This is a genomic window from Sorangium sp. So ce321 (assembly GCF_051530195.1).
Taxonomy (GTDB): Bacteria; Myxococcota_A; Polyangia; order Polyangiales; family Polyangiaceae; genus Sorangium.
In genome coordinates this window covers 13,021,511-13,136,853 of the sequence record NZ_CP150329.1, presented here as the reverse complement: position 1 = coordinate 13,136,853, position 115,343 = coordinate 13,021,511, and the positions used below count along the sequence as shown (strand labels likewise).

The 115,343-nt window shown below is 73.0% G+C and carries 83 protein-coding genes and 2 tRNA genes (2 of these 85 running past the window's edge); 55 read left to right on the top strand and 30 right to left on the bottom strand.

Annotated elements, in window-relative coordinates; genetic code table 11:
• The 3 genes from WME89_RS48845 to WME89_RS48835 form a co-directional block, all read left to right on the top strand.
• Window positions 1-1,105, top strand: partial view of a response regulator gene (locus tag WME89_RS48845; protein WP_438006362.1) — the end only. It extends 2,567 nt beyond the left edge of the window; 1,105 of the gene's 3,672 nt are visible here — the last part of the coding sequence; the start codon falls outside the window, past its left edge; the stop codon is at window positions 1,103-1,105.
• A gap of 130 nt (window positions 1,106-1,235) precedes the next feature.
• Window positions 1,236-3,527, top strand: a complete 2,292-nt coding sequence (locus tag WME89_RS48840) for a sulfatase-like hydrolase/transferase (RefSeq protein WP_438006361.1) — start codon at window positions 1,236-1,238, stop codon at window positions 3,525-3,527.
• 442 nt (window positions 3,528-3,969) lie between these two features.
• Window positions 3,970-4,734, top strand: a complete 765-nt coding sequence (locus WME89_RS48835) for a hemerythrin domain-containing protein (RefSeq protein ID WP_438006360.1) — start codon at window positions 3,970-3,972, stop codon at window positions 4,732-4,734.
• 43 nt (window positions 4,735-4,777) lie between these two features.
• On the opposite strand, the gene WME89_RS48830 is transcribed toward WME89_RS48835, so the two are convergent.
• The gene (locus WME89_RS48830) at window positions 4,778-5,605 is read right to left on the bottom strand and encodes an SOS response-associated peptidase (protein WP_438006359.1); all 828 of its coding nucleotides are present in this window, start codon (window positions 5,603-5,605) and stop codon (window positions 4,778-4,780) included.
• Between the two features lie 106 nt (window positions 5,606-5,711).
• Between WME89_RS48830 and acnA the strand changes: the two genes are divergently transcribed.
• The 5 genes from acnA (at window position 5,712) to WME89_RS48805 (ending at window position 13,891) form a co-directional block, all read left to right on the top strand.
• A complete protein-coding gene (gene acnA / locus WME89_RS48825) occupies window positions 5,712-8,465 on the top strand; it encodes an aconitate hydratase AcnA (RefSeq protein ID WP_438006358.1) in 2,754 nt (917 codons plus the stop codon).
• Window positions 8,466-8,583: 118 nt separating this feature from the next.
• Complete coding sequence (gene serS, locus WME89_RS48820) at window positions 8,584-9,885, top strand: serine--tRNA ligase (protein ID WP_438006357.1); 1,302 nt, start codon at window positions 8,584-8,586, stop codon at window positions 9,883-9,885.
• Between the two features lie 4 nt (window positions 9,886-9,889).
• Window positions 9,890-12,187: a hybrid sensor histidine kinase/response regulator gene (locus WME89_RS48815; protein WP_438006356.1), complete on the top strand. Its 2,298-nt coding sequence runs from the start codon at window positions 9,890-9,892 to the stop codon at window positions 12,185-12,187.
• 10 nt (window positions 12,188-12,197) lie between these two features.
• Entirely contained in the window at window positions 12,198-13,217 is a 1,020-nt protein-coding gene (locus WME89_RS48810; protein ID WP_438006355.1) for a hypothetical protein, read from the top strand.
• A gap of 224 nt (window positions 13,218-13,441) precedes the next feature.
• Window positions 13,442-13,891, top strand: a complete 450-nt coding sequence (locus tag WME89_RS48805) for a universal stress protein (RefSeq protein WP_438006354.1) — start codon at window positions 13,442-13,444, stop codon at window positions 13,889-13,891.
• 16 nt (window positions 13,892-13,907) lie between these two features.
• Here the strand turns inward: WME89_RS48805 and WME89_RS48800 are convergent, their stop codons facing one another.
• A complete protein-coding gene (locus WME89_RS48800; RefSeq protein ID WP_438006353.1) occupies window positions 13,908-14,453 on the bottom strand; it encodes a chalcone isomerase family protein in 546 nt (181 codons plus the stop codon).
• Window positions 14,454-14,838: 385 nt separating this feature from the next.
• Here WME89_RS48800 and WME89_RS48795 point away from each other — a divergent pair, with 385 nt between their 5' ends.
• The 3 genes from WME89_RS48795 to WME89_RS48785 all read left to right on the top strand — a co-directional run bounded on the left by WME89_RS48795 (window position 14,839) and on the right by WME89_RS48785 (window position 19,492).
• Window positions 14,839-16,350 (top strand): vWA domain-containing protein, encoded by a 1,512-nt coding sequence (locus WME89_RS48795; protein WP_438006352.1) that lies wholly within the window; start codon window positions 14,839-14,841, stop codon window positions 16,348-16,350.
• Window positions 16,351-16,843: 493 nt separating this feature from the next.
• Window positions 16,844-18,064, top strand: a complete 1,221-nt coding sequence (locus WME89_RS48790) for an aminotransferase class V-fold PLP-dependent enzyme (RefSeq protein ID WP_438006351.1) — start codon at window positions 16,844-16,846, stop codon at window positions 18,062-18,064.
• Between the two features lie 126 nt (window positions 18,065-18,190).
• Window positions 18,191-19,492 (top strand): hypothetical protein, encoded by a 1,302-nt coding sequence (locus tag WME89_RS48785; RefSeq protein WP_438006350.1) that lies wholly within the window; start codon window positions 18,191-18,193, stop codon window positions 19,490-19,492.
• A 152-nt stretch (window positions 19,493-19,644) separates the two neighbouring features.
• Here the strand turns inward: WME89_RS48785 and WME89_RS48780 are convergent, their stop codons facing one another.
• A complete protein-coding gene (locus WME89_RS48780; protein WP_436623316.1) occupies window positions 19,645-19,842 on the bottom strand; it encodes a hypothetical protein in 198 nt (65 codons plus the stop codon).
• A gap of 1,785 nt (window positions 19,843-21,627) precedes the next feature.
• Here WME89_RS48780 and WME89_RS48775 point away from each other — a divergent pair.
• Entirely contained in the window at window positions 21,628-23,250 is a 1,623-nt protein-coding gene (locus WME89_RS48775) for a thiamine pyrophosphate-binding protein (RefSeq protein WP_438006349.1), read from the top strand.
• Window positions 23,251-23,254: 4 nt separating this feature from the next.
• The gene (locus WME89_RS48770; protein WP_438006348.1) at window positions 23,255-23,776 is read left to right on the top strand and encodes a M17 family peptidase N-terminal domain-containing protein; all 522 of its coding nucleotides are present in this window, start codon (window positions 23,255-23,257) and stop codon (window positions 23,774-23,776) included.
• A gap of 34 nt (window positions 23,777-23,810) precedes the next feature.
• Here WME89_RS48770 and WME89_RS48765 read toward each other — a convergent pair whose 3' ends face one another.
• The 7 genes from WME89_RS48765 to WME89_RS48735 all read right to left on the bottom strand — a co-directional run bounded on the left by WME89_RS48765 (window position 23,811) and on the right by WME89_RS48735 (window position 35,596).
• Complete coding sequence (locus WME89_RS48765) at window positions 23,811-25,877, bottom strand: ATP-binding protein (RefSeq protein ID WP_438006347.1); 2,067 nt, start codon at window positions 25,875-25,877, stop codon at window positions 23,811-23,813.
• Window positions 25,878-26,450: 573 nt separating this feature from the next.
• Window positions 26,451-27,305: a hypothetical protein gene (locus tag WME89_RS48760; RefSeq protein WP_438006346.1), complete on the bottom strand. Its 855-nt coding sequence runs from the start codon at window positions 27,303-27,305 to the stop codon at window positions 26,451-26,453.
• A 61-nt stretch (window positions 27,306-27,366) separates the two neighbouring features.
• Window positions 27,367-28,428 carry a chromosome partitioning protein ParB gene (locus tag WME89_RS48755; RefSeq protein WP_438006345.1) on the bottom strand — a complete coding sequence of 354 codons (1,062 nt, stop codon included), beginning with the start codon at window positions 28,426-28,428 and terminating at the stop codon, window positions 27,367-27,369.
• Window positions 28,429-28,551: 123 nt separating this feature from the next.
• Entirely contained in the window at window positions 28,552-31,059 is a 2,508-nt protein-coding gene (locus WME89_RS48750; RefSeq protein ID WP_438006344.1) for an AAA family ATPase, read from the bottom strand.
• 13 nt (window positions 31,060-31,072) lie between these two features.
• Entirely contained in the window at window positions 31,073-32,077 is a 1,005-nt protein-coding gene (locus WME89_RS48745; RefSeq protein ID WP_438006343.1) for a universal stress protein, read from the bottom strand.
• Window positions 32,074-35,007: a glycoside hydrolase family 65 protein gene (locus tag WME89_RS48740; protein WP_438006342.1), complete on the bottom strand. Its 2,934-nt coding sequence runs from the start codon at window positions 35,005-35,007 to the stop codon at window positions 32,074-32,076. The genes WME89_RS48745 and WME89_RS48740 overlap by 4 nt, the downstream gene beginning before the upstream one ends.
• A 181-nt stretch (window positions 35,008-35,188) precedes the next feature.
• A complete protein-coding gene (locus WME89_RS48735) occupies window positions 35,189-35,596 on the bottom strand; it encodes a response regulator (protein ID WP_438006341.1) in 408 nt (135 codons plus the stop codon).
• 363 nt (window positions 35,597-35,959) lie between these two features.
• Between WME89_RS48735 and WME89_RS48730 the strand changes: the two genes are divergently transcribed.
• Entirely contained in the window at window positions 35,960-36,622 is a 663-nt protein-coding gene (locus tag WME89_RS48730; protein WP_044970202.1) for a response regulator, read from the top strand.
• A gap of 34 nt (window positions 36,623-36,656) precedes the next feature.
• Here the strand turns inward: WME89_RS48730 and WME89_RS48725 are convergent, their stop codons facing one another.
• Window positions 36,657-37,292, bottom strand: coding sequence for a pentapeptide repeat-containing protein (locus WME89_RS48725; protein ID WP_438006340.1), 636 nt, complete (start codon window positions 37,290-37,292; stop codon window positions 36,657-36,659).
• A 53-nt stretch (window positions 37,293-37,345) separates the two neighbouring features.
• Between WME89_RS48725 and WME89_RS48720 the strand changes: the two genes are divergently transcribed.
• Complete coding sequence (locus WME89_RS48720) at window positions 37,346-38,233, top strand: alpha/beta fold hydrolase (protein ID WP_438006339.1); 888 nt, start codon at window positions 37,346-37,348, stop codon at window positions 38,231-38,233.
• Window positions 38,234-38,310: 77 nt separating this feature from the next.
• Window positions 38,311-39,120 (top strand): exodeoxyribonuclease III, encoded by an 810-nt coding sequence (gene xth, locus WME89_RS48715; protein WP_437656730.1) that lies wholly within the window; start codon window positions 38,311-38,313, stop codon window positions 39,118-39,120.
• A gap of 13 nt (window positions 39,121-39,133) precedes the next feature.
• Here the strand turns inward: xth and WME89_RS48710 are convergent, their stop codons facing one another.
• Entirely contained in the window at window positions 39,134-40,360 is a 1,227-nt protein-coding gene (locus WME89_RS48710) for a penicillin-insensitive murein endopeptidase (RefSeq protein WP_438006338.1), read from the bottom strand.
• Window positions 40,361-40,663: 303 nt separating this feature from the next.
• Here WME89_RS48710 and WME89_RS48705 point away from each other — a divergent pair.
• Window positions 40,664-40,737: transfer RNA gene (locus WME89_RS48705), tRNA-Arg, on the top strand.
• A gap of 79 nt (window positions 40,738-40,816) precedes the next feature.
• Window positions 40,817-40,892: transfer RNA gene (locus tag WME89_RS48700), tRNA-Lys, on the top strand.
• Between the two features lie 26 nt (window positions 40,893-40,918).
• Here WME89_RS48700 and WME89_RS48695 read toward each other — a convergent pair.
• Window positions 40,919-41,104: a hypothetical protein gene (locus tag WME89_RS48695; RefSeq protein ID WP_438006337.1), complete on the bottom strand. Its 186-nt coding sequence runs from the start codon at window positions 41,102-41,104 to the stop codon at window positions 40,919-40,921.
• Window positions 41,105-41,111: 7 nt separating this feature from the next.
• Here WME89_RS48695 and WME89_RS48690 point away from each other — a divergent pair, with 7 nt between their 5' ends.
• The 4 genes from WME89_RS48690 to WME89_RS48675 all read left to right on the top strand — a co-directional run bounded on the left by WME89_RS48690 (window position 41,112) and on the right by WME89_RS48675 (window position 44,774).
• The gene (locus tag WME89_RS48690; protein WP_438006336.1) at window positions 41,112-41,507 is read left to right on the top strand and encodes a hypothetical protein; all 396 of its coding nucleotides are present in this window, start codon (window positions 41,112-41,114) and stop codon (window positions 41,505-41,507) included.
• Between the two features lie 162 nt (window positions 41,508-41,669).
• Window positions 41,670-42,074, top strand: a complete 405-nt coding sequence (locus tag WME89_RS48685) for a hypothetical protein (RefSeq protein WP_438006335.1) — start codon at window positions 41,670-41,672, stop codon at window positions 42,072-42,074.
• Window positions 42,075-42,749: 675 nt separating this feature from the next.
• A complete protein-coding gene (gene zigA, locus WME89_RS48680; RefSeq protein ID WP_438006334.1) occupies window positions 42,750-44,000 on the top strand; it encodes a zinc metallochaperone GTPase ZigA in 1,251 nt (416 codons plus the stop codon).
• 90 nt (window positions 44,001-44,090) lie between these two features.
• The gene (locus tag WME89_RS48675; RefSeq protein ID WP_438006333.1) at window positions 44,091-44,774 is read left to right on the top strand and encodes a DUF1826 domain-containing protein; all 684 of its coding nucleotides are present in this window, start codon (window positions 44,091-44,093) and stop codon (window positions 44,772-44,774) included.
• Between the two features lie 3 nt (window positions 44,775-44,777).
• Here WME89_RS48675 and WME89_RS48670 read toward each other — a convergent pair whose 3' ends face one another.
• A complete protein-coding gene (locus tag WME89_RS48670; protein ID WP_438006332.1) occupies window positions 44,778-45,128 on the bottom strand; it encodes a hypothetical protein in 351 nt (116 codons plus the stop codon).
• Between the two features lie 585 nt (window positions 45,129-45,713).
• Here WME89_RS48670 and WME89_RS48665 point away from each other — a divergent pair.
• From WME89_RS48665 to WME89_RS48655, 3 genes are all read left to right on the top strand, one after another.
• Window positions 45,714-47,789, top strand: coding sequence for a catalase (locus tag WME89_RS48665; RefSeq protein ID WP_438006331.1), 2,076 nt, complete (start codon window positions 45,714-45,716; stop codon window positions 47,787-47,789).
• Window positions 47,790-47,917: 128 nt separating this feature from the next.
• Window positions 47,918-49,522 carry a serine/threonine-protein kinase gene (locus tag WME89_RS48660; RefSeq protein ID WP_438006330.1) on the top strand — a complete coding sequence of 535 codons (1,605 nt, stop codon included), beginning with the start codon at window positions 47,918-47,920 and terminating at the stop codon, window positions 49,520-49,522.
• A gap of 191 nt (window positions 49,523-49,713) precedes the next feature.
• A complete protein-coding gene (locus WME89_RS48655; protein WP_438006329.1) occupies window positions 49,714-51,003 on the top strand; it encodes an Hsp70 family protein in 1,290 nt (429 codons plus the stop codon).
• 1,299 nt (window positions 51,004-52,302) lie between these two features.
• Here WME89_RS48655 and WME89_RS48650 read toward each other — a convergent pair.
• A complete protein-coding gene (locus tag WME89_RS48650) occupies window positions 52,303-53,649 on the bottom strand; it encodes a metallophosphoesterase (RefSeq protein ID WP_438006328.1) in 1,347 nt (448 codons plus the stop codon).
• 739 nt (window positions 53,650-54,388) lie between these two features.
• Here WME89_RS48650 and WME89_RS48645 point away from each other — a divergent pair.
• Window positions 54,389-55,774, top strand: coding sequence for a glycoside hydrolase family 6 protein (locus WME89_RS48645; protein WP_438006327.1), 1,386 nt, complete (start codon window positions 54,389-54,391; stop codon window positions 55,772-55,774).
• A 249-nt stretch (window positions 55,775-56,023) separates the two neighbouring features.
• Entirely contained in the window at window positions 56,024-56,953 is a 930-nt protein-coding gene (locus tag WME89_RS48640) for a LysR family transcriptional regulator (protein ID WP_438006326.1), read from the top strand.
• Between the two features lie 127 nt (window positions 56,954-57,080).
• Here WME89_RS48640 and WME89_RS48635 read toward each other — a convergent pair whose 3' ends face one another.
• Window positions 57,081-58,160 (bottom strand): hypothetical protein, encoded by a 1,080-nt coding sequence (locus WME89_RS48635; protein WP_438006325.1) that lies wholly within the window; start codon window positions 58,158-58,160, stop codon window positions 57,081-57,083.
• A 52-nt stretch (window positions 58,161-58,212) separates the two neighbouring features.
• A complete protein-coding gene (locus WME89_RS48630; protein ID WP_438006324.1) occupies window positions 58,213-58,959 on the bottom strand; it encodes a DsbA family protein in 747 nt (248 codons plus the stop codon).
• Between the two features lie 420 nt (window positions 58,960-59,379).
• Between WME89_RS48630 and WME89_RS48625 the strand changes: the two genes are divergently transcribed.
• Window positions 59,380-62,205: an Eco57I restriction-modification methylase domain-containing protein gene (locus tag WME89_RS48625; RefSeq protein ID WP_438006323.1), complete on the top strand. Its 2,826-nt coding sequence runs from the start codon at window positions 59,380-59,382 to the stop codon at window positions 62,203-62,205.
• Window positions 62,206-62,265: 60 nt separating this feature from the next.
• Here the strand turns inward: WME89_RS48625 and WME89_RS48620 are convergent, their stop codons facing one another.
• Entirely contained in the window at window positions 62,266-62,748 is a 483-nt protein-coding gene (locus tag WME89_RS48620) for a response regulator (protein WP_438006322.1), read from the bottom strand.
• 760 nt (window positions 62,749-63,508) lie between these two features.
• Window positions 63,509-65,770 (bottom strand): SdrD B-like domain-containing protein, encoded by a 2,262-nt coding sequence (locus WME89_RS48615; RefSeq protein ID WP_438006321.1) that lies wholly within the window; start codon window positions 65,768-65,770, stop codon window positions 63,509-63,511.
• A 1,010-nt stretch (window positions 65,771-66,780) separates the two neighbouring features.
• Between WME89_RS48615 and WME89_RS48610 the strand changes: the two genes are divergently transcribed.
• Both WME89_RS48610 and WME89_RS48605 read left to right on the top strand, forming a co-directional pair.
• Window positions 66,781-68,172 carry a hypothetical protein gene (locus tag WME89_RS48610; RefSeq protein WP_438006320.1) on the top strand — a complete coding sequence of 464 codons (1,392 nt, stop codon included), beginning with the start codon at window positions 66,781-66,783 and terminating at the stop codon, window positions 68,170-68,172.
• Between the two features lie 241 nt (window positions 68,173-68,413).
• Window positions 68,414-70,372: a zinc-ribbon domain-containing protein gene (locus tag WME89_RS48605; RefSeq protein WP_438006319.1), complete on the top strand. Its 1,959-nt coding sequence runs from the start codon at window positions 68,414-68,416 to the stop codon at window positions 70,370-70,372.
• 133 nt (window positions 70,373-70,505) lie between these two features.
• Here the strand turns inward: WME89_RS48605 and WME89_RS48600 are convergent, their stop codons facing one another.
• The gene (locus WME89_RS48600) at window positions 70,506-72,236 is read right to left on the bottom strand and encodes a DUF3344 domain-containing protein (protein WP_438006318.1); all 1,731 of its coding nucleotides are present in this window, start codon (window positions 72,234-72,236) and stop codon (window positions 70,506-70,508) included.
• Complete coding sequence (locus WME89_RS48595) at window positions 72,233-74,053, bottom strand: OmpA family protein (RefSeq protein WP_438006317.1); 1,821 nt, start codon at window positions 74,051-74,053, stop codon at window positions 72,233-72,235. The genes WME89_RS48600 and WME89_RS48595 overlap by 4 nt, the downstream gene beginning before the upstream one ends.
• A gap of 586 nt (window positions 74,054-74,639) precedes the next feature.
• Between WME89_RS48595 and WME89_RS48590 the strand changes: the two genes are divergently transcribed.
• Entirely contained in the window at window positions 74,640-75,188 is a 549-nt protein-coding gene (locus WME89_RS48590; protein WP_437621740.1) for an HD domain-containing protein, read from the top strand.
• A gap of 129 nt (window positions 75,189-75,317) precedes the next feature.
• Here WME89_RS48590 and WME89_RS48585 read toward each other — a convergent pair whose 3' ends face one another.
• Window positions 75,318-76,754 (bottom strand): FAD-binding oxidoreductase, encoded by a 1,437-nt coding sequence (locus tag WME89_RS48585; RefSeq protein ID WP_438006316.1) that lies wholly within the window; start codon window positions 76,752-76,754, stop codon window positions 75,318-75,320.
• 750 nt (window positions 76,755-77,504) lie between these two features.
• On the opposite strand from WME89_RS48585, the gene WME89_RS48580 reads away from it, so the two are divergent.
• Window positions 77,505-77,891 carry an SPW repeat domain-containing protein gene (locus WME89_RS48580; protein WP_438006315.1) on the top strand — a complete coding sequence of 129 codons (387 nt, stop codon included), beginning with the start codon at window positions 77,505-77,507 and terminating at the stop codon, window positions 77,889-77,891.
• A gap of 16 nt (window positions 77,892-77,907) precedes the next feature.
• Here WME89_RS48580 and WME89_RS48575 read toward each other — a convergent pair whose 3' ends face one another.
• The 6 genes from WME89_RS48575 to WME89_RS48550 form a co-directional block, all read right to left on the bottom strand.
• A complete protein-coding gene (locus WME89_RS48575; RefSeq protein WP_438006314.1) occupies window positions 77,908-79,110 on the bottom strand; it encodes an exo-beta-N-acetylmuramidase NamZ family protein in 1,203 nt (400 codons plus the stop codon).
• Window positions 79,111-79,265: 155 nt separating this feature from the next.
• Window positions 79,266-80,234 (bottom strand): tRNA pseudouridine(38-40) synthase TruA, encoded by a 969-nt coding sequence (gene truA / locus WME89_RS48570; RefSeq protein ID WP_438006313.1) that lies wholly within the window; start codon window positions 80,232-80,234, stop codon window positions 79,266-79,268.
• Window positions 80,235-80,255: 21 nt separating this feature from the next.
• Window positions 80,256-80,696: a hypothetical protein gene (locus tag WME89_RS48565; RefSeq protein WP_438006312.1), complete on the bottom strand. Its 441-nt coding sequence runs from the start codon at window positions 80,694-80,696 to the stop codon at window positions 80,256-80,258.
• A 10-nt stretch (window positions 80,697-80,706) separates the two neighbouring features.
• The gene (locus tag WME89_RS48560; RefSeq protein WP_438006311.1) at window positions 80,707-81,309 is read right to left on the bottom strand and encodes an AgmX/PglI C-terminal domain-containing protein; all 603 of its coding nucleotides are present in this window, start codon (window positions 81,307-81,309) and stop codon (window positions 80,707-80,709) included.
• Between the two features lie 238 nt (window positions 81,310-81,547).
• Window positions 81,548-82,093, bottom strand: coding sequence for a 16S rRNA (guanine(966)-N(2))-methyltransferase RsmD (gene rsmD / locus WME89_RS48555; RefSeq protein ID WP_438006310.1), 546 nt, complete (start codon window positions 82,091-82,093; stop codon window positions 81,548-81,550).
• 37 nt (window positions 82,094-82,130) lie between these two features.
• Complete coding sequence (locus tag WME89_RS48550; protein ID WP_438006309.1) at window positions 82,131-83,246, bottom strand: hypothetical protein; 1,116 nt, start codon at window positions 83,244-83,246, stop codon at window positions 82,131-82,133.
• Between the two features lie 211 nt (window positions 83,247-83,457).
• Here WME89_RS48550 and WME89_RS48545 point away from each other — a divergent pair, with 211 nt between their 5' ends.
• The 4 genes from WME89_RS48545 (at window position 83,458) to WME89_RS48530 (ending at window position 86,855) form a co-directional block, all read left to right on the top strand.
• Window positions 83,458-84,903: a phosphomannomutase/phosphoglucomutase gene (locus WME89_RS48545; protein ID WP_438006308.1), complete on the top strand. Its 1,446-nt coding sequence runs from the start codon at window positions 83,458-83,460 to the stop codon at window positions 84,901-84,903.
• On the top strand, window positions 84,900-85,784 hold the full coding sequence (gene prmC / locus WME89_RS48540; protein WP_438006307.1) for a peptide chain release factor N(5)-glutamine methyltransferase: 885 nt from the start codon (window positions 84,900-84,902) through the stop codon (window positions 85,782-85,784). Before WME89_RS48545 ends, prmC begins: the two co-directional genes overlap by 4 nt.
• A 235-nt stretch (window positions 85,785-86,019) precedes the next feature.
• Window positions 86,020-86,403, top strand: a complete 384-nt coding sequence (locus WME89_RS48535) for a phage holin family protein (RefSeq protein ID WP_438006306.1) — start codon at window positions 86,020-86,022, stop codon at window positions 86,401-86,403.
• Window positions 86,400-86,855, top strand: a complete 456-nt coding sequence (locus tag WME89_RS48530) for a hypothetical protein (RefSeq protein WP_438006305.1) — start codon at window positions 86,400-86,402, stop codon at window positions 86,853-86,855. The genes WME89_RS48535 and WME89_RS48530 overlap by 4 nt, the downstream gene beginning before the upstream one ends.
• Before the next feature lie 110 nt (window positions 86,856-86,965).
• On the opposite strand, the gene WME89_RS48525 is transcribed toward WME89_RS48530, so the two are convergent.
• Window positions 86,966-87,673, bottom strand: coding sequence for a hypothetical protein (locus WME89_RS48525; RefSeq protein ID WP_438006304.1), 708 nt, complete (start codon window positions 87,671-87,673; stop codon window positions 86,966-86,968).
• A gap of 444 nt (window positions 87,674-88,117) precedes the next feature.
• On the opposite strand from WME89_RS48525, the gene WME89_RS48520 reads away from it, so the two are divergent.
• The 16 genes from WME89_RS48520 to WME89_RS48445 all read left to right on the top strand — a co-directional run bounded on the left by WME89_RS48520 (window position 88,118) and on the right by WME89_RS48445 (window position 111,150).
• Complete coding sequence (locus tag WME89_RS48520; RefSeq protein ID WP_438006303.1) at window positions 88,118-90,247, top strand: prolyl oligopeptidase family serine peptidase; 2,130 nt, start codon at window positions 88,118-88,120, stop codon at window positions 90,245-90,247.
• Between the two features lie 189 nt (window positions 90,248-90,436).
• A complete protein-coding gene (locus WME89_RS48515) occupies window positions 90,437-91,231 on the top strand; it encodes a hypothetical protein (RefSeq protein WP_438006302.1) in 795 nt (264 codons plus the stop codon).
• A gap of 15 nt (window positions 91,232-91,246) precedes the next feature.
• Entirely contained in the window at window positions 91,247-95,194 is a 3,948-nt protein-coding gene (locus WME89_RS48510) for a hypothetical protein (protein ID WP_438006301.1), read from the top strand.
• A gap of 112 nt (window positions 95,195-95,306) precedes the next feature.
• Window positions 95,307-95,942, top strand: a complete 636-nt coding sequence (locus tag WME89_RS48505; protein WP_437621721.1) for an OmpA family protein — start codon at window positions 95,307-95,309, stop codon at window positions 95,940-95,942.
• Window positions 95,939-97,237, top strand: coding sequence for a DUF2894 domain-containing protein (locus WME89_RS48500; protein ID WP_438006300.1), 1,299 nt, complete (start codon window positions 95,939-95,941; stop codon window positions 97,235-97,237). The genes WME89_RS48505 and WME89_RS48500 overlap by 4 nt, the downstream gene beginning before the upstream one ends.
• 13 nt (window positions 97,238-97,250) lie before the next feature.
• Window positions 97,251-97,694 carry a hypothetical protein gene (locus WME89_RS48495; protein ID WP_438006299.1) on the top strand — a complete coding sequence of 148 codons (444 nt, stop codon included), beginning with the start codon at window positions 97,251-97,253 and terminating at the stop codon, window positions 97,692-97,694.
• A 388-nt stretch (window positions 97,695-98,082) separates the two neighbouring features.
• The gene (locus tag WME89_RS48490) at window positions 98,083-98,901 is read left to right on the top strand and encodes a Stp1/IreP family PP2C-type Ser/Thr phosphatase (RefSeq protein WP_438006298.1); all 819 of its coding nucleotides are present in this window, start codon (window positions 98,083-98,085) and stop codon (window positions 98,899-98,901) included.
• 138 nt (window positions 98,902-99,039) lie between these two features.
• Window positions 99,040-102,123, top strand: coding sequence for an excinuclease ABC subunit UvrA (gene uvrA, locus WME89_RS48485; protein WP_438006297.1), 3,084 nt, complete (start codon window positions 99,040-99,042; stop codon window positions 102,121-102,123).
• A gap of 290 nt (window positions 102,124-102,413) precedes the next feature.
• Complete coding sequence (locus WME89_RS48480) at window positions 102,414-104,096, top strand: IgGFc-binding protein (protein WP_438006296.1); 1,683 nt, start codon at window positions 102,414-102,416, stop codon at window positions 104,094-104,096.
• A gap of 155 nt (window positions 104,097-104,251) precedes the next feature.
• Window positions 104,252-105,166, top strand: coding sequence for a DMT family transporter (locus tag WME89_RS48475; RefSeq protein ID WP_438006295.1), 915 nt, complete (start codon window positions 104,252-104,254; stop codon window positions 105,164-105,166).
• 218 nt (window positions 105,167-105,384) lie between these two features.
• Entirely contained in the window at window positions 105,385-106,755 is a 1,371-nt protein-coding gene (locus WME89_RS48470; protein ID WP_438006294.1) for a phenylacetate--CoA ligase family protein, read from the top strand.
• Window positions 106,756-106,927: 172 nt separating this feature from the next.
• Entirely contained in the window at window positions 106,928-107,680 is a 753-nt protein-coding gene (locus tag WME89_RS48465) for a ClpXP protease specificity-enhancing factor SspB (protein WP_438006293.1), read from the top strand.
• A gap of 46 nt (window positions 107,681-107,726) precedes the next feature.
• Window positions 107,727-108,968, top strand: coding sequence for a branched-chain amino acid ABC transporter permease (locus tag WME89_RS48460; protein ID WP_438006292.1), 1,242 nt, complete (start codon window positions 107,727-107,729; stop codon window positions 108,966-108,968).
• The gene (locus WME89_RS48455) at window positions 108,965-109,783 is read left to right on the top strand and encodes an ABC transporter ATP-binding protein (protein WP_438006291.1); all 819 of its coding nucleotides are present in this window, start codon (window positions 108,965-108,967) and stop codon (window positions 109,781-109,783) included. Before WME89_RS48460 ends, WME89_RS48455 begins: the two co-directional genes overlap by 4 nt.
• Window positions 109,780-110,538, top strand: a complete 759-nt coding sequence (locus tag WME89_RS48450) for an ABC transporter ATP-binding protein (RefSeq protein WP_438006290.1) — start codon at window positions 109,780-109,782, stop codon at window positions 110,536-110,538. The genes WME89_RS48455 and WME89_RS48450 overlap by 4 nt, the downstream gene beginning before the upstream one ends.
• A gap of 237 nt (window positions 110,539-110,775) precedes the next feature.
• On the top strand, window positions 110,776-111,150 hold the full coding sequence (locus tag WME89_RS48445; RefSeq protein WP_436623256.1) for a response regulator: 375 nt from the start codon (window positions 110,776-110,778) through the stop codon (window positions 111,148-111,150).
• 95 nt (window positions 111,151-111,245) lie between these two features.
• Here the strand turns inward: WME89_RS48445 and WME89_RS48440 are convergent, their stop codons facing one another.
• Window positions 111,246-112,223, bottom strand: a complete 978-nt coding sequence (locus WME89_RS48440; protein ID WP_438006289.1) for a hypothetical protein — start codon at window positions 112,221-112,223, stop codon at window positions 111,246-111,248.
• A 593-nt stretch (window positions 112,224-112,816) separates the two neighbouring features.
• On the opposite strand from WME89_RS48440, the gene WME89_RS48435 reads away from it, so the two are divergent.
• From WME89_RS48435 to WME89_RS48425, 3 genes are all read left to right on the top strand, one after another.
• Window positions 112,817-114,379 carry a glycosyltransferase family 2 protein gene (locus WME89_RS48435; RefSeq protein ID WP_438006288.1) on the top strand — a complete coding sequence of 521 codons (1,563 nt, stop codon included), beginning with the start codon at window positions 112,817-112,819 and terminating at the stop codon, window positions 114,377-114,379.
• Window positions 114,380-114,725: 346 nt separating this feature from the next.
• Complete coding sequence (locus tag WME89_RS48430; protein WP_012241218.1) at window positions 114,726-115,031, top strand: integration host factor subunit alpha; 306 nt, start codon at window positions 114,726-114,728, stop codon at window positions 115,029-115,031.
• Between the two features lie 11 nt (window positions 115,032-115,042).
• Window positions 115,043-115,343 carry the 5' portion of a MerR family transcriptional regulator gene (locus WME89_RS48425; RefSeq protein ID WP_436623253.1) on the top strand. Its footprint extends 65 nt past the window's final position, so the window shows 301 of its 366 coding nt (coding positions 1-301); it begins with the start codon at window positions 115,043-115,045; its stop codon lies off the right edge, out of view.

The following is a 115,343-nucleotide window of genomic DNA, read 5'->3' as shown; positions in this document are numbered from 1 at the left end:
GCCGAGCTCGGCGGCGCCGATCTCGGTGGTGTCGGCGGCGCCCAGCTCGGCGGCGCCGATCTCGGTGGCGCCGATCTCGGTGGCGTCGGCGGCGCCCGGCTCGGCAGCGCCGATCTCGGTGGTGTCCGCGGCTGGCTCGGCGGCATCCATCCCCGTGGTGTCCGTGGACGGGGAGGACGAGACGACCACGCTCGCGAGCGCGCGCAAGACAGAGGCGAGGGCGCTCGCCAGCGCCCGCATCCCGCGGGAGTTCGGCGAGCTGCAAGGCGAGGTGCTCGGCGCGCGCGCGACGTGGACCACCCCGGGCGACGCCGCGGCCCTGGCGAGCGTGACGCCGGCCGTGCCGGGCGTCGCGCCGGCGCCGCGCCGGCAGGGGGCCACGCTGCCCGCGCTGGAGTACCCGAAGCCCCAGCGGCTCGTCACGCTGGGCTCGCTCCCGCCGCCGCCGGTGATCGAGGGGCCGCCAGCGGCGCTCAAGGAGCCGCCCGCGCCTGCCGCGCGCGTCGCGGCGCCCGCGCCGGCCCCCGCGATCGACGAGTCGCCCACGCCGCGCCGGGTGCGCCGTCCGTCCGCCTACGTGCCCACACAGCCGCCGCCGGCCCGCGACAACCGCATGACGATGTGGGTCCTCTTCGCTGTGGCAGCGTTCGTCTTCGCCGTGGGCGCGCGGCTGTCGCGCGATCACGAGCAGCAGGGCGCCCCGCCGCCCGCCCCGCCGCCGGCCCAGCCCGCGGCAGAGCCCGCGGCTGCCGTGGGAACGTCGGGCGCCGCTGGCGCGCCGGGCGCGGCCGTGCCGGCCGGCGCGGCGGCCGGGCCTGTCGGCGAGACGACGACCAACCCCGTGCTTCCCGAGGACCTGCCGCTGACCGCCGAGCACAAGGTGCCCGAGGGCCACGGCATGCTGGAGGTGATCGCGGGAGCGGGCGACGCGCTCTTCGTCGACGGGCGGCCGGTGGGTACCGGCAGCGTCAAGCTGCCGCTCGCGCCCAAGGGCGGCGCCTACGAGATCCGGGCGAAGCTCCGCGACGAGGAGCGGGTGCGGTTCGCGCTGGTCAAGGCCGGTCGCCTCACCCGTCTCCGCATCGCGCCGCCGTGGCGCCGCTGAGCGCCGACGAGGCGCCGCCGAGCGCCGCCTCGGGCGCCGCCCAGGCACCCGAGGAGCTCGCGCCGCCCTGGACGCCCCGCCACGGGCAAGGAACGCCGCTCGTGGTAGAGCACGCCCCGTGCGCGCCCGCGTGATCCGAATCCTCCGTCCCTCTGCCGCGCTCACGCTCCTCTCCGCCGCGGGCGCGCTCCTCTCCGGCTGTACCGGCTGCGAGAGGCCGCGCGACCTCCCGGCCGGCGCCGTCGCGGCGTCAGCCACCCCCGCCGCGGCGCCGCTGCCGCCGGCGCGCGAGCTCGTGCACCTCGTCGACGAGCTGCCGAGCTGCGACCTCGAGCACCGAGGGCTCCTGCTCGATACGGGCGCGGGCGCGCTCCTGGGTCGCTTCGCCTGGCAGGCCACCGCGCCGACCGGCATCAACGCGGTCGAGCACGACGGCTCCACCTGGGCCCGCATCTCCGAGCGGCAGATCAAGCTCACGTTCATCCTGCCGTCCGCGAGCCCCATCTTCGTGTCCGCCCGCGCCGTCGGGCTCGCTTCGCGCTACGCCACCGTCTCGCTGGACGACCAGCTCCTCGGGACGCTCCGCTTCCAGCGCGACCAGATCCGCATCGCGTCGACCCCGACCACCACGCTCCCGGCCGACCCCGGCCTGCACACCCTCACGGTCCGGTTCTCCGGCCGGCTCCGCGAGGGGGAGTCGTTCGCGGACATCGACTGGATCCGCGTGGGCATCCCCGACGAGGACCCGGCCACCTACGGCCCCCCGACCCTGCGCGACGTCGTCGCGCCCGCCGCCGCGCTGTCGGGCGTCCCGCACCGGTCGATCGCGCTGCGCGCCCCTGGCGCCGTCCGCTGCGCCTTCCGCCCCTCCAGGGCGACGCGCCTCCGCACCGCCGTCGGCGTGCTGGGCTCCGCCGAGGGAGACGCCGAGATCCGCGCCCTGCGCGATGGCCAGGAGCCCCTCGTGATCCATCGCGTCCACGTCGAGGGCGGCGACAAGGCGACCTGGACCGACGTCGAGCTGCCGCTCGCGCCCTTCGCGGGCTCCCTCATCACCCTCGAGCTCCGCGCCTCGGCCGCGGCCCGCGGCGGACGCGTCCTCTTCGGCGACCCCGTCCTCGCCGGATCGCCGGAGCCTCCGCCGTCCGTGCCCGCGGCGCGCGCCGTCGTGATCGTCGCCCTGAACGGGGTCGAGCGGCCCGATCTTCCCCCCTGGAGCGGTCACCCCGAGCCGAGCCTCGCGACGCTCTCCGATCTCGCCGTGTCCGCGACGACGTTCGACCACCACCGGGCGCCGAGCACGGTCGTGTCCTCCGTGATCGCGTCGCTGCTCACCGGCCTGCCACCGTCCGCTCATACAGTCACCGACACCGGGGCGCGCCTCCCCGCGCGGATGACCACCATCGGCGCCATCGCGAGCGACAGCAGCGTCCGGACCGGGCTCTTCACCGGCGTCCCCACCACCTTCCGGGCGTTCGGGTTCGGGCCAGGCTGGTCCCGTGTCCTCGAGCACCCCCCGACGAGCGGCGAGCCAGCTACCACGCCGATCGACGCTGCCGCCGCCTGGATCAGCGAGACTGTCCGTCAGGACGCAGGGAACCGCCTGCTCGCGTTCGTCCACGCGCGCGGCGGCCACCCGCCCTGGGAGGTCAGCCCGAAGGAGCTGAACGCCCTCAAGCCCGCCGACTACGCCGGCCCGATCGAGCCGCGCCGCGCCGCGCAGGTGCTGGCCAGGCTGCGAAACCGGCGCCGCGATGTGCTCAGCCCCGACGATCGCGACCGCGTTCGCGACCTCTTCACCATCGCGCTCGCCGGCCAGGACCGGGCCCTCGGCAACCTCATCGGGACCCTCAAGACCGCCGGGCTGTGGGACGAGACCCTCTTCATCGTGACCGGCGACCTGGCCAGCGGCCGCTCCGACGCCGCGCTCTACGCCGAGGGCCTCGACCTCCAGGAGCCCGTCCTGACGCTCCCGCTTTATGTCCACTTTCCCGGCGACCTCTACGCCGGCCAGCGCGTCTCTGCCCCGACCGAGATCATCGACATCGCGCGCACCGCCATTGCCTCTCTCGGCCTCTCGTTCGCCCGCAAACCGCTCGGGAAGGATCTGGCGTCCGTCGCCTCGGGCCTCGAGGGCGTCGAGCGGGACCCCCAGATCGCCGCCCTCGGCGATCGTTACTCCGCGCGTTGGGGCAACCTCGTGCTTTCGGGGCGACTCGGCGTTCCCCCCTTTCTCTGCGACCTCGAGGTGGACCCGACCTGCGCCTTCAACCGCCGCGACGTGATGCCGCTCGCCACCATGGCGCTGTTCCGGCGCACCGTCACGTTCGACCTGTCCGTGCGCGCGCCCGTGTCGCAGCGGGAGCCGGCCACGATCGACGCGGAGACGGCGGCCGTGCTCAACGTCTGGGGCGCGCAATGAGGCCCGCGCAGCGCGCGCTCACGGCCTGACGCGCGGCAGACGAGAGCCGGAGAGCCCGCTGACGGCGCCCGGGCGTCGCGCCGGCGCGAGCAGCGCGAGCAGCGCGAGCGGGGGCGTCCGCGACGTCGCGCCGGCCGCGCGAGAGCGCGATCCGCACCGTCATGATGCCTCGCTCCGAGGCATCATGCCCCGCTCCGCGCGCGCCGCAGCGCCCCGCGCGCAGGGCCGATCGACGTACGCCCGCGCCCGCGCGTGCGTGTGACGCGCTCGCCCCGCGCGCGCTGGCGTGCGCGTGATGCGCTCGCCCCGCGCGCGCTGGCGTGCGCGTGATGCGCTCGCTCCGCGCGAGCCGGGCACCTGGCATGCTTCGCGCAAATGCCGCCAACCGCACAGGGCAAAGCGCCTCGACGGCGCTTCATCTTTCCGTGAGAGGAGTCCCCGCATGAAGGCGACCGACCTATTGAAGGAGCAGCACCAGGAAGTCGACGAGCTCTTCGAGCGCATCTCGCAGGCCGGCGACAACGAGATCAGCGCGCTGCGCGACGAGCTGGTGGCGAACCTCGTGGGCCACGCGGCCATCGAGGAGGAGATCTTCTACCCCGAGACCCGGGAGGCGCTCGGCGCCTCCCCCCTGATCCCGACCTCGTACGAGGAGCACTCCCTCGTTCACATCATGTTGCAGAAATTGCTCAGCACCGAGCCGGGTGACGAAAGCTTTCACGCCAGGCTGAGCGTGCTCAAGGAGCTCGTGCAGCACCACGTCCAGGAGGAGGAGCAGGAGCTCTTCCCCCAGGTCGAGAGCGCCATGGGCGCCGAGCGCCTCGCGGAGCTCGGCAACCGCCTGGAGTCACGCTTCGACCAGGTGCGCGAGAGCAACGTCGAGGCGCTCCTGGCGCAGAACGTCGCGAAGAGCATGCCCGCCGCCGCCAGCGGCCGCCGTACGCGGGCGGCGAAGCCGGCGGCGCGCAAGTCCGCGGCGGCCAAGCGTCCGCCCGCGAAGCGCGCGTCGACGCAGCGCGCCGAGCCGGCCCGGGGCGCGCAGAAGGGCCGTCGCAGCACCCCGGCCGCGACCGGGCGGAAGAAGGCAGCGGAGACCGCGCCGGCGAAGACCGGACGGGCCGCGCCCGCACGGAAGCCGAGCCGGCCGGCAAAGACGAGCCGCACGGGCCGCAAGGGCGGTCGCTCGAGCAGCGCCTCCGCGCGGTGACGTCCGCGGTACGTCCGCTCACGTCAGCGCACGTCACGACAGCTCAGCGGCGCGAGGTCCGCCCGGAGGGGACGGCGGGACCCGCGCCGCTGTCCAGATCGAACAGCGGAAGCGTGCCGCCGGCCTTCGGAGCGCCGGCCTTCGGGGCAGCGGCCTTCGGGGCGGAGGCAGCGGCCTCCGGGGCGGCGGCCTCCGCCGCGACCTCCTGCAGCAGGGCAGGGTCGTCGTGGCCGACCGAGTTGACCCGCGGGGAGACGGGGCGCGCCGCGAGGGTGCCGCGAGGCGCGGGCCGGAGCAGCGCCTCCGCCCGGTCGACGTCCGCGCCGTCGCCGACGCCGAGCCAGAGATCCACGTCCCCGGGGGCCAGCAGCACCGGCATGCGGTCGTGGACCGGCGTTACATCGGCGCTGGCCTCGGTGGTCAGGATCGTGAAACGGATGTCGACCTCCCCCGTGTCGGGGTCCTTCGCCGGCTGGTACAGCCCGGCCAGGCGGAGCAGACCGCCGTCCGGGGGGTGGAACCACGTCGGTCGCCGCGCGCCCTTCGGCCCGGTCCACTCGTAGAAGCCGTCCGCCGGCACCACGCAGCGGCGCGCCGCGAACGCCTCGCGGAACGTCGGCTTCGTCCGCGCGCCGTCGGCGCGCGCGTTGGCGAGCAGCGACGGCGCCCCTCCGCCCCTGGCGAAGCGCCCCAGGAAGCCCCAGGTCGCAGGCACGAGCGCGCGCTGGCCGTCCTGCGCGCGCAGCACGGGGTGGACCGTGGAAGGAGCGATGTTGTAGCGGGGCCGGTAGCGAGCGGCCGCCTTCGGGTCGGCGGCTATCGCGCGGGCTGGCCCCCCGGCCGCGCGGAAGGACGCCTCCAGCAACGCCACGAGGGCCGCAAAGTCAGGAAGGGCGAGGGTGAAGCGCGCGCACATAACACTAGATTAGCGCCATCGGCGCGCCTACAAGGGCGCTCCGGACGTTGGAGGAGGCCGCATGGTCGACAGCTTTGGCACGAAGAGCACGCTGACGGTTCAAGCCGATACGTACACCTACTACAAGCTCCCATCGCTGGCGCAAGGCGGCGCTTCGCTCGACAAGCTCCCCTTCTCGCTCCGCGTCCTGCTGGAGAACCTCCTCCGCCACGAGGACGGGCGCGTCGTGCGCAAGGACCACGTGGAGGCCGTCCTCAACTGGGACCCGAAGGCCCGCCCCTCGCAGGAGATCGCCTTCCACCCCGCGCGCGTGCTGCTCCAGGACTTCACGGGCGTCCCGGCCGTGGTCGACCTCGCCGCCATGCGCGAGGCGCTCGCGAAGCTCGGCGGCGACTCGCTCAAGATCAACCCGCTCCAGCCCGTCGACCTCGTGATCGACCACTCGGTCCAGGTCGACCGGTTCGCGTCCTCGACGGCCCTGAAGGTGAACGCGGCGCTCGAGTTCGAGCGCAATGAGGAGCGCTACGCCTTCCTCCGCTGGGGAGCGCAGGCCTTCACGAACTTCCGCGTGGTGCCGCCCGACCAGGGCATCTGCCACCAGATCAACCTGGAGTACCTCGCGGGCGCCGTCATGCGGCAGGGCACGCTGGTCTACCCGGATACGCTCGTCGGCACCGACTCGCACACGACGATGATCAACGGGCTCGGGGTCGTCGGCTGGGGCGTCGGCGGCATCGAGGCCGAGGCGGCGATGCTCGGCCAGCCGCTCTCGATGCTCATCCCCGAGGTCGTGGGCTTCAAGCTCCACGGCAGCCTGCCCGAGGGCGCCACCGCGACCGATCTCGTCCTCACGGTCACCCAGATGCTGCGGCAGAAGAAGGTGGTCGGGAAGTTCGTGGAGTTCTACGGCCCGGGCCTGAGCGCGCTCTCGCTCCCGGACCGCGCCACGATCGCCAACATGGCGCCCGAGTACGGCGCCACGATCGGCTTCTTCCCGATCGACGACGAGACGATCGCCTACCTCCGCTTCAGCGGCCGGCCGGCGCCGCTCGTCGCGCTCGTCGAGGCCTACTACAAGGAGCAGGGGCTGTTCCGCACGGACAGCACCCCGGACCCCGTCTTCAGCGACACGCTCTCGCTCGACCTCGGCGAGGTCGAGCCGTCGATCGCCGGCCCGAAGCGGCCGCAGGACCGCGTCCGGCTGCGCGACGCGAAGCGCACCTTCCGCGCGTCGCTGCAGGGCATGCTCGAGAAGGAGTTCACCGCCGCCGAGCCGGCCGCGGTGAAGGCGTTCCTCGAGGAGGAGACCGGCCAGGCCGCCGCGCGCGCGCCCGCGCTCGAGAAGGTCATGCGCCCGGCCGAGATCACCGAGGGCGACACGCGCTACACCCTGCGCCACGGCTCGGTCGTGATCGCCGCGATCACGTCCTGCACCAACACGTCGAACCCGGCGGTCATGCTCGGCGCGGGCCTCCTCGCCAAGAAGGCCGTCGAGCGTGGGCTCACGGTGAAGCCGTGGGTGAAGACCTCGCTCGCCCCCGGGTCCAAGGTCGTCAGCGACTACCTGCGCCAGGCGGGGCTCCTGCCGTACCTCGAGGCGCTCGGCTTCCACCTGGTCGGCTACGGCTGCACGACCTGCATCGGCAACTCCGGGCCGCTGCCGGACGTGATCGGCGACACCATCCGCCACAACGACCTCGTCGTGGCGAGCGTCCTCTCCGGCAACCGCAACTTCGAGGGCCGCATCAACCAGCACGTGCGGATGAACTTCCTCGCCTCCCCGCCGCTCGTCGTCGCCTACGCCCTGCGCGGCGACGTCGACGCCGACCTCTTCAAGGAGCCGGTCGGCACCGACCGCAACGGCGAGCCGGTGTACCTCAAGGACATCTGGCCCCACTCGTCCGAGGTCAACGAGGCCATCCGGACGGCGGTGCGGCCCGAGCAGTTCCAGGTGCAGTACGAGAACGTGTTCGCCGGCGACGAGGAGTGGCAGAAGCTCTCGATCCCGAGCGGCCAGACGTTCGTGTGGGACGACGCCTCGACGTACGTGCGCAGGCCCCCGTTCTTCGAGGGGCTGTCGAAGGACCCGGCGCCGCTCACCGACATCCGGGGCGCGCGCGTGCTCGCGCTGCTCGGGGACTCGGTGACGACCGACCACATCTCCCCGGCCGGCAACATCGCCAAGAACAGCCCCGCCGCGAAGTACCTGGTCGAGCACGGCGTCGCGCCCGCCGACTTCAACTCGTACGGCGCCCGCCGCGGCAACCACGAGGTGATGATGCGCGGCACGTTCGCGAACATCCGCCTCAAGAACCTCCTGCGCCCGGGCGAGGAGGGCGGCATCACGGTGCACCTGCCCGACGGCGAGAAGACGACGATCTACGACGCGGCCATGCGGTACAAGGACGAGGGCGTGCCGCTGGTCGTCATCGCCGGCGCCGAGTACGGCACCGGGTCGTCGCGTGACTGGGCGGCCAAGGGGACGAAGCTGCTCGGCGTGCGCGCGGTCATCGCGAAGAGCTTCGAGCGCATCCACCGGTCGAACCTGGTCGGCATGGGCGTGCTCCCGCTCGAGTTCGCGGCGGGCGAGGACGCGTCGACGCTCGGGCTCACCGGGCGCGAGGTGTTCGAGATCGGCGGCATCTCGGACAACCTCACGCCGGGCAAGAAGCTGAGCGTCGTCGCGACCGGGGAGGGCGGCAAGACGACGACGTTCACCGTCACCGCGCGCATCGACACGCCGAACGAGGTCGACTACTACCAGCACGGCGGCATCCTCCAGTTCGTGCTGCGCAGCCTGGGCACGACCGCCTAGGGGCCTCCGCGCCGCTCCCCGCCGTCCGGCTTCGCGTCGGGGAGCGGACCCCGCCGTAAAGCCGAGCCGCGCGTCGCGGCTGCTGACGCGCGTACAAGCTTCGGCTAAACCCTGGCGCATGCTCGATCCTCGCCACGTCGCAGATCACCTCGATGAGGTGCGCGCGGCGCTTGCTCGTCGCTCGCCCGCCGCCGCCGCCACCTTGGGAGACGACTTCGCCTCCACGGTGAGCACGCGCCGGTCGAGGATCCAGGAGCTCGAGCGGTGGCAGGCGGAGCGCAACGCGGCGAACGACGCGATGGCGCGCCTCGACAAGAAGTCGCCCGAGTTCGCGCAGAAGCGCGACGAGCTGAAGGCCCTCTCCGCCAGGATCAAGGAGGCCGAGCAGGTGGTCTCCGAGCTCGAGAAGCGGATGACCGAGGTGCTCTCCGGCGTCCCCAACGTGCCGGACCCCTCGGTGCCCGACGGCGCGGGCGAGGAGGGCAACGTGGTGGTCAGGACGTGGGGCGAGAAGCCGAGCTTCTCGTTCACGCCGAAGAACCACTGGGACATCGGCACGGCGCTGGGGCTGCTCGACTTCGAGCGCGCGGCGAAGCTCTCGGGCGCGCGCTTCACGGTCCTGATGGGCGCCGCCGCTCGCCTCGAGCGCGCGCTCATCTCGTTCATGCTCGACCTGCACACGCGCGAGCAGGGCTACCTCGAGGTGCTGCCGCCCTTCCTCGTGAAGGACTCGGCCCTGTTCGGCACGGGGCAGCTGCCCAAGTTCGCCGACGACCTGTTCAAGACGCAGAAGAGCGACCCGGACCGGGCGTACGACCTGTACCTCATCCCGACGGCGGAGGTCCCGGTGACGAACCTCCACGCCGACGAGATCCTCGACGGCGCGTCGCTGCCGATCGCCTACACGGCGTACACGCCGTGCTTCCGCAGCGAGGCGGGCAGCCACGGGCGCGACGTGCGGGGGCTCATCCGGCAGCACCAGTTCGACAAGGTCGAGCTCGTGCGGTTCTCGACGCCGGAGGACTCGCCCCGCCAGCACGAGCTCCTCACCGCGCACGCGGAGGAGGTCCTGAAGCGCCTCGGGCTGCACTACCGCGTCTCCGCGCTGTGCGCCGGCGACCTCGGCTTCGGCGCGCAGAAGACGTACGACCTCGAGGTGTGGCTGCCCGGCCAGGGGGTCTACCGCGAGATCTCGAGCTGCTCGAACTTCGGCGACTTCCAGGCGCGCCGCGCCCAGATCCGCTACCGGCCGGAGCCGAAGGCGAAGCCGCGGCTGGTCCACACGATGAACGGGTCGGCGCTCGCGGTGGGGCGGACGGTCATCGCGATCCTCGAGCAGTACCAGCAGGCGGACGGGACGGTGGTCGTCCCCGAGCCGCTCCGAGCGTTCATGGGCTGCGAGGTCCTCCGCGGCAGGTAACACCATGGCAGCCGACGAGGAAGCCAAGCGTGAGCTTCCAGATGCGAGGAGCGCGCGCGAAGGAGGGGAGGGCGAGCGCCGCTCGCAGCTCCCGGAGGCGAGGAGCGCGCGCGAGGGGGAGGGCGAGCGCCGCTCCCAGTTTCCGGAGTCGAGGGGCTCTCGCGAGATCGACGGCGAGCGCCGCTCGCAGCTGCCGGAGTCGAGGGGCTCTCGCGAGATCGACGGCGAGCGCCGCTCGCAGCTGCCGGAGTCGAGGGGCTCTCGCGAGATCGACGGCGAGCGCCGCTCGCAGGTCCACGCGCCGCCGACCCACGCGGAGACGTCCATGGCGCTCGCGCGCCGGCGGCTCCTCGAGCTCTGCAAGCGCCACAAGGACGAGCTGATCGACGACTGGATCGAGAACGTGCTGGCGCTGCCTCCGGAGCGGGGCCGGTACACCGATCGGCCCGTGGGCGAGGTGACCGAGAACGTCCGCTCCTGGCTCGCCGCGTTCACCCGGATCCTCGAGGACGGCAGCGCGGAGCTGCTCGACCAGTTCATCACGCACCTCGTCGAGCAGCGCTACGCGACCGGCTACTCGATCAGCGGGCCCCTGATCGCCGCCTCCGAGTTCCGCACCGCGGTCGCGGGCGTGCTCGACACGACGCACGACGACGGCGACGCGGACGGCACGTCCTCGATCGACGTGCTCCGCGCCGTCGACGCGCTGCTGCTCCAGTTCGAGCACCGCTTCGCCGAGGCGTACGCCCAGCGCTCGCTGTTCGCCTCCGAGGAGCGCTACCGCGAGATCGTCGAGCTCTCGTCCGACGTCCTCGCGACGATCGACCAGGAGGGCATGCTGACGCGGCTGAACGTGCGCTTCGAGGTGCTCTTCGGCCACTCGCGGCAGGCGTGGATCGGCCGGCCGATCACCGCGCTCGCGGTCGCGGCGGACGTGCCGGCCCTGCGCGCGCTCGTCATGTCCGCGTCCCGGGCCGACGAGCCGCGGGAGGCGACCATCCGCTGCGGGACGCGCGCCGGCCTGACCAAGGTGATGACGGTCCGGATCACGCGGCTCTACGGCGAGGACGCCTCGCTCGCGCTCATGCGCGACGTCACCGAGGAGGTCGCGCGCCGCGCCCAGATCCTCCACAGCGAGAAGCTCGCCTCGATCGGCCAGGTCGCGGCGAGCGTCGCGCACGAGCTGAACAACCCCATGGCGTGGGTGATGGCGAACCTCGAGCAGATCCGGAGCGGGGCGCACAAGCTCGTGTCGGCGGCGCGCCCGGTCGCCGCGGGCTCCTACGAGGACCTGCTCCGCGCCATCGACCTCATCGATCGGTCCTGCCACGAGGCGCTCGCCGGCGTCGAGCGGATGCGGGACATCGTGACCGACCTCAACCTCTTCTCGAGCAGCAGCGAGCGCAAGCCCGAGCGGGTCGACCTCGTGGACGTGATCGAGCTGGCGCTGCGCATGACGGGGCCGCAGCTGAGCCAGCTCTGCCGCATCGAGCGCCGGTACGGCGAGATGCCCCCGCTCGTCGGCTACCCGGGCAAGCTCTCGCAGGTGTTCGTGAACCTGTTCATCAACGCGGCGCAGGCGATGCCGAACCGCCCGCGCGACGAGAACATGGTGCGCGTGACGACGCGCTTCGACGCCGGGGTCCACCACGTCGAGGTGGAGGACAACGCGCGCGGCATGACCCCCGAGGTCGTCGAGCGGATCTTCGACCCGTTCTTCACGACGAAGGAGGAGAGCGCGCGCCCGGGGATCGGGCTCTGGGTGTCGCGCAACATCGTCGAGGAGCAGCACGGCACGATGACCGTGTCGAGCCAGCCCGGCATCGGCACGGTCTTCACGATCCGCCTGACCGGCCTCAACCCCGCAGATCTGCCCGCGCTCCGGCCGCCGCCCGAGCCGCCGCGCTCCTCGTCGCGCGGGACGATCCTCTTCGTCGACGACGAGCCGATGCTCCTCAACGCGTTCGCGCGCGCGTTCGAGGAGCGCCACGAGGTGCTCGTGGCGAAGAGCGGCCACGAGGCGCTCGACCTCCTGCGGGACCGCGGCGGCCAGATCGACGCGATCGTGTGCGATCTCCTGATGCCGCAGATGAGCGGGATGGCCCTGTACGACGAGATCGGCGAGCGCTTCCCGCAGCTCCAGCCGAAGATGGCCTTCATGTCGGGCGGCGCCTTCACGGCGAGCGCGCGCGAGTTCGTGGAGCGGGTGGACAACGCGAAGATCGCGAAGCCGATCTCGCTCGACGACCTGGAGCGGGTCATCGCTGATCTCCTGAGCGGCGGGCGGAAGAGGGGGCACTAGGGTGGCCGACGTGGCGGCGAGGGCGGTCCGGGAGCGGGCGAACTGCGCGCGGTACCGGCCGGGGCAGCGGGAGGGCTTCTACGAGAGCTTCTTCCAGCGCGCGAACCACCCGACGCGCCCGCTCGCCTTCTGGATCCGGTACACGCTCTTCAGCCCGGCCGGGCGGCCCGAGGCTGCGGAGGGCGAGCTCTGGGCCGTCTACTTCGACGGCGAGTCGGGCCGCCACGCGGTCGCCAAGCGCGAGGTCCCGTTCGCCGGGCGGTGCGCCTTCGCCCGCGACGCCTTCTCGGTCGCCGTCGACGACGCCCGCCTGAGCCCCGGGAGGCTCGCTGGCGCGGCCGGCGAGGGGGAGGACGCCATCGCCTGGGACCTCGCCTACGAGGGCGGCGGGGAGCCGCTCCTGCTGCTCCCGGGGGCGCTCTACGACGCGCCGCTGCCGAAGGCGAAGGCGCTCGTCGCCGCGCCGATGGCCGTCTACAGCGGCGTCGTCCGGGCCTTCGGGCGCGACGTGGACGTGTCGGGGTGGGTCGGCAGCCAGAACCACAACTGGGGGACGAAGCACACGGACCTGTACGCCTGGGGGCAGGTCGCCGGCTTCGACAGCCATCCGGACAGCTTCCTGGAGGTCGCCACGGCCCGCCTGAAGATCGGGCCGCTCTGGACGCCGAGCATGACGCCGCTGGTCCTGCGGCACCGGGGCGAGGAGATCGCGCTGAGCTCGCTGGTCCAGGCGGTCCGCGCCGAGGCCTCGTTCGACTACTTCACCTGGCGCTTCCGGACCGAGACCGCCCGGCTGCGCGTCGAGGGGGAGATCTCCGCGCGCGCGGGCGACTTCGTGGGCCTCGCCTACAGGAACCCTCCGGGCGGCGTGAAGCACTGCCTGAACACGAAGATCGGCGCCTGCACCCTCAGGCTGCGGCGAAAGAGCCTGGGCCGCGAGGTAGAGGTCGAGACCCTGACGACGGCGCGGCGCGCGGCGTTCGAGATCCTCACGGACGACCGCGGCCATGGCGTGACGATCCGCGCCTGATCCGCGCCGGACGCCCAGCGGCCGGACCCGCCTGAAACGAGCGCTAGAGCGGTCTTCCTCTGTCTCTGGTACATGCGTCACAGAGCGGCGGTCACCCGCTTCGGATACGAGCCCATCTCGACGTTTTCGGTGCTCAGCGCACAGGAGTGCGCTTGCGCGCCGAAAACGCCGATCTGGGCCCGTCTCCTGTGCGGGTGGACCGCCGCTCGAGAAAGGCGGACGCCATGAGCCTCAAGCAACCCCGGACCATCCTCGTTGCCCTGGACAGCTCGCCCAGGTCGTCTCTCATCCTCGCGGAGGGCGTCGACCTCGCGCAGAAGCTCGGTGGCAGGCTGGTGCTCGTGCGCGGCATCGGGCTGCACCACAGCCTGCCGGCCGAGGCGCTGAACGAGTCGCCGACCCGCGTCCCCGAGATCCTGGAGCGGAGCGACAGGGGGGAGCTGGAGCAGCTCGCCCGCGACGTGCCGCCCGAGCTCCTCGCGAAGATCGTGGTCCACGTCGGCGTCGCCTGGGAGGTCATCTGCCGGACGGCCGATGAGGAGAACGCCGACCTCATCGTGATCGGGTCGCACGGGTACTCGGGCATCGACAAGGTGCTCGGGACGACCGCGGCGAAGGTCGTGAACCACACGAGCCGGTCGGTGCTCGTGGTGCGCGAGAAGCCGTCGGACTGACGCGGAAAGCCCGGCCTCAGGGCAGCCTGGCGATGAGCTGGTCGCCCAGCTGCGGCTGATCGATCTTGCCGAACCAGATCCGCCAGGTGGCCTTCATGAAATCGAGGCCGCCGACCGTCGCGGTCCCGCCGCCCGCGACCGTGACGGTGGTCGCCTTCGCGCGCGCGTCGTACTCGATGGTGACCTCGCTCCCTGCCTTGAGGTCTCTCTCGAACGCCGCCACGAAGCGCCCGATCTTCGTCGCGTCGGTGTAGTCGTTCATCGCGTAGGCGTCCCTCAGCGCCTTGATGATGGAGTCGCGATCGACGTCGCGCAGCATCGTCCAGACGAACTTCTTCCCCGTGTCCATGTCGATGACAGCCTGCCTGGATCGGGTGGGAGGGAGCTGGTCCATGTAATGGCTGATCCGGTAAACCTCGATCTTCGCCACACCCACCGTCCTCACGCGGACTCCATCGCCCGTGAGCGTGTAGTCCGGTAAAGCGAAGAGGCTCGCGACAGCCAGGAAGATCGCCGCAAATGCGGCGAGAAAAGCTGGAGATTTGCTTCGTGCGAGTTTCATCGTAATCGACCTCCTCCGGCATCGCCGGCTTCGTGCGGCGCTGTCCAGGCGCAGCGCTCGGGGATCACCAGTCCACGGCAGCGGCCGAGCAAGACCCGGACCGCAGCCGCAGGGATGTCGGGAGTCGCCGCTCGCGGGAGATCGCGAGTCGCGCCCTGGCGACAGGCAGAGACGACCCATGGACGTGTGCTCGAAGGGGGCTCTGGCGGGCAGCGGCGCGCCGCCGGGGCGACCTGGCCGCGGCGGCGCCGGGGCGAGCTCTCCCGGAGATCTTTTTCCAGCCCGGCCCGTAGAAGCCGCGCGCTGGGGGTCGAGGAGAGCGCGGCGGAGGACGCGAGGTCCCCCGGTGGCCGCGCCATGGCTTTGCGGCGGAAGGAGCTTCTCTATGCGGACGATGCTCGCGGGATTGCTGATGGGATGGGCGGCTCTGGGCTGCGCGGCCGGCGCGGCGACGGCTCCGGGGACGAGCGCCGCGGCCGCGGGCGGCGCGCCGGGCGCAGGAGCGCGGGACGAGGGCGCGGCGCCGGCGGCGCTGGTGGTCGAGCCGCGGGCGGCGCTGGTGGCCGAGCCGCGCGGGGGCGCGCTTGCCAAGGCGCCCGCGCCGGAGCCGGGTCCCGAGCCGAGCCGGGGCGTCTGGATCGGCGCCGCTGGCGCGAGCGATTTCATGCTGCCGGGGACGCGCGAGACGCAGCTCGGCGTGTGGGTCGATGTCCCGGCGGCCCGGCGCGGGGCGCGCGCGCCGGCCGCCGTCGCGCTGCTCGTGGACGCCTCCGGCTCGATGCAAGGAGCGAAGATGGAGCACGCCCGCGCGGCGGCGCAGGCGTTCGTCGACCGGCTACCCGACGGCGACGTCGTGTCGCTCGCGTCGTTCGCCGACACCGCGGAGGAGCGCGTGGCGCCCACCGTGCTCGGCCCCGCCACGCGGACCACGGTGGCGCGCGCCATCGCCGCGCTCGGCCCGGAGGGCAGCACCAACCTCTTCGATGGCCTCCGGCTCGCGGAGAAGCACGCGGTCATGGCGCCATCGACGCACGCCGTCCGGCGGGTGGTGCTCATCTCGGACGGCCAGGCGAACATCGGGCCGTCCTCCCCCGACCTGCTCGGCGCGCTCGCGCAGCGCGGCGCCGACCGCGGGGTGCAGATCACGTCGCTCGGGGTGGGGGCCGACTACGACGAGCGCACGCTGAACGCGCTCGCCGTCGGCTCCAGCGGCAGGCTGTACCACCTCACCGAGGCGCACCAGATGTCCTCCGTCCTCGAGCGCGAGCTGGCGCTGCTCCAGACGACGGCGGCGACAGGGGCGTTCGTCGAGATCGTCCCGGCGCCCGGCGTGGAGATCATGGGCGTCCCCAACGAGCGCACCGACCGGTCCGGCGACACGATCCGGGTGCTCCTCGGCACGATGTTCGGCGGGCAGCACCGCGAGATGCTCGTGCGGGTGCGGGTCGCCGCGCCGGCCGCCGGATCGCACCCGCTGGCGAGCGTGCGGCTCCACTTCCGCGACCCCGAGAACGGCAACGTCCCGCGCGTGCAGGAGGTGGTGGCCCGTTACGACGTGACGAGCGACGCCGCCCTCGTCGCCGCGCGCCAGAACGAGAAGACCCAGACCATCGCGGCGGTGATCGAGACGGGCATGGCGCAGCTCGAAGCCGCCCAGGACGTGAACTCGGGCAATTTCGGCGCGGCCGAGGCGAAGCTCGCCGTGGCGGAGGAGCGGCTCCGGCAGCAGGCGGCGCGCGCCCAGTCGGCGAAGGAGAAGGGGCGCGCCGCCGATGCGGCCGCGGCGGTGGCGAGCGCGCGCAAGACCGCGCGCGCGGCCGCGGCGGCCCCGCCGTCGGCGCGGCGCATGGATGCGCTCGAGATGAACAGCGGCTCCCGGCTCTGGGCCGACCGCTGAGCCGCGCCGTCCAGGCGCCCAGTTGCGTCTTCGAGTCCGTCGCTGAATCTCCGACTGCGACTCCGTCCTCAGCGCTGAAGCGCCATTTGCGTCTTCATATCCGGCGCTGAAGTTCCTGCTGCGCGTCTTCATATCCGGCGCTGCGGTTCCTGCTGCGCGGCTTCATATCCCATATCCCGCGCTGCGGTTCCCGCTGCGCGTCTTCATATCCATCACCGATGGCGCCACCCGCGCCTCGATCATCCATGATGGACGTGAGGGGCGTCCATCATGGATGGGTTGACCGAGCTCTTCCGAATGAAGCCTGACCGGTCATGGTTGATCAACGTATCCACATTGACAACATGATCCATGATGTATCGCGATGGACCCACCTCGCGCGGCCCTCATGGATCTCCTCGCGCGGCCGCGGCCCTCGACAGAGGGGCGGGCCGTGCGCGACATTGCTCCGGTCCTCCCGACACCTCGCCACGCGAGCGCCCCGCCTCTCACCATGAGCCCGAACGCTTTCCCCGCCCCCGCCGCCGCCCCCGCTCCGGACCTGGACGCCGGCGCTGCGCGCGCGCTCTGGCCGCTCGACCCGGCCGTCACCTTCCTGAACCACGGCTCGTTCGGCGCCTGCCCCCGCGCGGTGCTCGAGGCGCAGCAGCGCTACAGGGACCAGATGGAGCGCGAGCCCGTCCGCTTCTTCATCCGCGAGCTCGAGCCGCTGCTCGACGCCGCGCGCGGGGAGCTCGCCGCGTTCGTCGGCGCCGACCCCGAGGACGTCGCGTTCGTGCCCAACGCGACCGCCGGGGTCAACACCGTGCTGCGATCGCTGTCGCTCGGGCCCGGCGACGAGCTCTGCGTCACCGACCACGGATACAACGCCTGCCGCAACGCGGTCGAGGCCGCCGCGGCCCGCGCCGGGGCGCGCGTCGTGGTCGCGCCGGTGCCGTTCCCTCTCCAGGCGCCCGAGCAGGTCGTCGAGGCGGTGCTCGCGCGCGTCGGGCCCCGGACGCGGCTCGTCCTCGTCGACCACGTGACCAGCCCGACGGGGCTCGTGTTCCCGGTCGCCTCGCTCGCCTCCGAGCTCGCGGGGCGCGGCGTGGACCTGCTCGTCGATGGAGCGCACGCGCCCGGCATGGTGCCGCTCGACCTCCGCGCCCTCGGGGCGGCCTATTACACCGGCAACTGCCACAAGTGGCTGTGCGGGCCGAAGGGCGCGGCGTTCCTCCACGTGAGGCGCGACAGGCAGGGCGCGATCCGCCCGCTCACGATCAGCCACGGCGCCAACTCGCCGCGCACCGACAGGTCGCGGTTCCTGCTCGAGTTCGACTGGACGGGCACCGCCGATCCCAGCGCCGCCCTCTGCGTCGCGGACGCGATCCGCTTCATGGGCGCGCTCCTGCCCGGCGGCTGGCCCGCGCTCCGGGCGCACAACCGGACGACCGCGCTCGCCGCCCGCGACCTCCTGTGCGAGGCGCTCGGCTGCCCGCCCCCGAGCCCCGACGCGATGATCGGCGCGCTCGCGACGGTGCCGCTCCCCGACGCGCCTTCCTCGCCGCTGCGCCTCGATCCGCTCCAGGACGCGCTCCTGGAGCGCTGGGGGATCGAGGTGCCGGTGTTCGCCTGGCCTGCGTCGCCCCGCCGGTGGCTCCGCATCTCGGCGCAGATCTACAACGGCAGGCCCGACTACGAGCGGCTCGCGGCGGCGCTCTCGTCGCTGCTGTAGCGCGGCGCTCGCCCGCAGCGCCGGAGCTCCGCCCCGGATCCGCGCCGTGCTTCTTGCGCCATCGCTCGCGCGAGCAGAGCGCGCGCGCCTCGTGAGCGGATAGGATGCGCGCCCCAAGGAGACACGATGCCCCGCCGAGTCCTGGTCTTGTCCTCGCTTTGCTGCCTGACCGTGGCGACCCTCGCGGTCGCTCCGTCCGTCGCGCAGCCCGTGACGCCTCCCCCGGCGACGGCCCCCGCTCCGGCCGCTTCCTCCTCGCCGGCAGGGACGCCCACCGCCCCCTCGGCGCCGACGCCCTCGGCGCCCGGCGCGCCGCCGCCGCCCGCGGCTCCCGCCCCGCCGGCGGCCGGCGCGCCCGCGCCAGGCGGCGTGGTGCCTGCGCCCGGGGCAGGTGCGCCCGCACCAGGAGCAGCCGCGCCCGGGGCAGGTGCCGCTGCGTCCGGCGCGCTCGCGCCCGGGGCACAACCCACCGCGCCGGCAGGCGCGGCGCCGCCGCCGCCAGGCACCGCCTCGCCGCCAGGCACCGCCGCGCCGCCTGCGGGGGCGACGGGCGATCCCGACGCGAGCCGGGCGCGCAGCGTGCCCGCACCTGTGGACTGGACCGTGTCCCTCTCGGACGACGAGCTGGGGCCGCCGCCCGCGCCTGCGCCCGAGTCAGGTGACCAGACGCTTAACCGGTCCAGCATCCCGCTCGGCCGGCGCGGCGCAATCGGTGTGGAGACTTCGTCATTCACGGGAGGCGACAGCGACGTCTCCGGGCTCGCCATCGCCCTCTTCGCCCGCATGCCGTTCGCCGGGCATACCTTCCTCGATATCCGGGTCCCCTTCGGCCTCGCGATCGACGAGCGCACCGACGCCGTGCTCGGCAACGTGACGCTCGGCGCGCATCACATCGCTCGCGCCGGCCGGAGGCTCTGGCTCACGGTGGGCGGCGCCGTCGGGCTGGCGACGCTCTCCAGCCAGACCCACCACCACAGCAGCTACGAGCCGGTCGGCGCGAGCCGGGCGTACTGGGATCTGCACGAGTACTTCCCGAGCATCCTCCCGATCCACGCGCGCCTCGGCGCCGAGGCGCACTTCGGCCCGCTGATCGCGCGCGCCCAGCTCGAGCCCGTGCTCTATATCCCGCTCGGCCGCAACGAGGAGTACGAGCTCGCGATCCAGCACGCCGCCGAGCTCCAGATCGGCCACGGCATCGGCGGCGGCCTGCGCGTGCAGGGCATGGCGCTGCCCACGTTCGACAACGTGAGCGTCCGCCACGCCGTCACGCGCAACCTCTACGTCCTCGCCCTCGAGCCGTTCCTCACGATCGAGCGCAAGCTCACGTTCCTCCGCGCGGGGCTGCTGCTGCCCCTCGATGAGGAGCTCGGCCCGCCGCTCGACCACACCTGGGGCTTCCGGTTCAGCGCGGGCGTCCGCGTCGACTGAAGCCCGCGGCGGTGAGGGGCCGCGGCGGCGGGCGCGCGCGCCGGGGTTCGGGGCGAAGCCCCGAGGAAACAAAGCTAGGGCCGCCCGCGCGAAGCCGCAGCGAAGCGGCGCAGAAGTCCGGCCATCCATGGCCGGACTTCTGGCGGGCGGAACTAGGCGCCCCGGGCGCGGGTCGCCTCGCCGATCGCGTGGGTGATGTGCCCCTCCAGCTCGCCCGCGGGCAGCTGCTCGGACTCCACGACGACAAGGCGTGCTCCCGCGTCCTCCGCGAGCAACTCGAACGTCCGCGGCGCGCGATCGTGCAGGTGGCTCGGCAAGATGATCGCCAGCGGGCGGAGGCGAACGGCCACCGACCACGCCGACGCCGCCTCGCACGAGCGGACAAGGAAACGTGCCCGCGCTGCAACCCTGCGGCAACGAGCCAGAAAATGGGGGCTGCAGTCGAGCGCCAGCACCATGGGAATCGTGATCAGCTGACTGCTACTAGGCGGCTCCGACATAGGAAGATGCTACTCCAGCGAAGCGCGATTGCGCGTCCTCTTATTCCGCATAACCGATACAGAGCTTTCCCGAAATAGAAAACAACAAGCTCGCCAGCTCATGTAAGCAGTCACGCGTTATTTTGGTGTATTGGGTAACGTTCTGTGAACACAGGATGTTTGAAATGAACGCTGCGAGAACGGGAGCTGGCAGCGCACTACAGCCCACGACGGCGGCGCGCAAATTCTCCGGGAAACACGGGCATCCTCGGCGCACCAGCAGCGCATGAGGCCCTGACCATTCGCGCCTGGATGAAATGATGTACCATGGACGGATGCGATCCTGACGGCTCGAGCGAGCGCACCGCGGCGATCGAGGCCCCGGCGCGGACGCAGGGATGAAGTCGGCGCGCAGGGGGTGGACGGTCGGGACGTAGGGTGTGCGGCCGGCGGCCACGGGACGCGTCGCACGAGAAGCCTCGATTTCGCGCATAGGCCTGGCGGGCTCGGCGCAGCGGCGCGGTGCCGTCTCCAGCGCGTCGAGGCTGGCGTACCGCAAGGGAGTTGGCGCGCACACGTAAAGGAGATCCTGTGTCATCGCGACGCGCCGGGGCGCCGCGCCAGCGCCGCCGCGAGCCGGAGCCGACCTCCGGTCACACCGACCCTCCCGCGTCGAGCGCCCGGAGCACGCTCGCCCAGGCAGCGCCCCGGAGCGCGCGTGCGACATGCGCTCTCTCGCCAACCACCCTCGGCTTGTGGATTTCAGCGCTGGTGGCGCGCAGGTCATGTTCCTCACAGTTGCTCGCGAGCGCGACCACCCCGGTCCAAGGAGAAATGTTTCGACCAGGTTGCGAGGCGCGCTGGCCGAGCCGCCGGCCCCCGGCGGGACCGCCCCTTCGCGGAGGGAGCGAAGCCGTCTCCCGGGCCGGCGGCTGCAGGGCAGGGGCACCGGGAGAGGCAGAGAGAGAGGGCGGTGTCGAGCTGGCAGCCGCAATAAGGAACCCACTCTATCATGTGTTCGCCCGGATAGAACAGGGCGAGGCAGGCGGGGGCCATGGCGCCCGACACGCCGACGTGAAGACGTCCCGCCGACGGCCGCGTCGCCGATCCTGCGGTGGTGCTGGATTTTTACAGCGACGCGCGGCCGACGGTGGGCTGAGCCTCCGTGGGTGCGGCAGAGATGAGCTGATCCTGCGATATCGTGGTTCAAGCCCGGGCAGGCGGCACGCGCGCCGCCCGGTGATGCCCTCACCCAGATAAAAAGTGCTCAGGGGAGATGGCTTGGTTAGGAAGTACACTAAACTTTGTCTCCGGCGCACCGTATGTCTGCTCGTCGGTGACACCACGCACCGGCGCCGATGTCGCTGAGACGGTGGGGCCCTCGCCCTCAGGCGGCGTTGCGAGCGCGGTTGGCCGGGTCACCTTCCTCGATGGCGAGGGGGACGAGCGCGCCGGGCGGGTGAGGCGGCTCGCCCGGAAGCGACCGCGCCGCGCGGCGGCTCCGGAGGCGGCTCGCCCGGAAGCGACCGCGCCGCGCGGCGGCTCCGGAGGCGGCTCGCCCGGAGGCGAGCGCGCCGCGCGGCGGCTCCGGAGGCGGCTCGCGAGCGGCCCGCTCACCGGCAGGACGCTGGGGCGGTCGTGGTATATGCCGGCGCCATGGCGCAGGTCCACGGCGGCAGGCTCGTCTCGAAGGCCCTCGCGAGGCACGGGGTGACGCACCTCTTCACCCTCTGCGGCGGGCACATCCAGGCGATCTACGACGGGTGCCTCGATGAAGGGATCCGGGTCGTCGACGTGCGACACGAGCAGACAGCCGGCCACGCGGCCGACGGGTACGCGCGGGTGACCGGAAGGCCAGGGGTGTGCGCCGTCACCGCTGGGCCGGGCGTCACCGACGTGGTGACCGCCGTCGCCAACGCGCAGCGCGCCGGCGTCCCGATGGTGGTGATCGGCGGCGCCGGCCCGCGGGCCCTCGCCGACATGGGCTCGCTCCAGGACATGAACCACGTCGAGCTGATGCGCCCCATCTCGAAGTGGAGCGCCTCCGTCCCCTCGACCGACCGCATCCAGGAGTACGTGGACTCGGCGTTCCGCGTCGCCCAGGCGGACGTGCCGGGCCCGGTCTTCCTCGAGATGCCGCTCGACCTCCTGATGGGCTTCGCGGGCGACGACGCGCCCGCCACCGCGCCCATGGCCCCGCCCCGGCCCGGGGGCGACCCGGCCGCCGTCGCGCGCGCCGCGGCGCTGCTCGGCGAGGCCGAGCGGCCGATGTTCATCGTCGGCAGCCAGCTCCGCTGGTCGCCGCGGCGGGACGCGCTGCGCCGCTTCGCCGACGCGGTGCAGGCGCCCTTCTACCTGAACGGCATGGCCCGCGGCGCCCTGCCCCACGCGCACCCCGGGCTGATGAGCCGCTCGCGCCGCTTCGCGCTGTCGCAGACCGACCTCTGCGTGGTGCTCGGGACGCCGTTCGACTTCCGACTCGAGTACGGCCGCGCCATCAACCCGGCCGCGAAGGTCGTGCAGATCGACCTCGACGGCGCCGCGCTCGGCAGGAACCGCCGCGTCGACCTCGGGATCCACGCGGACAGCGGGGTCGCGCTGGAGCAGCTGCTCGCGGAGGTGCCCGGCAAGGCCGTCGCGGCGTGGCTCTCGGCCGTGCGCCAGGCCGAGGAGCGGTCGCGCGCGAAGATGCTGGCGGAGATCGAGGGCGACAGCGACCCGCCGAACCCGCTGCGCGTCTGCGCGGAGATCGGCAAGCGGCTCGGCAAGGACGACATCGTGATCGGCGACGGAGGGGACTTCGTGGCCACGGCCGCGAACGTGCTGAAGCTCGAGTGGCCGCAGCTCTGGATGGACCCAGGGCCGCTCGGGACCCTCGGGGTCGGGCCGGGCTACGCGATGGCGGCGAAGCTCGCGCGGCCCGAGGCGAACGTGGTCCTCGTGTACGGCGACGGCTCGTTCGGCTTCCACGCGCTCGAGTTCGAGGCGATGGCGCGCCAGGGCATCCCCGTCGTGAGCGTGATCGGCAACGACGCGGCGTGGACGCAGATCCGGCGGGGGCAGGTGGAGCTCTACGGCGAGGGCCGCGCGCCCGCGACGGCGCTCGACTTCACCCGGTACGACCGCGTGGTGGAGGCGCTCGGCGGCTTCGGGGCCTGCGTGGAGCGGCTGGAGGAGCTCGGGCCCGCGCTGGACGAGGCGTTCCGGTGCGGGAGGCCGGCGTGCGTCAACGTGAAGATCGCGAAGAGCGACTTCCGCAAGGGCGCGATCAGCGTCTGATCCCGTGGAGCTCCGGTTCATCTCCCCCGACCTGCAGAGCCTCGACGAGCTCGACTCCGAGGTGCTCGCGTGCGCCCCGTTCAGCGACGCGCTGCCCGCCCACGGCGTGGCCGGCCTCTGCGACTGGCGGCTCGGCGGCCGGATCTCGGACCTCAGGCGGCAGGGCCTGATCACCGGCGAGCTCGGCGAGGTCGTCATGATCCCGTGCAAGCCGCGCATGGCGTTCGACAAGCTCGTCCTCTTCGGCGCCGGCCGGCGCGACGCGTTCGACGAGGCCGTCTTCCGCGACGTGGTGCGCCGGATGCTCACGACCATGGGCGGGCTCTGCACGCGCGTCGCGGTGGTGGAGCTCCCGGGACGGCATGACGGGCTCATCCCCGCCGAGCAGGCGGCCGACGCGCTCCTCGACTGCGCGGGCAGGGAGCGCGGCGACAACGTGTGGACGCTGGTGGAGCGCGCCGAGGGCAGGCAGCAGATCACCCAGCACATGATCGAGCAGCGCCGACGCGTGCGCCGGGCCCTCTAGGGCGTCGCGCGGGGCGCGCGCGGCATGGACGATGTCAGACGGGGGTCTTCGGTAGGTCGACGGTGAAGGTGGCGCCCTCGCCCTGGCGGCTCTCGACGTCGATCGTCGCGCCGAGCGCGTCCGCGATCTGCCGGACGATCCACAGGCCCATGCCGAAGCCGCTGTAGTTCTCGCTGGAGACGGCGCGCTCGAAGCGCTCGAAGATGCGCGCCTGCTGGTCCGGCGCGACGCCGATGCCGCGATCCCGCACCGTCAGGCGGGCGCGATCCCCGAGGTCCACGAGCTCGACGTCGATCGGCTTTCCGGCGCCGTACTTGATGGCGTTCGAGAGGAGGTTCGTGACGATCTGATCGAGCCGGAGGCGATCCCACCGGCCAGCGAGCGGGGCGGGGGACGACAGGTTGACCGGGCAGCCCGCGGCGGCGAGCTCCTCGCGGAAGCGGTCGAGCACCTCGTTCACCGTGGCCGCGAGGTCGACGTCCTCGAGCTCGAGCTGCAGACGGCCCGCGGAGATGCGCGAGATGTCGAGCAGGTTCGTGATCAGCCGGGCGAGCCGCTCGACCTGGCGCTTGATCATCTCCAGCCGCGGCGTCGCGCGCTCGGCGGTGAGGCCGCCGCGCTTGCCGGCGCGCAGGAGGCCGTCGATCTGCAGCTGCATGGGCGTGAGCGGCGTGCGGAGCTCGTGGGAGGCGATCGTGAGGAAGTCGTCGCGCGCGCGCACCGCGAGCTGCGCCTCCCGGTAGAGCCGGGCGTTGTCGACGGCGAGGGCCGCGCGCCGCGCGAGATCCTGCGCGAGGTCGAGGTCGACGGCGTCGTAGCGCCGGTGCGTGGAGGCGAACGAGAGCGTGCCCAGCGTGCGGCCGCGCGCGGTCAGCGGGACCGCGAGGTGCGAGGCGAGCGAGAGCGAGCGCAGCGCCTCGTAGTGCGCCTGATCGAAGGAGATCGCGCGGACGAACGAGTCGGTCACCTTCGGGATGAGCTCCGGCTGCGCCGTGCGCAGGACCTTGCCGATGCCGCGCCCGGCGGAGTCCGCCGTCAGCTTGCCGAGGAGCTCGGTCGCCGCCGCCATGGAGGGATCGGCGTGCGCGGTCACCTGCCGCTCGATCGCGCCGGACTCGTCCTGCAGGAGGAGCACGCAGATCGACGCGAAGTCGGGGAGCGCGACGCGGACCACGCGCCGCAGCGTCTCCTCGAAGTCGAGCGACTCGCCGAGGATCTGCCCGGCCGAGACGAGGATGCGCTGGGCCTCGTGGACCCGGCGGCGCTCGGTCACGTCCCGGGTGACCTTCGCGAAGCCGCGCAGGCGCCCCGCCTCGTCGAAGAGGACGCTGATGACCTCGTTCGCCCAGTAACGCGTGCCGTCCTTGCGGACGCGGTAGCCCTCCTGGACCGAACGGCGGGTCTCCACGGTGTCGTCGAGCTCGGCGGCGGGCCTGCCGAGCTCGACGTCCTCCGGCGGGTAGAGGACCGAGCAGTGACGGCCGATGACCTCGTCGGCGCGGTAACCGTTGATGCGCTCGGCGCCCGGGTTCCAGCTGGCGATGCGGCCCGCGGGGTCGAGCATGAAGATGGCGTAGTCCTGGACGCCCTCCACGATCAGGCGGAACCGCTCCTCGCTCTGCTTGATGCGCCGGTCGGCGCGCGCCTCGGCTGCCTCCATCTCCCGGCGCAGGAGGAGCTCGCGCATCCTGCGGTTCTCGTCCTCGTAGTGCTTGCGGCGCAGCTGGGCGCGCAGGCGCGCCTTGAGCACCGTGAACTCGCCCGACTTCGTGACGAAGTCGTCGGCGCCGGCCGAGAGGGCGTCGAGGATCGCCTTGTGGTCGTCGCGGCCGGTGAGCATCAGCAGCGGGATGGGCCGCCACGCGGCGTTCGCCTTGATGCGGAGGCACGTGGCCGGACCGGAGAGGCCCGGCATCACCATGTCGAGCAGGATGCCGTCGACGCGCGCCGACGTGAGCCGCGCGAGCGCCTCCTCCCCCGAGTGGGCGAGCACCGGGACGTAGCCCTCGTCGCGCATCGCCGCCGCGACCTGGTGCAGGTACGTGGGGCTGTCGTCCACGACCAGGATGCGGGGAGGCGGCGTGTCCGCTGGCCGGTTCATGGACGCCTCCCGCGCGGGCTCGGGTCAGCGAGGGCGGCCGCCGCGGCGAGGCGCACGAGACTGGTCAAGCCGGTGGTGCGGCACCCGCCGAACACCCTTCGTGGCGCGCCCACCCTCATTGGCCACCCGTGCAGGTTGGCATGCGTTCTCCCCCGGCCGACGCGAAAAGCCTACCTGGCCCGGTGCACTTTGCGTACAGCATCCTCTCTCTAACAGATGCCGGCCGCTCGCAACGTTGCGTCCCCCACCGCTCACCGGGATCCCAGCAGTAGCGCACCCGATGCGCTTCGTTAGTCCGGGCTGTCCGGAACGGTCGTACGGAAGAATCTAACGTACGAATCAGGCAAATCGCGATTGACAGGAGGCGCATCGGTGCGCGATGTGCGTCGATCCATCGAGTCGAGCGAGTCGAGAGCCAGGTTGGACAGGCGACGACCGTCGCCCACGGGCGGCGCGCCTCCCGGCGACAGGACGTGAGCGCGCGGCGCAGCGCGGAGCTCATTGCGTGTCTGGATTCCCGGATGAGCGTCAATCGATCGGGAGCGCCGGGGAGCGCAGAAGACCGCGAGTCCGTCACCCCTCGTCGATGAGCTCGAGCATCGTGGCCCGCGCCGATCCGCCGGCGGGGAGCCAGCGGCAGAGCTCGTCGACGCCGACGTCGTCGACGACCCGGCGGAGCTCGGCGCGCGCGGCGGCGAGCTCGCCCCGCGCAGCGAGCGCGTGCGCCCGGGTGATGCGGTAGCGCTGGCGCACCTCGGCCGGCTCGTCCCGATCGCCGTCGCGGCGGCCGACGAGGGAGAGCGCTCCGTCGATGTCGCCCGCCCGCACGAGCACCGCGGCGCGCGCGCCCCGCACGAGCGGACGCACCGACGCCGGGGCGCGATCCTCGTCGAGGTCGTCGAGGAGCCGCGTGGCCGCGCCGAGATCGCCAGCGCAGAGGTGCCACTGGGCGAGGTTGCTCAGGAGCAACACGCGCACCTGCGGGAGTATCCAGTCCGGCGGGATGTCGCGCAGGGAGGCGGCCGCGGCCTTGTAGTTCCCCTCCCACGCGAGCGACTGGCCGACGACCTGAGCGGCGTAGGCGTAGATGACCCGGGGATCGCCAAGGCGGCGCGGCGGCGCCGCGGCGGGAGCCACGGCCGGGCGCGCGGCCGGCGGCTGCGGCGGATGAGCCGGGCGCGCTCGCGCCGGCGCGGCGGCGTGGTCGGCGCGGCTCCGGAGGCGGGCGGGCCCGAAGGGGAGCTTCTCCTGGAGGAAGCCGCCGAGGAGGAGCAGCGCGCCGGTCGCGGCGGCGAGCGCGCCCGCGGCGACGAGCGCGCGGGGCGCGTCGCGAAGGCCGGGGAGCGCGACCCAGGCGAGCCCCGAGGCCGCCGCTCCGGCCGCGGCGAGGAGCGCCGCGATCGCGACGAGGAGCGGCCGCCGCGTCACCGGCGGGCTCGTGCCGGGCGCGGCGCGCTCGTCGTCGCGGGGAGGCGGGCGCGGCGCTGGCTCATCCGGCGGGCTCCTCGGGAGGTCCGGCGGCGCGCGCGACCTGGTCGTGGCGGACCGAGGCGGGGTCGAAGCGCTGCGCCGCGGCCAGCATCTTGTCGAGCGTGGGCTCGAACGGCGCGTCCGGAGACCGCTGGAAGCGGAGCGGGTTGATGCGGGCCACGACGAACGCCTTCAGGTAGGGGCTCTCGAAGCCGCGCGCCTTGAGCCCGTCGACGGCCTGCGCGACAGCGTCGTCGAGCGCGAGGAGGAGCTCGGCCCGCGCCTTGCGGGTCTCGATCGCCTCCGGGAGCGGCTCGTCGAGGAAGCGGTCGATGTGCCGGAGGACCGACTGGTAGGCGCCGCCCGAGAAGCGAGGGCGCCGCTCGTAGCAGAGGCCGAGCGTGAGCAGGCTCGGCTCCTCGAACTCGAGGCGGAACTCGTGCTCGGGCCGAGGATCGAGATCCGCGAGCGAGCGCGCCATCCGCGTCACCTCGAGCGCCTTCTCGCGGATGTTGTGCGCCTTCTCGGTGTTGAGGGCGAGGATGCGGTAGGCGATCCGCTCGTCCGGCAGCACGAGCGCGACGGCGCTCTTCGCGCCGAGGCGCGTGAGCGCGGCGCGCCGGTGGTTGCCGTTCGGCGTCCAGTACCTGCCCTCGCCGGGCGCGGCCGGCGCGGCGCGGCCCGGCCCGGACGAGAGCGGGGTGCGCACCGCGATGATGGGGTCGAGGAAGCAGTCGATCTTGTCGATGACCTCACCGAGCCGCGCGACGTGCGCCTCCGAGAGGTCGCGCTGGAACGGCGTCGGCTCCACCCGGTCGAGCGGCAGGCCGGCGAGGATCGCCCACGCGCCGCCGACCGGCTCGCGGTAGATCGCGAGCACGCTGCCGCCGTCGCTCCGGATCGCGTCGCCGAGGGCGGCGACCTCCGGCGGCGGGGCGCCGGCGGCGAGCTCGGCGGCGCCGAGGCCGCGCGTGCCCGCGGCCGGAGCCGCCTTCTTGCGCCGCGCTCGGGCGGCAGGCGCGGCAGGCGCGGCCTTCGGCTCCCTGGGCGTCCGCGGCTTGGCTGTGCGCTTCGCGGCCATCGTTCCTCCTTGGCGACCCCTGAGCATGCTCCGGGGATCGACCCTCCTTGGCGACCCCTGAGCATGCTCCGGGGATCGACCCTCCTCAGCGACCCCTGAGCATGCTCCGGGGATCGACCCTCCTCAGCGACCCCTGAGCATGCTCCGGGGATCCGCGCTCGTCCCCCCTCTCATCGTGTCGGCGATCGCCTGGTAGAAGCGCTCGAGCCGCTGGTCCGCCGCGTGGAACACCGTCCCCTCCGGGTACCTGCCATCCGCGCCGGCGACGCCCGCGGGGACGCCGGTGATGATCTCGATGCCCTCCTCGACCGTGCTCACCTCGTAGACGTGGAAGCGGCCGGCCTCGATCGCGGTGACGACGTCGCCGCGCAGCATGAGCGCGTCGCGGTTCGCGCTCGGGATCAGCACCCCCTGCTCGCCCGTCAGGCCCTTGGCCGCGCACAGGTCGAAGAAGGCCTCGATCTTCTCGTTGATGCCGCCCACGGGCTGGATGCTCCCCTGCTGATCGATGCTGCCCGTGACGGCGAGCTCCTGCCGGATCGGGACGCCGGAGAGCGCCGAGACGAGCGCGTAGAGCTCGCTGGACGAGGCGCTGTCGCCCTCGATGGGCTCGTAGGTCTGCTCGAAGACGAGCGAGGCGCCGAACGAGAGCGGGCGGTGCTGGGCGAACCGGGCGGCGAGGAAGCCGGTCAAGACGAGCACGCCCTTGCTGTGGAGCGGGCCGGACATCTCGACCTCGCGCGCGATGTTCACCGGGCCCTCGAGGCCCGGGTACACGACCGCGGTCACCCGGCAGGGGCGGCCGAACGTCTGCGGGCCGTCGGAGAGCACCGAGATCGCGTTGACCTGACCGATGTGCCGGCCGGTCACGTCGATGCGGATCGTCCCGTCGGAGAGCATCTCGTGCACGTGGTCGCGGAAATGGCTGCCGCGGCGGCGCGCCGACTCGAGCGCCTCGTGGACCTCGGGGCCGTCGACGACCTTGCGGCCGCGGCGCTGGGCGCGGTAGCCGGCCTCGGTGGCGACCTCGGCGATGAGCCCGAGCTGGGCGCTCACCTTGGTCTGGCTCTCCGCGAGCCGGCCGCCGTGGAAGAGCAGCGCGGTCACGCCGTCGGCCGTGATCGGCGGCAGGTCGCGATCGTGCGCGAAGCCGGCGAGGAACGCGGGGTACGTGAGGAGCGCCTGGTCGAGCGAGATCGTGGTCTCGAAGCGCGCCTGCACCTTGAAGAGCTGCGAGAACTCGGGATCGGCGTCGTGCAGGTCCTGGTAGAGCTGCGGGTTCGTGACGAGGACGACCTTCACGTCGATCGGGATCGGCGGGAAGAGCAGCTCCTCGGCGGTGCCGCGGAAGTACGACGGGTTGTGCTCGGGGACGATGAACTTGCCCGCGAGCAGGCAGGCCTTGAGCTGCTCGTAGAGCGCCTCGTTCTTGAGGAGCGCGCCCGCGGGCAGGATGAGGAAGCCGCCGGCCGCCTGGTGGAGCGCGCCCGCGACCGCGAAGCCGGGCTCGGGCGGGAAGCCGGAGTCGGGCGGCGCGTGCGTGCGGCCGAAGAGGGCGCTCAGCGTGGGGTAGGGGACCTCGACGACGGGCGCGCCGGAGTCGGGCGTGTGCTCGGTGAGCAGCGTCGGGACGACGACGCCGCGCGGGAGCGTGGCGCCGCCCTCCTCGCCGCGCGCCTCGTCGACGAGCAGGCGGAACTCCTTCGACACGACGGTCTCGACGTCCGCGAGGAAGGCGCTGATGTCGTCGCGCCCCTCGAAGCGCGCGCGCACGGGCTGGAAGCAGCCCTTCACGCCGTCGCTGAGCAGCTGCTTCACGACGCCGCGCAGCTCGACGTCGGCCTCGTCCTGCACCGTGGCGAGCCGCATCTCGAACTCCTCGACGGAGCCGGCGACCGCGACGAGGGCCTCGCCGTTCGGCGCGCTCGTGGCGTCGTCGATCGCGGTGATCTGCACCTCGTCCTCGCCGCGGACGAGGTCGAGGCCGAGCTCCCGCGCGGCGGCCTTGAGCTGCTCCTCGAGCCGCCGCTCCTCCGCGTTGACGCGGCGCTGGATCTTGCCGCGCGCCTGCTTGAAGCGCTCGCCCTCCGTCGCGCCGCGCAGGGCGTCGACGAGCTTCTCGTGGAGCTCCTCCATCGCCTCGACGAAGGGGCGGCCCTCGCCCGGGGGGAGCGACAGGACCGTCGGCTCGCTCGGGCGGTGGGGGTTCGGCAAGAGGAGGATGTCGTCGGGCGTGGGGCGGCTCGCGGCGATGCGCTTCGCGGCGGCGCGGGCGCAGAACGTGCGGCCCGTGCCCGGCGCGCCGACGACGACGACGTGGAAGCGGGGCTGGCGGATGTCGAGGCCGAAGGCGAGCGCGGCGAGGGCGCGCTCCTGCGAGCCGATGCCCGCGGACAGCGGCGCGACCTCGTCCGTCGTGGAGAAGCGGAAGCTCTGGGGCTCGACGATCTTGCGGCACTCGCTGGCGGGCAGCTTCCGGGCGACCATGGCGGCGCACGATAGCGCCTTTCGCCGCCCGTTGGCGTGGAGCCCGCTCGGCGCGGCGCTCCGGCGCGGATCCGCGCCGGCGAACGCGCCCCGCCGGCGAACGCGTGCCCCGCCGGCGAGCGCGTGGCCCGCCGGCGAGCGCATGGAGGAGCGCGTCCTACCGCCGCAGGACCATCACCGGGCACGGGGCGCCGCAGAGCACGTCCCGGAAGACGCCGCCGTGGTGGTCGACGAGCTGGCCGTGCCAGACCAGCACCACGAGATCGCTCGCCAGCTCGCCGGCGAACCGCAGGATCTCCGCCGCCGGCGCGCCCTTGCCGAGGAAGAACCGCGTGGAGACGTCGTGAGGGCAGTGGCCGATCGCGCTCAGGAAGCGGGCGAGGAACTCCTCGGTGAACGCGGGCCACTCGTGCTGGGGCTGGTCGACGTAGAGGGGCGCCACCATCGCGCCCGGCTCGGAGGGCGGCGGCGTCGAGACGGGCGGCGCGTCCTCCTCGGTCCCCGCCCGCGGCGAGGCGCAGCCGACCAGCACGATGTCGAGCTCGGCGCCGAGCTCGCGGGCGAGCTCCCCGGCCGGGGTGATCGCGGCGGCCGTGCTGGGGGTCCCGTCGAGCGGCAGCAGGATGCGCCGCAGCCGCGGCGGCGGCCGGTGCGCCGGGCCGATGACGACGACGCCGCACGCGGCCACCTCCAGCGCGCGCGCCGCGATCCGGCCGACGCCGAGGCGCTCGTCCGCGAACTCCTCCGGCTCGGAGGCCACGACAATGAAGGCGGCCTCGTGGTCCTCCGCCGCCGACGCGAGCGCGCCGGGGAGGTCCTCGCTGGTGGCGACGCGCAGCACCACGCCGTGCAGCGCTTCCGGGGCGACCCCGAGGTGGGCGGGCACGTCGCCCGGCTCGATCGGCTCGGAGCCCATGAAGAGCGCGTGCAGCGGCGCCCGGATCGCGCCGGCGATGAGGCGCCCGAGCTCGACGGCGCCGGGGTGGGGGTGGCGGCCGTGGAGCGCGACGAGCACGCTCCTGCTCCGCACACCGCTCTCCGGCGAGGGCACGTCGCCCGGCTCGCTCACCCCGCTCACCCCGACGCGCGGCCCGAGCCCGGGGGCCGGCTCGGACGGCGCTCCGCGTCCGCCGGGCGATCCGTTGCGCGCGGCGCTCCTCATGTCGTGACCTCCTCCCATGAATGGAACCGGCCGCCGATCCGCCGCGCGGCGTAGCGGCGGCCTGGCTCGGCCAGCACGGCGCACGCGGGCGCGCCCGCGTCGAGCGCGCAGATCGGCAGGGGCGCGCTCCCCTCGAGCGCGACCTCGATCGCGTCGGCCTCCACGTGGATCTCGAGCGCGCGGCCGCGCCAGAAGATCGGGATCTTGAGGTGCCGCCAGGCGGGCAAGAGGTGCGGCTCGATCCCGAGCGCCTCGTCGTCGGCCGGGAGCGGGGGCGCGTGGGGCTGCCCGTCCGGGCGCCGCGGCACGCGCGTGACGCCGGCGACGCCGAACGCGACCGCCTGCCAGAGGCTGCCCATCGCGGCGATGTGCACGCCGCCCGCGGCGTTGCCCATCGTGTTGCCGAGGTCGATGTCGGCGGTCTGGTCGAAGTAGCGCTCGGCGAGCGCGTGGAGGTCGAGCCGGGCGGCGACGAGCGCGTGGGCGCCCGGGCTGAGCGAGCTCCCGTGGGCGGTGCGCGGCTCGTAGTAGAGGAAGTTGTCGCGCCGCGCGCCCGCGGGCACCGCGCTCCAGAGCAGCGCGAGCAGCTGCACGACGTCGGCCTGCTTGACCACCTGGCAGGCCTGCGTCCGCTCGCGCCCGAGCAGCATGTCGACGGGCGCGCTGCGCACGGCGTAGTCGGCGATGGCGAACGGCGCGAGGCGGAAGTAACCCGCGAACTGCTCGATCAGGCCGGTCTCCGGGTCGACGCCGAGGACCATCCGGTCCGCGACGTCGCGCCAGCGGTCGACCTCCTCGGGCCGCAGGTCGAGCCGCGCGAGCACGTCGTCTCGCGCGCCGCCGCGCCGGACCGTCGCCGCGGCGGCGCGGAGGTTGTACCGCGCCATCCAGTTCGTGAAGGCGTTGTCGTCCACGGCCTCGTGGTACTCGTCGGGCCCGATGACCCGCCGGATGTGGGCGCGGCCGTCCGGCCCGAGCTCGGCGCGGCTCGCCCAGAAGCGCGCCGTCTCGATCAGGATCTCGGCCCCCTCGCCGCGCGCGAAGTCGAGATCGCCGGTCGCGCGGCCGTAGGCGTGCGCCGCGTAGGCGACGTCGGCGCTGATGTGGTGCTCCTGCTCGCCGGAGAGCACCCGGGTCACCTCGCCGAACGGCGTGACGACGAGCTGCGGCGTCGTCTCGTCGCCCGTGTCCGCCGACTCCCAGGCGTAGAGCGCGCCGTCGTAGCCGAGCGACTTCGCCTTGCGCCGCGCGGCCGGGAGCGTGCGGTGCCTGTAGAGGAGCAGCGCGCGCGCGGCCTCGGGGTAGCAGTGCGTGTAGAAGGGGACGAGGAAGATCTCGGTATCCCAGAAGACGTGGCCGCGGTACGCCTCCCCGCTGAGCCCGCGGGCGCCGATCGAGCAGCGCGGGTCGTCCGGGTTGGCGGCGCCGATGAGGTGGTACAGGGCGAACCGGAGCGCCCGCTCGATCTTCGGGGCGCCGTCGATCTCGACGTCGGCGCGACGCCAGCGCTCCGCCCACGCCAGCGCGTGCTCGCCGAGCAGGTCGTCCATGGTGCGGCCCGAGAGCTCCGCCTGGAGCGCCTCGCCCGCCTGGCGCGGCGCGGGCGTGTCGCGCGACGTGTGCAGCGTCGTCGTCCGGAAGAGGCGGCGCCGCTCGGCGACGCGGACGCTGACGTCGCAGCGCTCGGCGATCGAGCGCGCGCCTTCGGTGCGCTCGCAGCGCGCGCCCTCGGGCGCATCGGCCGGGGGCGCTCCCTCCGCGGCGCGCTCCGGGAGCACGCGCAGGTGCGAGGTCATGGCCGTGACGAGCCCGCCGTGCGTGCGCCCGACGAGGAGCAGGCTCGTCGCGCTCGCGTCCGCCGAGAAGCGCTCCCAGTGCGCCGCGCCGCTCGCGCTCTTCACGTCGCCGCTCAGGATGGCGTCGACGCGGATCGTCCCGGTGAAGTTCAGCGGGGCGACGCTGACCGCCTCCAGCAGGACGTGGCGGTTCGCGAGCGACGCGGCGTGGAGCGTGTGCAGGTGCGCGAGGTGGCCGCTCTCGCCGCGCCGCAGGCAGTCGCGCAGCAGCACGCCGCGCCGCAGGTCGAGGTGGCGCCGGTGGCAGAGGACGCCGCTCGTCTCCGCGGAGAACGACTCGCCCTCGACGGCGACGCTCAGCCGGCCCCAGTCGGGGGCGATCACGAGCTCCGGGACGCGGCTCACGTCGGCCGAGGGCTCGAACGCGCCCGCGATGAACGTCGCCGGCCGCGACACGCTCGAGCCCTCCGCGAGCGACGCGCGCGTGCCGAGGTAGCCGTTGGCGATCGCGAGCAGCGACTCGATCTCGTGCTCGCGCGCGACGTCGAACCCCGGCTCGTCGATGACCCACGCGGCGTCGCGCGGCGCCGCGTAGGGGCCGAGCTCCTGGTCGAGCTCCCGCTGGAGCGCGAGGATGTCGCAGAGCCGCTGCGGGCCCGCCGTCGCGTGGACCGCGTCCGCGAGCTCCGGCGCGTCGCGGAGCCCGCGCCCGCCAGCGGCCGGCGCGCCGGGGCCCGGATCCGGCGAGATCGTGAGCCGATCGCGCGGCTCGATGCGGAGCGGCGCGATCACCTGCGCGACCAGCGCCGCGAGCGCGGAGCGGCCCCCCGGCTCCGCCTCGGCGGAGAGCGCGACCGCGCGGCCGCGGCGATCGAAGCCGTGGAGCGCCGCGCCCCCGAGCGCGCCGAGGAAGAGCCGCCTTCGGTCTTCCACGCGCCCGCCGCGCCCGCCGGCATCGAGCCGCCGCGCGAGGTCGAGCGCGGCGCCGCCTTCGGCGAGGAGCGCCACGCGCACCCCCATCGCGAGCAGCGCGTCGATCAGCGCCGCGGCACGATCGACCGCTTCCGCGAGGAGGCTGCCGTCGATCGCGATGAAGCGGAAGCGGTGGTGCAGCTCAGCGGGCAGCCTGATCATGGCCGCCGGCGCGCTCGCAAGGGCGGGGCTGCTCGGCCCGCCTCGCGCCAGGAAAGGCGCGCTGTCTGGCGTAGGCGCGCTGTCTGGGAACGACGACATCCTCGGCTTCCCCCCGCGCGGGGTACGCGAGGACCGTGCCGCCGCGCCTGTGCAGGCCGGGATCAGCGAGGGCGGCGGCGCGCTAGCGCTGCACGGCGCTGGTGAGCCGATCGAGCACCACGAGCAGCCGGTCGACGTCGAACGGCTTCGCGAGCACGCCGGCCACGGCGCCGCGGATGCTGGGCTCGCTCACGCCGGAGAGCAGCAGGACGGGCACGTCGATGCCCGCGGCGGCGAGCGCGGTCAGGAACTCCTCGCCGGTCATGTCGGGCATCACGTAGTCGAGCAGCACCGCCCGAGGCTGCGCGCCGCGGGCGAGGCGATCGAGCGCCTCGCGCGGCCGCGTGAAGCCCTGGACCCGGTAGCCCTCGTCGGAGAGCAGATCGATCAGCGAGTCGACCAGCGCCGGGTCGTCATCGACGACGAAGATCTCCGCGCCCCGCGGCAGCGAGGCGCCGGCCGGGCTCGGGGACAGGCCCGACGGGCTCATCTGATTTCTCTCGATCGCTGGCCTTTTCGGCGCATGAGGCGCGGGAAGGATACCAGACGGCCGCCGTGACGGCATGACGCGCTGGGGAGCAGCAACCGGGAGTAACCAGGAGCCACCGGGAGCAGATCGCGTGGAGCGGTGCGTAACGCCTCCCACGCAGCGCATCTCCGCCGAGCCCAGAAACTCGCTCGGGACGGAGTTTTCCTAATCAATTGGGCTTGCCGCCGCGCCGCTGCTTGCAGATCGTTGGGCACCTGATACCCCTGTAAGGTTCCTCCCAGGACGACCTGAGCAGCTTGACTTGTACTGCTCATGGGTATCGAATTGTGGTCCGAAGGACATCCCAATCCCCCTGTGGTCATCATGGCGGAAACCCCTGCTAGCAAGCTGCACATTTACCTCATCGACGATCACCCGGTCGTTCGAGAAGGCTTCGCTCGAGCGCTCTCGGACGAGCCCGACATGGTCGTCGTGGGTCAGGCGGGGACGGCGGCCGACGCTCTCCGCGAGACGGCGAGCTGCAAGCCCGACGTCGTGCTCGTCGACCTCAACATCCCTGACCGGGACGGCATCGAGCTCCTCGGTGCGCTGAGAGCGCAGCTGCCGCAGGCGAAGCTCCTCGTCCTGAGCGGGTACGACGACGAGTTCCGCGTCGCCGAGGCGCTCCGCGCGGGAGCGCAGGGGTACCTCGTGAAGACCTCGAAGCTCGAGGAGGTCATCGAGGGCATCCGCCGGATCGCGACGGGCGGCGCCCCGCTCTCCTCGAGCATCGCGGGGGCCGTCGTGCGCGCGATGCGCAAGCCGGCGAGCGAGGGCTCCGGCGGCCTCGACGCGCTGACGCCGCGCGAGCGTCAGGTCCTGCGGCTGCTCGCGGCCGGCGTGTCGACGCGCGAGACGGCCGCGCGGCTCACGATCAGCCCGAAGACGGTGGAGACCCACCGCGTGCGCATCTACGCGAAGCTCGGCTGCAAGAGCGCGGTCGAGCTGACCCGCATCGCGGTCCGCACCGGGCTGATCGAGGCGTAACCAGGCCGCGCTCGCGCAGGAGGCGCCGTTGCTCTCATTTCACGGGAGCGGGGCGCCTCGGTTTCTTCCTTCCCGGCGTCGCCTCCTTCCCGGCCGCCTCGGGCGCCGAGCTCGCGCTCGAGCGGGCCTTCGCCTCCTCGAGCAGGTGATCGATCCGCACGCCGTCGATGGTGAGCCCATCGATCGTGCAGCCGACGATCTCGACGCCGCGGAGGTCCGACCCCTCGAAGCGGGCGCGGCGCAGGCTCACGTCCGACCAGCGGGTCGCCGCGGCGTCGGCGTTGTCGACGCGGGCGCCGGCGAGCGAGATGTCGTCGAGCGAGGCGCCGGCGAGGGTCGCGTTGTGGAGGCGGGCGTCGCGCAGGTCGACGTCGTCGAGCTCGGCCTTCGTGAGCGCGACGTTGTGGAGGCGGGCGTCGCGCAGGTCGACGTCGTCGAGCTCGGCCTTCGTGAGCGCGACGTTGTGGAGGCGGGCGCCGCGCAGGTCGACGTCGTCGAGCTCGGCCTTCGTGAGCGCGACGTTGTGGAAGCGGGCGCCGCGCAGGTCGACATCGTCGAAGTCGGCCCCGGCGAGCGTCGAGCCGTGGAAGCGCCCGGGCGCCGCCGGCGGGGCGACCTGGTCCTCCGCGGCGTCCTCGCTCGCTGGCGCGATGGGGGGCTTCTTGGCCATGGGTCCATGCTAGCGCTAGGCGCAGGCCGCGCGCTCGCGCGGCCCGGAGAGCCATGAACGCACCCGCCGGCTTCGTGCCCCACCACGCCCTCGTCACCGCGCCCTCCACGTCGCCCGACCGGTGGATGCTCGTGCTGCACGGCATCTTCGGCTCGGGCGCCAACTGGCGCACCTTCATCCGGCGCCTCGCCGAGGCGCAGACCGCCGGCGGCGCGCCCGGCGCGCCAGGTCCCGCGGCGCGGCCGTGGGGCTTCATCCTGGTCGACCTGCGGGCCCACGGCACGTCGCAGAGCCCGCCCGCGCCGCACACCCTCGCCGCGGCCGCCGATGACCTGCTCCGGCTGGGCGATCGCCTCGGCCTCGACGTCCGCGGCGTGATGGGCCACTCGTTCGGCGGCAAGGTCGCGCTCGCGTACCTCGAGCGCCGGCCCGAGGGGATCGAGCGCGGCTTCCTCCTCGACGCCGATCCGAGCGCCAGGCCCGCTGGCGAGAGCGGCTCGGAGAGCCCCGGCGTGCTCGAGCTGCTCCGCGCGATCCCGCAGCCGATCGCGTCGCGCGAGGCGTTCCTCGAGGCGGTGCAGACCGCCGGGTTCAGCCGCGGCATCGCGGAGTGGCTGGCGATGAACGTCCGCCGCGAGGGCGACGGCTTCCGCATCCGGCTCGACCTCGACGTGATGAACGAGCTGCTCACCGACTACTTCGCCCGCGATCTCTGGCACGTCCTGGAGGACGCGCCGGCCGGGCCCGGCGCCGAGGGGCGGCGCGTCCACGTGGTCCTCGGCGGCAGGTCCGCGTCGATCTCCCCGGCGTCGCGCGCCCGCTTCGAGGCGCTCTCGGCGCGCGCGCCGTGGCTCTCGGTCCACGTCCTCCCGCGCGCCGGCCACTGGCTGCACGTCGACGATCCGGACGGCCTCTTCGACGTGATCCGCGCGGCCCTGTAGTCGGCCGCGCGGGCGAGCGTGCGCCGGCGATCCAGGCTTTCCGCCCCGCGCTCCATCCACTATCGATGAGCGGACCTATGCGCATCGCGTCCTGGAACGTGAACTCCATCCGCACGCGGCTCGAGCAGCTCACGAGCTGGCTTGTCCGCGCCGCGCCCGATGTCGTCTGCCTACAGGAGACCAAGGTCGAGGACGGCAGCTTCCCCGAGGCCGCGCTCTCCGAGGCGGGCTACCGCTCGATCTTCTTCGGCCAGAAGTCCTACAACGGCGTCGCGATCGCCGCGCGCTTCGGCCTCTCGGTGGACGACGTGAAGAAGGGCCTCGACGGCGATGAGGAGGACGTCGCCCGGCGGATGCTGGCGGCCACGATCGAGGGGGTCCGGGTCATCAACGTCTACGTGCCCAACGGCCAGGCGGTGGGCACGCCGGCCTTCGCCTACAAGCTCGCGTGGCTGGCGCGGCTCCGGAGCGAGCTCGAGGCGCGCTACCGTCCCGATCAGCAGCTCCTGATCTGCGGCGACTTCAACGTCGCGCCCGAGCCGATCGACGTCGCCGAGCCGAAGAAGTGGGAGGGGCAGGTGCTCTTCCATCCGGACGAGCGGGCCGCGCTCGGGCGCCTGATGGAGTGGGGGCTCGTGGACGCGTTTCGCGCCTGCCACCCCGGCAAGGCCGCCTACAGCTGGTGGGACTACCGGATGGGCGCGTTCCGGCGCAACAAGGGCCTCCGCATCGACCTCGCGCTGGTGACGCGACCGCTCGCCGCGCGCTGCACCGACGTCGCGATCGACACGCGGCCGCGCGAGCTCCAGCGCCCCTCCGATCACGCGCCGGTCGTGGTGGAGCTCGCGGACGGCGCGGCGCCGCCCGGGGCCGCGCCGGCGGCCTGAGCGCGGCCCGACGTCAGCGGAGAGCGCCGGCGGATGCGGCCGCCGGGGCCACTGGTGCGGCGGCGGCGGCCGGTGCGGCGGCGGCGGCCGGTGCGGCGGCGGCGGCCGGTGCGGCGGCGACAGCCGGTGCGGCTGCGGCAGCCGGTGTGGCTGCGGCGGCCGCGGTCGAGGCCGCCACGGTCGCCGTCGCAGCAGCGTCGGGCGCGGCGCCGTCCTCCGGCGCCGCGAGCGACGCGGCCGCGAGCGGCTTCTTCGGATCGCCTGCGGCGCACCCGGGTCGGGCCAGCGACTCCTCGACGCAGGCGCCGTGCATCGACGGGGGGCACATCACGCGGACGTGGAAGTGGTCGTTGTGCAGGTCGGCGTCCCTGGGGCTCATCATCGCGGCCGCGGCCCGGGTCCGGAGCTCCTCCGGCACGCGCTTCTTCGCGGCGTACGCGAGCAGCCGCGCCCTCAGCGCGTCGGTCACGAACAGGTACTTGACCCCCGCCTTGCGGTCCTGGAGCAGCGCCTCGACGAGCGCCCAGTTGCGCACGTCGTCGAACCGCGCCCCGGGGAGGCCGATGGCGTTGCCCCTGTCGTCGAACGCCACGAACCGCTCCGTGCGCAGCGACTTGCCCTTCGAGTTGACGACGTAGAAGCCGACGTCGGCGTCGCGCCCCGTCTGGTGGGAGTTGTGCCCGTCGAGCGCGCCGCCCGTCCTCGCCGAGAGGTCGCCGACGAGCAGCGCGGAGTCGCCGTGCTTCTTCGCCACCTGGAAGGCGGCGCGCTTCAGGGTCTTCACGAGCACGGGCAGTCCCCACGTCCTGGCGCCCTCGCGCGTCCTGAGGTGCCTCGACGACCGGAGCTGCACGGCGCCGGTCAGCCGTCCCCGGTTGGGAGCGCCCTTCGACAGCGGCTTGCGCTCGTCGGCGTCGGCGGCGGTGCCGCCGCGCTTCGTTCGGAAGGCCTCGTCCCGCTTCGCCGCGCGCATCTTGCCGGCGCGCTCCGAGGCCTTCGCCTTCGCGCCGGCGCTCCGCCCCGCGCGCGCTTCGCCCTCGCTGGCGGTCGAGCTCCGCCGCGCGGCGTGACGCTCGCCGTGCGGGCTAGCGCTCTTGCTGCGCGGCTGCTCCGTGGCCACCGGCTCCGCGCTCGGCGGGGCGCCCAGGGCCGGCGCTGCGACCGAGAGCGCGAGCAGGAGCGCGGCGACAGGGCCCCGGGAAGCGAAGAGGCGACGAGAGAGCGGGCGAAGCAGCGGCATGACGGGGGCGGACCCTACCCTGCGGCGGCGCGCGCGGAGAACTTCTTTCACCGCCGTGCGGCGGCCGCGCCGGCGTGCCGGCGGGAGCGACGCGGTGCCCCTCCGGAGCGACGCAGTGCCCCGCCGGGCGGGTGAAGGCCGCGCCACGCGGGCAGGCTCCGGGCGGGCTCCGCGGCGCGTCCGTCCAAGCTCAGCAGGAAGGGCGGCCTGAGAATTGCGCACGTGTGCATCTTCAACGCCTTGACACAACGGGTCCGGTGCGGTTAGAAGCGTTCCGCGTGCCCCGCCGAGGGGCGTGCAGGAGCGCCCGTAGCTCAGCTGGATAGAGCGTCGGACTTCGAATCCGAATGTCGCCTGTTCGAATCAGGCCGGGCGTGCCGGGCTCAGCGGGCGACTCGAGCGATCCGGTGAGACTCCGGGAGCTGTTCCAGTTTCAGTTGATTTGAAAATTCATCCGGGCCATTAGCTCAATTGGTAGAGCAGTGGACTCTTAATCCATTGGCTGAAGGTTCAAGTCCTTCATGGCCCACCAAGGATACGATGAGGATCTTGCGATCCTCATCGAGACCGAGCTGCTCCGCTGGACGAGTCGTCGAGCGGACGGACCAGCCCGGTCGGTAGTGCGGGAAGCACCTCGCCGAAGCCGTCGCGCACCTGCTCGGCCTCGCTGATGTGGCCTTCCGTCGTCGTGAACAACGTGGGGCTGGCCTGGCTCTCGAGCGGGTCGTCCCCGCGTGCGGCCATCCAGGTGATGCCCGCCGCGCAGGTCGTGGAGCGTGATCTTCTTCCGCGTCCTGTGGTTCGCGAAGAGATCGGACCGCGTGAAGCCGGCACGCTCGAGGTGCTCGCGGAGCGCAGGGAGAGGTTCGTCACCTCCGGCATGTCGTCGACGACGCGCCCCTTCCCGCCCGCTTCGGCGTGCATCACCCGCAGGAGCGGGAGCAGCTCCGGCTCGACCGAGCACCCCGCGCGCCTGGCCCGTCTTCGTCGACTTCTCCTGGTCGCGGCAGCGGTCGATCCCCCGGTGGATGTGAACCGTGCCGCGATCGAGGTCGATGTCCTCCCACATCAGAGCTTCGAGCTCGCCAGGTCGTGGAAACAGATACGCCGCGAGGACGTGATACGGAGCGCGCTCTCCAGAACGTGACCTCGGCGCTCCGCAAGGAGTGCGACAACATTCCCAGACATCTGGCCGCGGCCACCGCAGGGCTGAGGTCTCCGAGCAACCTTGGTTGACGCTATTGGCGGTCCAAGGAATATGGCGACGCCTCCGAGCGACCAATGCGATGAAGTCAGGTGCGACCCGTCCATGGGTGGTCAGCTTCGCACGCTTTCGCCAATGGCGGCGCAGCTCGCCATTGGCGAAAGCGTGCGCGGTTTCAAATTTGAACGCGCAGGGCAGCACGATCGCTGCGGAGTGGATCGGGGCGCATCATGGCGCCGTGACGTTCACCGCCGCCTCCGCCACGAGATCATCGAGATCATGGCGGCAGAGGGCGCTCGCCGACAACGTCGCCTCGGCCAGCTCGGCGAGCCGCGCGTGCTGGGTAAAGAAGAGGATCTGCGTCCGCTGCGACAGCTCCCCGAGAACCGCGCGCGCGGCGCGCGCGCGTCGTCGAAATGGATGAGCACATCGTCGAGCACCAGCGGTAATGGTTCTCCCTTCGTGAAGCACTGCTCCAGGCTCGCCACCCGGAGCGCCAGGAAAAGCTGATCGCGCGTCCCGTCGGACAGCGCCTCACCTCCACCGGATCTCCGGCCCTCGGCACGCAGCGGAGCACGGGCCGATCTTGATCGTCGTGATCCCCCCGCAGCCCCGAGAACGTACCCAGCGATAGCCTCGCAAACAGCTCGCTGGCGCGCCGTACCAGCGGCCCCTGGTTCTTCTCGGGTCGGGCTACCGCGGCACGATCGACAAGCTCGATCCCGGCGCGCAGGAGGCCGTCAAACGCGACACCCTCGTCCCGCTCCGCGCGCAACGCCCTCACCGATGAGACCAACGCGCTGTACGCGATCTCCAGGAAGCCTCCTGCGGGCGACGCGGAGCGCGGCGCCTGGCTCTTTCGACCTCGGGACGACGCAGCGCGCGGGGCGCAACCCCACCAGCGTGACCGCGATCAGCCGGCGGACAGCCGCCTTGGACGGCAGACGGCCGGCCGCTGTCAGGGCCCGAAGGCGGTGCCCGCGCAGTCATGGGCCGCCCGACCGGCGGCGCGCGCACGCTCTATACGCAATTGTATTGCATATGCATCTAGATCGCTCTATGACGCCTCCCACGCTCGCGCTGCGGGCGTGAAGGCTCAGGTCCTGGGCCCGCGCTCTTCCGCGCGGCGCGGCGGAGGTCGTCCGCCCGCGCCGGAGCGCAGCTGCCGCCGAGAGAGGCTTCTTCGTGACTCGAAAGCTCCCCGTGACCGTGCTGTCCGGCTTCCTGGGCGCCGGCAAGACCACGCTGCTCAACCACGTCCTCGCGAACCGCGACGCGCTGCGCGTCGCCGTGATCGTCAACGACATGAGCGAGGTCAACGTCGACGCGGCGCTCGTCCGGGGCGGGGGCGCGGCGCTCTCCCGCGTCGAGGAGAAGCTCGTCGAGCTGTCGAACGGCTGCATCTGCTGCACCCTCCGGGAAGATCTCCTGGTCGAGGTGTCCCGCCTGGCGGGGGAGGGGCGCTTCGACTACCTGCTCATCGAGTCCACGGGCATATCGGAGCCGCTCCCCGTCGCCGAGACATTCACCTTCGACGACCCTGCGACGGGCAAGGGCCTCTCGGAGGTCGCCCGGCTCGACACGCTCGTCACGGTCGTCGACGCGCAGCGGTTCCTCGCGGACTGGGCGAGCGCCGACGACCTCCGGGCGCGCAAGGCCGCGCTGGACAGCGACGACGAGCGCACGGTCGCCGATCTGCTCGTCGAGCAGGTCGAGTTCGCGAACGTCCTCGTGCTCAACAAGACGGATCTCGTCGGCGATGACGAGGTCGAGCGGCTCACGGCGATGCTCCTGCACCTGAACCCCGGCGCCCGGGTCGTCACGGCCTGTCGCGGCCAGGTCGACCCTGGCGAGATCCTCGGCACGGGCCTGTTCGATTTCGAGGAGGCGGCGCGCTCGCCCGGCTGGATGAGGGCGCTGCGCGGCGAGCACGTGCCCGAGACCGAGGAGTACGGGATCGAGAGCTTCGTCTACCGCGCAGCGCGCCCGATGCACCCGGAGCGGCTCTGGGCCTTCATCCACGGCGCCGCCGCGTGGGATGGAGTGCTCCGCTCGAAGGGGTTCTTCTGGCTCGCGACCCGCATGGACACCACCGGCGCCTGGTCGCAGGCGGGCGGCGCGGCCTCCTTCGAGGCGGCGGGCAGCTGGTACGCGGCGTTGCCGGAGGAACAGTGGCCAGAGGACGAGGAGGAGCGCGCCGCGCTCGACGCAGCGTGGGATCCGGTCTGGGGCGACCGGCGGCAAGAGATCGTCTTCATCGGCGTCGATATGGTCCGGGAGGCGCTCACAGGCGGCCTCGACGCCTGCCTGCTCGCCCCGGAGGAGATGGCCGCGGGGCCCTCCGGCTGGAGCCGCTTCGAGGATCCCTTCCCGGCATGGGAGCAGTCGGAGGAGCCCGAGATCAAGGACGAGCCTGCGCAGCCCCTCCACATGTGACTGGCCCGTCCCATGACATCATGATCCAGGATGCTTCGTCGCGGCATGGCGGCTCATTCCGCGGCGCACACGGAAGAAGACGAACACGACATGATGACAGCCAGGACCGCTGAGGCTCCCGAGGATCTCGCATCGTCGCGCGCAGCACCGGGCAGCTCGACGCGCCTCGTGACGGAGCGCGCCGACCTGGCCGAGCTGGCGGCGCCCGAGGTGAGCGTGTGCGTGCTGCGGAGGGGTATCGACCCCGACGTGGAGGCCTTCGTGCGCGAGCGGCTGCTGCCGCGGCCGCTCGCCGAGACGCTGCTCGTGGATCCAGGCGCGCCCGACCTCGCGCCGCTGGCTACGGGAGCGCCGCACTCGCCCGGCCGTGAGGCCTTCCTCCACGACGTGCGCGGCTTGATCTCGCTCTTCGCCGATCTCACGGGCTGCCCGCGGGTCGGCGTACGGCTCGCGCGGCTCGACAGGCCCATGTGCCCTCGTCTCCACGCGGACATGGTGACCGTCCGCCTGGTGACCACCTATGTCGGGCCCGGGACGGAGTGGGCAGAGCACGCGGCCGTCCGGCGGGACAGGCTCGGACACCGCGCGAACGGCGTCCCCGATGAGGACTCGGGCGTGCTGCGCGCCGGCGCGCGCCTCCGCCGGATGGCGCCGTTCGACGTCGGGCTGCTCAAGGGCGAGGCATGGCCAGGCAACCAGGGCCGCGGCGCGGTGCACCGGTCGCCGCCCGGGACGTCGCCACGGGTCGTCGTGACGCTCGACGCCCTTGCCTGAGCGCTATGCCGCCAGCTGCACGCTGCCGTGATGGTCGCAGTGCCCGCCGTGCGGGTGGTGCAAGTGGCCGTCGACGAGGAAGTCGACGTGATCTCCGTGGGGGACAGCGGGGTGCCCGCATCCAGCGCCGTGCTCGTGCTTCACGTCATGCCCCGAGCACGCGTGGCTCGGGGTACACTGCTCAGGGTTCTCGTCGTCCACCGAGAGGACGTGCTCGTCGACATGATCACCATGCCGGTGATGCAGGTGGCCGTCGTGCAGGTAGTCGACGTGGTCACCATGGCGTATCGCCTGGTGTCCGCACGACTGGCCGTGCTCGTGTGCATGCTCGTGGTGCGTCGCGTGGTTGGTCATCCTGGTCTCCTTGATCGAACGGTAGGGGAAACGCTCATCGGTACATGACGAGGCTGCTCGCATCAGCCTCTGAAGGCCCGACCTCCCGGCTGTCACCCACGAGAAGGAGGGCCCCAGGTGCACGAACCTACCCCCCGCGGCATGCACCAGCCATCGAATTTCCCTCAGGGGCCATGATCGCCAAAACCCCGGGGTCGGCTGCTCGCGCGCCAGGTTGCGACCGATGAACACGAGGTCGCTCGCGCGGCGCTCGCTCACCAGGGGTCGTCCGAGCGAATCATCCCCGGAGCCGCAAAGACGCGCTCTCCCTTGAGCTCATCTCTTCGCGTCCTCGGCACTTCCCTCATGATCGATTGTCTGCACCAGCACCGGCGGGTGTCCCACGTCTGCTCATGGTGATCCGGCCTCCTGCGCCATGTCTCGACGCGTCATGCAGCGAGTCAGCTGCCGCACGAACGATCTAAGGACATCCCCGGACCCGCTCAGGCAGCGCCTCCTGGACTGAGATCTCCTGCCACATGAACTCGTCTCTTGGGACAATTCACCTCATTGTCTCCCCGTAGGGACCCCGTATGGTTTCACCCCATGAGTGTCCGTGATCCAGGCAGCCACGAAGACGACAAGGTAAAGGCGCTCGAGGTCGAGCGGTCCCACCCCGAGGGCACGTACCTCACCACCGATCAAGGGATCCCGATCGCCCATACCGACGACTCGCTGAAGCCGGTCCCGCGCGGTCCCACGCTCCTCGAAGACTTCCACTTTCGCGAGAAACTAACCCGCTTCGACCACGAGCGGATCCCGGAGCGCGTCGTCCACGCGCGCGGATCCGGCGCCCACGGCTACTTCCAGGTATACGAGCCCCTGACGAAGTACACGAAGGCCAGGTTCCTCCAGGACCCTTCGCTCAGGACGCCCGTGTTCGTGCGCTTCTCCACCGTCGCGGGCTCGCGCGGCTCCGCGGACACGGTGCGCGACGTGCGCGGCTTCGCCGTGAAGTTCTACACGCAGGAGGGGAACTTCGACCTCGTCGGCAACAATATCCCCGTCTTTTTCATTCAGGACGGCATCAAGTTCCCGGACGTGGTCCACGCGGTCAAGCCGGAGCCGCACCACGAGATGCCGCAGGCCGCCTCGGCGCACGACTCGTTCTGGGACTTCGCGTCGCTGGTGCCGGAGACAGCCCACATGCTCATGTGGGTCATGTCCGATCGCGCCCTGCCGCGGAGCTACCGCATGATGGAGGGCTTCGGCGTGCACACCTTCCGCCTCATCAACGCGGAAGGGAAATCGCGCTTCGTGAAGTTCCACTGGAAGCCGCTGCTCGGCGTCCATTCGCTCGTCTGGGACGAGGCGCAGAAGCTCGCGGGCAAGGACCCGGACTTCCACCGCCGCGACCTCTGGGAGGCCATCGAGATGGGCGACTACCCCGAGTACGAGCTCGGCGTCCAGATCATCGAGGAAGAGCAGGCGGAGACGCTGGGCTTCGACCTCCTCGACGCGACGAAGCTCGTCCCGGAGGAGCTCATTCCGGTGAGGCGCATCGGCAAGCTCGTCCTCCACCGCAACCCGACCAACTTCTTCGCGGAGACGGAGCAGGTCGCCTTCTGTGTCTCCAACGTGGTTCCAGGGATCGATTTCACCAACGACCCGCTGATGCAGGCCCGGCTCTTCTCGTACCTCGACACCCAGCTCACCCGCCTGGGCGGGCCGAACTTCGCCGAGATACCGATCAACCGGCCGCTCGCGCCGGTGCACAACCACCAGCAGGACGGCTTCCACCGGCATACGATCGACGCGGGGCGGGCCAACTACCACCCGAACTCGCTCAGCGGCGGCTGCCCCTTCCTGGCCAGCACGCAGCAGGGCTTCACGTCCTACCCCGAGCGCGTCGAGGGAGAGAAGCTGAGGATCCGCAGCGAGAGCTTCAAGGACCACTTCAGCCAGGCGGCGCTGTTCTTCCGGAGCCTGACCGAGCCGGAGCGGAACCACCTCATCGACGCGTGCAAGTTCGAGCTCGGCAAGGTCGAGAGGAAGGACATCCGCGAGCGCGTGGTGAAGCTCTTCGCCCAGATCGACGGCGAACTCGCCCTGCGCGTCGCCGAGGCGCTCGGCCTGCCCGTGCCCCCCGCGCAGAAGCCGCACGCGGTGCAGCCCGCGCCCTCGCTCAGCCAGGAGACCTCGCCCAGGACGTCGATCAAGTCGCGCCGCGTCGCGGTCCTCGCCGCCGACGGCGTGAGCGCGGCCGACCTCGCCGCCGTGAAGCAGGCGCTCCTGGCCCAGGGCGCGCAGTCGAAGATCATCTCCAAGCGCCTCGGCACGCTGAAGTCCGCCGAGGGCAACGCGATCGAGGTCGACAAGTGCGCGCTGACGACCTCGTCGGTCGAGTACGACGCGGTCTACGTGCCGGGCGGCGCCGCGAGCGTCGCTGCGCTGCTCGCCCAGGGAGACACCCGCCACTTCATCCTGGAAGCCTACCGGCACTGCAAGCCGATCGGCGCGACCAACGAGGGGGTCGATCTCCTGCACTCGTGCGGCATCGACGCGGCGCGGCCCGGCGTCGTCACGAGCACGGGCGGCTCGGCCTTCGTGGAATCGTTCATCGACGCCATCCGACAGCACCGCCACTGGGGACGGGACGACCTACAGGCGATCCCCGCGTGACCCCTGCCCGCACCGCGTGACGCCAGCAGGCGCAGCGCCCGCCGGAGCCGCCAGTGTCACCCGCGACAGAAGCGGGCGCGGCCGATCCGTCGCGCCGGGAACTCGCTTCTCGTTTAGACTCCCGGGCGATGGCCGAGCTAGCCAGGCACGCCGACCCCGACCAGGCGCGGCAGGCACCCCCGGAGAGACCCACCCGGCGCTGCCCCGCGTGCGGCGTCCGGTACCCGCTCGACTTCCTCGTTTGCCCCATCGACGCGACAGCGCTGGAGCTCCAGGGCGTGACCGCGACCGACCCCATGGTCGGCGAGCTGCTCGCGGGGAGCTTCTGCATCACCGGCGTGATCGGCTCGGGCGGCATGGGCCGCGTCTACGTCGCCGAGCACATCCGCCTGCCGAAGCGCTTCGCCGTCAAGGTGCCGCACGAGCACTTCGCCAGCCACCGGGAGGCGATGGCGCGCTTCGAGCGCGAGGCCCAGACGATCGCGCGCGTCGGCAACGAGCACGTGGTCGACGTCGTGGACATCGTGCGCCTCAAGGACGGGCGCCCGTGCATGGTGACCGAGCTGCTGAAGGGCGAGGACCTCGGCAGCCTCCTCGATCAGGTAGGCAAGCTGCCGCTCCCGACCGCCATCACCATCTCGCGCCAGGTCTGCCGTGGGCTGGCCGCGGCCCACGCGACAGGCGTCGTCCACCGGGACCTCAAGCCGTCGAACCTGTTCCTCGTCCGGCGCGAGGGGGGCAGCATGCACGTGAAGATCCTCGATTTCGGGGTCGCCAAGGTGCTCGACGGCGCCGACCTCACCCGCACGGGCTCGGTGGTCGGCACGCCGCAGTACATGGCCCCGGAGCAGGCGCGAGGCTCGGCCGAGGTCGACTCCCGCGCGGACATCTACGCTGTCGGCGCCGTGCTGTACCGCATGCTGACGGGCGAGCGGCCCTTCCCCGAGGAGGAGCCGACGCGGACGATGATCCGCCTGCTCACCGAGGATCCGCGGCGCCCCCGCGACATCGACAAGACCATCCCGGAGGGGCTCGAGGCGCTCATCCAGCGCGCCATGGCCCGGACGCGCGAGGACCGGCCGCCGTCCGCCCAGGAGCTCGATCGCCAGCTCGCGGACTTCGACATGCAGGATCCGCTCGGGCCCGCGCGCTCGCACGGCCTGAGCACGGCGGTGACCGAGGGCGCCCCGAACGACGAGATCGCCACCGTCGTCATCCCCAACGCGCAGGGCCAGAACCCCGCCGACGACGTGACGCGCAAGGCGCGGCGCGCCCGGCCCGTCGCGGTGCTGCTGTCCATCGCGATGAGCCTCGCCGCGGGCGCGGCCGTGTTCACCAGCGCCGCGATGGTCCTCCGCATGGTCTACGGGATCACCGATCGGCGCACGCTCACCGAGACGGAGATCCTCATCGCCGGGGGCGTCGCGGGAGCGCTCTCGCTCTTTGCGTTCATCGGCACGATCCGGGTCCTCGTCGGCCGCTGGCGGAGCGCGCCGGCCATGGAGCGCCTCGGCAAGGGCCTCCTGGCCGCGATGATGTGGCTGTTCCTCTCGTGCGGCGTCCTCGCGCTCGGCGCTGCCGCCTACAACGCGTTCGCGCTGCCGATCCCCGCGCTGTGGCTCGGCCCTGCCGACTGGCTCGGGTGGATCAGCGTCGGCGTGGTCGCCCTGCCGACCGTGATCTCGCTCGTCGCGCTCGCCGTGGGGCTGCGGCGGGTGACGCGCGTGTCGTAGCCACGTCCGGCCCCGTGGCGTCGTGCTGGTTCAGCGCTCGCCTCGCGAGCGCCTCGAAGCGGGGGAGTTTCGCGAAATCAGGTCATCCCGCGAGCGCGCCAATATCATCTCATGGATTCGACAGCTTGTAAATAGGTGGTTGAATCGGCGAGATCTCCGTGCCGCGAAGCACCCCACGAGGAGGCGAGATCATGTCCGCACCGTTCAGGCCAGAGATGTATGCCGTCGATTTCGGGACCTCCAACTCGCTGCTCTCGGCGGCGAGCGCGGAGGCGACCTGCCCGCCCATCCCGCTCGACAGCGCGGCGGCCGATCCGACCGTCCTCCGGAGCCTGCTCTTCTTCGGACAGGAGCGGTTCTCCTGCGGAGCGGCGGCGATAAGCGACTTCGTCGCGAACGGCATGCAAGGCCGCTTCATCCGCTCGATCAAGAAATACCTGCCCGACCGGAGCTTCTCCGGCACGCAGATCGGGGGCCGGCTCGTGACCATCGAGGACCTGATCGGACGGTTCCTGAAGGAGATGCGCGATCAGGCGAACCGCTATTTCCAGGCGGACGTCGCGCGCGTCGTGCTCGGCAGGCCGGCGAAGTTCTCGACCGAACCGGCCGACGACCGGCTCGCCGAGGAGCGGCTCGAGCGGGCGGCCCGCATCGCCGGCTTCCGCGACGTCTTCTTCTGCCCGGAGCCGGTCGCCGCCGCGCACGACTTCCACCTGGAGCTCGATCGCGGGGCGGTCGTCCTCGTCGCCGATTTCGGCGGCGGCACGTCCGACTACACGATCGTGCAGATGCGGCGGGAGGGGTTCGCGCCATCCGACGTGCTGTCGCTCGGCGGCGTGTCCATCGCGGGGGACGCGCTCGACGGCAGCCTCATGCGCCACAAGATCGCCCGCCACTTCGGCGCAGAGGTCACCTACAGGGTCCCGCTCGGCTCGAACCAGCTGACCATGCCCAGGCCCATCGCCGAGAAGCTCTGCTCTCCGGCCGACATGACGGTGCTCCAGCACCGCGATGTCCTCGCCTTCCTCCGCGACGTGAAGGCGTGGTCCCTCGGGCCCGAGGACCGGCAGCGCATGGATAACCTGCTCTGCCTCGTGGAAGACTCGCTGGCTTTCCGGGTCTTCGAGGAGATCGAGCGCAGCAAATGCGCGCTGTCCGGCGAGGCGGTCACCGAGTTCCGCTTCGACTACCCGTCAATGCACATCCGCGAGCCCATCGCGCGGGAGGATTTCGAGGTCGCGAGCGAGCGGCAGATCGACGCCATCCTCCGCGCGCTCGACCAGACGGTGCAGGACGCCGGCATGTCGTTCGACGACATCGACGTCGTGTGCTGCACGGGCGGGACGGCCAGGGTGCTCGCCCTCCGGCGCGGGATCGAGCGCCGCTTCGGCCAGGGCAAGGTGAGGCAGCTCCGGAGCTTCCACTCGGTCGTGCAGGGGCTGGCCGAGCGCGCGCGCGGCATCGCCGCCGCGTCCGCCTGAGCGCGCGCCGCCCGCCCTCAGCGAGACCGCGGCGCCCGGCAGCGAGACCGCGGCGCCCGGCAGCGAGACCGCGGCGCCCGGCGCCCCGTCGACGCCGAGCCAGCGGGGATCGCCCTCGATGATCCACGGGTAGGCCTCGTGGAGCGCGCGCTCCATCAGGCCGCCGTAGCTGTGGCCGGCCCCCTCGGCGTGGAGGACGCGCGCGGTCAGGCCGCCGCGCGCGAGCATCGCCTGCGTCTTGCGCGCCTGCGCCGCGCAGTCCGCGCGGCCACACGCGAGCAGCACCCGCGACCCCCCGCCGCCGCGGAAGCGCTGGGCGGTGCCGAGCGTCCACTCGCCGAAGCTGCCATAGCCGCCCTCGATCAGCGCCGCCCGCGCGAAGCGAGCGGGATGCCCGGGCAAGAGCAGCGCGCCCATGATCGCGCCCTGCGAGAACCCCGCGTAGATCGGGTCGCGGAGATCCACCCGGTCCCCGAAGCGCTTCGACAGCGCCGACACGGCGGCGGCGACCTCGCGGCTCAGCGCGTAATGGTCCGGGTAATAGAAGATGCGCCCGCCGTCCGGGGTCCGGGTGTCGATGGGCTTGCCGCGCGGGCAGAGCAAGAAGCCTGCTCCCCTCACCATCGCGCGCCATACATCGCAGTGCCACTCGGGCCGATCGCCCGCGCCGTGGGCGACGACGAGCACGGGCCGAGGCCCCCCGCCACGCGGGGGCACGACCACCGCGGGCCCGAAGCCGGGGACCTCGAGATCCACGAACGCTGCGTCCTCCTCGGGCAGCGGAGGCGCCGGCGCCGGCTCGGGCCGCTCCTCCGGCACATCGAGGGACGCGTCGCTGCGGCCGACAGGGGCGGCGAGCTGGGCTGGAGCGCACCCCCCGGCGCCGATCGCGAGCGCGAGCCCGATCTCGAAGAGGAGCACCCCTCGCGGGCCGCAGGTCGGCAGCGCTCGTCGACTTGTCGCGCTCATCGCGCTCGGAACCTGAACACCACGAGCACGAGAATCAAGAAGCAGAGCAGATGCCCTATCCCGAAATACAGGGAGAACCTTCGAGAGGAGCCGCTGGCGGCTGCGCGGCACAGGCCGGCCCCATGCGAGCCCAGCTGTCCTCGCGCGTGCGGCCGATCGTGGACTGATCATTCTGGAACGATCAGTCCAGAACGAGCCGCAGGCGCGAGGGGCACGTGAGGCCGGCAGGGTCCCCGCGCGATGAGCCGGGGGCTTCGGGCTCGGCAGCCGGCAAGACCTCCGTGCACGCAGGGACGAGCCTGATCGACGAGGTACTGGGGGGATGAGGTCCTAGGCGGACACGAGCACGATGCGGCTCACCTCGGGGGGCGCGCCGATGCGGGCGGGCGGACCGGCGGTGCCGAAGCCGCGGTTGATGTAGAGGTGCGCGCCGCCGCGCTGGTAGAGCCCGGCGACGTAGCCGTGCGGGAGCACCACGTCGGCGGGCCGGACGACCAGGTTGACCTGGCCGCCGTGGGTGTGGCCGCTGAGCTGCAGCGCGACCTCGCCGGCCGCCTCCGGGAAGAAAACGGGGTTATGGCAGAGCAGGACGCGCGGCAGGTCGCGGGGCACGTCCGCGAGCGCTCGGCCGAGGTCGGGGCCGCCGCCAGGCACCTGCCGCCGCACCCACACGTCGTCGACGCCGAGCAGCGCGAAGGCGCCGCCGGCCCCTCCGACGACGCGCCCGCGGTTGCGCAGCACGTGAGCGCCGCCGCGCGCGAGCGCGTCGAGCGTCGCGTCGATGCCGGCGAAGTGGTCGTGGTTGCCCGGGATCGCCGCGACCCCCTCGCGGGCGAGCGGGGCGAGCCTGCGGGTGAGCCGCCCGAGGTGATCGGTGTACCTCGGGTCGAAATCGACGAGATCGCCCGTCATCACGATCAGATCACCGCGCGCCTTGCGGACGAGATCCTCGGCGGCGCGCATCTCGGGCTCGCCCACGAACAGCCCGAGGTGGATGTCCGATAACTGCACGATCGAGAACCCGTCGAGGCTGCGCGGCAGGCCCGGTATCGGAATCGCGATCTCCTCGATGATGTAGTCGTGTCGCCCGATCAACGCGCCGTAAACCGCGCTGCCGCCGCCGATGAGGAAGGCGGAGCCAGCGGCCCCGTTCGCGAGGAAGGCGCGGCGGGGGAGCGCCGGCGGCGCGCTGGGCTCGCCCGCGGCGCCGCCCGCGGCTCGCGCCCCGCCCTCCGCGGGCGGGCTGGCCATGCTGGCGGCGCGGGCTGGCGCGTCGGCATCGCGCGCTGGCGCGCCGGCGTCGCGCGCTGGCGCGCCGGCGTCGCGCGCTGGCGCGCCGGCGTCGCGGGCGGCCGCGGTGGTGCGCGCGAGCGCGGCGCCCCCGAGCCGCGCGATCAGCCGCCCCAGATCGACGACGGCGAGCAGGACCGCGGAAAGAAGGATGGCGAGCGAGATCGTGCTGCCGCCGAGCCCCATCGCGCGGAGCACGCCGTCCGGAAGCGCGCCGCGCCCGAGCCGCCCCAGCGTCATGGTGAGGATCCCGGCGGCGAGCAGGAAGGAGAGCGCGCGCCGGCCTCGCAGGCCCAGGCCGAGCAGCCGCGAGGCGCGCCGGTGCACGTACACGCCCAGAGGGCCGACGACGAGGAGGACGATCAGCGAGATGATGAGAAAGCGCATGGCGGACTCTGCGGATGGCGAGGGGAGCGAAGCCTAACCGATCCGCGACGCCCGGCCAGAAGGCGCTCCGCGACGGGCCGGCGACGAGCGAGGCTGTTCACCGATCCTCGCCGGCGCTCATCGCCTGTCACATCATGAGAGCTGGCCGGTGGCGCGGCCGCGCCGCGGATGGGCGCCGCGCCCTGTCGAGCACGTCGTGACGCACGCCATGGCGCCGCGCGTCGACCGGCGCCTCCCGCATCACCCCACGCCCGCTCGCGGCTGCATTTCCCGCGCGACGCTGCGCGCAAAGCGGTGTTCTCACCGTCGCCGGTGGAGCTGGAAATACACCCGAAACCATTCTGCCGGTCTTCCATGTCACCGAGGCCTGGAGGCGCTGTCCAGCCGTGATGATCACGCGCTGCGTTGGAACGCAGCAACACACAGGGAGGAGCCGTTCGCTGAACGCCCGCGCGTTCTCCACACGCGGAACGCTCATGCTTCCGCGTGGTTAGGCGCGCCCGTGACGCGCTCGTGACGCGCGCGAGTCGTGGACGGACGTTCTATTCGCCGTGAAAAATAACCGCAGAGCAGACCATGATGACGCAAAGGCGGGGAGGCATAGCGTCGTTTGTTCTTGCCCCACCGAAACTGTTGGTCTAGATTCGGCCCCCTAATTGCGCGTGCTGAATTCGCCTGGTTCCTTTAAGAAGTAGATGAAAGGCTTAGTATGCTGAGAAGGAATTCGCATCAAGTGGGGATGGGTAAGTGGCTTGCGGTCCTCCTCGCAACCGCGTCTTTCGCGGCTTGCTCGGGCGACAACGGCGACAACGGCGGCGAGGGCGGCGCGGCGGCCGGCACCGGCGCGGGCACCCCGACGAGCAGCGGCGTGGGCGCGGGCACCCCGACGAGCAGCGGCGTGGGCGCGGGCACCCCGACGAGCAGCGGCGTGGGCGCGGGCACCCCGACGAGCAGCGGCGTGGGCGCGGGCACCCCGACGGGCGCCACGACCACGGCCGCGACGGGCGGGAACTGCGCCGGGGTCGACATCTCGACGGCGGATGGCAATCCCTTCGTCGGCGCGCAGCTGTTCGTGGACCCGGGCTACGTCGCCAAGGTCCAGTCGTCGATCGACAAGACGACGGACACGGCCCTGGTCGAGAAGATGAAGAAGGTCCAGCAGATCTCGACCGCGTTCTGGCTCGACCGGATCGAGGCGGTCGGCCAGCTCTCGGCCCACCTCGACAAGGCCCTCGAGCTCCAGAACGCGACCTGCAGCCCGGTCACGTCGGTCATCGTCGTGTACGACCTCCCGAACCGCGATTGCTTCGCCGAGGCGTCGAACGGCGAGCTCAGGGTCGAGGAGGGCGGTGTCCAGCGGTACAGGGAAGAGTTCATCGCGCCGATCAAGGCGATCCTCGCCGCTCACCCGAACCAGCGCATCGTCGCGATCATCGAGCCCGATTCGCTCCCCAACCTCGCGACGAACCTGGGCAAGAAGGACTGCACCCCGGAGACGGAGAAGGCGTACCGGGAGGAGGTCGCGCACGCGATCAGCGAGCTCAACATGCCGCACGTGTACCAGTACATCGATGCGGCGCACTCGGGCTGGCTCGGCTGGCCGGACAACCAGACGAAGGGCGCCCAGATCTTCAGCGACGTCATCAAGGCTGCCGGCAACCCGGCCGGCGTCCGCGGCTTCGCGACCAACGTCGCGAACTACACGCAGCTCAGCTACAGCACCGAGAGCTACGATCAGCAGTCGAACCCCTGCTACGGTGAGTTCGACTATGTCGACGCGATGGCCTCGGCGCTCGCGGGCGTCGGCCTCGGCGACAAGCACTTCATCATCGACACGAGCCGCAACGGCCGCGGCAACATCCGGGCGGACTGGGGCTACTGGTGCAACAACATCGGCGCCGGCATGGGCGAGCGGCCCAAGGCGAACCCGGGCGGCGCGACGCGCCTCGATGCCTTCTACTGGGTCAAGCCGCCGGGTGACTCCGATGGTGTCGGCCAGGAGGGCCAGCCGCGCTACGACCTGTTCTGCGGCTACGAGAACGCGGACACGCGCGCGCCGCAAGCGGGCCAGTGGTTCCACGAGTACTTCGTGGAGTGCGTGAAGAACGCGAATCCGCCGCTCTGATCGGCGACGCGTCCTGTCCCAGGCTGTGACGAGCGCGCTCGGCTGAGCGCGCGGCCGGCGGCCGGGGCAGGCGAGGAGCGTAAAAAAAGGGGTCTACCCGCCCGCGGGCCGCGCGGCCGGCTGGAGGGTAGACCCCTTGGGAAAACGCTCCTCGCCTGTCCCGGCCGCCGTGCTTTTTCCGGCACACGACACCACCGCGACAGCCCCGGGCGGGCGCCGCATCGCCGATCCGTGGCATGGTGACGCGCGGTGCACGACTCCATCACGCTCGACCAGCTGCGCACGTTCATCGCGGTCGCCGACGAGGGCAGCTTCTCGGCCGCGGCCAGGAAGCTCCACCGCGTCCAGTCGGCCGTGAGCCACGCGATGGCCAACCTCGAGGACCAGCTCGGGGTCGTCCTCTGGGACCGGTCGACGCGGATCCCGACGCTCACGGAGCACGGCCGCGTCCTGCTCGGCGCCGCGCGCCGCGTGTGCGCCGACGCGGACGCGCTCGGCAGCGCGGCGCAGCGGCTCGCCGGCGGCCTCGACCCGCTCGTCTCGCTGTGCGTCGACGCTGTCTTTCCGCTCTCCGCGCTGGTCGAGCTCTGCGTCGAGTTCGCGCGCGTCTACCCCACCGTGGAGCTCGTCGTCCACACGGAGACGATGGCCGCCGTCGCCGAGCGGGTCCTCGACGGCACATGCCAGCTCGGGGTCGTCGGGCCCGCCGCGGCGACCCAGGGGCTCGAGCGCCGGCACCTCACGTCGGTGCGCATGGTGCCTGTCGCCGGCAAGGCGCACCCGCTCGCCGCCGCGCAGCGCGACGCCGCGCAGGTCGCGACCGAGCAGCTGCGCGAGCACGTGCAGATCGTGCTGAGCGAGCGCGGCGGGGCGCGCTCACCGGAACAGGCCGTCCTGTCCCCCCGCACCTGGCGCGTCGTGGATCTCCAGACCAAACGAGAGCTCCTGTGCGCGGGCCTCGGCTGGGGCAACCTGCCAGAGCACATGATCCGCGACGACCTCGAGGCCGGGCGCCTCGTGCGCATCCGGCCCGACGCGTGGGGGGACGACGAGCACCTGCTGTCGCTCGCCGTCGTCCACCGGCCGGGGCTCGTGATGGGGCCCGCGGGGCAATGGGTGCTGAAGCGCCTCGTCGAGCTCTGCTGCCAGCACGTGGGGGGCCCGGGAGCGCCGCGGTGACAGGGCGCCGGCGCGAGCGCACGTCAACAGCGCCGCGGTGAAGGGCGCCCGGCGAGCGCGCCCCGCCGCTCGAGCCGCGCCGCCCCTCCGGCGAGCCCGGTGCCGCGGCGCGGGGAGAGGCGCCCCGTCAGAGCGAGAGCCGCGAGAAGAGCTCGTTCACGCGGATCGCGGCCGCGACGCTCCCTGTGTCATGCGCGTAGTCCATGGCCGCGAACAGGTGTGTCTGCTCGAGGTCGAGCCGCTCCGGAGAGCGCTCGAGCAGCGCCACGTAGTGCTCGAAGAAGCGGCGTTGATCGAACTGCGTGCGCTTCAGCACCGCGTGGCGCACCGTCGCGTGCAGCGCGAGGCGGCCCGCGAACGGCTCCTGCACGAGCCGGAAGCGCCGCAGCGAGGCGAGCGCGTCGCCGGCGCTCCGCCCCGCGCGCGCGAGCTGCGCGAGCGAGACCTCGTCGATGTGGTCGCCGTTCGAGTGCGCCAGCACCGCGAGCATCCGGCGCGCCGCCGGCGAGAGCCCGCGGAAGGCCCACGCGACCAGCAGGCCGACCTCGGGGAGGTCGTCCTCGTGGTCGATGACCTGCACGCGGTCGACGCCGCCCGCCACGAGCCAGCGGCGGAGCTCGTCGACGCCGGCCGCGCCGCTCTCGACGATCGCGTCGGCGAGCTCCAGGGAGACAGGGTTCCAGCGGAGCAGGCGCGTGAGCGAGGCGACCGCGGGGAAGGGGCTCTCCCCCGAGGTCACGAGCGGCGCGATGACAGGGAAGATGGAGACGCCGGCCACGAGGCAGCGCCGCGCCGTGATGACCCAGGTCACCGCCTCGTCGCGCAGGTCGTCGAGCAGCTCGGCGACGGCGCGGTCGTGCTCGTGGTTGTCGAGCACGACGAGCATCTCCCCGAGCTCCCGCAGGCGGGCCCGCAGCGCCGGCAGCGAGGGCGACGGCCCCACGCCGAAGCGGAGCGACAGCATGCCGAGCAGCGTGCGCGCGTCCCAGGCGCCGACCCGGAACCAGTGGATACCGCCGGGGAGCTCGCGCGCGAGCTTGTGCCCGAGCGCGCAGGCGAGCGTCGACTTGCCGCTGCCGCCCGTGCCGACGAGCGCGATGCGCGCCGGGCGCGACGCGCGCAGGGCGGCCATGAGCGTCGAGAGCTCGCGGCGCCGGCCGTGCAGCGAGGGGGGCGGGGGAGGGAACACTTGCGGCGAGGCGGTCATCCCCGCGCGAGCGTACCAAAAAGCGCGCGGAGCGCCGGCTTCTTCGCGGCGATCACATGGGCGGGTGCGGCGCGCGCAGGAGCTGCGCGATCGCGCTGGAGACGGGCTCCGGCGACATCGAGGTGAGGCGCAGCCGGCGCGGCTCCTCCCCCCGCCGGCCCAGGAACAGCGCCGGCACGCCGCGGATCTGGAGGCGCTCGGCCTCGGCCCGCGCCTCCTCGAGCTGCTGCGCGACCTCGGCGCTGTCGCGCTGCGCCGCCGCCTGCGCGGCGTCGACGCCCGGCAGCTCGGAGGCGACGCGCAGCAGCAGCTCGTCGGTGATCGCCGGGCGCTCGCGCGCCTGGATCCGGAAGAAGCGGTCGACGAAGTCCCAGAGCTGGCCCTGCATCCCGACCGCCGCCGCCATGCGCGCCGCCTGCACGGAGCCCGGCCCGAGGAACGTGAGATTCCGGAACACGAGCCTCACCTGCCCCGTCCGCACGTGGCGCTCGAGGATCGTGGGGAGCACCTCGAGCGCGTAATCCCGGCAATGCGAGCAGCGGAGATCGGAGAACTCGATCAGCGTGAGCGGCGCGCTCGGGTCGCCGAGGGAGACGCCGTCCTGGGGAATGCCGGAATAGAGGCCAGCTGCCCCGCTGACGGCGCCGGTGGCCTCCTGCTCGGGCGCCTCGCCGGCGCCCTGGCAGGCCGGGATCCCGAGCAGGAGCGCGGCGAGCAGGGCGCCCCGCCGCGCCGCGGAGCGAGGGTGTGAATTGCGTGAATGGTCGAGTGCGTATCGTTCGATCAGCTCAGGCTTCATCCCAGGACACACGGCACGATTCGTACCTCGTCGGCGCCGCGCGACGGAGACGGGCTCACGAGCATGTCGGTAAACCATGCTGGGCGAGGATCTCCGGGCGAGGAAGGACTCCTCTCCACGGAAGGCGAGGAGCGGGATCTCCAGCAGGTCCGCCGGGAGGTCGAGGGGTCCTGTTCTCTCCCCGCGCCGCTGGCATCCGCATCGCGGCCGGTCGCGCCGCGCGTCGCTCCCGGCGGGGCGCGACCGGCCCTCCGCCGCGGCCGAGCGCGCCCCGGCGCCGGGGCCCTTGCCTGCACCCCGTCACATCCGCAATGCTCGCGCGGACCTCGCGTGTCCTCGGAATGCCCTCAGCTCAGCGCCGGACTGCGCACCGACCGTGAACGGGTCGGCGGCCTCGCTCCGCCCGACGAGGCGACGGAGGTGGGCGCGCCCGCGGGAGCGTCCGCCGGCGGGCCTGCGCCGTCCCCGGACGGCGTGGCAAGGCAGCTCCGGGAGCAGGCGCGGGACGCGCTCGGCGAGCTCCTCCGCGGCCTCCGGGCGGCCGATCCGCAGGGGGGCGACGTCGCCCTCGGCGGCTCCGCCGCGGGGCGGCGGCACCTGCACGCCGGCCTCGTGACCGCGCTCATGCGGCTCATCTTCCTCCTCTACGCGGAGCCGCGCGGCCTGCTCGCCGGCGCGAGCGTGCTCGACGCGCACGGCGCGCCGCTCGCGCGGCTCTTCGACGACCTCCAGGAAGACGAGCGGCGGTGCCCGGGCGACCTCGAGCGCCGCCACGGCGCGTGGGCGCGCGTCGCGGCGCTCTTCCGCGCGCTCCTCGACCGCGGTCCCCGCGGGGCGCGCGGCGGCCTCTGCGATCCGGACGCGTACCCCTTCCTCGAGGGCAGGCCGTGGCTCAGCGACGGCGTGCTGCGCCGGGTGCTCGCGGCGCTCCTCGTGCACGACGGCGCCGAGGTCCGCTACGGCGATCTCGAGGTCGAGCACATCGGCACGCTCTACGAGGGGCTGATCGCCTTCGAGCTGGAGATCGCCGAGGGCGAGTCGATGGCGCTCTTGCCGTCCCACGCGGTCGTCGACCTGGAGGCGCTCGTCGCCCTGCCCGGCGGCGAGCGGCTCGCGCGGCTCGAGGAGGCGGCGGACCTGAAGCTCGGCGCGCGCCACGCCGCCCTCGTCGCCGCGGCCGGCAGCGTGGCGCAGCTCGCGCAGGCGCTCGCGCGCCGCGCGTCCCCGCGGCAGCCCGGCCCGATCGCGCGGGGCACGCTCTACCTCCAGCCCGGGCAGCTCAGGCGGCGCGCGGGCTCCTACTACACGCCGCGGGACATCACGCGCCACGTCGTCGAGCGCACGCTGGCGCCGCTGCTCCACGCGGGCGGCCGGCCGGCCCTCCACGCGGGCCCCGACGGCATCCTCGCGCTCGCCGTGTGCGACCCCGCGATGGGGTCGGGCGCGTTCCTGGTGGAGGCGTGCCGCCAGCTCGCCGCGCACCTCGCGGCGGCCTGGCAGCGCGCCGGCGAGGCGCCGTGCCTCGCGCCGCCGCACCTCGCGCCGCCGCACCTCGCGCCGCCGCGCCTCGCGCCGCCGCGCCTCGCGCCCGAGGAGCCGCCGCTCCGCCGCGCGATGGCGCTCGTCGCGGAGCGCTGCCTGTACGGCGTCGACCTCGACCCGATCGCGGTCGACCTCGCCCGGCTCTCGCTCTGGCTCGCCGTGGAGGAGCCGAGCCTCCCGCTGAGCTTCCTCGACGGCAAGCTCCGCTGCGGCGACAGCCTCCTCGGCGCCTCGCGCGCGGATCTCAGCGCCTTCCCGGCCGCGGCGCTGTCGCGCGGCGGCGCCGCGGACGCCGCGGTGGAGCGGCGAGCGCGGCGGGCGCTGACGCGGCGGGCCTCGGCGCCGCCGCCGGCCCCGTCCGTGGAGGGCGCGCGGGAGCCCGCCGGCGCGGATCGCGCGGCGCTCGACGCCTGGATGGCCCTGTGGCTCTGCGCGCCGGACAGCGAGCTCGCGGCCGTGGCGCCGACGCCGGAGGCGTTCGCGCGCTACATGACCGCGGCGCTCGAGCCGAGCGACCCGGGCGCCGCGCTCGCGCGCCGCATCGCCGAGGAGCGCCGGTTCCTGCACTGGGAGCTCGCGTTCCCCGGCGTCTTCGAGCGCCCGGAGCCGGGCTTCGACGCGGTGATCGGCAACCCGCCCTGGGTCGCGTACGTCGGCCGCGCGGCGCAGCCGATCTCGCCCGAGGTCTTCAACCTCTACCTCCGGAGGAACCCGGCCTTTCACGGCTACCGCTCGCTGCACGGCCTGTTCGTGCACCGGGCCGCGTCGCTGCTGCGGCCGGGCGGGCGGCTCGGCCTCGTCATCCCGACGTCCGTCTCGGATCTCGACGGCTACCGCCCGACGCGGCGCGCGCACGACGCGCTCTGCGCCGTCGACCCCGACCTCCCGAGCTTCGGCAGCGACGCCTTCGAGGGCGTGTTCCAGCCGTGCATGGGCCTCCTCTCGACCCGCGTCGACCCGGACCCCCCGCGGGCGGCGGCGGGCGCCGCGTGGCCGCTCGCGCGCTCGGACCTCGACGCCGTGTCCAGGCGGCTCCTCGAGCGGCTGAGCGCGCTCGCGCCGCTCCCGGCCGCCCTGTTCGGAGAGCGCGGCTTCCAGACGACGGCCGAGGACGCCGAGCGCATCCGGCGCGCGGACGTCCCCGTGCCGCCCTACACCTGCCCGATCCGGGAGGGCACCGACGTGGGCGAGCTCATCGCGCGCGCCCCGCGTCACCACGTCGATCGCGCCGGCGTGAAGGGCCGCTTCCGGAAGGACGAGGACTGGAGGGCGGTGCGGCTGCTCATCCGCCAGACCGCCCGGTACCCGATCGCCGCGCTGAGCGACGGCCTCCCGTTCCGCAACTCGATCCTGGCTGGCTTCTGCGACGGCACCTGGAGCGAGTTTGCGCTGCTCTGCTACCTCAACTCCTCTCCTGTCCGGTGGTGGCACTACACCCGACATCGGGACGCGCGCGAGGGCATGCCGCAGGTGAAGATCGCGCACCTGCGCGCGATCCCGGCGCCCTCGCCGGCGCGATCCGACCTGATCGCCGCGCTCGACGCGCTCGGGCGGGAGCTCGGCCCGGCGAACGCGGGGCTGCCTGCCGACGCCCGCCGGCACCTGGACGGCGTGGTGGCGAGCATGCTGGAGATGACGGAAGAGGAGCGGAGCTGCGTCGCCCGGTGGGCGGCGGCGACGCCGCTCCCGCGGCAGGACGGCTGAGCGCGGCGCGGCCCGCGGCGTGGCAGCGCGCTGCTCTCTCGGCGGCCGCCGTCGGTACCGTCAGTAACCGCCGTCGAAGCCGGGCGCTTCCTTCGGGTTGTCCTTCAGGCTGAACAGCACGCTGCGGAGATCATCCAGCTCGAACGGCTTCTCGAAGACCGCGGAGGCGCCCAGGCTGCGCGCGGCCGCGTGCAGGTGGGGATCGCCGAACGCCGTGATCAGGATGACCGGCGGCCGGCGCCTCAGCTCGGCGAGCCCCTCCAGGATCTCCATCCCGGAGAAGCAGGGCATCTGGATATCGCTGACGATCGCGTCGATCGGCTTCGGCGGGTCCATTCCGCCGAGCCACGGCGCGACCTTGTCGAGCAGCTCGAGGCCGTTGCGCGCCTCCGAGACCTCGAACCCGTCGCGCCGGAGCGCCAGGGCGAGCGTGGACCGCATGTCATCGTCGTCTTCGGCGAGGACGATATGTTGACCTTTGCCGAACAAGCCGCAAGGCGGGACCAAGGGCTTATCGCCAATCCAGCTTTCCGTCAGGTTCATGGCCGCTTCTCCTTAACTTCAACATCAGGCCCGCCAAACATTGCGTCCTCGAACCGTCTGGCGCGGTCCGCGGCGCTCGAGCCCGCAGGATTTGCAGCGCCCGTGCCACGCTGTCCGACTTTGCGGTGGAGCGGGCTCAACGACGTCGTGGTGCCCGGCGGGGGGCGCGATGTCCCCGGCGTTAGCCCCGCGCCGCCGGGGAACACCTTCCACCGGGTAGGGGCAAATTGTCGCGTGAGGGGCAAATCACGCGCACGCGTGGGGCACTTCCGTCTCCTCCGTCGCAGGGCCGGCCGTCGCGGCGTGTACGCGGTTCGCCGGCGCGCGCAGGGCCGTTCCACCGGGAGCGGGAGCCGTGCGGCGCCGCGCGTCGGGGGGGCGTCGATCCGTCGCGCCGCCGTGCCAGGGGGAGCGCTGGCGCGCGCCGGAGGGGTGCTTGTCGGAGAGGTCGGTGACCTTGGAACAGCCGGAACGGCCGCGAGGGCGAGGGCGGGTGGAGACCGACGGGGAGGCCGCGCCTGATTGACGAGATCGCCTGGCAGGGCGCAGCGGGGAAGCGCGGGAGGGGGAGGGCCAAGCGCCGCGCTCCGGGCAGGTGACCCGGGGCGCGGCGCTTGGCTGGGCGGGGAGAGCTCTCGTCGACGGCTGCCGGGTATCGATCGGTCAGTCGCCGGTACCGGTCACTCGACGGTCACCAGGCGGTCAGTCAGCGGCGCCTCGACGTCCATCGCCGGTTCGTTGCCGGTCATCCATCAGTCAGTCAGTCGCGGTGCGGCGCGCAGAGGCGGCCGTTGTTGTAGTCGTCGAGCTTCGAGGCGAGGGGCTCGCCGCTCGCCCAGGGCGAGTTCTTGCCGCTCTCCTTCACGTTGCTGCCGAGCGGGTACTGCTTGAGCCAGGCGTCGGCCTTGGCGATCGTGTCCTCGATGCAGCTCGACTGGTTACCGATACCGACGTTGAGCTTGGCGACGATGAGGTGCTTCGCGATGATGTACGTGACGTCGCCCTTGGTCGGACGGCTGATGATGTCGAGGAGCTGGGCCTTCGTGTACGTCTTGCCGCCGATGGTCAGCTGCGAGACCTTCCAGGCGCTCTCGTGGTTCTTCCAGTAGCCGGGGGTGCCGGTGCCGGGGGACGCGGCCGGGCAGACGCCGCAGTCGGTCGCGCAGCTCGAGCAGTCCTCGAAGCCCGCCTTGCAGACCGCGTCGCCGCAGACCGGCGGGCACTCACCGCAATCGGCGCTGCACGACGAGCAACTCTCGCCGGCCTCGCAGACGCCGCTGCCGCAGACCGGCGGGCAGATGCCACAGTCGCTCGGGCACTCGAGGCAGCTCTCGCCGGCCTCGCAGCTGTCGTTGCCGCAGACCGCGGGGCAAGCGCCGCAGTCGCCGGCGCAGTTCGCGCAGTCCTCGCCGTTCTCGCAGACGTTGTTGCCGCACACAGCGGGGCAGGCGCCGCAGTCGTCCGAGCAGGTGCCGCAGTCCTCACCGGCCTCGCAGGTGCCGTTGCCGCAGACCGGCGGGCAGGCGCCGCAGTCGTCCGAGCAGGTGCCGCAGCTCTCGCTGGCATCGCAGGTGCCGTCCCCGCAGACCGGCGGGCAGATGTCGCAGTCGGCGCTGCAGCTGCCGCAGTCCTCGCCGGCCTCGCAGGTGCCATTGCCGCAGACCGGCGGGCAGACGCCGCAGTCGACCGCGCAGGTCCCGCAGCTCTCGTCGCCGCCGCACACGCCGTTGCCGCAGGAGAGCTGGTAGCCGAAGTCCACGTCGAGGAGGTCCTGGGCCCAGGCGAGCGAGACGGTGCCCACGTTGTCGAGCGTGCCGTCGGGGTCGGCCGTCGGCTCCTGTCCGGCGAGCGGGCCGCTGGTCATGAAGTTGTCGGAGGTGATGACCACCGAGTAGGTGCCCGCCGGGAGCGTGTCGAAGAGGTAGAAGCCAGGCTGGCCGTTGTAGGGGCTGTTGCCGGTGACCGTGAAGTCGAGGAGGTGGCCGTCCTGGAACAGCTCGACGCGGACGCCGTTGACGCCGAGCTCGCCGGTGTCCGGCTCGTAGAGCCCGTCGGCGTCGCTGTCGAGCCAGACCGTGTCGCCGATCGACGAGTACGTCACGTAACCGAAGTCGGCGTTGGTCACGTTCTGCCCCGCGCTGAGGGACACCGCGAGCGGCTCGTCGTCGGTGGTGAGGAGGTGGCCGAGCGGGAGCGTCGCGTCATCGACGCTGACCACGTAACAGCCCGCCTCGAGCTCGCCGAAGCGGTAGGCGCCGCTCCCGTCGGTCGCGGTCGTCTTGAGGACGCCGCCGTCGGCGGATCCATCGCAGTTCGCGTCACCGAAGAGGTCGACGACGACGCCGGAGATGCCGAGCTCGGAGGCGCCCTCGAGGCCATCGGCGTCCGCGTCGAACCACACCTTGTCGCCGATCGAGCCCTTCGGGGCGGTGTAACAGACCTCGAGCAGAGGGCGGTAGGAGAGGTCTGTGTGGGCGCTGCCCTTGTAAGAGGTCTTCCCGGTGGAGCCCTCCTCGAGGAGGATGCCGTAGCTCGGTGAAGCCCCGCTCACCCAGTCTCGTACGATCCCGGTGAGGTCGACCGTGCTCCACCCTGTGACGTTGGGCACGAACGAGGTGAACGAGGTGGGATCGATGGCGCCGAGGTTGTTCCAGGTGACGATCTCCTCGCTCCAGGGGGCGAGCACCTGGTGGACGTACACGGTCTTGGCGGTGCTCGTGTAGGACAGGGCGTAAAATTTGGCCGACGTGACGAGCGAGCCGGCGGGGATGGGGCTCAGATCGAACCTGAACAGGGCGCGCTTCTCGCCGACGGTGCTGGAGTAGCCGGTGTTCACCTCGTGAGGCGTCGGGACGTGGTAGCTCGGGGCAAGGCTCCAGATCTCGGCGTTGTAGATGTTGCCGAGGGTGCCCCGCTTGATCACGGTGCAGGTGGGGGAGGGCGCGGTGGTGTTGGCGAAGCTGGTGGCAGCGATGAACAGGGTGGCGAGCGCGGCGGAGGAGGCGATTGCGATCTGCTTCATTGGTAGCTCCTTGAGGTCCTCACAGGTGAACCACTGGTGGAGCGTCATCCGAAGGGCAGGCACCATGACACACGGGTCAGGCGAGGTCGGTTTCGCGGGCTCCGGTCGGACTGGGCCCCCGCGGGGCTGATCAGGATCAGATCAGGTACGCGGGTGCTTTGGCTTCGATCGGAGAGCGGATGCGCAAAGAGACAGTGTTTAAAGTATCAACTCGTTACGTGAAGTGTCCAGATGTTTTTTTGATCGAGAGAGAAAATTATTGGTTTGTTGCCGGGCTGGTGTCGCGGGCTGGCGGCGAGCTGGCCAGTGACGCTTTTGGGCACCTCGCGCCGCGCGCGGTGACGCTTTTGGGCACCTCGCGCCGCGCGCGGACTCCATGGATGGGAGCGCAGCGACGACGGTGGACAGCGGCGTCGGCCTGAGCGTGCGGCAGCGCACTTGAGCGCTCCATGAGCTGAGGTCATCTCTGGCCCTCCGCAGTGCCCGAGGGCCGAACAGGACCGGATCAAGTGCGCGGGAGCGCCGGACCAGATTTGATGCTGAGCGCGCACAGGACCATTTTTCAAGATAACGAATCTCCGTTTCGCCTGTCCAGATCCTTCTTCCGGGACGCGAGCGGTTTTGTCTTTTTTGTCTGCGTGGTCGCGTGGTCGCCGTGTGCCGCGCTCGCCCGCGTGCTGCGCTCGCGCCTTGCCGCGTCCGCCTCCTCGCCCCTCACGTGCGGTTGCCTGTGGCGCGTCGCCTGTCGTGTCCTTCTGTCCCGAGAGGCATGAGCACCACCGACACCGCCACCGACAGCGCGGGCGAGCGCTGCCGCGCTTCGCGCAGGGCGCCGGACTGGCCGCCCCGGACGACGGCGATGGCCAGGGCCGGCGGAGCGCGCGCGACGTGTCGCGTCGTCGCGTTGTCGCGTTCCGCCGCGGCGACAAGCCGTCCGCTCGCCAGGTGCCGCCCGCCGGGGGGCTGCCCGCCGGGTGCCGCCCGCGGGCGGGCGCTGCTAGGGTTCGGCTGTGCGACGCCCGCTGCTCGCCTCGCCGGCCCTGCTCCTTGCGCTCCTCGCCTCGTCGCTCGTCGCCGCCACCCCGCGCACGGGCGCCGCGCAGGACCCGCCCACGCTGAGCGGGTCGTGGACCGCGAGCGCGCTCACGGAGCAGTGGGCGGTGGCCGCGTGGGGGGAGGCGTGCGGGCCGAGGCCTCGCCCGCAGGGCGCCCCGGGCGGCGCCGTGCAGATCCAGCAGCAGGGCTCGGAGCTCTCGATCTCGGGCGCCGGACGGCCGTGGAGCACCGCCGAGTGCTGGGAGCAGATGCCCGGGCTCGCGCGGAGCAAGCACTCCGCGTCCGGCAACGCGCGCTCGTGGCAGACGCGCTGCACGACGCCGGCCAACGATCCCCGCCGGGCCGTCGTCACCACGACGACGCAGGCGACCGACACGAGCATCCAGATGGTCGAGGCGGGGCAGTACCAGTTCATCATCCAGGACACGACCTGCAGCGCCTCGGTGACGAGGACGCGGACCTACACGCTCGTCCGGCGCGCGGGCGAGGCGCCCCCCGCGGCGAGCGCGCCGCCGCCCGTCGCGAGCGCACCGCCGCCCGTCGCGAGCGCGCCGCCCGCCACACCCGAGAAGAAGCCCGCCGCGTCGCGCACGTGCGACGCCCCCGGGGAGCCGGCGCGCCTCGAGGTCACGCCGTCGCGCAAGCTCATGCGACCGGGCGAGCGCTCCCAGTTCCGCGCGCTGGTCATGGATGCGGAGGGGTGCGCGCTCCCGACCAGGCCCGCGTGGTCGATCGCGCCTGGACCGCTCGCCTCCGCCGCGACGGTCGACGCGACCGGCGCGCTCTCGCTCGGCGCCGACGCGGGCGAAGGGAAGCTCGGCCTCGTCGCGTCCGTCGCGGACAAGGGCGTGACCGTCACGATCGAGGTGACGAGCCCCGATCGCTACGAGGCGCTCCTCGCGACGAGCGGGCTCAACGAGGCGGGCGAGAGCGATCAGGCCGCCTTCGCAATGATCGCGACCGGCACCATCGGCGGGCGCACCACCGCAGGCGAGGACCTCGGGCGCCAGCGCAAGAACCTGTTCGTCGCCATCGTGGGCGGGGTCGCAGCCTGCCTCGGGTTCGCGGGGCTGGTCCTGCTGCGCCGCGGCCGCCGGCGGGCAGGGGCCGACGTGGAGGGCCCGGCCTCGACGGGCGGCGTCTCCGGGGAGCGCGGCAGCGCCGGGGCGGAGGAGGCGCCCGCGTCGGCAGGTGCGCCGATCGCGGGCGGCGCGACGGTCGCCGAGGCGCCGGTCCAGCCGGGGGCGCGCGCGCGTGGAAAGATCTGCCCTACGTGCGGCGAGCTTTATCCAGGTGAGGCGATGTTCTGCGGTAAAGACGGCACGCAGCTGGTCCTCGTCAACTGAGGCGCGCCGCCCGCGCGCTTGCGCGAGGCATTGACGCGCGCCGCGTCATCCCGCCGCGCCGCGCTGGAGGCCTGCGGCGAGGGGCCGCTGGTGCCGTCCGCGGTTCACAAAAAAGGTCGTTGCCTTGATCGGCCTCGCGCCGTCCCGCTATCCTGCCTCAACACGACCGGGGCGCGTGACGTGCGCGTGTGTGGTCGTTGAACCCATGCCCGCATGCCGGAACGGGAAGGGCGACAGTCGCATGAAGATTACGTGTGAGTCCTGCCAGGCCAAGTACACGATTGCCGACGAGAAGGTCGTGGGCAAGACGGTCAAGATCAAATGCAAGAAGTGCAACCACGCGATGGTCGTCCATGGCGCGAATGAGGCTGCCCCGGCGCCAGGCTCGTCGCAGGACGCGACCATGGGGCAGCAGGGCGACCTCTCGGACGACGCCGACGCGGGCGGCGCGCCTGCGGGGGCCTCGCCCGACGCGTGGACCGTCAACGTCGCGGAGGGCGACGAGCGGACGATGACGACGGCCGAGCTCGTGGCCGCGTACGGCCGCGGGGACCTCAGCAACGACACGTACGTCTGGAAGGACGGGATGGGCGACTGGCTGCCGATCGCCAGCGTTCCCGAGCTCCGGCAGCAGTTCGCCCCGCAAGCCGACGCGGCGCCTGCCGCAGCTGCGGCGCCGACCGCGGCTGCCGCTGCGCCGGCGCCTGCGGTCACCGCGCCTGCTGCAGCGGCGGTCGCCGCGGTGCCCGCGCCTGCCGCGGTGCCCGCGGCCGCAGCCGCGGCGGTCCCCGTGGCGCCGGCTCCGGCTGGGCTCAAGTTCGGCCCCGAGGGGACCGTGGTCATGAAGGACGGGGGGCGGCGCGGCCTGAACCAGCCCGGCGCCGCGTCCTCGGCGGCCGCTGCCGCGGTGCCGTCGCCAGCTGCGGGCGCCGCCTCGCCAGCGGCCGCAGCGCCCGTCGCCGCGGCTCCGGCCGCTGGTGTCGCCGCAGCGGCCCCGGCCGCCGGCGCGGTCGCAGCGCCCGTCGCCGCGGCTGCGGCCGTCGGCGCGGCCGCCGCGGCCCCGGCCGCCGCCGCGCCGGCAGCAGCGCGCCGCGTTGGCCGCCCCGCCGCGGTCGACGTCTTCAGCGCCGCCGAGCGCGCCACGGAGCCGGCGGCGGCGCCCGCCCCTCAGCCCGGCGCGGATCGCCAGGTCGGTGAGCGCAACGAGAACTCGGTCCTCTTCTCGCTCTCGGCGCTGACGGCGACCGAGAACGCGGCCGCCAAGCAGGCGCCCGAGGAGAGCCCGTCGGGCCGGCGCCCCTCGACCCGCCCCGCGAAGAACAACGGGCGCACCGGGTACGACGACCTGCTGAACCTCGGCGGCGGCGCCATCGCCTCCGCGCCGATGCTCGCGCCGCCACCCTTGCTCGCGCCGGTCGGGGACTCGCGGCCGCCTCCGTCCATGTCCTCATCGGCCAAGGCGTCGGTGCCGCCGGCCTCGCTCTCGTCGTTCTCCCCGCTCGCGGCGCAAGAAGCCCCGGCCAAGCGGAGCCGCATGGGCCTGATCGCGGCCGCGATCGCCGCGGTCGTGCTGATCGGCGGCGTCGCCATCTTCTTCATGCAGGCGCCGAAGGAGGAAACGGCCACGCAGGAGCAGACGAACACCGCTCCTGCCGAGTCGACTCCCCCGGTCGAGACGACGGCGCCGACGCCTCCCCCCGCGGAGACGGCGGCGGCCGCCACGCCTCCTCCGGCGGAGACGGCCGCGCCCTCGGCGGAGCCCGCGGCCGACGCCCCGGCGCCCGGCGCCGCGACGCCGACGCCGGGCCAGGCGTCGCCCGGCGCGGCCGAGAAGCCGGCGGAGAGGGACAGGCCTGCCGCGCCGGCGCCCGCCGGTGCCGCGGACAAGCCGGCCGCGCAGAAGCCTGCGGAGGCGGCCCCCGCGGGGGGTGCGGAGTTCAACCGCGGGGCCGCGAGCTCGGCGCTCGGCGCCGCCGCTTCGTCGGCCAAGAGCTGCAAGAAGGCGGGCGGCCCGACCGGGACCGGCAAGGTCAAGGTCACCTTCGCGCCGAGCGGCAATGTCACCTCGGCCGAGGTCCAGGGCGCGCCGTTCGCCGGAACGAGCGTCGGCGGCTGCGTCGCCAGGCTGTTCCGCGGCGCCCGGGTGCCTGCCTTCGGCGGCGGCCCGGTCTCGGTCAGCAAGTCGTTCACCATCAACTGACCGCGGCGGCTCGCTCGCCGCGAGCCCCGCGATCTCCCTCCGCCCGCATCTCTCGACCTGACGCCGGAGCGCTGGCGACGATCATCGCCAGCGTCCACCCGCGTCCGTTCGGCCCCGCCCTCCGCCTGCCGCGCTACCCTCTGCGCCGCCGCCCGAGCAGACCCGCCAGCGCGAGCCCCGCGAGCCACCCCGCGCTGCCGTCCCGCCCTCGCGGGCTGGTCGCGCACGCGCCGACCATGCCGCTCCCGGCCGCATAGAAATCCTCGGGCTCCACCGCGACCTCGGTCGGCGGCGCGCCGGCGGCGTCGCCGTTGCCGTCCGTCGGGTCGTCGCTGACCGGCGCGCCGAGCTCGCCCGCGGCGGCGATCTTCGCCTGGTTCTTGATGACGTCGGGCGCGTCGTCGGCGACCGTGACCTCGAAGCGCACCGTCACGCTCCCGTCGACAGGGATGCTCCCGCCCTTCGCGCCGTCCGCCCCCTCGCCCAGCCGGAACGTGACCGTCCGCTTCTGCGGGTCGTACTCGGCGAGGTCGTCGCCCGCCTCGTCCGTCTGCGGCCCGGCGTCCGGCCCGTCGACGATCGCCAGCGAGCCGGGGACGAACGTCACGCCCGCGGGGAGCGGGTCGCTCAGCACCACGCCCACGGCGTCGTCATTGCCGGTGTTCGACGCCGTGATGCGGTATTCGATGGCGTCGCCGCGGTAGGTCGGCAGGCCGCCGAGGTCCTTCGCCACCTTGCTCGACTTGCTGAAGTCGGGCCCGAAGTTCGAGATCGACGTCACCCAGCCCGCGAGGAAATAGAGCTCCTGGCTGCTCGTCGCCACGAGCGTGGCCCGATTGTTCCCCGGCTTGAGCTTCGCGCTGACGTCGACGATGTCGATGTCCACGCCCGACATGCTCTGGGGCGTCCCCGCGATCCGCGGCAGATCGCCCTCCACCGACACCGGCTCTCCGAGCGCCGAGCGCGTGCTGTTGAAGAAGTTGTCCGCCGGGTTCAGCGCGTTGCTCAGCGCCTCGGCGGCGTCGGGCTTGCCGGGGTTCTTCGGGTTGAAGAACACGCTGTCGCCGGAGTTCGTGTTGTCCCCCTCGAACGCGACGATGCCGAGCTTCGCGGTGAAGCCGGAGTCGGGCACCTTGAAGCCCGAGAGCTCGACCTGCTGCGAGTTGCCCTCCGAGACCCGATCGAGCCCGTCGAAGAGCGCGAGGTTGCGCAGCGGCGACTTCGGCGCCTCGTAGAACACCACCATCCACCACGCCACGAAGGCCACGTCGTCGTCGCTGTTCCGGACGTCGACGACGTCGACGCCGCCCACCCGGTAAGCCCCGGCGCCGCTCTCCCTCACGATCGCGGTGATGTCGGCGACCGACTGGTAGTTGTGCGACTCGTTGGGCTTGCCCTGGTTGATCACCGTCTCGACCGAGTCGATCGAGGTGACCTTGCCGTCGAAGCCGCCCTCGTGGTGGAGCTCGACCTCCGGATCGGCGCCGGCGGCGTTGCGCGCGGCCCAGTACAGGAACGCGTGGGTCACCGTCGCGCCCGCGGGCAGCGCCAGCACCGCGGTCGTGCGCGCCGTCTCCGGGGTGACATCGAGGTTGGCCTCGGCCCTGCCGTCCTCGGGCGAGTCGGAGCGCCAGAGGAGATCGGGCCCCGACTCGACCGTCGAGCCGCCGCAGTCGCCGACCGTGCCCTCCTTCGGCCTCGGCGTCGAGGAGCGGCACTCCTGCCCGATCGAGCTCCCGATGAGGGCGAAGTCGCCCGCCTGATCGACCTGCACCCGCAGCTTGGGCTCAGCCGTCGCGCTGGCCGTCGTGAGGCCGATGAGCGTGAGTGACGCGAGCCCGGTGATACTGAACTGCTTTCTCATCGATCCTCTCCGGTTTCCGCCTGCGGTTTGTACGCGGCCTTCTTGATGATGTTGAACTGGACGCGCCGGTTCCGCTGCCGCCCGGCCTCGGTTTTGTTGTCGTCGATGGGCTGCTCCCGGCCGTAGCCCTGGGCCGTCAGCCGCGTCGAGTCGATGCCGCGCCGGACCAGGGCCGCCATGACGGAGTTGGCGCGGTTCTGCGACAGGACCCGGTTGTGCTCGTCGGTGCCGCGGTCGTCCGTGTGACCCTGGATCTCGATGAGCACGATCTCCGGGTGCTCCTCCAGCACCTGGGCGACCTCGTCGAGCAGCGGATCGCTCACCTGCTTGATGGTGGCCTTGTCCGTGTCGAACTGCACCTGCTGGAGGATGACGACGTTCTTCTCGGTCACCCGCACCGCCTTCGGGCAGCCGTGCTTCTCGGGGTCGGGGTCCGCGAAGCCCTTCTCCCGCGGGCACGCGTCCTTGTCGTCGCGGAACGTGTCGCCGTCGGTGTCCCGCGGGCAGCCGTTCTTCGCCGGGTCCTTCGAGCGGAGCCCCTTCGCGTCGGGGCACGCGTCCTCGCCGTCGGGCACGCCGTCCTCGTCCCGGTCCGGCGGGCAGCCGTTCTTGCGCGGATCGTCGTTCGCGACGCCGGGCACGAGCGGGCAGGCGTCTTCGGCGTCGACGATGCCGTCCTCGTCCCGGTCCGGCGGCGGCGGGCAGCCGTGCTTGCGCGGGTCGTCGCTCGCGACGCCAGGCACGAGCGGGCAGGCGTCGTCGGCGTCCGCGATGCCGTCCTTGTCCCGGTCCGGCGGCGGCGGGCAGCCGTGCTTGCGCGGGTCGTCGCTGCGCACGCCCGGGATCTTCGGGCAGGCGTCCTCGGGGTCGCCGATACCGTCCCTGTCCTGGTCCGTCGGCGGCTCCGGCGTGAACGCGGCCATCGCGACGACGCGCAGGTCCGGCGTGCCGATCCCCGAGGTGAGCCCCGGCCCGACGCCGAGGCCCGCCTCCAGGAACGGCAGGAATCGATACCTCGCGTCGAGGAGGAGCTCCGCGTTGATCGAGCGGCTGCTGACGTCCTCGAGCACCATCGCGGTGCTGAGCTCCGGCCCCACCTGGAGCCGGCCGTCGGCGGCGAGGATGCCGACGCCGCCGCCGAGGGTGAGCATCGTCCCCTGCGCCACGCCGCCGAACGACTGGGAGCGCCGGAGCTCGGTGCCCAGCGCGGTCGACCACACGAGCCGCTCCAGGCGGCCGCCGGCGGCGAGGTACGGCATCGCGCGGACGCTCCCGTCGCTCACGAACGAGTCGTCCGCGCCGGTGGGCAGCCAGACATAGGCGCCGACGGCGAGCTGGAGCGGGTCGTGGTACGCGCCGTAGAGCTGTACGCGCGCGCCGAACCGCAGGTCGCCCACCTCCGCGCCGCTCGGGGACGCGAACTGCTGGCCGCCGCCGTTCGGGCTCTCCCCCGACTGAACGGCGGTGAGCGGGGCGTCGAGGCTGAGGCTCACGAGGTTCCAGAGCGGGAGCGAGGCGTTGAGCCGGAACGTGAGCTGATCGCTCACCACCGCGCCGATCTCCGCGCCGTCGCGCTCGCGCCGGAGGACGAGCGGATTGCTCGCGTAGTCGGCCATCAACATCACGTGCGGGGTCAGGTGGCCTGCGGAGAACGCGGACGGCACGCTGAACATGCGGTCCCCGGCCGGCGCCGGGACGAAGCGGCTCAGGGCCATGCCTTCGGGCTTGACGGGCGCGTCCTGCGCCCGCGCGGGCGCCGGCGTGGCGGCGAGCGCGGCCAGCGCGGCGGCCAGCGCGAGGAAAGACCCAAGTCTCATGAGGTGGCACCCTGCATCGGCGGGTTTCGCATGACGATATAAGACGCTGTCGCGGACGAGTATACAGGTCGGCAACTGCGGAGTCTTGGGCAACGAGCGACGCCGGTCACATCTTCGTAGGACCTGCGCACACCTCCCCGGACCCTCTGAACGAACGAGAGGCGCTCGCCCTTGTCCACACGACGAGACAACCTGCTTTGCGCGCTCGAGCGCCGAACGGCTCGAAGCGCCGAACGGCTCGAAGCGCCGAACGGCTCGAGAAGAGAAGCGCCAGGCCGCCAGAGCGCGAGGCCGTCTCTCCTCCCGGCGCCCCTGGCGGCGCCTCGGCTCCAGCCGCTCGCCGCTCCTTGCTGCTCCAACGACATGGCGGCCGGCGAGCGCGGCGCCCGGCGAGCCCCCGCCGGTCCGCTCGGGCGCTCGGGGCTCAGCTCGCCGCGGCTTCCGGGCGAGCGTCCGGCGGGCGGCGCGCGGTCCGAGCTGGACGGGGGCGCTGCTGGACGGAGCGGATCCGCTTCGGGCGACCACGCTTCGTCGCCGGGCGCCTGCGTTCTGGACGCCGAGCGGCTATGGTTGGCGGGACACCGCGATGGGCACCCTTCTCAAGCGCGCGCTCGACCAGGCGGCGGTCTGGCACCGGGCACAGAGGCGCAAGTATCCGAACGCCGACGTTCCCTACATCAGCCACCTCGCTGGCGTGGCGGTCCTGCTCGCCCGCTACGGCTTCGACGACGAGGTCGTCGCGGCCGGCGCGCTGCACGACGCCATGGAGGACCAGGGCGTCACGTTCGACGAGCTGCTCCAGCACTTCGGCGAGCGCGTCGCCACGCTCGTCCTCCAGGTGACCGAGCAGGACCGCTCGCTGCCCTGGGAGGACCGCAAGCGGCTCTATCTCGATGCGTTCCCCGGCAAGCCCTGGGAAGCGCAGGCGATCACGCTGGCGGACAAGATAGACAACTTCCAGTCCATCATCGTCTGCGCGCGCGAGCACGGCGACCCGTGGTCGATGTTCAAGCGCGGCAGGGACGTGCAGGTCGCCAGGTTCGAGGAGCTGCGGGCGATGAGCCGCGCGCTGCCGCCGCACCCCCTGCGCGACGAGTACGGGGCCGTGCTCGACGAGCTCCTGTCCCTGGGCTGAGCGCCGCTCGCGCCGGGCCGGCCGCGCGTGCCCCGCCGACCGCCCTGCCGCGCAGGACTCCCGACCTCCAGGAAGCGCTCACGGCACGGAGGCGCTCACGGCACGGAAGCGCTCACGGCACGGAGGCGCTCACGGCACGGCGCGCTCATCCGTCGCCCCCTCGCCTCGGGCGCCGCCAGCGGGCGCCTCCGCTGCGCCCGGAGGAGCGCGGGGGATGGACCGCGGGAACCGGAACACCTCGCGCGGGTCGTACTTCGCCTTGACGGCTGCCAGCCGCGCGACGTTCGGGCCGTAATAGGCGGTGAGCCAGTCCTCGACGTTGGCGTCGATGTAGTTGATGTAGGCGCCTCGGGTGTGAGGCAGCATCGAGCGGCGCACGCGCTCGACCCACGCGACGCGCTCCGCCTCCTGCGCGGGCGCATTCCAGTAGGCCTGGTACTGCAGGCTCCAGAGCGCGCGCCGGTGCGGGAACGCCGTGGCGTCGGGCGCGACCCTGCCGACGGCGCCGCCGTAGGCGTCCAGCTGGACGAGGCACCTCGAGCTCGGCGCTCGCGACAGCTCGGCGGCGAGGGTCGCGATGGCGCCCTCGCCGAAGCGCTCGTAGGCATAAGCCGACGTGTTCTTGAAGCGCACCTGCTCCTGGTGCTGGTGCACGGTCCATTGCTCGGGATCGCTGCCCAGGCCGCCGAACTGGCCGACCGCGCGGAGGTGAGGCATGGCCTCGATCGACACGCTGGAGGGCGCGGCGACCCGGGCGGAGAGGAGCGGCTGGATCAGGCGGCGGAGCTCTTCCGCTGTCCCGAGCAGCTGGCCCACGCACGAGACACTGCCGGCCGATTCGGCCTTCAGCGTGAGCAGGGACGTCAATCGCTCGTCGGCGAAGGGAGCGAACGCCTGCCACGCCTCGAGCACGCCCGGGAGCTCGGCCCACGGCCAGGAGATCCTGAAGATCGAGACCTCGGCGACACGGTGTGTCTTGAACGTGAACGAGGTGACGACACCGAAGTTGCCGCCGCCGCCGCCCTGACAGGCCCAGAGGAGGTCCTGGTTCTCGTTGTCGTCGGCCCGGACCACCTCGCCGTCCGCGGTGACCATCTCGACGGCGAGGAGGCTGTCACATGTCAGGCCGAGGGCGCGGGAGAGGAGGCCGAACCCGCCGCCGAGCGTGAGCCCCGCGATGCCGACGGTGGGGCACGAGCCCGCTGGGAGGGTCACGCCCACCTGCCCGAGCGCGTCGTAGACGGTGAGCAGGTCGGCGCCAGCGCCGACCACCGCGACGCCCCGCTCGCGGTCGATCCGGACGCTGTGTAGATCGCTCACGTCGATGACGAGCCCGGCATCGATGACGGAGAATCCCTCGTAGCAGTGCCGGCCGCTCCGAGCCCGCAAGTCCACGCCACGCGCGGTCGCCCACCGGACGGCGTTCGCGACATCTCCGGCGTCCTGGCAGAAGACGACGGCGCGAGGAGAGCGCGAGACGCGCGCGTTGTACGCCTCGCGGGCGTCGCCGTACCCAGGGTCCCCCGGGAGGACGACACGACCGGTGAGCTGCAGCGCTGCGTTCATGATCGGAGCTCCGCCCGCGCGCAGCCGCGGGCCAGGCGCGGGCCAGGGTGCGCGGCGCGGCGGTCACGCTTCCGCTCGTCGAGCCGAGCGCTCGCCGGGCCATCACGCGCTGAATCTGCGCCCCACGAGGGCCGCGTCAAGCCGGCCACACGAGCGCGTCGGGGCTCCCGATCGAGCGCAGAGGACCGCGGCGACAGGCTCCCCACGCTGCCGCTCGACGTCGTGCTCGACCCGGCACAGCTCCTCCAGTGGCTGTCCGCTCATCCCGAGCTCGGAGCTGCGCAGCGCGCCCTCGCGCTCGATGCCGGCGAGCGGCTCCGCGAATACCAGATGCCCTGTTACCTCGTCGAGGCAAGCGACGCTCGAGTGCTCAGGACCATCGTTCACCGCACGCACGTTATCCCCGCGTTCCGGAAAACGAGCACTCCACGCTGGCCTGGGCGCGGAAGCTCGGTATCTGTGTGCCGCAGCTCGAGCTCGTGCAGGTCGCGGACATCGAGGGATTGCCGGACGAGCTGCGCTTCGACGAGACCCTGGCGCCCGCGCTCCGGCGCTCCGATCGGGACGAACATGGAGCGCGCATCCACCGTGTGAGCGGGACAAGCACCCTCGCGCCCGTCCAGGACGCGGGGCGACCGCGCTGTTTCCTCGCTCGCGCGACATTCCGAGGCGGGCCTGCGCCGCGATGAGCCTCCCTCCCCGGCACACGCGATGCACCCCCGTGGGGCGAGCTCCTCCAAGGAGGGACCGATGAAGCTCCTGTCTCCACGCCACCATGGGTACGTCGATTATGCGGCCGTCATCCTGCTCTTGATCGCGCCGCTCGCGCTCCGCTTCGGGCCGGCGCCGGCGGCGGTCTGCTATGCCACCGCCCTGGCGCACCTCGTCGTGACGCTGCTGTCCGATCACCCGCTCGGCGCCGCGCCGAAGATCCCGTTTGCGGTGCACGGAGCGCTGGAGTTCTCCCTCGGCGTCGGCCTCCTCGCCTCGCCCTGGCTGTTCGGGTTCTCCGCCGAGGACCGGCCGCGCACCTTCTTCGTGGTCGCCGGGATCGCGCTCCTGCTCGTCGTCCTCGTGACGAGGTACACGGCCGGCCTGATCTCCCGGCCGGAACCGTACGATCGCTACGATCGCTGACCGGCGCGGGCGGCGCTCAGCAGGCGGCGACCGCCGCCTGCGCCTCGCGCATCACCTCGGACCAGGCCGCGTCCGGGCGCGACGCCTCCAGGGCGATCGACAGCGGATCCTCGCCGGCCTCGATGGCGAGGCGCGCGGCCGCAGATCCGGTGAGCAGATCGAACGCCGGGATCGTGTCGACGTACTCGTAACGCTCGGTGCGGAAGCGGAACTGCTCCGGCTGCTGCCGGCTGGCGAACGCGGTGAGCGCGAGGTACGTCGCGACCGGGCGGAAGGTGTGCGGATCGGTGACGTGGATCTGGACGCCGCCGCAGATCTTGCCGGCGTGCTTCTGGAAGGTGGGCCGGAAGGTGAGCGGCCGCGCGATGAAGCCGAGCAGGCCCGTGGACGCGAGGCGCGCGGCGAGATCGTGGCCGTCGAGCCAGGGGGCGCCGACGATCTCGAACGGGCGCGTGGTGCCGCGGCCCTCCGAGAGGTTCGTCCCCTCCAGCAGGCAGCCGCCCGGGTAGACGAGCGCTGTCTCGGCCGTCGGCATGTTGGGCGACGGGAAGACGAACGGCCGATCCCACTCGGCCGCGAGCCCCTCCCGGCGGTGGCCCTCGACGGCCACGACATGCAGCCCGCAATCGACGTCGCCGAGCGGGATGCCCTCGCGCCGCGCGAAGAGCGCGACCAGCTCGCCCACCGTGAGCGAGTGGCGGATCGGCACCGGCTCGAGGCCCACGAACGAGAGGAACCCCGGCGCCTGCGTCGCGCCCTCGACGCTCTCCGTCGCGCCGCCGATGGGGTTCGGCCGGTCGAGCAGCACGACGTGCACGCCCGCCGCGTGGGCCGCGCGCAGCGCGAGCAGCGCCGTCCAGACGAACGTGTAGTACCGCGCGCCGATGTCGGCGAGATCGATGAGGAGCAGGTCGATCTCCGCGAGAGCCTCCGCGGTCGGCGAGAGGTCCTCGAAGCGGTCGCCGTACAGGCTGACGATGCGCGCGCCGGAGCGAGCGTCGACGTCGCTCTTCACCGAGGCCATGTCCTGCGCCTCGCCGCCATAGCCGTGCTCCGGGCCGAAGAAGAGGCGCGGGCGCACGCCGAGGCCATCGAGGACGGCGGCGATGTGGGTGAGCTCGCGGTCGACGCTCGCCGGGTGCGCAAGGACCCCCAGGCGAGCCGACCGGATGCGCTTGAGCTGCGGGAGATCCGGGAGACGGTCGAGTCCGATGTGCACGGTAACGTGACTACCAAGGCGCGCGCGGACAGTCCATTTGTCCGCGTCGGATTTTCTGGCGGGGGCCGCCCGGGCGCGGGTCAGCGCTTGAGCGCCGCGTACAACGCCGCGCCCCGGCGCTGACGCAACTCCCGGCGCGCGGAATACCGCGCCGATCACGGCTTGGGCAGAAGGTCCGCGCCGGCCTCGGGGTCGGTCTCGGGCAGAAGGTCCGCGCCGGCGTCGGGCAGAAGGTCCGCGCCGGCGTCGGGCAGAAGGTCCGCGCCGGCGTCGGAGCCGGGCTCCGCCGGCGCCGCGTCGTCCGCCGGAAGCCCGGTCGACGGCCCGGTGGGCCAGGCATCCTGGCCGTCGTCGCGCAGGTGGATGTGCTCGAGGTAGAGCCCATCCGGCGGCGCCGTGATCCCGGCGTCGCGCCTGTCTCGCGACGCCAGCGCGCGGGCGATCGCGCCGGGCTCGAGGTGGCCGCGCGCCACGTCCATCAGCGTGCCGACCAGGATGCGCACCATGTTGTGCAGGAACGCGTTCCCGTCGACGTCGATCCGCACGAGGCGCGGGTCCGCGGGGTCGAGCGACACCTCGACGCCGTACAGCGTGCGCACCGTGGTGGTCCGCTCGTCCGCGCTCGTCCGGAACGCGGCGAAGTCGTGGGTGCCCCGCGCCGTCGCCGCCTCGGCGCGCGCCCGCTCGATCGCGTCGTCCGTGAGCCCCTCGACGCGCCAGGCGCGCCGGCTGAGGAACGGATCGCGGACCAGATCGCGCAGGATCAGGTAGCGGTAGCGCTTGCGGAGGCTCTCGAAGCGCGGCGAGAACCCGACGCGCACGACGGCGGCGCGCCGGATCACGATCTCGTCCGGGAGGTGGCGCGCCGTCGCGAGGACCCAGCCGCGCGTGGGCAGCGGCGCCGCCGTGTCGAAGGCGACGCGCTGGTCGCGCGCGTGGACGCCCGCGTCGGTGCGGCTCGCGCCGCGGATCTCGCGGATGGCCGGGTCGATGGCGCGCAGCGCGCCGAGCAGCTCCCCCGAGACCGTGCGCTGATCGCGCTGGCGGGCGAAGCCGGCGAACGGACGCCCATCATAGGCGACCGAGAGCAGGATCCCGCGGCTGGACGCGGCTAACCTCGGCACGGCACGATGGGCGCGCGCGGCCTAGCCGCCGCTCCCCCCGTCGCCGGCAGAGCCGCCGGCGCCTGCGCCACCGCTGCCCGTGGCGCCGCCTGCGCCGCCGGTGCCCGTGGCGCCGCCCGCGCCCCCGGTGCCCGTGGCGCCGCCCGCGCCGCCCGCGCCGCCGGTGCCCGACGTCGTGCTCGCCGAGGAGGTGAGGGACGCGTACCCCCGGGCGCACTCCGGGTTGACGAGGCCCTCCGCGTTCTTGCAGCACTCCTCGGGGGCCGACCGCGCGCCGTTCACCACGCAGTACGGGAGCTGATAGCACCCCTCCGGGTCGTTCACGATCCCCTGCGTGGAATCGAGGTTGTCGTTGCAGAGCGGTGTCGTCCCCTCCTCTGCGCGGCACGCGGCGCTCTGCAGCGCGAGCGGCGAGAGCGCGAGGAGGAGCAGGCTGGCCATCCGGAGGGGGAGCGTTCGCATCGGCTGCTTCCTATTGCTTGATGGTGAAGTTGATCGGAACGTTCACCACGACGCATCCGCTCTGCGGCGGAGGCAGTGATTTGCCGCGGAAACGTCCCAGGACGCAAGACGCAATCTCGCCCGATCCCACCGTGTCGTTGAGGATCGAGGCGCCGCACACCGCGCCTGTCGAGGCGACCTGCACGCTCACCGTCAGCTTGCCGGAGACCTCCGAGGTGCGCAGCGCGCGGTTATAACAACCCTGCGCCGAGCGAGCGAGCCCGAGGACGGCGGAGTCGAGCGCGGGCGAGCCCACGCCGTCGCCGCACTTGGCGGAGCAGGGCGACTTGCCCGTCGTGCCCGGGCCCTGGCCCGACGCGACCTTGCCGGCGTCCGCGCCGGCGTCCTCGACCTCGTCGACCGGCGGCGGCGGCGGCGGCGCGAAGAGCGGCGGCGGCTCGGCCGGCTTGGTCTCGGCGGGCGCCGCGACCGTGGGCGCCGGGGACGCTTCCGGTTCGGGGCGCAGCTTCCAGTAGAGCAGGCCGGCCATGAGCGCGGCGAGGACGACCATGCCTGCGACGTAGATACCAGAATTGCCGGATTTTCCCGGGATCTGCTGAGATGACGGGGGCATCGATGCGGACACGTGAGAAGTCCTCCCGGAGAGGCGCACGGGGCCCGGCCGTCTCGACGGGGCCTTCGTGCGCCGGAGCCGGAACGCGGGCGCGTCCCGGCGGGGGGCGAGTCTACAAGGGCGGACAGGGAAGCGCGCCAGGAAACTGGATGCGCCCCGGATGAACACGGCGGGCCCGCGCGGGTGGGCTGCTCGGCGCGCGCAGGCGGCTGGCTGCTCGGCCCGTGTAGGTGGCTGCTCAGCGCGTGTAGAACGACACGGCGGTGTCGCCGTAGGTGCGGACCGAAGCGCAGGTGAGCCCGGCGATCTCTGGGGACGGATCGCGCCGCGCGTGCTCGAGGACGAGGCGCCCGGCCGGGGCGAGCAAGCCGAGGGGCCCGGCGAGGCGCGCGGCCGCGGCGGCGGCCTTGGCCAGGGCGGCGTAGGGCGGATCGAGCAGGGCGAGGTCGAACGGACCCTCGTCGCGGAGCAGCTCGAGCGCGCGCTCGACCGGGAGGGGGACGACGCGCGCCGCCTCGTCGAGGCCGAGCGCGGCGAGGTTCTCGCGGATCGTGGCGAGCGCGGGCCGGCCGCTCTCGACGAAGACAGCGCGGCGCGCGCCGCGCGAGAGCGCCTCGATGCCGAGCGCGCCGGTGCCGGCGTAGAGGTCGCAGACGAGCGCGCCGGCGACGTCGCCGAGCGAGGAGAAGAGCGCCTCGCGCACCCGGTCCGCGGTCGGCCGCGTGCCCTCGCCGCGCGGCGCCGCGAGCCGCCGCCCGCCGAGCCGGCCGGCGATCACCCGCATGGTCGTCCCCGCGTCGCCGCGGGCAGCGCGGCGCGGCTCACCAGCGGTACGTCACGTCGAGGCTGCCCGCGCCGATGCCGACGCTGGGCTGCACCGTCCAGCCGGTGCGCTCCCCGGCCCGGCTGTCGCTCGTCACGAGCAGGTAGGCGCCGAGGCCCGCCGAGATCGCCGCCAGCGGGTAGAAGACGTACTGGAGCGTCATGAACGTGTCCGCCCGCTCGCAGAGCTCGATGCCGGCGTCGGCCGTCCTGCCGTCGCTGCCGACCGTGCCCAGGACCGACTCGCGCTGCTTGGGCGCGCAGACGTCCTCGACCCCCGTGTCGAACAGCCCTCGATAGGCCTCGTACTTCGCGTCGCTCTGGATGCTCGCGACCTGGATCGAGCTGATGACGGCCACGGTCCCGAACGCCGCCCCGGCGCCGAGCCCGATGAACCCGCCCACCCGCTTCCAGTTGGACGACGGCGACTCGGAGGGCATTTGGCTGAGCGCGATGTCCGTTGTCGCGATGGGCAGGGCCACGACCGACGCCTCGGCGTCGAGGAAGCCGGTCGACTTGACGAGCACCTTGTGCGGCCCGGCCGTGACCGTGAAGACGCCCTCGCCCCGCTGCACCGTGCCGGCCGGCTTTCCGTCGATGAGCACGCTCGCCTGCGCGGCGCCCGTGCGCACGCGGAGCGCCCCCATCGGCGGCCCCCCGGTCAGCGTCGCGAGCGCGTCCGTCGCGATCTTCCGGAGCGGCTCGTCGTTGGCCTCGGTGAGGTTCGCGCTGTACTTCACCGGCAGGCTCGCCTCCGGCTTGCCGCGGGTCCAGAGGTGCAGCGCGCCCTCGACGTTGACGTCGTTCTTCTTGAGAACGCCCCAGAGGTAGCGGTCGCTCTTGATGTGGTCGGCGATGCGGGACTGACAGGCCGCGTCGGGCACGTCCTCGCACTGCAGGGAGAGCGTCAGGACCTCCAGCGAGAAATCCCCCTCGCCGACCGACCACCCCTGGGTGTTCTTGATGGCGGACCGGAGCGCCTTGGTCAGGGCGTCCGCCTGGTCGTAGGCGTCGTCGGTGCGCAGGGCGATGACGGTGATCGGCAAGGCCGCGGGCGACGGCTCCGCCGCCCGCGCGGCGCCGGCGCAGGCGAAGAAGGCGGAGAGGGCCAGCATGGTTGAGAGACCGGTTCTCTGTGCGCGCTTCATCATGCGGTGCTGGGCTCCACGCGCCAAAGTTACCCGGCCGACGGCCGGGAACGCAATCCGTGAGCCTGCGCTCCGCGCGCGGCGTTTTTCGTTTCACCCACCGAGTGCGCTGTGTCAGAGCGTCCTCAGCGCTCGCCCGCGCTGCAGCGCGGGCGCCCGGCGCGCTCCGCACCGGTCCATGAAGGTCCCCCGACACATCTTTCGCGAGTACGACATCCGCGGCGTCGCCGAGCGCGACCTCACGAACGAGCTCGCCGCCGAGCTCGGCGCCGCGTTCGCCCTGCTCCTCGCCCGCGAGCTCGCCGCCGGGGCGCCGCGTGGGGCCCGGCCGCGGGTCGCGGTCTGCCGCGACGGACGCCTCTCGAGCGACCGGCTGTTCCGCGCGCTGACCGACGGCCTGCTCGCCGGCGGCGCCGACGTGATCTCGGCCGGCGTCGGGCCGACGCCGCTGCTCTACTTCGCGGCGCACCACCTCCACGCCGACGGCGCGATCATGATCACGGCGAGCCACAACCCGGGGCCGGACAACGGGTTCAAGCTCATGCGCGGCAAGGCTTCCTTCTTCGGCAAGGACATCCAGGCGCTCGCCGACCTCATCGAGGAGGGCGCCGGCAGCGGCGCGACGGCGGCGGCGGCGACGGCGGCGACGGCGGCGACGGCGAATGGCGCGCTCACCGAGGTCGACCTCGCGGCCGACTACATCGCCGCCGTGCGCGCGGCGTCGCGCCTTCCGGGCACCGACGTCCGCTTCGTGATCGACGCCGGCAACGGCGCGGCCGGCCCGCTCGGCCTCCGCACGCTCCAGGCGCTCGGCTTCGCGCCGGACGCGCTCTTCTGCGACATCGACGGCCTCTTCCCGAACCACCACCCGGACCCGACCGTCCCCGAGAACCTCGAGGCGCTCCGCGCCCGCGTGCTCGCGACCGGCGCCTCGCTCGGCATCGCCTGGGACGGCGACGGCGACCGGATCGGCGTGGTCGACGAGCGCGGCGAGGTGCTCTGGGGGGACAAGCTGCTGATCCTCTTCGCGCGGTCGCTCCTCGCCGAGCGCCCTGGCTCGGCGGTGCTCGGCGAGGTGAAGTGCTCCGAGACCCTCTACGCGGACATTGCCGCGCGCGGCGGGCGCCCCATCCTCTGGAAGACGGGGCACTCGCTGATCAAGACCAGGATGAAAGAGGAGGGCGCCTTGCTCGCCGGCGAGATGAGCGGGCACATGTTCTTCGCCGACCGGTGGTTCGGGTTCGACGACGCCGTCTACGCGTCGGTCCGCCTGCTCGAGATCGTGGCCGCGGCGCGGCGGCCCATCGGCGAGCTGCTCGCGGACGTCCCCGAGACGTTCGCCACCCCCGAGATCCGGGTCGACTGTCCCGACGACGTGAAGTTCGAGGTCGTCCGCCGCGTGACCGAGCACTTCCGTCGCGTCCGCCCGGTGGTCGACATCGACGGCGCGCGCATCGATTTCGGCGGCGGGGCGTGGGGGCTCTGCCGCGCGTCGAACACCGGCCCGATCCTCGTGCTGCGGTTCGAGGCCCGCTCCGTCGTGGACCGCGACGCCGTCCGCGCCGAGGTCGAGGCCGTCGTCTCCGCGGCTGTCCGCGACTCCCTCGCCGCCGCCGTCCCGTGACCAAGCCCGACGTCGATCCGCAGAACGAAGCCTGGACGATCCGCCGCGTGATCGCCTGGGCCTCGGGCGACCTGAAGAAGCGCGGCGCTTCCTCGGCGCGCCTCGACGCCGAGCTCCTGCTCGGCAAGGTGCTGGGCCTCGACCGCGTCGGGCTGCTCATCGACGGCGAGCGGCCGCTCGACCGGGCCGAGCTCGCGGCCTACCGGGCGCTGCACCAGCGCCGGCGCGCCGGCGAGCCGGTCGCCTACCTGCTCGGTGTGCGGGAGTTCTACGGTCGCCCGTTCCGCGTCGATCCGCGCGTGCTCATCCCGCGCCCCGACACCGAGATCCTCGTCGAGGTCGGCCTCGCCCGGACGAGGCACCTCGCGCTCTCCGCGCGCGTGCTCGATCTGTGCACCGGGTCCGGCTGCGTCGCGGTCAGCCTCGCGTGCGAGCGGCCCACCGGCCGCGTGCTCGGCGTCGACATCTCGGACGGCGCGCTCGCCGTCGCCCGCGAGAACGCGCTCCGCCTCGGCGCCGTCAACGCGGGGTTCCTGCGCGCGGATCTCTTCGCCGGCGTGCCGCCCGGCCTCCGCTTCGATCTCATCACCGCGAACCCGCCGTACATCCCGGACGAGGACGTGGCCGCGCTGCAGATCGACATCCGCGGCTACGAGCCGCACCTCGCGCTCGCGGGCGGCGCCGACGGGCTCTCGTTCACGCGCCGGATCGTCGCTGGCGCGCCGGCGTGGCTCGCCCGCGGCGGCGCGCTCGCCCTGGAGGTCGAGGCAGGCAAGGCGGGCGCCGTCGCCGAGCTGCTCGCCGCGGCGGGGTTCGTCGAGGTCGCGAGGAACCTCGACTACGGCGGGCACGAGCGGGTCGTCTCCGGCGTCCTGCCCTGAGCGCCCGCTGCGCGCCGCGCGCCCAGGCCTGCGCGCCGCGCGAGGTCGACGCGCGCCGCGCGGAGGCCGGCCGGCGGACGCGCAGCGCGCGCGCGCCTCCGCGAGGATGGGGCTGGCGTGCCGTATGCACCGCGTGGCGCGGTCGGTGGCGGGGGGCTCCGCGACGTCCCGGGGGCGCCGGCGGTCGCCTGCTCCGCTCTCCGAGCGCGTTCACCCCGAGGCGGAGAGGTGTCCCATGAGGCAGGTGGATCCCAGGCCCGAGAGCTCGACGACGGACCTCGTGAAGGAGGCGATCGTCGAGGCCCGGCAGCTGATAGAGGTCGAGGTCGCGCTGGCGCGCGACGAGATCAACCAGGAGATCTCGCAGGCGAAGACGTCGGGCGTCGCGCTCGGCGCGGCGGCCGCCGCGGCGCTGCTCGGGGTCGCGCTGGTGCTCGTCGCGATCGCGCTGGCGATCTCGCCGGGGCCGCTGCCGGCGCTGCTGATGGGGCTCGGGCTCGTCGTCCTGGCCGTCGTCGTGGGCGTCGTCGGCTACGGGCGCGTACCGAAGAGGCCGCTGGAGCGGACCCGGGGTCGCCTCGGGTCGGATGTCCGTCTGGTCCGGGAGCGCGTCGTATGAGGGGGCTGAACGGTCAGCGCGAGGAGTTCGAGCGCAAGGCGGACGAGCTGCGCGATCGGCTGCTGCACACGATCGAGGCGATCGATCAGCGGCGCCACGCGCTCCTCGACGTGCGGACCCAGGTGCGCCGGCACGGCGCCGAGGTGGTCACGGGGGGGATCATGATCGCGGTCATGGGGGGCGCGGCGGTGATCGCGCTGATCCAGGAGGCGCGCGCGCGCGCCGCGCGGCTGCGGGCCGAGCGCGTCCGGGCGCTCGTCCGGTTCTGGCGGCACCCTGACTGGGTGGCGCCGCGCGGCAAGCCGAGCGTGCCCCGCGAGATCGGCCGCAAGATCCTGGTCGGCGCGGTGTATTTCGCGGCGATGCAGCTCATCCGGCGCGGCATCCGGCTCACGCTGACGACGGCGGGCCGCGGGGCGCCGTCGCGGCGGCCGCCGGAGCTCCGCGCCTGAGCGGCGCCGCCGGGCTGCGCCTGAGCGGCGCCGCCAGCGTCCGCGCCTGAGCGGCGTCGACCACCGGGAGCGGGGGCGCTGGCGGCGATCGGCGCGAGCGCCGGCGCGGCTCAGGGGCCGGTGTAGAGGGCGGTGCGCCAGCCCAGGTAGAACCCTGGCTGGCGCACCGACGTGCTCCATGTGTAATCGGCGTAGAGCCACGGCCCCATCGACACCTTCCAGAGCCGGATCCCCTCGTAGAACACGCCGCCTCCGATGCGGGCGGGGAGGGCGCCGTCGATGACGTCGGTGTCGCTGTCGGCGTCCGCGGTCGTATAGGCCACGCCGGCGCCGGCGTCGAGGATGACGCCCACCTCTCTCCAGCGCTCTCCGAGCGAGAAGAGGGGGAAGACCTCGGTGTGAAACATGACCCCGCCCGCCAGGGCGGCGTGATCCGCGGCGATCAGGCTGTGCCCGCCGCTGGCGAGGCCGAACGTGAGCCAGTCCGCGAGCACGCCGCCGAGCCAGACGTAGCCGCCCCCGCCGATCCCGACGCCTGTCTCCGTATAGTGACGCTGGAATCCTATCTTCTGGACGTCGTTCGGGTAGCCGGCGGCGCTCCCGAGCGCCAGGCCTCCGGCGATCCCTGCGGTGAACCCGCTGCGCCGCGTCAGTCGCCTTGGCGAGAACAGCGGATCGATCGCGGGCGCGTCAACGGCAGGCTGCGGGTCCGCGCCGTCGGCCGCCGTCTGCTGCGCCGCCGCGGTCGAATGGAGCAGGCCGAGGCCGAGGAGCGCCGGCAGCGCGGCCGCGCGCCGGAGGTGGAGACACGTCGCCATGGGCTCCCTTTCCTATACGATGCCGGGGGCCGCCGGCACCGCAATCCGGTGGCCTTTCCCGGGCGACACGCCGCCGGGCCCCTCGCGGCGGCGCCGCGCGAGCGCCCGAGCGCCCCCTCGATACAGCCGGTCCATGGAGGCCGGCGACGGACCGCATGTCGGGACAGGACAGGAAGATCGGTTGACGTCGATCCATGGGAGATCCGGGGGCCGCCACACGCTCTCACGCCCCTGGCCGGCGGCGGCAGCGCATGTTCTCACCGGAGCCTCGCCGCGCCGCCGCGCCTGAGGAGCGCGGCGGTCGAGCGGGCCGCGAACTCGCCTGCCCCTCTCGTCCGGGCACGGTATGCTCGTCATCCCATGAAGGCCTCTCCCAGCCTGCTCCTCGCGGCGGTTCTCGCTGGCGCCTGTGGAGGTGCCGAGGCACACCGAACGGGCCCTACCATGACCGCAAGCTCCTCGTTGCTCCCTGGCGCGACAAGCGCCGCGTCCACCCCCGCTGACCCCAGCCGCCCCGCGTACCCGCCCACCCGCGCCGTTCCGGTGAAATACGCCCTGTATGGGGTCGAGATCACCGACCCGTATCGCTGGCTCGAGGACGGCGACGCGCCGGAGGTGAAGGAGTGGATGCGGGCTCAGGACGCGTTCACGCGCGCCGAGCTCTCGCGGCTCCCCGAGCGCGAGGCGATCGCGTCAAGGCTCAAGCAGCTCTTCTACATCGATGCGGTCTCCGCGCCGCGCCACCGGCGGGGCCGGTACTTCGTGAGCCGCAGGCACGCGACGAAGGAGAAGTCGATCGTCTACTGGAAGGAGGGAAAGGGCGGCGAGGAGCGCGTCCTGCTCGACCCGAACAGCTGGTCTGACGATGGCAGCGTCTCGCTGGGCGGCTGGGAGGTGTCCTGGGATGGCAAGAACGTCGCTTACAAGGTCCAGAAGAACAACTCCGACGAGGCGACACTCCATGTGATGGATGTAGCCTCCGGCAAGCGCTCCGACGTGGACGTCATCGAAGGGGGCAAGTACGCGTACGCGTCGTGGACGCCCTCGGGCGACGGCTTTTACTACGTCTGGCTCCCCACCGACCCGTCGATCCCGGTCGCCGATCGGCCCGGTTACGCGGAGGTGCGCTTCCACCGGCTCGGCCAGGATCCGCGGCAGGATCGCGTCGTGCGCGGCAGGACGGGCGACCCCAGGACGTTCCTCAACGCGAGCGTCTCGAAGGACGGCCGCTTCCTCGTGCTCACCGTGGCCCACGGGTGGACGTCGACGGACGTCTACTTTCGCGATCTCCGCAGGCCGGGCGGGCAGGCGGCGGACAGGCCGCTCGCCGTCGGGCGCGACGCTCATTACAGCGTCGAGGTCTACAAGGACCGGTTCTATGTCCACACCGACGAGGGCGCGCCGCATTACCGCCTCTTCGAGGTCGACCCGGACAGGCCCGAGCGCGCCGCGTGGAAGGAGATCGTCCCGGAGCGCCCGGACGCCACGCTCGACAGCGTCTCCGTCGTCGGCGGGCACCTCGCGCTGAGCTATCTCAAGGACGCCTCGAGCCGGGTCGAGGTGCGCGCGCTCGACGGCAGGCTGGTCCGCGAGGTCCCGCTGCCCGGCATCGGCACCGTGGGCGGCCCGTCCGGGCTGCCCGACGAGGACGAGGCGTATTTCTCGTTCGAGTCGTTTACCTCGCCGCAGGAGATCTACGCGACCTCGATCAGGACCGGTGAGACCGCGCTCTACACGCGCACCGAGGTCCCCGTCGATCCGTCGGCGTTCACCGTCGAGCAGACGTTCTTCACGTCCAGAGATGGCACGAAGATCTCGATGTTCATCGTCCGCCGCAAGGACATGAAGAAGGACGGGAGCTCCCGCGCGCTGCTCTACGGCTACGGAGGGTTCCAGATCTCGCAGACCCCCTCGTTCACGGCCTCGATGTATCCCTGGCTCGAGCGGGGCGGCGTGTACGCGGTGGCGAACCTGCGCGGCGGCGGCGAGTACGGCGAGGCGTGGCACCGGGACGGGATGCTGCTCAAGAAGCAGAACGTCTTCGACGACTTCATCGGCGCCGCGGAGCACCTGGTCCGCGAGGGGTACACGCGGCCCGAGCGGCTCGTCATCCAGGGCGGCTCGAACGGCGGCCTGCTCGTCGGCGCCGCGCTCACCCAGCGGCCGGAGCTGTTCAGGGCCGCCGTCTGCGGCGTCCCCCTGCTCGACATGGTGCGATACCACCTGTTCGGCTCTGGCAAGACGTGGATCAGCGAGTATGGGTCTGCCGACGATCCAGCGCAGTTCAAGGCGCTTCACGCGTACTCCCCCTATCACCACGTCAGGCCCGGGACGAGGTATCCGGCCGTGCTCCTCCTGTCGGCCGACAGCGACGATCGTGTGGATCCGATGCACGCGCGCAAGTTCGCCGCCGCCCTCCAGGCGGCGAGCGCGGGCGGCCCGGTCCTGCTCCGCATCGAGCGCAACGCCGGGCACGGGGGCGCGGACCTCATCAAGGCGGCCGTCGAGAAGGGCGCCGACCAGATCTCCTTCGCGATGTGGGCCACGAGCGCGCAGGCGCCCGCGATCAAATGATCCAGTGAGGCGCGAGCCGCGCGGTGCGCGAGGTGAAAACGTGCACGCCCGGGGTCGAGCCGGCGTGAGCCGCGAGGTGGAGGCGCGGGCGGCGCGACGGACAGGCTTGCGGCTCCGCGCCGCGACGGGTAACAACGCGCCGCTGTGCGAATGCTTCACCCCGGAGCCGGGTCCTCGCGGCCCGGGCCTTTGACCTCGCGCCCCCTCGCGACCGCCGTCTCGGCGCTCGCGGAGGGGCCGCGCGCGCCGCTCGCGGAGCTGTCCGACCCGGCGGCGGTCCTGGCCGGGCTGATGGACCTGCACGGGAGCGTCTCGCTCGCGCGCGAGCTCTCGCTGCTCGACCGCCCCGCCGCGCCGCCCTCGGCCGCGGCCGAGGGCGCGCGCGCCGAGGTCCGGGCGCTCGCCGCCGAGCGCCTCGGCGAGCTCGCGGAGGCGCTCGATCACGTGTTCGCCGCCCCTTTCCACCGGCGGAACAAGCTGCCCGACGCCGCGGCGGTGCTCGCCACGCTCGAGCAGACCGGGGTGCTGCCCGCGCGCCCCGCCCGCGCGCTCGCGTCCGCGGCCGGCCAGCTCTGGGAGCCTTTCGGCGAGCTCGCGTCCCGCGTCCTCAACCGCATCCGGACGGAGACGCGCGCGCTGCGAGAGGAGCTCGCGCCGTCGCTGCGGGCGCTCGGCCCGGACGCGGCGCGGCTCGAGCGGCTCGACGCGGCGATCTCCGCCGCCACCCAGAAGCGGCGCGAGCGCGCGCTCGCCGAGCTCCTCCCCGGCCTCGCGCGCGCCTTCGCGCGCGGCCTCCGTTCGGCCGTCGGCGCGCTGCCGGAGGGGGCCGGGATCGAGCACGTCGCGGGCTGGTTCGCCCCGGAGCAGTGGCTCGGGCGGGAGCTCCAGCGCATGGAGCTCGTGGTCCAGGCGGCGCTCGCGCACGAGGCGGGCCGGCTGCTCGCGCTGGTCGACGGGGCCGCCGCCGCGGGCGCGTCGGCGTAGCCCCCGGGGGCCTCGATGATGTGGCTCGCGACGGCGCGGCAGTGGACGACGCGGCTCCTGGTGCTCCTCACCGGGGGGATCGGCCTCGCGCTGGTGGGGCGGGCGGCGGTCGTCTACCGCGGGTCGGACCCGCTCGCGTACCGGCTCGTGCTGCTGATCGCGCTCGGGCTCGCGCTCGGCACGCTCGAGCTGTTCGTGCGCGCGGGGCGGGCGGCGCGGCTCGGGCGCGAGCTCGCCGCGCTGCCGCGGCCGGCGACGCGCGCGGCGGTCGAGCAGAGCAGCGCGCCGCTCCGGTCGCTGCTCGAGGCGCGCATCGCCGGCGTGTCGCTGCTCCCGGCCAGCGCGACGTTCGCGTCGTACCTCGTCGGCCTGCTCGTGATGATCGGGCTGCTCGGCACGTTCCTCGGCCTGTTCGAGACGCTGCGGGGGGCGCGCGAGGCGCTGACCCTGAGCGCCGACGTCGACGCGCTGCGGGAGAGCCTGGCCGCGCCGATGCAGGGGTTGTCGCGCGCGTTCGGCACCTCGGCGGCGGGCGTGTCGGCGTCGGGGATGCTCGGGCTCGGCGTCGTGCTCGTGCGCCGCGCCGAGGCCGGGGCCGCGGCTGCGCTCCAGGCCTACGCGGCGGGCCCGCTCGCGGCGCTCACTGTCACCGGGCGGCAGCTCGCCGCGCTGGAGTCGCTCGCGCGCCAGGGCGACGCGCTCCCGGCGGCGGCGTCGTCGCTGCGCGAGGCCACCACCCGGCTCGAGCGCCTCGAGGAGCGGCTGCTCGCCGTCCAGGTCGAGGGCGCGCGCCAGACCGCCGCGTCGTTCGCGGAGGCAGCCGCCGGCGTCCGCGGCGACATCGCGGCGGGCCTCCGGCAGACGGCCGACGTCGCGGCCGGCGTGGTGCGGCCGCTCCTCGCCGAGGCGGTGGAGCGCGCCGGCGCGGCCGCGGGCGGCGCGCTGCAGGCGGTCGAGCGGCGCCTCGACGAGGAGGCGCGCGCGCGGCGCGAGGCGGACGTCGCGTCGGCGTCGCGGCTGGAGGGGCAAGCGGAGCGGCTGTCCGCGGTGGTGAGCGAGGCGGTCGAGCGGCTGGAGCGGGCGCAGACGGCGCGGCTGGTCGAGGCGGCGGCGCGGCAGGCGGAGCTGGAGCGGGCGCGGGCGGAGCGGCAGGCGGCGCTGGACGCGGCGAGAGAGGCGCGCCAGGCGGAGCTGGATGCGGCGCAGGCGGCGCGGCTGGTCGAGGCGGCGGCGCGGCAGGCGGAGCTGGAGCGGGCGCGGGCGGAGCGGCAGGCGGAGCTGGATGCGGCGCAGGCGGCGCGGCTGGTCGAGGCGGCGGCGCGGCAGGCGGAGCTGGACGCGGCGCGGGCGGCGCACCTGACGGCGCTGGACGCGGCGCAGGCGGCGCGGCTGGTCGAGGCGGCGGCGCGGCAGGCGGAGCTGGACGCGGCGCGGGCGGCGCACCTGACGGCGCTGGGCGAGGCATTGGCGGCGCCGCTGACGGAGGCGGCGCGGGCGGCGCAGGCGGCGCCGGAGGCGGCGGCGCGGCTGATCGCGGAGGCATCGGAGCGGCTGACGGCGCGGGCGGAGGCGGACGCTGCGCGGGACGCGAGGCTGGACGCGCTGCTGGAGAAGCTGTCGGAGACGACGGCGGGGATGGCCGGCAGCGCGCGGGAGCAGGCCGAGCGGGTGGCTGCGCTGGCGGAGTCGACGGAGCGGAGCGCGGCGGAGCGTGAGGCGCGGGCCGAGGCGCGCGTCGTGGCGCTGGGGGAGGCGGCGCGGTCGCTTCTGGCGGAGCAGGCGGCGCGGCTTGTGGCGTTCGAGGAGCGGCTGGACGGGGCGCGGCGGGAGGCGGCTGACGGGCTCGCCGAGCGGCTGAGCGTTCACGCGCGCGGCCTGGGCGAGAGCCTCGAGCGGCTGGAGGGGGGCGTGGCGTCGCGGCTGGAGCGGCTGGAGGAGGGTGCGGCGAAGCGCTTCGAGCGGCTCGATCGGGAGGCTTCGGCGCGGCGGCGCGAGCTCGAGACCGAGTCGGCGTCGCGGCTGGAGGGGCAGGCGGAGCGGCTGTCTGCGGTGGTGAGCGAGGCGATCGAGCGGCTGGAGCGTGCGCAGGAGGCGCGGCTGGTCGAGGCGGCGGCGCGGCAGGCGGAGCTGGACGCGGCGCGAGCGGCGCACCTGACGGCGCTGGACGCGGCGCAGGCGGCGCGGCTGGTCGAGGCGGCGGCGCGGCAGGCGGAGCTGGAGCGGGCGCGGGCGGAGCGGCAGGCGGAGCTGGACGCGGCGCAAGCGGCGCGGCAGGCGGCGCTGGACGCGGCGCGGGCGGCGCACCTGACGGCGCTGGGCGAGGCGCTTGCGGCGCCGCTGACGGAGGCGGCGCGGGCGGCGCAGGCGGCGCCGGAGGCGGCGGCGCGGCTGATCGCGGAGGCATCGGAGCGGCTGACGGCGCGGGCGGAGGCGGACGCTGCGCGGGACGCGAGGCTGGACGCGCTGCTGGAGAAGCTGTCGGAGACGACGGCGGGGATGGCCGGCAGCGCGCGGGAGCAGGCCGAGCGGGTGGCTGCGCTGGCAGAGTCGACGGAGCGGAGCGCGACGGAGCGTGAGGCGCGGGCCGAGGCGCGCGTCGTGGCGCTGGGGGAGGCGGCGCGGTCGCTTCTGGCGGAGCAGGCGGCGCGGCTTGTGGCGTTCGAGGAGCGGCTGGACGGGGCGCGGCGGGAGGCGGCCGACGGGCTCGCCGAGCGGCTGAGCGTTCACGCGCGCGGCCTGGGCGAGAGCCTCGAGCGGCTGGAGGGGGGCGTGGCGTCGCGGCTGGAGCGGCTGGAGGAGGGTGCGGCGAAGCGCTTCGAGCGGCTCGATCGGGAGGCTTCGGCGCGGCGGCGCGAGCTCGAGACCGAGTCGGCGTCGCGGCTGGAGGGGCAGGCGGAGCGGCTGTCTGCGGTGGTGAGCGAGGCGATCGAGCGGCTGGAGCGTGCGCAGGCGGAGCGGCTGTCCGAGGTGGCGGCGCGGCATGCGGAGCTGGACGCGGCGCGAGCGGCGCACCTGACGGCGCTGGACGCGGCGCAGGCGGCGCGGCTGGTCGAGGCGGCGGCGCGGCAGGCGGAGCTGGAGCGGGCGCGGGCGGAGCGGCAGGCGGAGCTGGACGCGGCGCAAGCGGCGCGGCAGGCGGAGCTGGACGCGGCGCAGGCGGCGCGGCTGGTCGAGGCGGCGGAGCGGCAGGCGGAGCTGGACGCGGCGCGGGCGGCGCACCTGACGGCGCTGGGCGAGGCATTGGCGGCGCCGCTGACGGAGGCGGCGCGGGCGGCGCAGGCGGCGCCGGAGGCGGCGGCGCGGCTGATCGCGGAGGCGTCGGAGCGGCTGACGGCGCGGGCGGAGGCGGACGCTGCGCGGGACGCGAGGCTGGACGCGCTGCTGGAGAAGCTGTCGGAGGCGACGGCGGGGATGGCCGGCAGCGCGCGGGAGCAGGCCGAGCGGGTGGCTGCGCTGGCGGAGTCGACGGAGCGGAGCGCGGCGGAGCGTGAGGCGCGGGCCGAGGCGCGCGTCGTGGCGCTGGGGGAGGCGGCGCGGTCGCTTCTGGCGGAGCAGGCGGCGCGGCTTGTGGCGTTCGAGGAGCGGCTGGACGGGGCGCGGCGGGAGGCGGCCGACGGGCTCGCCGAGCGGCTGAGCGCTCACGCGCGCGGCCTGGGCGAGAGCCTCGCGGCGACCGCGGCGGTGGTGCGCGAGGCCTCGGATCTGGTGCGGGCCGGCGGCGCCGAGATGACGGCCGTGGCCGAGATGTTCACCGTCGCGGTCGACCGTTACCGTGACGCCAGCGATCGCTGGCTGAACAGCCTGGGTGCCATCGAGGACGCGATCGAGCGCCGCGAGCACGGCGAGGCGGCGGACCTCCTCGGCGCCTACCTCGACCAGACCCGCGAGGTCTTCGACCATTCGCTGCAGTTCCAGCGCGAGCTCTTCGCCGAGCTGCGGGCGCTGAGGAGCAGGACGAGCTGATGCGCCGCTCGTCGCCGCCGCCTCATGGCTGCTCGCTTCCGGCGGGCATCAGTTCAGCGGCAGCCTGCGAGCGCGCCGCGATGCCCCTGCCTTTTCCTGCGAGGGCTCGCCGATGTCCCTGATGCCGGCCGAGGACGACGCGCCCGAGCAGGCGGCGGTCTGGCCGGTCTTCGGCGACCTCATGGCCTGCCTCTTCGGCCTCTTCGTGCTCTTTTTCGTCTGGGCGATCTCGTTCCAGGTCGACCTGACCCGCGACCTCGCCGCCGAGCGCGCCACCCGCGCGGCGGAGCGCTCGCGCCTGGAGTCGCTCGAGCGGGCCCTGGCCGGGCCGCTCGCCGAGGGGAGGATCACCCTGACCGAGGGGCGCATCGGGATCCGCGGCAGCATCCTGTTCGAGCTCAACTCCGCCGAGCTGCAGCCGGACGGCGTCGCGTTGCTCCGCGCGCTGGCCGATCCGCTCAAGGCGTACCTCGAGCACCATGACGAGCTCATCATGGTGAGCGGTTTCACGGACGACCGCCCGCTCACGAGCTCTTCCCGCGGTTATGCCGACAACTGGGAGCTGTCGGCGCAGCGGGCGCTGACGGTGACGCGCGCGCTCGCCGCGGCCGGCGTCCCCGATACGGCGCTTTTCGCGGCCGGCTTCGGCGAGCGGCACCCGGTGGCGCCCAACGACACGAGCGAGAACCGGGCGAAGAACCGCCGGGTCGAGATCTCGCCCATCCCGCGGCGGGGCGCGCCAAAATGACGTCCACGTTGGATGTTTCGCCGCTCCCTGCCGAGCCTGACGAGCACCAGCGGCGGTCACCTCAACCCCGGTCACCTCAACCCCGGTCGGGTCGTCCACCTCAACCCCGGTCGGCGGCCGCTGCTCAACCTGGGTCGGTGGACCCGCGACCTGGGTCATCCGCGGCCGTCCCTCAACCCGGGTCATCCGCGGCCGTCCCCCAACCCGGGTCATCCGCGGCCGTCCCCCAACCCCGGTCGGCGGCCGTCCCTCAACCCGGGTCATCCGCGGCCGTCCCCCAACCCCGGTCGGCGGCCGTCCCTCAACCCGGGTCATCCGCGGCCGTCCCCCAACCCCGGTCGGCGGCCGTCCCTCAACCCGGGTCATCCGCGGCCGTCCCCCAACCCGGGTCATCCGCCGCGGCCGTCCCCCAACCCGGGTCATCCCCCGCGGCCCCCCAGCCCGGGTCGCCCGCGGCGCGCCTCGCCGCCCTCCAGGCTGCCGGCGCCCACCGCTTCGACCCGGCCAGCCACCGCTTCGTCGAGGCGCTCCTCGAGCGCGCCCGCGCCCTCGACGGCGCCGCCGCCGCTCACCTCGCCGCCCGCGCCTCCGCGCGGCTCACGGCGCTCGAGGTCGCCTTCCACCGCGCGCGCGCCGACGCCGAGGCCCAGCTCCTCGCCCTCGCCGCCGCCGGCGTCCCCGACGACGGCGCGCTCGCCCAGGCGCTCGCGCTCGGCGAGCTCCCGGCCGTCGTACGGGCCGCCCGCCGGCGCCTGCGCGCGCTCGCCGTCGAGCGGCAGAAGACCGCCGTCCCCGCGCTCGCGCGCCTGCGCGGCGAGGCGGCGGCGCGCGACGTGCGCCTGCCCGAGCCGCTCGCGCGCGGCCTCGCGGCGCTCCCGTGCGACGGCGACGTCGTCGAGCGCCGGGTGAAGCGGCAAGCCCAGGCGCTCAGCAACGCCCTGTCCACGGCGCTGTTCCACGAGTCGCTGGTCAGCGCCCGCGCCACGCTCGCGGTCGCGCGGGCCGCCGACAACGTCCCGGAGGACGCCGGCCCCTACAACGCCCAGGTGCTCGCCTCCCGGGCGCTCTGCGCGGCCGAGCGGCTCTCGGAGCACTACCTGCGCGCGCTCGTGGCCAGCCTCCAGGACCTCGGCGCCCTGGCCGCCGCGCTCGAGCCGCAACCAGAGAAGCCCACCCGGAAGAAATCCGCCCCGCGGCGCGCGCGCGACACACCGAACGTGCGGGACAGCGGCGACGCCGGCGCCCGCCGCCGGCCCGCCCGAAAAAAAGAATCCCTTTTCCGTGGATCGCGTTAGGTAAGTAGTCCCCATGCCTCGCTCGCCAGGCCGATCCCTCGCTGCCCTCGCGCTCCTCCTGCTCGCCAGCTCTTGCTCGTCCGCGCCCGAGAAGGTGCAGAGCGGGCCTGAGACGCCGCCGCTCAAGCAGTGCGGCACCGAGGTCGTCAGGCGCGGCGACGGCTACAACAGCGCGGCGCGCGAGTGCATCTGGCAAGCGTACAGGACCCGCGAGCCGTCCGAGTTCACGACCACCCGGTACACCATCGAGGGCGACCCCGTGACCTACCGCCTCGAGGTCACGGTCACGGGCGTCGTGGTCGTCGTGGACAGCAAGGATCGGTACGCGCTGAAGGGCGTGTTCCGCCATTCCTGCCGCAACCTCGAGCGCATCGCGCAGGAGGGCACCGAGGACCGGTTCGGCTTCGCCCTGAGCGCTTGCTCCGGCGGCGGCGCCGAGCGGTTCGCGGTCCCTTGACGAGCCCGCCGCGCGCCGGGGCGCTCCGGCCGGCCCGGCGGCCCGCCAGCGCCGCCCGCTGCCCCGCCAGACACCTCCCGGAGCCCGCCGCGACGCCGGACGGTCGAAACGGAGCGGCAACGCGCGCGCAGCCCGCACGACCGCCAGGCAGCGCGTGGACGGCCGCGGGCGGGCGCGGCCCGAGGCCTGATCTGGTGGACGCGACCGATCCTTGGCGCGTAGGCTCGCTACGAGCATCGGAGCGGGCAGCACCATGAGCAGACGAAGCGTCCTGTACTGCGCGATCGGTTCGATCCGGGCGCCGGAAGGGTGTGGATGACGGAACATGCGCGCCCGTCGGTCGGCAGTTCGCCAGAGCGTGCCTGCGAGCAGGCTGGGGGGAAGCGCCGTGCAGCGTCACCTCGTCTTTGAAGCCGCGGGGATCAGCCACCCCGGCATGGTCCGCGACACGAACGAGGACAGCTTCGCCATCCTCGAGCCGCGCGGGCTGTTCCTCGTCGCCGACGGCATGGGCGGGCGCGCCGCCGGGGAGGTCGCGTCGCGGATGGCGATCGACACGGTGCGCGACTTCTTCGACGATCCGGAGTCCACCTGGCCTGTCGCGGTCAGCGTCGGTCCGGCCACGGTGCGGGGCTCGGACGCCCGCTACGTCGACCAGGGCTTGCCGCTGCTCGTCGCGGGCATCCAGCTCGCGAACGGCCGCATCTTCTCCGCGGCGCGGCGCGACCGGGAGAAGCGCGGGATGGGCACCACGTTCGCGGCCGCGCTCGCGCGCGACGGCTTCGTCGCCATCGCGCACGTGGGCGACAGCCGCGTCTACCGCCTCCGCGATCACCGCCTCGAGCAGCTCACCCGGGATCACTCGCTCGTCAACGAGTGCATCCGGCTCGGCCACCTCCTCCCCGAGCAGGCCAGCTCGTTCCCGCTCCAGCACGTGATCACCCGCGCGCTCGGCACCGACGAGGCGGTCGAGGTCGAGACGCGGATCGACGCCATCGAGAGCGGCGACGTCCTGCTGCTCTGCTCGGACGGCCTGTCCGGCGTTGTCTCGGCGCAAGATATCGCAAGTATCCTCGAGGAGCGCATCGAGCCAGGCGAGATCGCGGCGCGGCTGGTGAAGCGCGCCAACGAGAACGGCGGCCCCGATAACGTCACCTGCGTTGTCGCCCGCTGGCGCGCCGCTCCCGACGGCGCGCCCAGGCGCTGAGCTGCGCGATCGAGCGCCGCGCTGCGCGCCTCGATGACACTGTGCCCGAGCGCGCATTGCGCGCTGCTTGCCCTCTTTTCCATAAAACATCAACTGCCGGACAGCGCGCCATCGTGTTAATGCCGGTGGGGAATCTCGATGGGCGCGCGAACGAACGGATCACCACAGCCGCACTCCACGACATCCACCTCCCGGAGCGCGGTGGCGTCCGGCGCAGGCAAGCGCGGCGCCTCGAGCGCGCGCCGCGCCGGGCCGGCCGGCGCGGCCGCGCCGGAGCTCGAGCCGGCGGAGCACCGGCCGGCGCTCAAGCTCCTCGAGGCGGCGCGCGAGCCCGATTTCATCGAGGTGCTCGGGTCGCGCGAGCACAACCTCCGCATCGACCGGCTCGAGGTGCCGAAGCGCAAGCTCGTCGTGTTCACGGGGGTGAGCGGCTCGGGCAAATCGAGCCTGGCGTTTGATACGCTCTACGCCGAGGGGCAGCGGCGTTACGTCGAGACGCTGAGCTCTTACGCGCGTCAGTTCCTGGGTCAGCTCGAGCGCCCCCAGGTCGAGCACCTGCGCGGGCTGTCGCCGACGATTGCGATCGAGCAGAAGAGCGCCTCGAGCAACCCGCGCTCCACGGTCGGCACGATCACGGAGGTCTACGATTACCTGCGCGTGCTCTACGCGCGCGCCGGCGAGCAGCATTGCCATCTCTGCGGCAAGCCGGTGAAGGCGCAGAGCTCCGAGCAGATCGTCGAGGAGCTCCTCGCGATGCCCGAGGGGACGAAGTTCGTGCTGCTCGCGCCGCTCGTGACGCACCGGAAGGGGGAGTTCAAGGACCTCTTCGAGGAGCTCCGGGGCCGCGGCTTCGTGCGGGTCGAGATCGACGGGGCGCAGCACCGGCTCGACGAGGTGCCGCGCCTCGACAAGAAGCTCAAGCACACCATCGCCCTCGTGGTGGACCGGCTGGCCGTGCGGGCGGACGAGCGCCAGCGCATCACCGAGGGCGTCGAGCTCGCGCTCCAGGAGGGGCGCGGCGAGCTCCGGGTCGAGCTCCAGGGCGACGACGGCGCGGCCGCGCGCAAGCGCCGCCCGGCCGCCCCGCTGCTGTTCAGCGCCGCGCGCTCCTGCTGCGGCCAGAGCTTCCCCGAGCTGTCGCCGCAGAGCTTCTCGTTCAACAGCCCGCTCGGCATGTGCGGCGCCTGCAACGGCCTCGGCACCCGCCTGGAGATCGATCCCGACCTCGTGATCCCCGACCCCGCGCTGTCGATCCGGGAGGGCGCCATCGCCCCCTGGGCGTCGGCCATGTCGCGCGGCGAGGGCTGGACGTTCCGCATCATCGACGCCGTGGCCAAGGCGTGCTCCGTCGACCTCGACGTGCCCTGGCGCAAGCTCGGGGCGAAGAAGCAGGAGATGGTGCTCCACGGCCTCTCGGGCAAGCGCATCGCGGTGACCTGGGGGAAGGAGGGGACCGAGACGCACGGCACCTGGGGCATGCGCTTCGAGGGCGTGATCCCCAGCCTGATGCGCAGGTTCCAGCAGTCGTCGTCCGAGTCGGCGCGGGACGCTTACCGCAAGTTCATGAGCGAGCGGCCGTGCGACGCCTGCGGCTCCCGGCGGATGCGCCCGGAGTCGCTCGCCGTGCGCGTCGCGGACAGGGGCATCGCCGACGTCACCGCGATGACGGTGAAGGACGCATTCGAGCATTTCGCCCGGCTGGAGCTCCCGGGCAACCGGCAGAAGATCACCGAGGGCGTGCGCCGGGAGATCACGAGCCGGCTAAGCTTCCTCCTGAACGTCGGCCTCGAGTACCTCACGCTCGACCGCTCCGGGCCGACGCTGAGCGGCGGCGAGGCGCAGCGCATCCGGCTCGCGAGCCAGCTCGGGAGCGAGCTCTCCGGGGTGATGTACGTGCTCGACGAGCCGAGCATCGGCCTGCACCAGCGCGACAACCAGCGCCTCATCGAGACGCTCCGGCGCCTCCGGGATCTCGGCAACACGGTGCTGGTGGTGGAGCACGACGAGGAGACGATCCGTGCCGCCGATTACGTGGTGGACTTCGGCCCCGGGGCGGGGCACCTCGGCGGCCGGGTGATGGCGGCGGGGACGCCCGAGGAGATCGAGCGCCACCCCGAGAGCGTGACCGGCGCCTACCTGTCCGGGCGCGCGCGCATCGAGCTGCCGGCGTCGCGGCGCGCGCCGCGCGGGTGGCTCGAGATCCAGGGCGCTTCCGAGCACAACCTCAGGAACATCGACGTCCGGTTCCCGCTCGGGGTGCTGCTCGCGGTGACGGGGGTGAGCGGCGCCGGCAAGAGCTCGCTCGTGAACGGCATCCTCCTCCCGGCGCTGGGCCGGGCGCTGCACAACAGCACCGAGCCGGTCGGCGCGCACCGCGCCATCAAGGGGCTCAAGGCGCTCGACAAGGTGATCGCGATCGACCAGAAGCCGATCGGCCGCACGCCGCGGTCGAACCCGGGGACGTACACGAAGGCGTTCGACCAGATCCGCGACATCTTCGCCGAGCTGCCGGAGTCGCGCGCGCGGGGCTATGGTCCGGGGCGGTTCAGCTTCAACGTGAAGGGCGGGCGCTGCGAGTCGTGCAGCGGCGACGGCATGGTGAAGGTGGAGATGCACTTCCTCGCCGACGTCTACGTCCCTTGCGAGGTGTGCGCCGGCAAGCGGTACAGCGCGCAGACGCTCGCGGTGCGGTACAAGGGCAAGAGCATCGCCGATATCCTCGACACGAGCATCGAGGACTGCGTGCAGCTCTTCGAGCACCACGTCGCGCTGCGGCGCGTGCTCGACACGCTGGTCGAGGTAGGCCTCGGGTACATGAAGATCGGCCAGAGCGCGCCGACGATGAGCGGCGGCGAGGCGCAGCGCGTGAAGCTGAGCCGCGAGCTCGGCAAGAGCCAGACGGGGCGCACGCTCTACGTGCTCGACGAGCCGACGACGGGCCTGCATTTCGAGGACATCCGCAAGCTCCTCGGCGTGCTCCACCGGCTGGTCGAGGCGGGCAACACCGTGGTGGTCATCGAGCACAGCCTCGATGTCATCAAGTGCGCCGACTGGGTGATCGATCTCGGCCCCGAGGGCGGCGCCGGCGGCGGCCAGGTCATCGCCGAGGGGGCGCCAGAGGACGTCGCCAAGGAGGCGCGCTCGTATACGGGGCAGTTCCTGCGCCCCCTGCTGAGCGCGCGCCGTCCGTCCCCGCGCCTCCAGGCGCCGGCCTCGGTGTGATCACGCCTGCAATGGCGTCCCGAGATTCGGGATCTCCCCAGTTTTCACGATTAACGCCCGTGGCAGATTTGTTCGCCGTGCTTGCATCGCGATACAAAAGCGCGTAGCCGGGATCAATGGACACCATCGTGTCCTCGAGTGCGTAAGCACCCTACCAGCCACTTCAGCAAATCACCGTGATTTCCCATGCCAGTCGGGCTGTCGCACAGGCCCCTGTGCTCGAAGTCCGTCGACGGGGAGGGCCCATGCAGATCTCGAAGCACTCTCTATTTCTAGGTCTAGGACTGTGGGTGGGCGCCGTCTCCGCGGTCGCGTGCTCCGCCAGCGGTACATCGGCGCCTCCTGGAGCTGGCTCTTCGGGTCCTGGAAGCGCGAGCAGCGGCGGGGGCTCAGGCAACAGCGGATCGACCGCCACGGGCGGCGGGATCGAGGACGATCTCGGCGCCGGCACCGGCTCCGGCAGCGGCGGCGGCGACGCCCCCGAGCTCCTGGGCGACCCGAAGACGTGCGCGGAGGCGGCCGCGAGCAAGTCCTACATCGGCTGCGAGTTCTGGCCCACGGTCACCGCGAACATCGTCTGGTCGATCTTCGATTACGCGGTCGTCGTCGCGAACGCCGGCGACGAGGTGGCCGAGGTCGAGGTGACGCGCGACGGCGCCGCGGTGGCGCACGCCGAGGTCCAGCCCAACAGCCTGACCAAGATCTACCTGCCCTGGGTCTCCGAGCTGAAGGGGCCCGACGCCACCGCGTGCGCCTCGGGCAAGTCGCTCAGCAGCTCCGTTCGCGTGGACGGCGGCGCCTACCACCTCGTCTCGACCAGGCCGGTCACTGTCTATCAATTCAACGCCCTCGAGTACAAGGGCGCTGGAGGCCCGGACGGGAAGGACTGGTCTTCCTGTCCGGGCCTCGGGTCGTGCCCTTCCAGCGGGATCACCTACGGCTGCTTCTCGTTCACCAACGACGCCTCGCTGCTCCTGCCCAGCACCGCGATGACCGGGAACTATCGCATCACCGGTCAGCAGGGCTGGAAGGAAGCGCAGATGGGCGGCTACATGGTCATCACCGGCATCCAGGACGGCACCAGCGTCACGGTGAACGTCGCCCAGGGCGGCGCGGTGATCGCGGGCGGAGACATCCCTGCGACGCCCGGCGGCGGTAGCTTCACCGTCGAGCTCGACGGGGGCGACGTCGTCGAGATCCTCGGGAGTCCGAGCAGCGATCTGAGCGGCAGCCTCGTCACCGCGACGAGCCCTGTCCAGGTGCTGACGGGCATGTCGTGCGTGCAGTCGCCGATCGGCGCCCAGGCCTGCGACCACATCGAAGAGTCGGTGTTCCCGGCCGAGACGCTGGGCAAGCGCTACTTCGTCACGGTCCCTACCTCGCCCGGCGGCGAGGTCTTCGGCCACATCGTGCGCCTGTATGGCAACGTCGACGGCACGGCGCTGACCTATCCCTCCGGCCGGCCGGACGGTGCGCCGACCACGATCGACGCTGGCCAGGTCGTCGACCTCAGCCTGGTGAGGAGGGATTTCGAGATCGTGGGAGACCACGAGTTCGCGGTCAGCACGTTCATGCTGGGCGCGGCGATCGTCGACCGCGACAACACCGGTCCCGACCAGAAGGGCGACCCGTCGCAGAGCCACGCCACCGCGGTCGAGCAGTACCGCACCAAGTACGTCTTCCTCGCGCCGAGCGACTATGACGAGAGCTTCATCGACGTCATCCAGCCGGTCGACGCCACGATCATGCTCGACGGCGCCGCCGTCGACATCGAGCCGACCCCGATCGGCAACGGCTCCGGCTTCGGCGTCGCGCGCGTCCGGCTCGGGCGCGGCAACAACGGCGCTCACGTGCTGACCGCCTCGGCCCCTGTCGGCATCCAGGTGATCGGCTACGGCGCTTATACGAGCTACCAGTACCCGGGCGGCCTCAACCTCGTCGCCATCGCGCCGCCCCCGCCGCCGCCGCGCTGATCCCGGGCGCCCTCGATACTCGTCGCCATCGCGCCGCCGCCGCCGCCGCCGCGCTGATCCCGCCATCGCGCTGCCGCCGCCGCCGCGCTGACCCCGGGCGGCCCGGCGGGGCCGCGCGGGTTGTCTTTCGCTGTCGCCTGGCCTAGCACCACCGCATGGCGTCCAGGCAGCGCGTCACGGCCCGGGGCGCGGCGTTCTTCGTCGTCCTCGCCAGCCTCGCCTTCGCCGCGAGCGGCCCCCTCGCCCGGTACGCGCGCCCCGTCCACCCGCTCTTCATCGCCTTCGGCCGGGTCGCCCTCGCCGCCGCGGCGCTCTCCCTGGTCGACCTGCGCTCGCTCGCCCGCTCCGTCGCCGCCCTGTCGCTGCGCCAGCGCGCCGCCGTCCTGGGCGCGGGCCTCCTGCTCGCCGTCCACTTCGCGCTCTTCCTCTGGGGGCTCGACCGCACCTCCCTCGCCTCCGCGCTCTCGCTCATCTCGCTCGAGCCGCTCGCCGTCGTGCTCTGCGCCTGGGTGTTCTTCCGCGTCCGCCCCACGCGCGCCGAGCAGGCCGGCGTGCTCCTCGCCACCGCCGGCGCGGTCATCATCGCGCGCGGCGCCGGCGCCGGCGATCACCGGCTCTCCGGCGATCTCATGGTCGTCGGCGCCACCCTCCTCTACGGCCTCTACGTCTCCTTCGCTCGGGCGCTCCGCGACGCCCTGCCGGCGCGGAGCTACGCGGCGCTCGTCTACACGAGCGCCGCGCTCTTCCTCGCGGCGGCGCTCCCCGCCGCGCCCGGCGCGCTCGAGGGCGTCGCGCCGCCGCCGGCCCACGCCGTCGTCGCCATCGTCGCGCTCGCGCTCGTCCCCACCCTCATCGGCCACACAGCGGTGCAGGCCGCGGCGCGCCGCATGTCCCCCGCCATCGTCGCGCTCGTGTCCCCCGGCGAGACGCTGGGCGGGATCGTCATCGGCGCCCTCTGGCTCGACGCCATCCCCACCGCCGTCGAGATCGCGGGCGCGGCGGTCATCCTCGTCGGCGCCACGGTCGCCATCCTCGGAGCGAACCTGTCCGCGGCCCGGGGCGCAGGCTGACGGGGCGCTGTCGCGGGGCCATCCGCCCGCGCGCGACGGCGCGAGAGAGGATGGAAGCGTGCCTGTGCAGCGGCGGCGCCGGGCGGCTCCGGCCGGCGCAGGACGGAAGTCGTCGGCGCGCGCCGCTTCGGTCGAACTCCGCACCACGATGATGGGGAATCGCAGGAGAACCACCCACCGCAGCTTGACTGTCGATGGTTCGAAGGGACGCTCTCCTCATGTACGGTGGGCTGTTTCGAAACATCCTGTTTCCGCTCTACGAGACAAGGCTACGGGGCAGGGACACCCTGAGAGCGCTGGACGAGCTCGAGCGCTCCCAGTGGCGCTCGGAGGGCGAGATCCGCGATCTCGCCTTCCGGCGGATGCTCGCCGCGCTCCATTTCGCCGAGCAGAACGTCCCCTTCTACCGGGCCCGGTTCGCCGAGCACGGCGTGCGCGTCGCCTCGGTGAAGTCGCCGGAGGACCTCCTGCGGCTCCCCGTCCTCACGCGGGCCGACCTCCGCGCCCACGCGCCGGAGCTCCTCGCCGAGAGCTTCGTCGGGCGGCTCTACTCGAGCGGCACGGGGGGCTCCACCGGAGAGCCGGTGCAGTTCCGCTTCGACCACCGCACCTACGAGCGCCGCGTCGCGGCCGCCATGCGCTCCGACGGGTGGGCGGGCGGCCGGCTCGGCGACAGGGAGCTCCACTTCTGGGGCGCCCAGTTCGGCGAGACGCTCGCGCACAAGGCGAAGCGCTCCGTGCACGAGGCCATCCTCCGCAAGAAGATGATCTCGGCCTTCGATCTGTCCGACCAGCGGCTCGCCGCGCTGCTCGACGAGATCGCGCGGTACCGGCCGCAGCTCATCGTCGGCTACACGAGCGCGCTCTACCAGGCGGCGCGCCACGCGCTCTCCGGGGGGCGCGCGCTCCCCGCGCCGCGCGGCGTCGTCACGAGCGCCGAGCGGCTCTTCGCGCACCAGCGCGAGGCCATCGAGCGCGCCTTCGGCGCGCCGGTGTTCGATCGGTACGGCTGCCGCGAGCTCATGCTCATCGCCGCCGAGTGCGAGCGGCACGCCGGCAAGCACATCAACATGGAGGGCGTGTACGTCGAGCTGCTCCGCGACGGGCGGCACGCGCCCCCGGGCGAGGCGGGTGAGGTCGTCGTGACCGACCTCATCTGCCGCTCGATGCCGCTCATCCGCTACAAGAACCAGGACGTCGCGGTCGCCGCCGGGGCGCCGTGCGCGTGCGGCCGCGGCCTGCCGATGCTCGCCTCGGTGGAGGGCCGCGTCCTCGACCTGCTCGTCGGCCCCGACGGCCAGCTGCTCGCGGGGGAGCTCTTCCCGCACCTCATCAAGGACCAGCCGACGATCGCCCGCTATCAGGTCTACCAGGACCGGCGCCGCGCGATCACGGTCAGGCTCGTGCCCGGCAAGGGCTTCCAGCCCGAGACCGCGAGGCTCATCGAGCGCACCGTCCGGCAGCACCTGGGCGAGCGCGCCGAGGTCAGCGTCCAGCTCGTCGACGACATCCCCCTCACGAGCAGCGGCAAGCACCGCGTCACCCTGTCGGAGGTCCCGGTCCAGCTGAACCGGCGCGCCGCGGCGTGAGGCGCCCGGCGCCGCGCCCGTCCTGCTAGCATCGTACAGAGCTGCTGGAGTCGCCTGCCGGCTGGCGCGCCGCGGCCGGCTCGCGGCCCGCTGACGAGCGCGCCGCCTGGCCCTCCCGTCCCCGAAGCGCTGGCGGAGCCGCGCTGTCCGGGGTATTGGGCAGGACAGTACGATGTCCGACGTGCAGAGACCGCTTCCGCCGAAGAAGGACGTGGCGCTGGCCCTCCTCGAGCGAGAGCCGAGCGTGTTCATCCACCTCGACCCGCGCCGGCCCGGTGTCTCCGTCCCCAAGTGGTTCACGGGGCAGCCGCAGCTGATCCTTCAGGTCGGGATGAACATGGCGATCGCCATCCCCGACCTGAAGGTGGACGACGAGGGGATCAGCTGCACCCTCTCGTTCAACCGCGCGCCGTTCTGGTGCCGCCTGCCGTGGAACGCGATCTGGGCGCTCGTGAGCGAGGACCAGCGCGGGATGGTGTGGCCCGAGGACATCCCGGCCGATCTCGCCGCGCAGAAGCAGCGGTCCCCCATCGCCCCGCCGCAGAAGCCCGCCAAGCGTCCGCGCCCCCGGCTCGCCGCGGTCCCCAGCGAAGAGGAGCGGGGCGCCGAGGCGACGGACGAGGCGCGCGCGCGCGACAACAGGGCGCGCCGCCCCGAGCTCGAGCCCGTGGAGCCCAGCGAGCGCCGCGGCGCGGGCGAGGCCCCGGCGCGCGACGCCGGCGCGCCGGTCAGGCCGCTCGCGCCGGTGCCAGCCCCGGCCCCGTCCCTCGCGCCGGTGCCGGCACCCGCCCTCGCGCCGGTGCGGTCGACCGAGGAGGGCGAAGACGACGATTCCGGCAGCTCCGGTGAGGCCGAGCCCAAGCCGCGCCAGGGGGCGGGCAAGCCGAAGCGGGAGCTGCCCCCCTATTTGCGGGTGATCAAGTAAGGCTACGCTTGACGGTTCGGCTCGGCCAAATCAACTGTGGCCGCCCATGCCTCGACCGTTGCAGCGCGTCCTGAGGGCGCTCGTGCTCCTCGGCGTCGTCGTCGCCCTGGAGTTCGGCTTCGAGATCCTCTTGCCGGACGCCGCGTGGCGGCAGCTCGCCCTGTTCGCGATGGTCAACGTCATCGCGGCGCTCTCGCTCAACGTGATCAACGGCATGGCCGGCCAGTTCTCGATCGGCCACGCCGGCTTCGTCGGCATCGGCGCGTACACCGGCGCGATCGTCGCCGGCAACCTGCACCAGCAGCTCGGCGGCGGCGACCCGCTCTTCGGCAACTCGTTCGTCGTGATGCCCGCCGCGCTCCTCGCGTCGGGGCTCGTCGCGGCCCTCTTCGGCCTCGTCGTCGGCCTGCCGAGCCTGCGGCTGCGCGGCGACTACCTCGCGATCGTCACCCTCGGGTTCGCCGAGATCTTCCGCCTGACGATCGCCACGGCGACCACCGGCGTCGCCGACCAGGGGACCGTCGGCCGGCTGCTCGGCGCGCTCGGCGGCCCGATCGGCTACGCCGGCCCCGATGACACGGGCGTCCCGCAGTACGCCGGCCCGTTCTGGATCTTCGGCGCCGTCATCGTCGCGACCGTCATCGCCTGGCGGCTCAAGTTCTCCGGCTGGGGCCGCGCCCTGCGCGCGCTCCGCGAGGACGAGATCGCCTCCGCCGCGGTCGGCGTCGACCCCACCCGCTACAAGGTCATCTCGTTCACCATCGCCGCCGCCGGCGGCGGCATCGCCGGCGCCCTGCTCGCCTCGATGCGCGACGGCAACCCCACGGTCCAGCCCGACCAGTTCACGTTCAACTACTCCTTCGACGCGATCACGATGGTGATCCTCGGCGGCTCGGGCAGCGTCACCGGGTCGATCGTGGGCGGCGTGCTCGTGACCTTCACGGTGAAGCTCATCGAGCAGCTCCAGGGCCTCGACAGCGTCCTCGCGCTCAAGGCGGCCTACCCCGCGCTCGATCTGAACGCCCTCCGGATGGTGCTCTACGCCAGCATCCTCATCGGGCTGATGATCCTCCGCCCCGAGGGGCTCTTCGGTGAGCGCGAGCTCTTCGACCGGCGCTGGGCGCGCAGGAAGCGCCCCCCCGTGGGGCCGGCCGAGCCCGTGCCCGCCACGACGGGCGCCGAGGCGGCCGCCGAGCGCGCGGGCGGCGCGCCGCCCGATCAGCAGCAGCAGCCGACCGGGGTCGCCCTAGAGCGCGAGGTCAAGCCGGCCGGGAGGGACTTCGAGTGAACCTCGATCTGAAGCATGTCACGAAGCGGTTCGGCGGCCTCAGGGCCGTCGGCGACGTCTCGTTCTCCGTGCCCGAGCGCTCGATCTTCGGGCTCATCGGCCCGAACGGCGCCGGCAAGACGACGGTGTTCAACCTGATCACCGGCGTCTACAAGCACGACGAGGGCTCGATCCGCTTCGGCGGGACCGACCTCGCGCCCCTCAGGCCGAGCCAGATCGCGCGCCTCGGCGTCGCGCGCACGTTCCAGAACATCCGCCTCTTCGGCCAGCTCACGGTGCTCGAGAACGTGCTCGTCGCCTGCGAGAACCTGCGCCGGTCGACGCTCACCTCCGCCCTGCTCCGCTCGCCGTTCTTCTACAAGGACGAGCAGGAGATGACCGAGCGCGCGCTCTCGCTGCTCTCGGTGTTCAAGCTCGAGGACATGGCGGACGAGATCTCGACGTCGCTCTCGTACGGCAACCAGCGCCGCCTCGAGATCGCCCGGGCGATGATGCTCAAGCCGAAGCTCCTCCTGCTCGACGAGCCGGCGGCGGGCATGAACTACGGCGAGGCCGAGGGGCTCAAGCAGCAGATCCGCTGGCTGCGCGACACGTTCGAGATCACGGTCGTGCTGGTCGAGCACAACATGCAGGTCGTGATGGGGGTGTGCGAGGAGATCCACGTCCTCGATCACGGCGAGACCATCTCGCACGGCACCCCGGAGGTCGTGCGCAAGGACCCGAAGGTCCTCGCCGCCTACCTCGGCGAGGAGGTCGCTGACGACGCGGCCGAGGCCCGCCCCGCGGCCGGCGCGGCGGCGCAGGAGCCCGCATGAAGACGACGCACCCGACGCGGCAGCCCCCCGCGGTGGCGCCCGGCGAGCCCCTGCTCGTGGTCGAGGATCTCGCGGTCAGCTACGGCGGCATCCGGGCGCTGAAGGGCGTCAGCCTCGAGGTGCGGCGCGGCGAGATCGTCGCGATGATCGGCGCGAACGGCGCCGGCAAGACGACGACGCTGAAGACGGTCGTCCGCCTGCTGCCGATCGCCGCCGGCCGCATCCGCTACGACGGCAAGGACCTCGCGTCCGTCTCGGCCGAAGAGCTCGTCGCGTCCGGCGTCTCGCTCGTCCCGGAGGGGCGCGCGATCTTCTCGAACCTCACCGTCCGCGAGAACCTCGATCTCGGCGCGTGGTGCCACAAGCACGGCCCCACCATGGGCGAGACGCTCGACGACGTGGTGAAGCTCTTCCCCCGCCTCGGCGAGCGCATGCACCAGCAGGGCGGCACGCTCTCCGGCGGCGAGCAGCAGATGCTCGCGATCGGCCGCGCCATGATGGCGCGCCCCGCCATGCTGCTCCTCGACGAGCCCTCGCTCGGCATCGCGCCGCGGCTCGTGGCGGACATCTTCGAGTCGATCGCCAAGATCGCGGCGTCAGGAACCACCGTACTCCTCGTTGAGCAGAACACCCGACTCGCGCTCAAGTACTCGACGCGCGCTTACGTGCTCCGTACAGGGCAGATCGCCATGAGCGGCGACTCGAAGGATCTCGCGGCGAACGAGGAGATCCGGGCGGCCTACCTCGGCGGCTGATACCCCGGCTGAGCCCGGGCCGATCGTGACGGTTCGCGGAAGAGGCGCGGAAGAGGTCGCGGAAGCAACAGGCGGAAAGCGCCGGTGTTTCACGCCCGTATCAACGCGTCGCGTGATGCGATGAGGCGCGTTTGACATCGCGCTTTGCCGCCGATGGAGTATGGTTTCCGTCAGCCAGGCGATGAAGTTCTGGTCTTAACAGTCGCGGTCAGCGGTGGCCGCCAACGGGGGATACCCATGGAGATCGAGAGCACGACCCGCGTTCTGGTGATCGACGACGACGCCAGCAACTCTCAGCCGCTCGTCCACTTCCTCTCGTCCCGGGACTACACGGTGGAGACGTGCTGCGGGCTCGGCCATGCGCGTGACGTGCTCGCCCGGTGGCGCCCTCATGTGATGGTGCTCGTGCCCCGGGACGACGCGGAGATCCACAGCGAGATGGAGGAGCTCCGCCGCATGTCGCCGCGCGTGCCGGTCGTGGTGCTGACGCTCGCGGCCGGCCCGGAGATGATGCTCGACATGGAGGCGTTCGCGCCCACGATGCCCGCGTGCCCGTCGCGCGGTCTCGCGTACATCGAGTCCGCGGTGGCGGACGCGTCGGCCATGGGCTGAGCGGCCGCCCGCGCGCGAGCCCCCGCGCGTGGGCCTCCGCGCGAGCCCGGGAGCGCCCTCGCGGGCTTCTCGCCCCGGCTCGCCCCCGGCTCGCCTCAGGCGGACGGCTCGAGCCCGTCCGGCAGCCCGTCGAAGAACTCCTCCACCACGGACGCGATCCAGGCGCGCACCGGCTCGGTGGCGCACAGGCTCCGCACGACGGGCCAGAGCGCGGCCGCGAGCGCGTCGAAGTCGAGCGCGGGCGCGATCCCGAAGCGCCCCAGCACCTCGCCGAGCGGCTCGCTCGCGTGCGCGGCCACGAACGCGGCGGTCGCCTCGTGGAGCCGCTGGCGCACGGGCCGGTCCCGGAGCACCTGGGCGGCGACGTCGGCCCCGAGCTCCTCGGCGAGCGCCGAGCTCTTCGCGTCGAGCTGGCCGACGAGCGCGCTGACCTCCTGCTCCAGCACCCACGTCGCGACGTGCTTGCGCAGGCCGACGAACTCGGGCGTATCGCCCTTGGCGACGAGGATGTCGTGCACCTGGCGCATCGCCGTGCGCGAGAAGCCCTGCAAGAACCGCCGGATCTCCGGCTCGAGCCGCCGCTCGAACTCGCCCCGCATGGAGCCCATCGTCTTGCCGACCCCGCCGAGGCCGAACGGGGCGACCCGCTTGAGCAGCGCCGGCAGGCCCCACTCGGCGAAGAACGGGTTCACCTTCTCGGAGAACTCCTTCAGCGTGTCGTAGAGGACGTCGCGCATCACCGCGTCGAGCGCCGCGCTCTCCAGCACCTCGCGCACGAGCCGCTCCGGGACGAGCTTCGGCTGCTCCAGGATGCGGTCGATCTTGTCGCGCGCCCCCGCGGGCATGAGCTCCTTCGCGCGCCGCCGCTCGGCGCGCGCCGCCTCGACCAGCGCCCCGAGCGCGGCCGCGGCCGCGGGCTGGACCGCCCGCCGGAGCGACTCCTCCGCCGCCAGCGCGTCGAGCGCGCGCGCGATCGCCGCCGCGTCCGCGAGCGCGCCGAGCGGCGTCGCGAGCAGCGCCGCGAAGCCGGCGGGCAGGCGCTCCCGGAAGTCCCGCGCGGCGGCCTCGGACACGAGCCGCGCCTCGAGAAACGCGATCTGGCGAGCCTTCAGTTCATTAAGTAGAGCGCGACTCATCCGGGAACGGATAGCCCCGGCCCGCCGCCGGCGCCAGGCACACACGACCTCGGCGCGGGCTCGACGCGGGCGCTCGCCGGGCCTGCGCGGTTCCTGGACAGGCTTCGAAATCGCGCCGGGCTGCGGATCACTGTCAATCTGACCGTCAGGTGAAGGCTGTAGTCGTTGAGCGCCGCTCGGCGACACCCTTACGAAAAACACCTTACTCAGGGGGGGTCCCCGCCAGGGAATCACCTTACTCGGCCTGTCGCTCGCGCATGCGTGCTCATGCGCCGAACCCGCAGCGAACGCCGCGCGGCCGGGCGAAGTGGGATTGTCGGTGATTGTCATTTTGCAGGGGGGAGGGCTCGGGCGTGGAGTCAACTTTCCGGAGCTCGTGACAGAGAGTTGCAACGAATTACAAGTCGATGACAACTTCGGATCCGGCGAATGGTACGCGTTCGTCACCCGCCAGCATTTGCAGGAGTGGAGACCGGCGCACTCGCCCGGCCCCACGGCTGCCCGGCACCCGCTGGCGGAAGGTGCTCCCGATGCTCTCCATGCTGCTCTGTGTCCTCTACTTCGGCGTGCTGCTCGGTCTCAGCGCCTACGGCCTGCACCGACTGCACCTCGTGGTCCTCTGCCGGCTCAACCGCGCGAAGATCGCGCGCGCGCAGGAGGTCGCGGCCCTGACCGATCGCGATCTCCCGCCGGTGACGATCCAGCTCCCGCTGTTCAACGAGTCGACGGTCGCGGCGCGGCTGCTCGATGCGGTCGCGCGGATGGATTACCCGCGCGACAAGCTCGAGATCCAGGTGCTCGACGACTCGACGGACGAGACGCAGGGCCTCGTCCGCGCGCACGTCGAGCGGCTCCGCGCGCAGGGCATCGACGCGGTGTACCTGCACCGCACGGACCGGACCGGCTACAAGGCGGGCGCCCTCGACGCGGGCCTCAAGGTCGCGAAGGGCGAGCTCGTCGCGATCTTCGACGCCGACTTCATCCCGCAGCCGGGCTTCGTCCGGTCGATCGTCGGCCACTTCGAGGATCCGACGGTCGGCATGGTCCAGACGCGGTGGGGCCACCTGAACCGCGACGTCTCCATCCTCACGCAGGTGCAGGCCCTCATGCTCGACGGTCACCACCTCGTCGAGAACCGCGCGCGCTTCGGCGCCGGCCTCCTGTTCAACTTCTCCGGCACCGGCGGCATGTGGCGCAAGGACGCGATCCGCGAGGCCGGCGGCTGGCAGCACGACACGCTGACCGAGGACCTCGACCTGTCGTACCGGGCGCAGCTCGCGGGCTACCGCTTCATCTACCGCGAGGATGTCGTCTCGCCGGCGGAGCTCCCGGAGGACATCTCGGCGCTGCGGGCGCAGCAGTACCGCTGGGCCAAGGGCACGGTGCAGACCGCGCGCAAGCTCATGGCGACGGTGCTCGGCGCGAAGCTCTCGCTCGGGCAGCGGATCGAGGCGTTCTTCCACCTCACGCCGCACTTCGCCTACCCGCTCCTGGTCCTCCTGAGCATCCTCCTCTTGCCGGCGCTCGTCCTGTTCCCCGCCGCCGACACGCTCACGATGCTCGCCATCGACCTGCCGCTCTGCACGGCGACGACGGGCTCGCTGGCGGCGTTCTACATGCTGGCCGAGACGGCGCAGGGCCGCTCGCGGTGGGGCGCCGTCGTGCGCCTGCCGATGCTCATCGCGCTCGGGACGGGGCTCGCGCCGCACCTCTCGAAGGCCGTCATCGAGGGCATCCGCAGCATGGCCGGCGAGTTCGTGCGGACGCCCAAGCAGGGCGACAACAAGGGCCGGTACAGGGTGCGCACGGACCTGCCGCTCACGGAGGCGATGCTCGCCGTGCTGTCGTGCGGCGCGGTCGTGGCGTCAGTCCAGACGGGGCACTACTTCGCCACGCCGTTCGCGGTGCTCTTCGCGGTCGGCTACCTCTACGTCGCGTTCATGGTCGCGCAGGAGCAGTTCGCGCGTCGGCGCGACGTGGCCTCGAGCGCGCCGGCCGTCTGGAGCGACGCGCGGCCGAGCGACGCCGCGGTCGTCGGCGCCTGGTCCCGCCAGGCGACGAAGGAGCGACCCCTCGGCGACCTCGCCGCCTGAGCGGATCCCCGCCAGCGAGCACGTCCAGCGCCGCCGCCGGCGCCAGGTCCTGCCGGGCCTCCTGGCCGCCGCCGTCGAGGCGCGCGCCCGGTCGGCGCGCGTCGCTGGGCTCGCCGTTACAAGGTGTGGTCGGAGCTCCGCGTCGGCCGGGCAGGGTGCATGAAGTGCGCCTGGCGTACCTGGCGCGCAGCTGACCCTGATAGGGCGGAGCCTGCGTAACCCCCTAGACCTCCCCGACGCGCGCTGGCATCCTGCCCCGAGCCGGTCGGGGGACCGCACGCGGCTTCCTGAACGGTCTTCAGGGGTTGCGGCGTGTCCCCCGCTCTGCAAGGGCGATGGGGGTCTCATGACGAAAGCCGAAATCGTTCAGGCGGTCTACTCCCGCCTTGGTGGGTTCTCGAAGAAGGAGTCCGCCGATCTGGTGGACCTCGTGTTCGAGACCATGAAGGAAACCCTGGGCCGCGGGGAGAAGATCAAGATCTCTGGATTCGGCAACTTCGTGCTGCGCGACAAGCGCCAGCGGCAGGGCCGTAATCCTCAGACCGGCGACCCGATCCTGATCACGGAGCGCCGGGTCCTGAACTTCAAGGCGAGCCAGATCCTGAAGCAGGCCCTCAACCCGCGCGAGACGGCCTCGGCGGCCGAGGAGTAGACCGCTTGGCGGTGCGCCAGCAGCTTCCGGCGAAGCTGTACTACCGGATCGGCGAGGTGGCCGGCATCGTGGGGGTCGAGCCGCACGTGCTCCGGTACTGGGAGACGGAGTTCCGCTCCATTCGTCCGCAGAAGTCGGCGAAGGGGCAGCGGGTCTACAGCCGGCGCGACGTCGAGACGCTCCTCAAGGTGAAGGAGCTGCTCTACTCGCACCGCTTCACGATCGCGGGGGCGCGGCGGAAGCTGCGCGAGGGCGGCATCGAGCCGCCGGCGCCCGACGCGGGCGTGAGCAGCGAGGAGGCGCAGCGCATGC

Bases quoted from the DNA above. Each gene is read 5' to 3' on its own strand.
- WME89_RS48805 (WP_438006354.1), top strand. From the start codon at position 13,442: ATGAGCCTCAAGCAACCCCGGACCATCCTCGTTGCCCTGGACAGCTCG.
- WME89_RS48775 (WP_438006349.1), top strand. From the start codon at position 21,628: ATGGCGCAGGTCCACGGCGGCAGGCTCGTCTCGAAGGCCCTCGCGAGG.
- WME89_RS48765 (WP_438006347.1), bottom strand. From the start codon at position 25,877: ATGAACCGGCCAGCGGACACGCCGCCTCCCCGCATCCTGGTCGTGGAC.
- WME89_RS48790 (WP_438006351.1), top strand. From the start codon at position 16,844: ATGAGCCCGAACGCTTTCCCCGCCCCCGCCGCCGCCCCCGCTCCGGAC.
- WME89_RS48450 (WP_438006290.1), top strand. From the start codon at position 109,780: ATGAAGACGACGCACCCGACGCGGCAGCCCCCCGCGGTGGCGCCCGGC.
- WME89_RS48750 (WP_438006344.1), bottom strand. From the start codon at position 31,059: ATGCGCTCGCCGGCGGGCCACGCGCTCGCCGGCGGGGCACGCGTTCGC.
- WME89_RS48800 (WP_438006353.1), bottom strand. From the start codon at position 14,453: ATGAAACTCGCACGAAGCAAATCTCCAGCTTTTCTCGCCGCATTTGCG.
- WME89_RS48615 (WP_438006321.1), bottom strand. From the start codon at position 65,770: ATGAAGCAGATCGCAATCGCCTCCTCCGCCGCGCTCGCCACCCTGTTC.
- WME89_RS48670 (WP_438006332.1), bottom strand. From the start codon at position 45,128: ATGACCAACCACGCGACGCACCACGAGCATGCACACGAGCACGGCCAG.
- WME89_RS48785 (WP_438006350.1), top strand. From the start codon at position 18,191: ATGCCCCGCCGAGTCCTGGTCTTGTCCTCGCTTTGCTGCCTGACCGTG.
- WME89_RS48735 (WP_438006341.1), bottom strand. From the start codon at position 35,596: ATGAGCCCGTCGGGCCTGTCCCCGAGCCCGGCCGGCGCCTCGCTGCCG.
- WME89_RS48520 (WP_438006303.1), top strand. From the start codon at position 88,118: ATGACCGCAAGCTCCTCGTTGCTCCCTGGCGCGACAAGCGCCGCGTCC.
- WME89_RS48530 (WP_438006305.1), top strand. From the start codon at position 86,400: ATGAGGGGGCTGAACGGTCAGCGCGAGGAGTTCGAGCGCAAGGCGGAC.
- WME89_RS48505 (WP_437621721.1), top strand. From the start codon at position 95,307: ATGTCCCTGATGCCGGCCGAGGACGACGCGCCCGAGCAGGCGGCGGTC.
- WME89_RS48545 (WP_438006308.1), top strand. From the start codon at position 83,458: ATGAAGGTCCCCCGACACATCTTTCGCGAGTACGACATCCGCGGCGTC.
- WME89_RS48695 (WP_438006337.1), bottom strand. From the start codon at position 41,104: ATGGCCGCACGCGGGGACGACCCGCTCGAGAGCCAGGCCAGCCCCACG.
- WME89_RS48815 (WP_438006356.1), top strand. From the start codon at position 9,890: ATGGCAGCCGACGAGGAAGCCAAGCGTGAGCTTCCAGATGCGAGGAGC.
- WME89_RS48585 (WP_438006316.1), bottom strand. From the start codon at position 76,754: ATGAACGCAGCGCTGCAGCTCACCGGTCGTGTCGTCCTCCCGGGGGAC.
- WME89_RS48600 (WP_438006318.1), bottom strand. From the start codon at position 72,236: ATGAGAAAGCAGTTCAGTATCACCGGGCTCGCGTCACTCACGCTCATC.
- serS (WP_438006357.1), top strand. From the start codon at position 8,584: ATGCTCGATCCTCGCCACGTCGCAGATCACCTCGATGAGGTGCGCGCG.
- WME89_RS48675 (WP_438006333.1), top strand. From the start codon at position 44,091: ATGATGACAGCCAGGACCGCTGAGGCTCCCGAGGATCTCGCATCGTCG.
- WME89_RS48525 (WP_438006304.1), bottom strand. From the start codon at position 87,673: ATGGCGACGTGTCTCCACCTCCGGCGCGCGGCCGCGCTGCCGGCGCTC.
- WME89_RS48580 (WP_438006315.1), top strand. From the start codon at position 77,505: ATGAAGCTCCTGTCTCCACGCCACCATGGGTACGTCGATTATGCGGCC.
- WME89_RS48690 (WP_438006336.1), top strand. From the start codon at position 41,112: ATGCCCGCCGCGCAGGTCGTGGAGCGTGATCTTCTTCCGCGTCCTGTG.
- WME89_RS48660 (WP_438006330.1), top strand. From the start codon at position 47,918: ATGGCCGAGCTAGCCAGGCACGCCGACCCCGACCAGGCGCGGCAGGCA.
- WME89_RS48605 (WP_438006319.1), top strand. From the start codon at position 68,414: ATGAAGATTACGTGTGAGTCCTGCCAGGCCAAGTACACGATTGCCGAC.
- WME89_RS48465 (WP_438006293.1), top strand. From the start codon at position 106,928: ATGTCCGACGTGCAGAGACCGCTTCCGCCGAAGAAGGACGTGGCGCTG.
- WME89_RS48460 (WP_438006292.1), top strand. From the start codon at position 107,727: ATGCCTCGACCGTTGCAGCGCGTCCTGAGGGCGCTCGTGCTCCTCGGC.
- WME89_RS48595 (WP_438006317.1), bottom strand. From the start codon at position 74,053: ATGAGACTTGGGTCTTTCCTCGCGCTGGCCGCCGCGCTGGCCGCGCTC.
- WME89_RS48635 (WP_438006325.1), bottom strand. From the start codon at position 58,160: ATGACCGCCTCGCCGCAAGTGTTCCCTCCCCCGCCCCCCTCGCTGCAC.
- WME89_RS48730 (WP_044970202.1), top strand. From the start codon at position 35,960: ATGGCGGAAACCCCTGCTAGCAAGCTGCACATTTACCTCATCGACGAT.
- WME89_RS48510 (WP_438006301.1), top strand. From the start codon at position 91,247: ATGATGTGGCTCGCGACGGCGCGGCAGTGGACGACGCGGCTCCTGGTG.
- WME89_RS48650 (WP_438006328.1), bottom strand. From the start codon at position 53,649: ATGCGCTTTCTCATCATCTCGCTGATCGTCCTCCTCGTCGTCGGCCCT.
- WME89_RS48685 (WP_438006335.1), top strand. From the start codon at position 41,670: ATGGGTGGTCAGCTTCGCACGCTTTCGCCAATGGCGGCGCAGCTCGCC.
- WME89_RS48500 (WP_438006300.1), top strand. From the start codon at position 95,939: ATGACGTCCACGTTGGATGTTTCGCCGCTCCCTGCCGAGCCTGACGAG.
- WME89_RS48550 (WP_438006309.1), bottom strand. From the start codon at position 83,246: ATGCTGGCCCTCTCCGCCTTCTTCGCCTGCGCCGGCGCCGCGCGGGCG.
- WME89_RS48630 (WP_438006324.1), bottom strand. From the start codon at position 58,959: ATGAAGCCTGAGCTGATCGAACGATACGCACTCGACCATTCACGCAAT.
- WME89_RS48645 (WP_438006327.1), top strand. From the start codon at position 54,389: ATGGGTAAGTGGCTTGCGGTCCTCCTCGCAACCGCGTCTTTCGCGGCT.
- WME89_RS48435 (WP_438006288.1), top strand. From the start codon at position 112,817: ATGCTCTCCATGCTGCTCTGTGTCCTCTACTTCGGCGTGCTGCTCGGT.
- WME89_RS48470 (WP_438006294.1), top strand. From the start codon at position 105,385: ATGTACGGTGGGCTGTTTCGAAACATCCTGTTTCCGCTCTACGAGACA.
- WME89_RS48745 (WP_438006343.1), bottom strand. From the start codon at position 32,077: ATGAGGAGCGCCGCGCGCAACGGATCGCCCGGCGGACGCGGAGCGCCG.
- WME89_RS48475 (WP_438006295.1), top strand. From the start codon at position 104,252: ATGGCGTCCAGGCAGCGCGTCACGGCCCGGGGCGCGGCGTTCTTCGTC.
- WME89_RS48495 (WP_438006299.1), top strand. From the start codon at position 97,251: ATGCCTCGCTCGCCAGGCCGATCCCTCGCTGCCCTCGCGCTCCTCCTG.
- WME89_RS48560 (WP_438006311.1), bottom strand. From the start codon at position 81,309: ATGCCCCCGTCATCTCAGCAGATCCCGGGAAAATCCGGCAATTCTGGT.
- WME89_RS48590 (WP_437621740.1), top strand. From the start codon at position 74,640: ATGGGCACCCTTCTCAAGCGCGCGCTCGACCAGGCGGCGGTCTGGCAC.
- WME89_RS48740 (WP_438006342.1), bottom strand. From the start codon at position 35,007: ATGATCAGGCTGCCCGCTGAGCTGCACCACCGCTTCCGCTTCATCGCG.
- WME89_RS48710 (WP_438006338.1), bottom strand. From the start codon at position 40,360: ATGCCGCTGCTTCGCCCGCTCTCTCGTCGCCTCTTCGCTTCCCGGGGC.
- WME89_RS48835 (WP_438006360.1), top strand. From the start codon at position 3,970: ATGAAGGCGACCGACCTATTGAAGGAGCAGCACCAGGAAGTCGACGAG.
- WME89_RS48755 (WP_438006345.1), bottom strand. From the start codon at position 28,428: ATGGCCGCGAAGCGCACAGCCAAGCCGCGGACGCCCAGGGAGCCGAAG.
- WME89_RS48430 (WP_012241218.1), top strand. From the start codon at position 114,726: ATGACGAAAGCCGAAATCGTTCAGGCGGTCTACTCCCGCCTTGGTGGG.
- WME89_RS48445 (WP_436623256.1), top strand. From the start codon at position 110,776: ATGGAGATCGAGAGCACGACCCGCGTTCTGGTGATCGACGACGACGCC.
- WME89_RS48565 (WP_438006312.1), bottom strand. From the start codon at position 80,696: ATGCGAACGCTCCCCCTCCGGATGGCCAGCCTGCTCCTCCTCGCGCTC.
- WME89_RS48655 (WP_438006329.1), top strand. From the start codon at position 49,714: ATGTCCGCACCGTTCAGGCCAGAGATGTATGCCGTCGATTTCGGGACC.
- WME89_RS48620 (WP_438006322.1), bottom strand. From the start codon at position 62,748: ATGAACCTGACGGAAAGCTGGATTGGCGATAAGCCCTTGGTCCCGCCT.
- WME89_RS48535 (WP_438006306.1), top strand. From the start codon at position 86,020: ATGAGGCAGGTGGATCCCAGGCCCGAGAGCTCGACGACGGACCTCGTG.
- WME89_RS48665 (WP_438006331.1), top strand. From the start codon at position 45,714: ATGAGTGTCCGTGATCCAGGCAGCCACGAAGACGACAAGGTAAAGGCG.
- WME89_RS48725 (WP_438006340.1), bottom strand. From the start codon at position 37,292: ATGGCCAAGAAGCCCCCCATCGCGCCAGCGAGCGAGGACGCCGCGGAG.
- uvrA (WP_438006297.1), top strand. From the start codon at position 99,040: ATGGGCGCGCGAACGAACGGATCACCACAGCCGCACTCCACGACATCC.
- rsmD (WP_438006310.1), bottom strand. From the start codon at position 82,093: ATGCGGGTGATCGCCGGCCGGCTCGGCGGGCGGCGGCTCGCGGCGCCG.
- xth (WP_437656730.1), top strand. From the start codon at position 38,311: ATGCGCATCGCGTCCTGGAACGTGAACTCCATCCGCACGCGGCTCGAG.
- acnA (WP_438006358.1), top strand. From the start codon at position 5,712: ATGGTCGACAGCTTTGGCACGAAGAGCACGCTGACGGTTCAAGCCGAT.
- WME89_RS48795 (WP_438006352.1), top strand. From the start codon at position 14,839: ATGCGGACGATGCTCGCGGGATTGCTGATGGGATGGGCGGCTCTGGGC.
- WME89_RS48720 (WP_438006339.1), top strand. From the start codon at position 37,346: ATGAACGCACCCGCCGGCTTCGTGCCCCACCACGCCCTCGTCACCGCG.